Genomic DNA, 114008 nt, shown 5'->3' with positions numbered 1-114008 from the left:
GTAGATCTGACCCTCAAACCCTTCAGGCAAGCGTTTTGACAAGCGCGGCAATTCCGGCGGCTTGGCCCCCCCCATGCTATCGGCATGAAGATCACCGCGACGCACAAGCACAAGGCCTGTGGCAAACAGCACGCCATACGCTGCAACCGATTTAACCTCGGGCACCATCTTTCCGGTATATGTAAACAGACCCCAAGCCAGCAGCCACAACAGCGGTGTTAGAAACACCAGGATCACCGCCGCGAAAGCCAAATCGCGCAGCGGCAGTTTCAATAGTATCAGCTTGTCTCGCAAAAGCACCCGGGTTGCCCAGATCGCGCCCAACGCGATTGCCATAACTCCGACCCAAAACAACAGGCGCAATCCATAGGGAACATCAGCATCCATGAAGGGGGGGAAGGCATATGACAGTAACGGAAGAAAAATGAACGCGGCGCACATGCGCTGAGGGGTAAGGGCCGTTTTGAGTTCACTGACTTCGGTATTCATACTTATCTTCAGATGCACCGCGCCAAATCAACATCAGACATATTGGCAAAGATGCAGACTAACTTAGTAACCATCTGGAAAATAATATTTATCACGATTTACTTCACAAGGAAAGCTTTTCAAAAAAATACCGCGCCCGTGGTCATGCGGGCGCGGTAAATCGTATCTTAAGCTAGCTGATTCTGGTTCAGTTCCAGAACGCAGAATTATGCGGTAAGGCCTTCGGGTTCGGGCAGACTATTTGCACGGCAGCATGCCGTCAGCGTGTTGGCCAGCAGGCAGGAGATCGTCATGGGCCCTACGCCACCGGGAACTGGGGTGATTGCACCTGCACGCTCGGCCGCGCTCGCATAATCCACATCGCCAACCAGCTTATTCTTGCCATCGCGTTCGATCCTGTTGATGCCAACGTCGATCACGGTGGCACCTTCCTTGATCCAATCGCCCGGCACCATTTCAGGGCGGCCAACGGCGGCCACAACGATGTCGGCGCATCGCACGACATCGGGTAGATCCTTGGTGCGGCTGTGCGCGATGGTCACGGTACAGCTGTCGCCCAGCAGCAGCTGTGCCATCGGCTTGCCAACGATGTTCGACCGCCCGATCACAACCGCATCCATACCGGACAGCGAGCCATGGTGGTCGCGCAGCATCATCAGGCATCCCAGCGGGGTGCACGGCACCATCGACTTCTGGCCGGTGCCCAGCAGACCCACATTCGAGATATGGAACCCATCCACATCCTTGGCCGGATCAATCGAATTGATCACGAGGTCTTCGTTCAGATGCTTGGGCAGCGGCAACTGCACCAGAATGCCATGCACAGCCGGATCGGTGTTCAGCTTGTCGATCAGCGCCAGCAGGTCGTCTTCGGATGTGTCGGCGTCCAGCTTGTGCTCGTACGAGTTCATGCCGACCTCAACGGTCTGCTTTCCTTTCGAACGCACATAGACCTGACTCGCCGGGTCTTCGCCCACCAACACCACGGCCAGACCGGGTGTGATGCCGTTTTCTTCCTTCAGCTTTGCAACTTGATCAGCCACCTGCGCGCGTACTTTTGCTGCAAAGGCTTTACCGTCGATAACCTGGGCTACCATTCTTCAATCCCCTCTTCCAAAACGGATCAGGCGCACAAGGCGCCTGTTTGGTCAGTCAGCGCCGATCACGCGTTCTTCGCGGGCAATCGACCAATCAATCAAAATGCGCCAAAGCTTTTCAGCAAGATCGGGGTCCATGCCCAATTCATCCGAGCTCTTGCGCACACGCTGCACCACCTCTTCGACGCGATCCGGGATACGGGCGGGCAGCCCCTCGCCGGGTTTCAGCTGAGACGCACGGTCAATATAGCCTGCGCGCGTTACCAACAATTCGATCAATTGGCGGTCCAGCTTGTCGATCTGAGGCCGCAATTCCTGCATCGAGCGACAGTCTTGCGGCGGTATCAGAGTGGGCATGTTTCTCTCCTCATGGCCCGGGGGTATCCCCAGACCACGAGATGTATCATTCAGGCGCTTAGAACAAGCCCTCGATCTCACCTGCGTCGTTAAGGCAGATGGTCTCGGCCGCAGGTTTGCGCGGCAGGCCAGGCATGGTCATGATCTCGCCGCAGACTACCACAATGAAACCTGCACCAGCCGACAGACGAACCTCGCGCACCGGAACCGAATGGCCGGTGGGCGCGCCGCGCAGGGTTGGGTCGGTCGAGAAGGAATACTGAGTCTTGGCCATGCAGACCGGCAGGTTGCCATAACCTGCGGCTTCCCATTCCTTCAGCTGGTTGCGGATCTTGTTGTCAGCCAGCACCTCGTCTGCGCGATAGATGCGCTTGGCGATGGTTTCGACTTTCTCGAACAGAGGCATATCGTCGGGGTAGATCGGCGCGAAATTCGCGCTGCCACCTTCAACGATTTCGACAACTTTCTCAGCCAGAGGCGCCGAGCCTTCCGAGCCCAGTTCCCAGTGACGCGACAGAACCGCCTCAACGCCATGCTCGGCGCAGTAGCTCTTGACCGCTTCAACTTCGGCGTCGGTGTCGGTGACAAAATGGTTGATGGCGACAACAACCGGTACGCCAAAGGACTTCACGTTCTCGATGTGACGGCCGAGGTTGGCACAGCCAGACTGAACCGCATCCACGTTCTCGGCGCCCAGATCGGCTTTGGCAACGCCGCCGTTCATCTTCATCGCGCGCACGGTGGCAACCAGAACCACAGCCGACGGAGCGATGCCCGCCTTGCGGCACTTGATGTTCATGAACTTTTCGGCACCCAGATCGGCACCAAAGCCCGCTTCGGTCACGACATAGTCAGCAACTTTCAGAGCAGTTTTGGTCGCGATGACCGAGTTACAGCCGTGTGCAATGTTTGCAAACGGGCCGCCATGCACAAAGGCCGGGTTGTTTTCCAGCGTCTGTACTAGGTTCGGCTGCATTGCGTCTTTCAGCAGAACGGTCATTGCGCCTTCGGCCTTGATGTCGCGGCAGTAGACCGGGGTTTTATCGCGGCGGTAAGCCACGATGATGTCGCCCAGACGCTTTTCCAGGTCTTTCAGGTCGTTCGCCAGGCAAAGGATCGCCATAACTTCGGACGCAACGGTGATGTCAAAGCCTGCTTCACGCGGGAAGCCGTTCGACACGCCACCCAGCGAAGCAGTGATCTGACGCAGCGCACGGTCGTTCATGTCGACCACGCGACGCCATGCAACGCGACGGATGTCGATATCGCACTCGTTGCCCCAATAGATATGGTTGTCAATCATCGCCGACAGCAGCGAATGGGCCGAGGTGATGGCGTGGAAGTCACCCGTAAAGTGCAGGTTCATCTCTTCCATCGGAACGACCTGAGCGTAGCCGCCACCTGCAGCGCCGCCCTTCATCCCAAAGTTCGGGCCAAGCGAGGCTTCGCGGATACAGATCATCGCGTTCTTGCCAATGCGGTTCAGACCGTCACCCAGACCGACCGTGGTGGTGGTCTTGCCCTCACCCGCCGGGGTCGGGTTGATCGCAGTGACCAGGATCAGCTTGCCGTCTTCACGGCCCTGCACCGAGTTGATGAAGTCTTGGCTGACTTTGGCTTTGTCGTGGCCGTAAGGCAGAAGATCCGCAGAGTCGATGCCTATCTTGGCACCGATTTCCTGGATCGGCTTCTTGTTCGCTTCGCGCGCGATTTCGATGTCGGATTTGTAGCTCATTGGGCAGGGTCCCTGATTGAATGCCGTGCAAATACGGCGCGGCGCGCCGATGCTGAGCAACCCATACCGTTGTGTACAAATCCAGTGGCTATGGATTCCGACATATTCATGCCGCGAAACGGCGTTAGATCGACTTCACCGTTTCTAATCGGAAACCCTGGCCACCTATGGCGCCCAAATCGGTTGATCGGGAACAAACAGTTTCATCCTGTCGCCAATGCGTAACTCACCGGGCCGCTCGACCCAGGCAGTCACCCCGCGACGCCCTTTCGCAGCAGGCTTGAACCCTGCCCCGTGGCCGGCGTGCTCCGCTTCAATCTCACGCCCCGGCAAGATGCAGGGGGCGTTCTCCATATCGACTGTGAGCGTTACATCACCGTCGCCCTTTAGCCGGGACGAAGGTGGAATATGCGAAAAGTCAGGGATTCCCTTGAGGACAATCGAAGCGCCCAGATAAGACGGATCCAACTGATCAAGCCTCATCTCGGCGGCGATCTCGTCCAGTTCTTCAACAGACAAAATCGACAGCTGACGCACATTTCGGATTTTAGTCCCCTTTGGATAAAGGTTTCCAACCCGAACACAGGATGCGCGATTGAGCCCTTCATGGCGCTCACCCTGAACACCCTCAAATTCAAGCCTCAGCGCTTCGACGGCCTGTGCACGCAAAGATGCCCCTGCAGGGACATACCCTAACCAGAGCACCTCGGCTGAATACTCTGTTTCGCGCAAAAACGGCATGGGCTATCCTTCTCTATCGTGCCACGCGCGCATAATGCGCATGCGTGCAGCGATGGAAAGAAAAAACCCGGAGGCGGGCTCCGGGTTTTCTGTTTATGCGGTTGGTTCAGGCTCCATCCCACCTTCGGGTGGAGATTTCTTGGCTTTGGTCTTGGGGATCGCCGTAACGCTCGGCGCGCTGCCCTCATCCGGCTTATCGCCCTCGTCGTCGCTTTCGCTGGGCGGCTCGCCATTCATGACGCGCTTGATCTCGTCCCCGGTTAGGGTTTCGTATTCCAGCAGACCCTGGGCCAGACGCTCCCACGCCTCGTTCTTGTCGGTCAGGATTTTGTAAGCGTGCTCATATCCCTGCTGGATCAGACGCTTCACTTCTTCCTCGATCAGCTCTTTGGTATGCGCGGACACCGAGAATCCGGCTGTATTGCCCGAGTACCCCTCATGCGCTTCGGCATAGTCAATATTGCCGACCTTGTCGGACATACCCCAACGCATCACCATCGCGCGTGCTAGCTGACTGGCCTGCATGATGTCGCCCGCGGGGCCGTTCGAGACATGGTCTTCACCGTATTTGATGACCTCGGCAGCTTTACCGGCCATAGTCATCGCCAGCTTTTGTTCACATTCATCCCGGTGATAGTTCAGACGGTCCATTTCCGGCAGCGAAACAACCATACCCAGCGCACCACCGCGCGGTATAATCGTCGCCTTGTAGACCGGATCGCACAAAGGCAATTCCAGGCCGACGACGGCGTGACCGGCCTCGTGATACGCGGTCTTTTCCTTCTGGTCCTGGGTCAGCACCATCGAGCGGCGCTCGGCCCCCATCATCACCTTGTCTTTGGCGTTCTCGAAATCCTCCATGGTGACAAAGCGACGACCCACGCGAGCGGCCATCAAAGCGGCCTCGTTCACAAGGTTTGCCAGATCGGCACCTGAGAATCCCGGAGTACCACGTGCAATGATGCGCAGATCAACATCGGGACCCAGAGGTGTCTTACGCGCATGCACGCCCAAGATCTTTTCGCGGCCTTTGATGTCGGGGTTCCCAACAGTAACGTTCCGGTCGAAACGGCCCGGACGCAGCAGCGCGGGGTCCAGCACGTCCTTACGGTTAGTCGCGGCCAGAATGATCACACCTTCATTGGCCTCGAACCCGTCCATCTCGACCAGCAATTGGTTTAGCGTCTGTTCGCGTTCGTCGTTACCACCGCCATAACCGGCACCACGATGGCGGCCCACAGCGTCGATCTCGTCAATGAACACAATACAGGGCGCGTTCTTCTTCGCCTGTTCGAACATGTCACGGACACGAGATGCACCGACACCCACGAACATCTCAACGAAGTCAGAGCCCGAGATAGTGAAGAACGGCACGCCCGCCTCACCCGCAATCGCACGGGCCAGCAGCGTTTTACCAGTACCCGGAGGGCCAACCAGAAGAGCGCCCTTCGGGATCTTACCGCCGAGGCGCGAGAACTTCTGCGGGTTGCGCAGGAATTCAACGATCTCTTCCAGCTCTTCCTTGGCCTCGTCAATGCCTGCGACGTCGTCAAACGTCACGCGGCCATGCTTTTCGGTCAGCATCTTGGCCTTGGACTTGCCAAAGCCCATCGCGCCGCCTTTGCCACCGCCTTGCATTCGATTCATGAAATAGACCCAGACACCGATCAGCAGAAGGAAGGGCAGCAGCGTGATCAGGAACGATTGAAAGCCCGACTGCTGTTGTTTCTCAGCGCGCACCGGGATGTTCTCGTCAATCAGCAGCTTGGTGACCTCGGCATCGCCGGGTTTGATCGTCACGTAGGTTCCGCCGGTTTCGGTGGTGTAGCGGATCTGCTCACCATCCAGTGTTACGTTCTTGACTTCACCGTTCTGTACGGCGCTGACAAAGTCGGAGTAGGTGCGTTCATTGCTCTGAAGTGTTCCGCCCGGTCCGCTGAACAAATTGAACAGTGCAAGGATCAGCAAGAACAGAACGACCCAGAAGGCGATATTGCGAGCGTTGCCCAAGGAAATTCTCCCAAAAGATTTCGGCAAACGGGTATTTGCCGGGTTGCTTCTTAAAATAGAGAGGATTGGCGCAGGTTCAATGCGATAAAAACGACGCGTAAAACTCGGGCCATTCCGGTGCGAGTTCTGCGCTCCAGCCATTGGGAAAGCCTGCCAAAGGCGCCGCCTGCAATTCATCACCGTGCCAGATCGCTGGTGAGGATTGTAATGCAAGGCGCGGACGCCCCGTTGCACGCCAATCGGGAACCGAGGCAAGCCCGGCCTCACCCAGCGCACGGATTTCAAATCCGTTGGTCCCCGGCCCGGACAGAACCCAGCGCCCATCCCAGCGCGCGTCGGGGGGCGCTTTCAGGTTGGCAACGGCCTGAAACTCTCTGCAAATCCAAGTGTTCGCGGCTTGAGGCGCCAGCAAACACCCGCTTAGCGATCCCGCTTCCCCATTGTCCAGCGCTTCTACGGCTTGGTCCACAGCGGACTGACGCGGGGGATATCCTGGCCCTGAAATCCAGCCGAGGATACCGACAAGCAGTCGACGCTTGATCTCGGCTGGCAAGGTTTGGAACGCGGCCCGATCCACACGAACATCCCCATCGATAGCAACCGCGACCTTGCGGGCGGATTCCTGCGTAAACAGGTCCAGCGCCTCACGCGCTTGGGCAAGGTTGCTGGCGACGCGCGACAAGGTTTCGGGCGTGATCCCCAGCGGAGACAGGTCAGCAAGTGCTTTTCGGGCTTTGATCCGGTCAAATCTTTTGTCCTGATTCGATGGATCCTCGATCCAGTTCAGCCCCTTATCCGATAGATAGTCACGCAAGCTATGGCGGGTGATCCCAAGCATCGGGCGCAGAATGGTGATACCCGCCCAGGCATGCGAATTTGGCATCGCTGCAAGGCCTGTCACCCCTGCGGAACGGGCCAGCCGCATCAGCACCGTTTCTGCCTGATCATCCGCAGTATGACCCAACGCAATCGCAGGGATACTATTTGCATGCGCCCATTGGGCCAGCAATGCATACCGCGCCTGCCGCGCTTGATCCTGCAGATTGCCTGAGCCGTCCCAACCTTGCCACTTCAGGATGTCGTGTTTCAGCCCCAGTCCAGCCGCCTGCCGCGCTACAATTTGGGCCTCTTCGGCCGCTTCTGGTCGCAAGCCATGGTCAACCGTGGCTGCACATAGCTCAGTCCCTTCATCTGCGGCGATTTCAGCGAGGAGGTGCATCAATGCCACCGAGTCGCCACCGCCCGAAACAGCAATACCCAAACGTGGCGGCAGCCGTTCAGGCAGCCGGGCGCGAATATCGGATGTGAGGCTGTTCGGGGTCCGGTTCAAGAACACCCCAGTGAGGCCATTTCCTGTGTGGCATTTGACGCGGGACCAGAGGAAGGGAACCGAACGCCGACCTCACTGAGGGTGATACAGGCCTGATCGGTTTGACCCAGACGGCCCAGCGCCGCGCCGAGCTCATACAACGCCTCGGGCGCAACCGCCCCTTCGGAATCGCCGGTGAAGCTGGCAAGAAAGGCGCGTGCCGCTTCGCGCGTGTCACCCAAACCTTCTAGCGCTTGCCCGCGTTTCAAATGCGCCTCGGGCGCCAAAGGGCTGCCGGGATAGGATGTATCGAACTGCGCAAACTTGGTCGCGGCGGTCTGGAAATCACCATCGGCCAGCGCTTGCGACGCATCGTTGAAATCCGCCTGCTCGCCAACGGCGAGTTCTGCCTGCTCGGTCGCAGGAGGTGTGGCAGGTGTTATCACCGCCGTGCCCGAACCGGTGTCTTCGCCACCCAGTGTACTAGTTGGTTCGCCAGAGATTTCACAATTGGCCTCCAACTCACAAAGGCGGAATTCAAGATCCCCGATCCGGTTGGTGCCATCGGTCACAATGTTTTGCACCCGCTGGTTCAATTGCTCAGTCTGACGCGTCAGGCGTTGTAGCTCGGCCTCAATCGCGTCGACGCGTTCAAGGACAGAACTGCCGGAAAGGTTCGGCGCCGGAGAGCCGGTGGTGGAAAACTCGCGCTTCAAGCGCTGTATCTCCACATGCAGCACAGTCAGCTCCTGCCGGATATCCGCCAGCGTCTGCTGATCCTGCGCTTGCGCCACGCCCGCTGTTGCGACAACTGCGGCCAAAACCCATCCTGCAAGTCTCATCGTCTTACCCCAAGGTTGAACCGGTCAGCACTGTTACCGCACGGCGGTTCTTGGAATAGCATTCCTCGGTGCTACAAATTTCAATCGGGCGCTCTTTGCCATAGCTGACAGTGGTCAGTCGGTTGCCCGCCACCCCACGCGAAATCAGGAACTCACGCGCTGCATTGGCGCGGCGTGCACCCAGTGCGAGGTTATATTCGCGCGTGCCCTGCTCATCCGCATGGCCTTCGATCGTGGCCACATAGTCAGGGTTCGCCATCAACCACTCGGCCTGCCCTTGTAGAACCGTCTGAGCTTGCGGCGATAGGGTCGACTGATCCACTGCAAACAAGACGCGATCGCCAACCGTTTGCTGGAAATACGCAGGCGAGCGCGGATCACTGGGTGACCCCGCGACAATCGAACCGCTGCCACCGGGACCGCCACCGCCCAGAGCCGAAGGATCATTGTTTGCGCAAGCTGCAACCACGCTCAGCGCGCCCAGCGCCAGGATTTTGCCCAATATGTTCATCTCAAGTGCCTCGTTGTTTTGTTCGTTGCCGCCTGTCTACCACAGGGGCGGTTTCTTGTGAACGTTCCCGCACGTCTGCAGCGATCAATTCTGTAACGGACCCCATGACGGGTCGCTGCCACCGTCCGGTGTTCGCACTGGACGCAGGTTCCGCCCCGAAATATCCACTGAGTAGAGCGTCGCCCGACCGCTTGCACCCTGTGTCTCCCGGGTGAACATGATAACCCTCCCGTTCGGGGACCATGTTGGCCCTTCGTCCAGGAAGGACGATGTGAGCAGGCGTTCTTCGTCCCCGTTGGTGCGCATCACACCGATATGGAACCGGCCTTTGTTTTGCTTGGTGAACGCGATCAAATCTCCGCGCGGCGACCAGACGGGCGTGCCATAGCGGCCCTGACCAAAGCTGATCCGCGTTGCCTCGCCCCCATTTGCGGGCATGACATAGAGTTGTGGTGTTCCCGAACGGTCGCTTTCAAACACGATCTGGCTGCCGTCTGGTGAATAGCTGGGCGCGGTTTCAATCGCTGGCGTATTGGTAAGCCGCGTACTTTGCCCAGAGGCCAGATCCATCTTCCAAAGGTCGGTGTTACCGCCCTGGATCAGCGAATAGACAATTGACCTTCCATCCGGTGAGAAGCGGGGCGAGAAACTCATGGTGCCACCCTGGGTATTCAACTCCTGACGCCTCACGCTTCCCACATCCAGCACGTAGATACGCGGGCTGCCTGTTTCATAGCTGGTGTATAGCAACCGATCCCCGGTGGGCGAAAAGCGCGGGGCCAAAACGATCGCGGAACTGTCGGTCAGGTACTGAACATTTGCCCCATCATAATCCATGATCGCCAGACGTTTCAGACGCTGGTTTTTAGGGCCGCTTTCCGAGACAAACGCCACGCGACTGTCGAAATATCCACCTTCGCCCGTAATCCGGCTATAGACCTGATCCGCAACCTTATGCGCCATGCGCCGCCACCCATCGGTGGTTCCGGCCAGCTGCAGCCCGTTGCCCAGTTCTTGACCTGAGAACACATCCCAGACCCGGAACCGTACCGTCAGCCGCTTACCCGCGACATTGACCGCCCCGGTTATCAGTGCCTGCGCATTGATCGCTTTCCAATCGGCAAACTGCACCGGTGCATCAAAGCTGCTGACGCGGCTGATGAATGCGTCCGAGGAGATTTCGCGGAACAGCCCCGTTCCAGTCAGGTCCGCCGCGACGACGCGGGAAAGATCGGCGGCGTATTGCGTCGCGGATGGCCCATCAGGCACAAAATTCGGAACCGCAAAGGGCATCGGCTCGATGATCCCTTCGTCGATCTCCAGACGCAGGGGGCCGCTCTGTGCGTAAACCGGGGCCGACATCACGGTCAGACCAAGGACGAGGCTGGTCAGAAGTTTCATCATTTGATCCGCATCCTCTCGGGATTGAAGGTAATCTCAATATCCTGCCACTGATCGTATTTGTCAGCAGGCAGATCGTATCCACGCGCACCACAGCGCAAAATTGCCCGTCTTGCGGCCTGATAAGCCTGATTTTCAGCCCCCGCCGACCCGCCAGAGCTGTCCAGCAAGCGAACACTTCCGCCTACAACCGTTCCATCACGATTGAGTGAAAACCCAACCACAACAACGACGTTCAACGCATCCGTCGACAACGAGCCGACATTCCAGCATTGCGATACGGCCACACGCATCGCATCCTTTTCACCGCTGGTCAGCGGCGGGCCGGATGGTGCGGCGGGTTCGGACAAAGCCTCGGCCAGCGCGTCGTTGATGGCATCATCATTGTTCTGCGCTGGCGCCTCAGGGGTCGGTTCCGGAGTTTCCGCCACCTCTGGTTCGGGCGCAGTGGCTGGACGATTGGGTCGTACACGCGGACGTGGCGACGTCAGCGGTGCTTGCTCATCGGTCTCTTCGGCCTCGGTCACAATTTCAGGCGCAGCCTCTTCCGGAGCGGTTTGATCCTGCTGTTCCTGTTGGGTTTCTGCGCCATCATCCGAAGAAACGGGGGGCGTTTCCACCTCATCCGGCTTCGCCTCGGGCGGTGGTGGCGCGACGGGTTCGGGTGCGATCCGCTCAGACGGGCTGGGCTGTGCCTCGGGGCCCGGAGGCGCAACCAAAGCGGTCGTTTCCGGGTCCGTCAGTGTCGGAGGCTCTTCTGGCAGTTCCGGTTCTGGCGGAACTTCAACCGTTTCTGGTTGAGCCTCGGGCTCGGGCTCAGATGGCGTTACGGGCTCGGGGCGCGGTTGTTCTTCGGGTGTCACCTCGGGCGCGTTGGCCTCGGTCTCGGGCTCTGGCGGCTGTTCCAATGTACCCGGTGAGGTCGGCACTTCGGGCGCGTTGGTCTGCGCGGTCATCGCTACAAAGTCCTCAGCCGAAATCACGGACACATCCTGCACAGCCATCGGCAAAGGTTCGGACCGGAAGGTGCCACCGAACAGCGCCCAGCTGATTAGCCCGACATGCGCAATCGCCGAGATTTTGGTGCCGGTATCCACCGCGCGACCCCACCTTTACCCATCGTCCAGCGTCGGCCCGCCGGTATCCGTCACAAGACCCACATTCGAAAACCCGCCCGCATTCAACGCGCCCATCACCTGCATCACCTGCGCATAGGGGATTGCTCCGTCAGCGCGCAGAAAGACCCGATCGCTGCTGCGCTCGGCTGCGATGGCACGTAGCCTTCCGATCAATTCCTCGCGCTGAATATCGGTGGTCTGAATTTGTATACGGCCATCAGCAGTCAGCGTGACGGTCAGCGGTTCTTCACTGTCGTCGGGCAAAGCGCTTGCGGCAGTCTTGGGCAGATCGACAGGCACCCCGACGGTCAGCAGAGGCGCTGCCACCATGAAGATGATCAGCAGCACCAGCATGACATCTACAAAAGGCGTCACGTTGATCTCGGCCATCGGTTGTGCGCGACCACGCCGCCGTCCGCGTCTGCGCCCATTGCTGCCAGAGTTCTGCTGAACCGCCGCGCCCATCGCTCAGCCGTCCAACTGACGCGACAGGATAGTGGCGAATTCATCTGCAAAGGCCTCGTAACCGCCAACGATCCGATCGCTATCGGCACTGAGCTTGTTGTAAAAAATCACCGCCGGGATCGCGGCCAACAGGCCTAGACCGGTCGCCAACAACGCCTCGGCAATGCCGGGAGCGACAACGGCAAGGTTGGTGTTCTGCTGCTCGGCAATCTCGATAAAGGCGTTCATGATGCCCCAGACCGTACCGAACAGACCTATGAACGGCGCGGTCGAGCCGACGGTCGCCAGAATAGGCAGCCCTTTCTGCAAGGTCTCCGCCTCCTTTGCGATGGCGACATCCATCGATCGATCAATCCGGGCCGTTGCGCCTGCGATCAACCCGCCATCGGTGCGATGCGATCTGCGCCATTCGATCATTCCGGCGGCGAATATCTTCTCGGAACTGCCGTCAGGCTGCGAGCCGATCTGCTCGAACAGCTCATCCAACGGGTTGCCAGACCAGAAATGTTCATCAAACACCTGCGCTTCGCGCCGAGCCGCGCGATAGTTGATGAGTTTTTGGATGATAATGCCCCAGGACCAGATCGATGCCGCGATCAGCATCAACATCACCAGTTTGACGATAAAGGTCGCGCGGGCATACAGCCCCCACATGGAGAAATCGATCTCCTGCGCCAGCGCCAGCGTTTCAGCTTCCATGAACCTGCTCTTTGTTTTTGCCTGAATGGCCGTTGATTTGGCCTTGTTTTGCCAAACGCTATCGCAGTTGGGGCTGAAAAGCCAACAGAACCACCCCAGGTCCACAAATTGTTACATCAATGCGCGAATCTCTGCCGGAAGGCGCACGGGCTTGCCCTGCGCATTCATGCACACCGCGGTAACCTCAGCCCGGAAAATCTCGGTCTCACCCCGTTTCACCAGCTGCGACATGGTCAGCCGTGCGCCAGAGAGCGAAACCATCTCGGTTTCCACAACCAGCTCATCCTCGAACCGCGCTGCGGCCAGATAGTCCGCCTCGACGCGCCGTACGACCCAAACAATGCCCTGTTCCCGCATCGCATTCTGGTCATTGCCCAGTTTTCGCACCCAATCGGAGCGGGCGCGCTCGATATATCGCAGGTAATTTGCGTGATAGACGACGCCGCCCATATCGGTGTCTTCATAATACACGCGAACCGGGTAGGTGTGTTTCATTGCAATGTCTCCAACCGGGCAAACAGACGTAAAGCATGCGAGGCATCCTGCGCCGACCCCGGCAAAATCGGGTCATACGCGGCGCGGATCAGTGCAGCAATATCCGGCCGCAGGATCGTGGCCCCTGCCGTAATTGCCAGCGGCGATTGCGCCCGAAACGCGGTATCCGACCACAACAGGATCGTCTGCACCACCTGACTAAGCGCAAGGGTTTCCGCAGGCACCTTGGACAATTCCTTATCCATGCGAAGGAAAACAAACGCGGCGCGGATCGCGCCATCCTCTTCGAACCGGAATATCCGGTATTGATTGGCCTCAGCGGCCAACAACCGGTCGACCAATGGCCCGAGGTCAGGGATCAGACGATCCAGATCCGGCACCTCAAGCAGTTCCTGCCAGTCGCGGAAAAAGAACACCATGCAATTGGCACCCAGTTCCGGGTCGGTTTCAGCCATCTTGTGACCGGCCAACGTCACAACCGCCTCAAACGCGCCTTTGACAGTGGACAGGGTTTCATCCTCAACCCCAAATACGATGGGCACGACGGGTCGCCCCCAGCGCGCAAACAGAAACTCACCGCTCTCACGGGTAAACAGCGCTTCGATCTCGTCCGGAGTCACGCCCAGCCCTTTGTCTTTCTGAAAATACTCTCACTGAGAGGCATAAAATCTTAAGTGCGTCGCTTCAACCAAACAGATCGCTCTGGCCGCGAGGCGGGGCAATTCCAAGATGTGTCCACGCTTTTTGCGCCAACATCCGCCCACGCGGCGTGCGTTGGATCAAACCTTGCTGCAACAGATAGGGCTCGATCACCTCTTCCAGCGAATCCCGGCTCTCTGACAGCGCAGCCGAGAGCGTTTCGATACCAACCGGACCGCCCGCATAATTCTCAGCAATCAGCTTCAGATACCGCCGGTCGGCCCCATCCAGCCCCAGATTATCGACCCCCAAACGCGTCAATGCTCCATCGGCCAGTTCCCGCGTGATCCGGCCGTCCCCTTCGACGATTGCAAAATCGACCACCCGGCGCAGTAACCGCCCAGCGATCCGGGGTGTCCCGCGTGACCGGCGCGCAATCTCGCGCGCGCCATCATCATCCGCCGGAGCACCAAGTTTGCGGGCGTTGCGGGTGACGATCTCATGCAACTCATCCACAGTATAAAACTGCAACCTTGTTGGAATACCAAAACGGTCGCGTAGCGGCGTTGTCAGAAGCCCCATCCGCGTGGTCGCTCCGACAAGCGTGAACGGCTGCAACTCGATCCGCACTGTACGGGCCGCCGGGCCCTCGCCAATGACCAGATCCAGCTCAAAATCCTCCATCGCGGGATAGAGCACTTCTTCAACCGCCGGGTTCAGACGGTGTATCTCGTCGATGAACAGCACATCGCGCGATTCCAGATTGGTCAGGATCGCCGCCAAGTCACCTGCTTTGGCCAGAACCGGGCCGGATGTCATGCGAAAGTTTACGCCCAACTCACGCGCCATGATCTGAGCCAGCGTGGTTTTCCCTAAGCCCGGAGGGCCATGGAACAACGTATGATCCATCGCCTCACCCCGCTGCTTGGCCGATTGGATGAAGATGCGCAGGTTAGCGCGTGCCTCGGCTTGCCCGATGAACTCGTCCAAACCCTGCGGGCGCAATGCGCGGTCATTATCCTCGGGCAGAGGGTCGGGGCGCAGGGTGGGATCAGCGTCTACCATTCACTCAGCCCTTTGGTGCCAGCAATTTCAGTGCTGCGCGGATCAATTCAGCCTCACTCGCTTCCGGCAGGCTCGCCGCCGCTTCGGCCACGGCCGAGGCGGCCTCGGACGGGCCATAGCCCAGATTTGACAGCGCAGACAGCGCGCCCGCAGATGCCGCTGCTGACCCCGAGGCCGGTTTCGCCACGCGTTTCGGCGCAGGGGCGGGTTCAGTCAGTTCAACCACCTCAAGCGCGGGGCCATCCATCGCCTCGGTTACCGTGCCGCCCATGGCCATGACGCCCGGGGCCTTGTCTTTGAGATCTAATACAATTCGCTGCGCAGTCTTCGGTCCAACGCCCTTGGCTGCTTTCACTGCCGCCCAATCGCCCAGGGCAATCGCGCGGCTGACCCCATCGGGACCAAGCGCCGACAGAATAGCCAAGGATACCTTCGCCCCAACGCCCTGAACCGAGCAGAGCAACCGGTGCCACTCCTTTTCGACCAGAGATAGGAACCCATAGAGCTGCATCAGGTCCTCGCGCACGACCATATCGGTGTAGATCGAGACCGCCTCACCCACCCCCGGTAGGGCTGCCATGGTTCGGTCGGAGCAATAGACAATGTAACCGACCCCACGCACATCGATCAGGACATGATCCGCTGCGCGATAGTCCAAACGCCCTGTCAGCTTACCGATCATGCCCCGACCTCTTTCAACCGCGATTGCTGCGTCTTGCCGTAATACGCATGACAAATCGCAATCGCCAGCGCATCCGCCGCATCTGCGCCTTTTGGTGAACAGCCGGGCAGTTGCAGTTTGACCATGTGCAAAACCTGCTCCTTCTCGGCATGGCCAACACCAACCACGGTCTTCTTGACCCGGTTGGGCGCGTATTCCCCCACCGGCAAACCCGCCTGAGCCAACGTCAACAGCGCCACACCCCGCGCTTGGCCCAGCTTAAGGGTCCCTGCCCCGTCCTTGTTCACAAAAGTCTGTTCAATGGCAGCCTGATCCGGCTGATGCTCGGCAATCACTTCGACAATCTGGTTATGCAACGACAGCAGCCGCTCACCCAGATCGTCGCCATCTGATTTGCATAACCCGTTCGCAACATGGCTCAGGCGGCTGCCATGCGATTCGATGACGCCCCATCCCAAGGTTCTCAACCCCGGATCAATGCCCAAAATTCGCATGTTGTGCCTCGGCCTGCTCGGGTTATGTGATCTTTTTTCAACGCCTAGCACGAAGCGTGAACATTTTCCAAGCGAATTGGTCCATGGACAAAAACCGACAGCTTTGTCCTGCCAACGACACCACGCGTCGATTGCGACTTCGAATAATCTGTTTTCGACCAGTTTATGAACGCGAATTAACCAATAATTTAAGCGAATTACGGCTTAAACATGTTGAAGATGAGGCTTGCAATTATTGCATAGGAAATATGCAAAAAATGATCTTGTGCAGGCGATTTGGCAGCACTAAATGCCCGGCAGATCGCAAGATCGATATGAAACACAAACCAGAAGGAAACAGGATATGGCTGCACTGGACACCACCCGCATCGCCACCACTGGCTCGTTCGGCCTCGTTGGCCGTATCGGCGCGCTTTTTGCATCGGCATTCAATGTCGTTGCTGAATGGAACGACGCCCGCGCAACACGCAAAGCGCTGACTGGCCTGACGGACCGCGAGTTGGAAGATATCGGCCTGTGCCGTGGCGACATCGATATGATCGCCGAAGGCCGCCGTTAAGACGACGACAACATAACTGCCCCTTCTCCTCCCTATGGGGCAAACAGAAAACACCGCGTGCTGATCAGCGCGCGGTGTTTTTCTATTCTGGACGTCTAAAACCGAACTGTATCAGTAGAGAACTTTGTTCAACTGAATCGCCAGCGCTTCGGACAAGGGATCGATCTGCATGACCCAGGCACCAGCCTGTTCAACCGATGTACCCTGATTCAGGCTATCGATCCGAAACTGATAGCCTGTCGGCCCGAGACTAGAGAGCAGGAATGCTTTGAACCCGAAAAAGCCAAGCAAGCAAAAGACTAACACTTTAGCCGGAACAGCTGATCGAACACGCTGTGGTTTCATAACAACCAAGCCATCCTTGCGCATCGTCGCGCGATAGCCTCGGCTCATCTTGTGATGCTTCTTGTTCAGGCGATGTACGCGCTGACTAAATTCCAGTTGTTTTGTCGTCATGGCAGCCTCCACAAAACCGCCCCCCATCGAGTTGATCAAAAAACGGTAAGTAGAGAATGCGACAAAACCGTGGCAAAAATCCACAAAACTCCTGCAAATGGTCTAAATTGGGCCCTGTTTACTTAAGATTAGCGTCGTCCATTCACCAATCTCACTTCGATTAGTCAGATTAAATCCATTCTGGGAATAAACAGACACGACATCATCAGCCTGTTCATTGAGGATTCCCGACAGAATTGCGTATCCCCCCGTACAGAGATTCGCGGAAATTTCCGGTGACAAGGCCACCAGCGGGCCCTTGAGGATATTCGCAAATATCAGGTCATAAGGCGCGGCAGATTTAAGCTCAGGATGATCAAACCCCGCCGCCTCGACACAGCGAACGGCTCCGGCCATGCCATTGGCCTTCAGGTTGGCCTCGGCCACATCAACCGCCACCTGATCAATGTCGCTGGCCAGAATCTCGCCATCCCACACACGTGCTGCGGCCATGGCCAGAACGGCGGTGCCACATCCGATATCGGCAACCTTTGTAGCGCTGAAGCCGTCATCCAGCAAACGATCCAGCGCTTTCAAACACCCAAGCGTGGAGCCGTGATGGCCTGTGCCAAACGCCATTGCGGCCTCGATAAGCAAGGGAATCCGATCCTCGGGCAGTTTGTCGGCATCGTGGCTGCCGTAGACAAAGAAGCGGCCCGCTTCAACCGGGGCCAACTCACGGCGCACATGGGCGACCCAATCGGTTTCGGGAAGCTCCGAGACAACAAAGGGCTTGGCCTCAAAGGCAGCCGCCAGCACCGCCAAGGCGGTTTCATCGGGTGCTTCGGTAAAATAGCCCCCGACTTCCCATAGGCCCGAACCGTCTTCGACCTCAAACACACCAACACCGGTGGGTTCCGGGTCCAAACGCTCCATCGCCTCACCCAGACCTTCGGCGGCAGTTTTGCCTGTCAGCGTCGTTAACGCGGTGAATGTGGGCATGGGGACCTCCTGTCTTGGTTGAGACAGCGCCTATGGCTTGGGCCCGCCAAGGTCAAGCATAGGCGCTCATTCAGCAGGGGCCGCGGCGTATTTGGACAGGATGGTTTCGTTCCCTGGCTCAGGATGGCGCGGGATGAGCAGCGATAGCAGCAGCGAGATCATCGCCATCGCAGCCGCCAGACCAAAGACGGCACCGGGCGACACGACCCAAAGCAGGCCCAGCAGCGCAGGCAGGAACACCGCCGCAATATGGTTGATGGTGAAGGCCACTGCAGCTGTTGGAGCGATATCCGCCGGGTCCGCAATCTTTTGGAAATAGGTTTTCAAAGCCAGCGCCAAAGCAAACAGAACATGGTCGATCACGTACAGGATCGCCGCCAGCAAAACGCCCCAGCCAAACCAATAGATGCCGCCATAGGCTGCAAAGACAATCGCGAGACCGGCATACTCGAAGATCAACGTGCGGCGCTCGCCAAACGTGGCCACCGCCTTGCCCAGCATCGGTGCGGCGGCCATGTTGATGACGAGATTGATCAGGTAGAGGCTAGTCAGTTCGTGCACCTCAAACCCGAACTTCTCGACCATCATGAAGCCCGCAAAGACGACAAAGATCTGACGTCGAGCCCCAGCCATGAATTGCAGCGCATAATACAACCAGTACCGTTTGCGCAGAATAAGCTTTTTGGTCTGAGGAGTCGGCGCGTCGAACTGCGGATACGCAAGCAAGCAGAACAGGGCCAACAATGCGGTTACACCCCCGGCGGCCAAAAACACGGTATTGTAGGACAGATCGAACCGATCCCATGTCAACACAATCAGCCCATAGACCACCGCCGTTGCAGCCGATCCCATGGCCACCAGCCAGCCCAGAACCTGCGGGGCCCTATCCTTGGGCAACCATTGCAGCTGAAGCGACTGGTTAACCGTTTCGTAGTAATGAAAGCCGATTGAGCTAAACAAAGTCACGAATAGCAACCCGCCCAGGCTGGGGAACCATGCCGTCACCGCTGTTGCCACACCCAGCATCATCAGCGAGATCATGGCCAACACTTGCTCACGCACGAAAATGATCACCGCAATCACGCCAACCGCCAGAAAGCCTGGGATTTCGCGCACCGTGTGCAGTAGACCGATATCTGCGCCATCAAAATTCGCCACTTCGATGACGAAATTGTTCAGCAAGGCACTCCAGCCATTGAACGCAATCGGCATCGTCATCGCCATCACAAACAAAAGCGTGATGGGGCGACGCCAGAATGGCAGGCTTTGCGCCTCGGCAAGGGGCATGGGTTTCAGCATGAGAGTCCCTCTACGCCCATTTATCAGGTTTGGCGAGAGGAAAGCATTGAGCGCACAATGGGTCTGCGCAGGTGCAGAGATCAGTAGAAACTTTGCGGGTCGATATCGACCGTCAGGCGAATATCACCTTTCAGCCTCAGCGGCGCGATCCAGCGCGCGATACCGTCTTGTATCGGAGCGCCTTTCGGGGCCTTAACCAACAGACGCACTCGGTGACGTCCGCGAATACGCGCTATTGGAGCCGGAGCCGGGCCATAGACCTGCGCCCCGATCTCGCGTAGTGGCCCATCATTGCGGGCCATGGCATTGCCGATATCGAACACCGGACCAACCTCGGGTCCGGACAAGACGATACCCGCCATGCGCCCATAGGGCGGTACACCTGCGGCTTGGCGCGCGGCGGCTTCGGTTTTCCAGAACCCTTCCTCGTCCCCCGACAAGATCGCCCGGATCACCGGATGTTCGGGTTGAAAGGTTTGCAACAAGGCTTGCCCCGGTTTATCCGCACGCCCTGCTCGGCCCGCCACCTGTCGCATCAATTGAAAGGTGCGCTCGGCGGCGCGCAGGTCGGCCCCATGCAGGCTAAGGTCTGCATCAATGACACCGACCAATGTCAGCTTGGGGAAGTTATGCCCCTTGGCCACCAGTTGGGTGCCGATGATGATATCCGCCTCCCCTGCGGCAATCTCCTCGATCTTTGCCTTCAACGCCCGGGCCGATCCGAAAAGATCCGAACTCAGCATGGTGATGTTGGCGTCAGGAAAGGTGGCTTCGGCCTCCTCCGCCAGCCGTTCGATCCCCGGCCCCACCGGCGCCAGTTTGCCCTCGACCCCGCACGATGGACAAACGTAGGGCATCGGTTTGGTCTCACCACACTGATGGCACATGAGGCGTTTGAGAAAACGATGTTCCACCATCCGTGCATCGCAATGATCGCATGCAATTTGGCTGCCGCAAGCTCGGCACAAGGTGACCGGCGCATAGCCGCGGCGGTTTATGAACAGCAGGGACTGTTCACCATTCTCGATCCGTTGTTGCACGGCCTGCCGCAAGGACGGTGAGATCCAGCTGTTGGGTTGCAGCGGTTCGGCCCGCATATCAATTGACCTCATTTCGGGCAGCATCGCCGCGCCAAAGCGGGACGTCAGGTCCAACCTTTCATACTTGCCCGCCTCGGCATTTGCCCAGCTTTCTAGCGAGGGCGTCGCGCTGGCCAAAACCACGCGCGCGCCGCAAATGGCGGACCGCAAAACCGCCATATCGCGGGCGCTATAGTGCACCCCGTCTTCCTGTTTATAGGATGTGTCGTGCTCTTCATCGACCACAACAAGCCCCAGATCGCGGAAGGGCAGAAACAAAGCTGATCGCGCGCCCACGACCAGTTGCGCATCACCCTGACCAACCATGCGCCAGACCCGGCGTCGTTCAGTCATGGTTGCACCCGAATGCCATTCGGCAGGGTGGGCGCCGAACCGGGCCTCGACGCGGGTAAGGAATTCGGCGGTCAGCGCAATCTCAGGCAGCAGCACCAGAGCCTGCCGCCCCATGCGCAATGTTTCTGCGACGGCCTCCAGATACACCTCCGTCTTGCCCGAACCCGTCACGCCTTTCAGCAAAGTAGTGCCGTAATCACCTGTGCGCTGACCATCTTTCAACGAGGCGACCGCCGCGGCTTGGTCGTCCGTAAGCTGTTTGCTCGGCAAATCCGGGTTCAGATGCGGATAGGGCAGGTCACGCGGGCTGTCCTCTTCTCGAACAGCGCCCAGTTTGACCAACCCTTTGACGACAGAGGTCGTTACCCCGGCCTGCTCGGCCAGTTCTTTCAACGTGAAGGCCAGCCCGCCGTATTCTTTCAACACCTCAAGCACCCGGCCCCGAGCGTCGGTCATCCGATCCGGCTCGGCAACACCCAGGCGATAGACCTTCCGCATCGACGGCGTATCACCCAAGCCCGGCGCGCGGGTTGCAAGGCGCAGCATCGCAGGCATCGGTGTTAGCGTGTAATCCGCCACCTTTCCCAAAAACACCCGCATCTCTTCTCGCATGGGCGCAACTTCAAGCACCCGGATCACGGACCGCGCCTTGTTCAGATCAAACCCGCCCTGTCCCGGCCCCCAAACTACGCCCAGAACCTTGCGTGGCCCCAGCGGCACCTCGACAAACGCGCCTAAAAAGCACCCACCTTCGGGCGCTTTGTAATCCAACGTACGGTCCAGCGGCTGCGTGGTCAGCACCGCAACCAGCTCTCCTTCGTCGAAAAATTCGTTAGCGCTCACAGCATATCCTATGCAGGGGGTTCCAGCAGGGGTCTCTTTGAGGTAAAGCCATCCGCGACCAAGGCCAACCCATCAAAGGACTGCCCGCATGAAATTCTTCGTAGATACCGCCGAGATCGACGCCATTGCCGAACTGAACGACCTGGGCATGGTTGACGGCGTCACCACCAACCCTTCGCTGATCCTGAAATCAGGCCGCGACATTCTGGAAGTCACCAAGGAAATCTGCGATCTGGTCGACGGCCCTGTATCCGCCGAAGTTGTCGCCACCGAGGCTGACGACATGATCGCCGAAGGCCGCAAGCTGGCCAAGATCGCACCGAACATCGCGGTCAAAGTACCGCTGACATGGGCCGGCCTGAAAACCTGTAAAACCCTCAGCGACGAAGGCCAGATGGTCAACGTGACCCTGTGTTTCTCGACCAATCAAGCAATTCTGGCAGCCAAAGCAGGCGCAACCTTCATCTCGCCCTTCATCGGTCGTCTGGACGATATCAACCTCGACGGAATGGACCTGATCGCCGACATTCGTCAGGTCTATGACAACTATGGGTTCGAGACCGAAATCCTCGCGGCGTCGATCCGCACCGTGAACCACGTGACCGACAGCGCGCGTATCGGGGCCGATGTGATCACTGCACCGCCAACCGTGATCAAGAAACTGGCCGATCATCCTCTGACAGACAAAGGTCTTGAAACCTTCCTCGCCGATTGGGCCAAAACCGGTCAGCAAATCCTCTGATCCTTTTGCACAACCGCGCGGTGCCGACAGGCACCGCGCCCGGCCCAACTGTGCGGGGCTGATCTCTGATCAGCGCCAAACAGGCGGGAGCGCTCGCCACACGGGCCAATTATTCCACCAAAAGATGTATTTTTCCCAAGGCAAAACCGGTTCGTCATGCTATAAGCCGCCAAAACAAAAAATACCGACCGGACGGGACATGAGCAGCAACCCAAAACTTGAAGACAGCCTTCGCGCTGCGATTCTGGCCAAACCAGACGCCTTGCTGGATGACAAAGACCTGATGCAGGCATTGGTCAGCGCCAATGAACAAGCGCGCGGTGAAAACGTGATCGACTTGCGTGGCATTGCCATGCAGCGGCTCGAAGCGCGGTTGGACCGGCTGGAAGACACGCATCGTTCGGTAATTGCGGCAGCCTATGAAAACCTGGCCGGCACCAATCAGATCCATCGCGCCATTCTGCGGCTCCTAGAACCCGTCGAGTTCGAGGATTTTCTGCGCATCCTGGGTAACGAAGTTCCCGAAATTCTGCGTGTCGATCAGATCACTCTGGTTTTGGAAACCGCCATCCTGCAAGACGACCCCGCGATCGACACGCTGGGCGGTGTTCTGACGGTCGTTGAACCCGGTTACGTCAACAGATACCTCTCGCAGGATCGCGGAAGCACAGTGCGCGATGTCACCTTGCGCGAAATCCGTCAACCCAACCCACGCATCTTTGGTAGCGACGCCGACCATCTGCGGTCCGAGGCGTGCCTTAAGCTGGATCTGGGTGCAGGCCGCCTGCCAGGCATGATCGTGATAGGCGCCACCGATCCGCGCCATTTCACGCCACAGCTTGGCACTGATCTTTTGGCCTTCTTCGCAGGCGTATTCGAACGCTCGATGCGCCACTGGCTGTCGTGAGCCTGATTTCACCGGCGTGCAGGGATGCCTTGCAGCATTGGCTGGAAAGCCTTGGCGCGCTGGCTGGGCGATCAGACAACACCCAGTCCGCCTATCGCGGCGATGTCACTGATTTTCTGTCCTTCATGACACTCCATCAAGGGGATCGTCAGGGGCTTGCCGCACTTGAGCGCATCTCGATCTCGGATATGCGAGCCTGGATGGCACAACTGCGCGCGGATGGGGTTGGCGCGCGGTCGCTTGCGCGCAAACTCTCGGCTGTCAAAAGCTTTTACCGGTGGCTGGCCGAACGGGAAGGGTTCGAACCCACGGCCGTCCTGTCCACCCGTGCACCCAAGTTCACCAAGAAGCTGCCGCGCCCCCTGGCCGAGGATGCAGCCCGGGCCATGATCGATACTGTCGAATTGCAGGCAACATCGGATTGGGTAGCCGCGAGAGACGTAGCGGTTGTCACCCTACTCTATGGTTGCGGCTTGCGGATATCCGAGGCCCTTTCTCTGACTGGGGCCGATACCCCATTGCCGCAAACCCTGCGCATCATCGGCAAGGGTGGCAAAGAACGCATCGTCCCCGTAATCCCTGCGGCGCGTGAGGCTGTTGACCGGTATCTCCGCCTCTGCCCGCATCCTCAATCGTCCGAGGCACCGCTGTTCCGCGGTGTGCGCGGTGGCGCATTGAACCCGCGCGCCATTCAGGGGGTGATGGCCAAAGCCCGGATGCAATTGGGTCTGCCGTCAACGGCAACACCTCATGCCATGCGGCACAGCTTTGCCACGCATCTGCTGTCTGCCGGCGGCGATCTTCGGGCCATTCAGGAACTTTTGGGGCACGCATCGCTTTCGACGACCCAAGCCTATACAGCCGTTGATACCGCCCGCTTGATGGAGGTCTACAACCGCGCGCATCCCAAGGCCTGACACTGACGAAACAGGTTTCTTGGACAGGAGGACACGCAACCTGGCTTTTGGTTTGCATCTTGGACACGCATCGTACATGACACTCGCATGACACTCAGATTCAAAGCCTTAGCCGTCCATCTATTCACTGCAACGGGCGCCGTTTTCGCCATGTTGGCCATGCTGGCCGCCGTCGAAGGGGAATGGAGCCTGATGTATCTTTGGCTGGTGGTTTCGTTCATTATCGATGGGATCGACGGACCGCTTGCGCGGCACTACCATGTCAAAAAGAACGCACCCGAATTTGATGGCGTGCTTCTGGATCTGATCATCGACTATCTGACCTATGTGTTCATCCCGGCTTACGCCTTGTTTAAGTCGGGCCTGATGGACGGATGGACAGGCTGGTTTGCGATCATCGTGATCACCTTTGCAAGCGCGATGTATTTTGCCGATACCCGAATGAAGACAAAAGACAATTCGTTCTCGGGTTTTCCGGGATGCTGGAACATGGTTGTGATCGTGATCTTCGCGCTTGAACCCAACTTCTGGTTCAGCCTTGTCCTTGTCACACTGCTGTCGATCGCGATGTTCCTACCGCTCAAATTCGTACACCCTGTGCGGACTGAGCGGTGGCGCAGCCTGACACTTCCCATGGCTTTTGCCTGGACCTTCTTTGCTGGCTGGGCGGCCTGGGTTGATTTCCACCCCGAAAGCTGGGCGCATTGGGGCCTGGTGATCACCAGCCTCTATCTGGTCTTTGCCGGGATCGGACAGCAGATCATACCACAGCGCAGGGCTACATGACGTCCTGCACCTCGAACTCAGCTCCATTATGCGTGAAGACATCACCCGCTTGAAGCCCAACCATGGCGAGGTAAATGGGGCTTTGCGTTGAAATACCCATGTAAGTCTTTCCACCCACATCGAAACGGGTTGTTGAGACGCAAACAACAAAACGGCGATTGTTGAACTTGATGACAGCCCCGGGCTGAACCGTATCGGTCAAACCAAAGTCAGTGTTTTCGATCACATCGATCTTGGCGTGATGGGCGTGGACGGGCGCGTCAAAAGCAGCAGCCAGATCCGCATTCTCGCGTGAGGCCGCGATATCATCTTTGTCATGCGCTTCGCGGTCGTCCAGCTGAGCATCTTTCAGAAAGGCGTCATAGTGCGCCTGTGCCGTAGCAAGCTCCTGTTCTTCCAGCGACATCAGCTTATCAACAATTGATTTCTTGCGAGCGGCGCGATCTGCCTCGGTCATCATAAGATCCCTTCAACTGCGGTATCTTGTATAAGTTGTGCACCTGATCACAGGATTGCAACTGAAATCCGGTTGTCAGATCAGCAGGCCAGCCGCCTTTTCGTGGCGCAAGAGGGCGACCTTTGTTTCGACCCCACCATCGCCCGAGAACCCGCCCAGACCCGTTGCCGACAGAACCCGGTGGCACGGGATAATCACCGGGATCGGGTTGGCGCCACAGGCTTGTCCGACCGGTTGGGCCGGGTGTCCAAGCTGTTTTGCGATCTCGCCATAGGTCATGGTTTCACCCATTGGTATCGCGTACATCAGATCGCAGACCTGCCGCTGAAACTCTGACCCTTCGATGTGATAGGGCAGATCAAAGCGTGTCAGCGCTCCGGCATTATAGGCACGCAACTGAGCGGCCGCCTCGCGCAGCAAAGGCGTAGCTTCGCCCTCATCCTGCCCATTCCAGACCAGCCGCGTGATCGCCCCGTCCGCCTCAACAACGCCCAACCTTCCGAATTGTGTTTCAACTGCGATCATGGCCATGGATCAAGGCTTTCAGATCAAGGCAACCAGCGCAAGAGCGTCCGTTAGCGCCTGCTTTGGGGTTTTGGCGATTTCGTGCTAAGCTTGCCACATTGTTAAAGGAATTGGAGTCATTGGTATGGGACGACATTTGGTCCTGACGGTCCATGGTATCGGCGAACAGAAACCCGGTGAAACCGTGGATCAGGTGGTTGGTGCGGCGACCACATGGTTGGACGGGAAATCCCAACCCCCCATCGAAGTCGAGCGTGAGATGATCGAGTTGGCCGAAAGAAATTTCGATGACTCACACCGCAATGCCAAGCTGTTCAAGGTCAATCTGCGCAAAGTGTCCAAACCCAATGACACAAGGGATCAGGCTCTGTTTGCCGAGGTGTTCTGGGCAGATCGCTCGCCTGCCCCCAAGGGAGCCATCAAAACGGCAATCGACCTGATCTGGGTGGTTCTGGCACTGGGCTACCTGGCGATGGACAATGTGGAACAAACCCATAGGCGCAAAGGAGTAAACCCGGGTGAAGAGCATGGCCGGAACACCTATGCGGCCAAAATCGTTCACCTGTTCACTTGGGTTTTCTTCGGCGCGGTTGCGACATTGAATTCATATCTGCTGATCGGCGCTGGCGCGGTGATGATCCGATCGCTGAAAACAGAGCTGGCCCAAGGCTGGGGTGTGTTGTTCACGCTGTTGCTCCTGATCTATTTGGGCGGAACGCTGGCCGGGTATCTACGGTTCAAGACCGCCCCGACCTACCTGCGACGCGTGTTCTGGTGCGGCATCGGATGGGTCGGCCTTATACTGACGGCCACTCTGATATCGGGGCCTTATGGCCTCGAGCTTTGGGCGTTGCCGTGCGACGAATACGGCAAGGGGCCGGGATGCGGCTCTGCGCTGGAGCAACTTGTCGTCTTTCAACTAATGATCCTGGGCGGCATCTGGGCGCTGCTGATCCTGTTGACGGTCATCCTGTATCTGATGTCCCTGCTGAAGCTTGAGGTCCCGGATGGCCTGGACGGACATCGGCGGCTCTATCCCAGCATCTGCGCCGGAATGCTGGTTTTCTGGATGTTCTTCATATCCGGGCTTTGGCTTACGTTTGAAGAATTGCTCAAAACAGTACCCAGCCTGTCAAACCCGACGCTCAAGGGGTTATTCGCCGGGAACCTGAGAAACTCCCTCGACACGCTCAGCATCGCATTTGGCGCCATCGCCCTGTTGGTCGCACTGGGGATTGGCCTGTTTATCGGACGCAAGCTGGGCAAGACGAGACTCCACGAGAAGCATCATTTTCTGAGCCGGGCCATTCTGAACCAGTTGGCACAGTTGGTGTTCTTCATCGCGGCCATAAGCTTGGCCGTCGTGGCGGTCAGTGAGTTGTCCCTCGTGATCTTTGGACTCGACCTCCATTGCACCACCACGACCAACGCCGAGGGGGTGGCGCAATCAGGCGAAGGCAACAAAACCTGCAACGCCGTAGGCAACGGCCTGAGCAAACTCACCGTAGCGCAAGGCTGGATTGGTGTGATTGTGCTGGGCGCCACCGCCTTCCTATATCGGTTTTCGAACGTCGTCGCGGCGGGTCTGGGCGTGGCCCGCGATATCGTGACCTATGCGATCCGCGATAAATGCGCGTTGCGTTGGTCGTTAAAGGATCGAAGCAGCAACTACCCGGACCGCCACGCCATTGATGAGCGGTTCTACAGAACGCTCTACTATGCGCTGGATATCTTCCCGGCCGACCACATCACGGTGATCTCACATTCTCAGGGCACCGTGATCGCTACGCAGATGCTGGCGGATGAACGGGTGCAAAAGCGCATCAAAGGCCGCCCTGTCACTCTGATCACGATGGGTGCGCCGGTGACGCATATCTATCAGCGCTATTTCCCCGAAATGTTCACTGTCGACCCACAAAAGCTGGGGGCGACATGGTTCAATATCTTCCGCCAGGATGATTTCGTCGGCACCCGGATTGACGGAAACCTCATTCCCAATGACAGGAATATCGACGTTCCACCCGGCGGGCATACGGGATACTTCACCGACTATAAGGTCTGGACAAAACTGACCGGAGATAAGATCGGATTTCACCTGTTCAATCCCAAGAGACATTGAACAGGGGTGCCCCCTTCTGGTGGCAGAGGGGGCGAGATGTTTATCCAAGTGCCTCGTTGCAGCGACCACAAACGCCGGGATGCGCATGCAGCCCAACGTCTGGCAGGATTTTCCAGCAGCGTTGGCATTTGGCACCTTCGGCCTTTTCAAACACCACCGAGACGCCTTCGATCTCGGGCACGCGGAACGCTTCGGCCGGGGATGGATCGCCGGTGACGCTCAGGCCGGAGGTGATGCACATGTCGTCTACATCGAAGGTCGCCAGCAGATCGCGGGTTTCACTGTCTTCCACATGCACGACCGGCGCGGCCTCCAAGCTCGATCCGATCACCTTGTCCTGACGCTGAACCTCGAGCGCAGCGGTCACCGCACGGCGCACACGACGGACCTTGGCCATGCTGGCCTCAAGCTCGTCATTGCGCCAGTCGGCTGGCGTTTCCGGGAAATCCACCAGATGGACCGAGCTGTCGTCGCCGGGGAACCGCTCCAGCCAAACCTCTTCCATGGTGAACACCAGAACAGGGGCCAGCCATGTGGTCAGGCGGTGGAACAGGATGTCCAGAACCGTACGGGCCGAGCGGCGGCGCAGGGTATCACCGTCGCAGTAGAGCGCATCCTTCCGGACGTCGAAATAGAAAGACGACAGATCGACCGTGGCAAAGGTAAACACCGCACTGAACACGCCCTGGAAGTCGAAGGACGCATAGCCCTTGCGCACCTGTTCATCGAGTTCGGCCAGACGGCTGAGCACCCAGCGTTCCAGACGCGGCATGTCCTGCGGATCGACCCGGTCGGCTTCGGTGAAGTCGGCCAGCGAACCCAGCATGAACCGCATCGTGTTGCGCAAACGGCGGTAGCTGTCAGCGGTGCCCTTCAGGATTTCCGGCCCGATCCGCTGATCGGTTGTGTAGTCGGTCTGAGCCACCCACAGGCGCAGGATATCCGCGCCGTACTGTTTGATCACTTCCTCCGGCACGATGGTATTGCCGATGGACTTCGACATTTTCATGCCCTTTTCGTCCAGCGTCATGCCATGCGTGATCACATTGCGGTAAGGCGCGCGTCCCTTGGTGCCGCAGGCTTGCAGCATGGACGAATGGAACCAACCACGATGCTGGTCGGTGCCCTCCATATAGACGTCGGCGATGCCGTCCTCGGTCCCGTCCTCACGGTCACGCAGAACGAATGCGTGGGTCGAACCCGAGTCGAACCACACGTCCAGCACGTCAAACACCTGATCGTAGTCGTCCGGGTTGGCGATGCCGTCGAGGATCTTTTCTTTGAAGCCGTCCGTGTACCAGATATCCGCGCCGTCCTGCTCAAACGCCGCCTTGATGCGGGCGTTGAGTTCCTCGTTGCGCAGCAAGTAATCTGCGTCGGTGGGCAGAGCACCTTTCTTAGTGAAGCAAGTCAGCGGCACACCCCAGGCGCGCTGGCGCGACAGAACCCAATCCGGGCGCGCCTCGATCATCGAATAGAGGCGATTGCGGCCAGTTTGCGGTGTCCACTTCACCAGCTCGTCAATCGAGCGCAGGGCGCGTTCGCGGATGGTATCGCCCATCTCGCCCATGCCGTCGTCCAGCTTGCGGTCGACGGATGCAAACCACTGCGGCGTATTGCGATAGATGATCGGAGCCTTCGAGCGCCACGAATGTGGATAGCTGTGCTTTATCTTGCCACGCGCCAGCAACCCGCCGACCTCGGCCAGCTTGTCGATGACAGCTTTGTTCGCGTCACCTTCGCCGCCCTTGCGGGACAGGATGAATTTGCCACCAAAGAACGGCAGATCAGCGCGGAACGAGCCGTCGTCCATCACGTTGTAGGTGATGACCTGCTCGAGCATGCCCAGATCGCGATAGAGTTCGAATTCTTCCATCCCGTGCGACGGCGCACAATGGACAAAGCCGGTGCCTTCGGTATCGGTCACGAACTCAGCGGCGCGGAAGTCGCGGATGTCATCCCATTCGCCGTTGCCGCCCTCGGCCCCGGCCAGCGGGTGGGTCAGTTGCACGCCCGTCAGCTCATCGCTGGTCACGTCGCGGACACGGGTCCACTGGTCGTCGTTCAGACGCGCGCGGCCCAGCACGTCGGCGGCAAGATTGTCGGCTAGCAGGAATTTGTCACCGGCCGCGGCCCAGCACTCATCAGGCGCACCGGTGACTTCATAGAGGCCGTACGAGATGTCCGATCCATAAACCACGGCTTTGTTAGACGGCATGGTCCACGGGGTCGTCGTCCAGATTACAACGTAAGATCCGTCAAGATCGCTAAGTGGTTGCACCCGCCCCACTTCGCCGGTGACCGCAGGCGTGGTTTCATTGATCAAGACCTTGAATTTCACCCAGATGGTGAAGCTTTCCTTGTCGTGATACTCAACCTCGGCCTCGGCCAACGCAGTTTTCTCGATGGGCGACCACATCACAGGTTTCGAGCCCTGATAGAGCGTGCCATTCATCAGGAACTTCATGAACTCATCGGCGATCACGGCCTCGGCGTGATAGTCCATCGTGATATAGGGATCGGGCCAGTTTCCGGTGATGCCCAGACGCTTGAATTCTTCGCGCTGGATGTCGATCCAGCCTTCGGCGAACTTGCGGCATTCCTGACGGAAGTCGACGATGTTCACCTCGTCCTTGTTCTTGCCCTTCTTGCGGTACTGTTCCTCGATCTTCCATTCGATCGGCAGGCCGTGGCAGTCCCAGCCGGGCACATAGCGCGAGTCAAAGCCCATCATCTGATGGGACCGTACGATCATGTCCTTGATGGTCTTGTTCAGCGCGTGGCCGATATGCAAATGGCCGTTTGCATAGGGCGGGCCATCATGCAGGGTAAAGGGCTTGCGGCCCTGTTTCTCGCGCAGGCGGTCATAGACGCCGATCTTCTCCCAGCGCTCCAACCATGCAGGCTCGCGCTTGGGCAGGCCAGCGCGCATGGGAAAGTCAGTTTTGGGCAGGTTCAGCGTGTCTTTGTAGTCAGGTGTTTGGGTCGTGTCGGCGCACATTTGGGGCGTCCTCAGGATGGTCTGGTCGTGTCTAGATCGAAGCGGTCAGTGCGATAACTCAAGCACCTTTGCCCGGCGTCTCGCGATATCAGAGCGCCGGGGATATAATTCGAATAATGATGGCCAAACGGTCAAACATGGCCGCGCTTATAGGACGCCTACGCCTAATGGTCCAGAGGGTCCTGCCCTTGCATCCCGTGGCGCAGTTTTGCCCAGCGGTTGAGCCATGCCAGAGCGGCCAGTGCCAGGCCCAGTGCAAGCAGTGAGAACACCCGGATCAGCCCGCCAAGGCCCGCGATGTCGATCAGGAAAACCTTGGCCACAGCCAGCCCGATCACTGCCAACCCCGCCTTGCGCATCAAGTCGGACCGACGCGCCAGAGATTGGTAGAACAGCGCAGCGCCTATCAACAATAAGGCCATGGTATAGGTATATAGCTCTGGCTGGGTGACCCCGTTGCCCTCAAACATGCCATCAGCCCCTTGCCAAACATGGCGGATCATCAGGCCTAGCCAAACAGCGGCCAACGCGATGCTCAGGCCATAGCAGGAGCGTTGCAACCAGAGCGGCATCGCAGGAATTCGCCATGCCGAGAACCCAATGGCCAGCGCAGGCAACAGATAGGCAACGGCCAGCGTATTCAGCACGGGCGGGCCGAGAACCGGTTCGGCGAAAGGGTTCAGCAGCGGGTTGCTGATCTCCAACGCTTCGAACAAGCGCATCAGGCCATGCCCGGCAAAAAACACCGCCAGCGCATAGCGTAGATAGGTCAGTTTGCCGCCCAGCTCGAACCGTTGCACTTGCGCAAAAGCCAGCAACAACCAGATGACGGCCAGCAGGCCCAAGCCCCAGTGGCTGTTCTGCGCGCCGCCTTCGCCGAAGGTTTCCAGCCAGCGCAGCAAAAGCAGCGACAACAGAGTGCCTCCGGTCGCCCAGGCGGCGCTTTCCAGCAGCATCGTGGCAATGGGGCGGTCCAGCGGTTTGATCAGGATCCAGCCCGCGACGAAACCAATCGTTGCTGCGCCGTAAACCAATGTCATCTCCCACACGGGCGCAGTGTCTGCCCATTGCAAGCCTGGATCCAACACCAGACGCACAGTCACCGTGAACACTCCGGCCCAGATGAACCAGCTCATCTGTGGCAGGGTGAACCGGCGATCCAGTGCTGCTGCCACGACAATCGTTGCGACCAACGCGATGGTCAAGGCGGCCGAACTGAGGACGATGACACAGGCAAAGGCCAGGCAAGACAGCGCGGATAAGGTGGCCAGAGCAGGCCGCAATCGGTTATCCGCATCAACCCGCGCGAACCGTTCTGCCAGCCCCACCATCAACGCACCCAAAGCGATAGCGTGCAATGCCCAAGGGTATGGGCCGATCACGGTGGCGGGTTTCCAGCCTATTTCCAATGCTATGGCCATTGCCGGGGCAAACAGCACCGCCGCCACGGCCCAGACAGCAGCATAACGCTGCGCGCCAAAGGATCGCCAGGCGGCGAGGATGGAAATCAAAGCGGCCAGAGCGACAAGGCCAGTGATCACCATTGGGGTATCTGCTTCAACGGTTTCGGCATAGGTGGCTGCGAAGGTTTGCGCCACAATCCCTCCGTCCAGCCCGTGCATCAACACATAAGCGATCAAACCAATGGCCGGGAACACGGTCACGTCTTGCAGAGCGGGCGCATCTTTGCCGCACAGGATCAGGCCCAGCAGAAGCCCTGTCAGCAGGATGATGCCCAGCCAGAATTCGCCAGACGAATCCGCCCAATGCAACGACAGGATCGCTGAACTGACCGCGACTGCCGCAAAGGCCACACGCGTCGGAAACTCAGGCCAGGGATCCCCTTTCTTGCGTCGGATCAGTTCGGCCACCATTGGGCCGGTGTGATCGGGCCAAAGGCGCCGTGCGGGGACCGCAATCGCCAGCACCGCCAGTGCCGTGGCGCAGGTCAGATATCCGGGTTCCGTCAACGGCGCAGACAATACCAGCAGCAAGCTGGACGCATAGGCCGCGAACAGGGTCAAAACCGTGATCCATGCCCAGCGGCGCACAGTATCGATACCCAGCCCCAGAAGGGTCAGAATGAAGAAATACCCATACAGCCAAGTTGGATCATCCGAAGATCCGCCGACCGTAAAGGGCGCTGCAAAACCGCCCAGCAAGCCAACGGCGGCCAGCAACGGACCATGAAACCAACCTAGAACCAATCCCAGAAGTGCGATTAACACCATGCCGCCCAGTGCGGTTTCGGGTGAAATCAAGTCGTACAGCTGCCGGGCGGCCAGAACACCTCCGAACAAGGTTACCAGGCCCGCACCAGAAAAGACGGATGGCAGATAGGCTGTGCTCGCGTCTTCATCATCGCCAAACCTGCGACGGACATATTCACCAGCAGCGATCAGGACCGCGCCAAAGGCCAAAGCGGCGGCAACACGTGCCGATGGCGGCAGCAAACCGTTCTCAACCCCGTATTGAACCAGAAAAATTCCGGCCAGCGCCAAGGACAGGGCTGAGACGGCATAGAACCAGTTTTCACGCAGCCAGCCCCAAAGCGCGGCAAACCGATCCTGCCGAAAGACAACCGCGCCTTGCGTGTCCTCTACTTCGCTTTTCTCGGGTTCGATCTTGGCAGCGGGCCAGGGCGATTGAGCAGGCTCTGCGGCAGGCGCAGGTTCCTCCGACTTAATCTCAGGTTCTGGCGGCAGAGCCTCTTTCGGTGTTGGGGACAGGGCCATAAGCTGTTGTTCCAACTGCTCGACCCTGCGGCGCAATCGTGTTTGCCCAAACAACAGCACAATGATCGTGACAGGTATCGCTAAAACAATCAGGCCAAGAAGAACAAGCAGCGATTCCAATTGAAGCTCCGTAGCTGTTATCGGCGCAAGCTACACCGCTTGGGTCCCAGAGTAACAGTCAGGAATTCCGGCCAATGCGGTCAGGGATGAAACAGCGATCCAACCAGGTAGGCAATCGCTGCCGCTGCGCCGCCGATCAGCAGCGTCTCAAACCCGGATTTCCACCAACGCACCAACGACCATCGGCTTTTCAACGCGCCAATGGCAAAGAACACACCCATTGTCATCCATGCTGAGATTGCAAAGGCATTCTCCAGTGCGATCAAAAAGGGCAACAACGGGATCAACCCAGCTACCAGAAAAGCAAAAAACGTAGCCAGCGCTGCCTTGATAGGGTGCGGATCGACGCTGCCCAGTCCGTATTCACCCTCGATCATAAGATTGATCCAGCTTTCGTGGTTCGAGGTGATGGCAGCCGTTGCATCTTCCAGCACTGGCCCTGACAGACCTTTCTGTGCCAGAATTTCACGCACTTCGTCCTGTTCCCCTTGGGGATAGAGCGCAATGTGGCGTTCCTCGATCGCACGGATGCGTTCAATGTTGTCCAGTTCCGCCTTGGTGCCCGAGTAGTTCCCTGCCGCCATCGAAAAACCATCGGCCAGAACATTCGCCAGCCCCAGCGCCACGATGACAAACGATGACAGCCCCGCGCCGGCAACCCCTGCCACGATGGCAAATGTGGTGACCGAACCGTCGATACCCCCATAAACCACATCGCGCAGAACGCCGCGGCCCGGTGGTGCGTTGATCCGCTGTGCGATCTCCTGTTGGCTGTGACCGTGATCTGTCATGGCTGAACCTCCGTCCCGTTCAGTGTGACGAAGGGCTGTCAGATGCGCTTTGCGTCAGATCAACCCTTGGAAAACAGCCCCTTTAGGGCGCGTTTGACCACGGCGCGGGTCGATGGCTTGTGGCGATCCGAGAACGGCAAGGGCCTGCACACCTCCATCGCGGCAACGCCCACGCGGGCGCTGAGCGCGCCGTTCACTAGCCCCTCGCCAAACCGGCGAGACAGTTTGCTTAGGACCGAGCCACCGAGCACCGGTTCCAACAGGTCATCGCCCACCGCAACTGCGCCGGTTGCGACCAGATGCACAAACACAGCACGCGTCAGTCTCCAGCTGCCCAGAAATCCGGCGCGTCCGCCATAAATTTCCGCGATCCGCCGGATCATCCGCAACGAGGCTGCAAGGGCGGTCACCACATCCGCCAAAGCCAAGGGCACCAAGGCCGTCACCGTCGCTACCTGACGCGCTGCGGCCTCAACCTCGCGGCTGGCTGCGGCGTCCAAAGGGGCCAGCAATTCATCTTCAGCCAAAGCCAACAGGCCGGACGCATCGAAGTGCTCGGGCATCCGCTCAGACAATCGGTCGCGACCCCATTGGGTTTCATCACGACCCTTGTAAAAGGCAATCAGGCGAGTCGTGACAGCGCGGGCTTTGGCTAAATCGGCGTCGGCCAGCGCCTCATCGGCAGCGCGGCGCAAACCATCGACGCGGGCCAGGCGACCAATCGCTGCCAGTTCCCGGATCGCGATGATCAGTACGACGAAAACCAGCGCCGCGATCAACCCGGTGACAATCCACCCCAGAACAGGGGCACGGGCCATCAGTGAGGTGGCGAAATCCCAAGCGGCAACCGAGATTGCAGCACCAACAACCGCCAGCGCCAGCCCCCAGAACCATCGCGCTAAGGCCGAGGGTTTGCGGGCGGCAAATCGCGCAGCGCTTTGCATGGCCTGCCCTTGAGGTACCGCCAGATCGGGTACCGGAGGGGCTTTGGCCACGTCAGCGGTGGGTTCGTCTGTTTCGAGATCGATCAGAACAGGGCCTTTAGCCATTCTCTGCCCCTTCACTGCGCCAGACATATTTGATGTCAGGCAGGTTTTCATCGTTGTCCGCCCCGTCGCTTCGGGCGACCTCGGCAAAGCCGTTGCGTTCATAGAACCTGCACGCGCCAGTGTTTGCCTGAAAGGCAAACAAGGAAAGGTGCGGGTGCTGCGCCTTCGCATGATCGAGCAACCGCTTGCCGATCCCTTGCCCGCGCACTGCAGGCGCCAAATACAGTGAATGCACATCCGATCCGTTCAGGGCCAGAAATCCAACCACTGTGTCCGAGACCTCAGCGACTGTAACCCAGCGTTGATCAATCATACGGCCACAAAAGGCGATGGTTTCGGCGCTACTGTGCAATTCCGGCATCCAGTCATTCTCACATGAAAACCCGTGCAGGATTTCCCCGGTCGTACCGGCATCGGTGCTGCGGGCGGGGCGCAAAGTGACCATCACAGCCGGTCTCCAATCAGGAATTGTGCGGCCCGATCCAGCCGGATATGCGGCGGTCCGTCGCCCGGGCGCAGCGTCAACTGGGCCGGAGCGAAGGCCATGAAACCATAGTCGTCGCCAAGCCACGTCTCGGCTCCGTTCCGGGCCGGGCCAAGCAGATGGGATGGATCATCCGGAAGCTCTCCGGGGTAGAACGCGGCTTTTTTGCCGCTGTCCAGCAAGGTGCCCCGGACGCAGGGAAGCTCAGTTCCGTTATGGCTGCGCATCTCTTCAGTCGTGGCACGCAACGAGGCCAGCGACAGGGCCGCCGTTTCAGCACCAGCGAAGCTCGCTCGGTCCCGCGCCTCACGTGTCAGAGCCTCCATGATCGCGGTCAGGCGCGGGTGTTGCGTGTGGTGCAGATGGTCGGCCTTGGTGGCCGCAAACAGAATGCGTTCAACCCGTTTGCCCAGCAACAACTGGCTGAGCCACGCGTTGCGCCCCGGACGGAAGGCCGAGAGGATATCGCCCATGGCGCGGCGCATATCCTCGACCGCTTGCGGGCCTTTGTGGATTGCGCCCAACGCATCGACCAGCACAACCTGACGGTCGATGCGTGAGAAATGATCGCGGAAAAACGGCTTCACCACTTGGGACTTATAAGCCTCGTAGCGCCGCTCCATCTCGCGCTGCAGGGTGCGACGGCGCGAGGGATCGGTCACCGGCAAAGGGGCAAAGGTCAGAACCGGAGAGCCTGCCAGATCGCCAGGCAACAGAAAACGACCCGGCGTGCAATCGTAGAAACCAGCGTCCCGCGCCGTATTCAGATAGGTCGTGAACGCAGCGGCCAGAGCCTGCGCGGTAGGCTCGTCATGCGTTGCCGTCAGATCGGTGCCACGGGCCTGCGCCAGAAACTCGACCGCCTCGGGGCGGTTTTCGATGCGCGACAGCGTCTCCTTTGACCAGCCGGCGTAGGATTTGTCTAGCAGCGCGAGGTCCAAAAGCCACTCGCCGGGATAGTCAACGATGTCCAGATGTACGGTGCGCGGTCCCTGAAGCCCTGCCAGCAATCCGGCCGGTCGCGCCTTGAACGACAGGCGCAGCTCGGACACGGCGCGGGTGCTTTCGGGCCAGTGCGGCTGCGGGCCTGCGAGGTCGGAAAGATGGGATTCGTAGTCGAACCGCGGGACCGTGTCGTCTGGCTGCGGTTGCAGGTAGGCCGCGTTGATCCGCCCCTCTTGCTGCGCGACAAGGCCGCTCATGCGGCCCCGGTCCAGCAGGTTTGCCACCAGCGACGTGATGAAAACCGTCTTGCCGGAGCGCGCCAGACCGGTGACGCCCAGACGGATGACCGGCTCGAAAAACGTCTCGGACACGCTGTCGCCAATGGTTTCGACGCCGCGCACAAGACTGTCTGCCAGGGATGAGATGACCAAACTGTCGCCCCGCAATTATCGTTTTGCCCAAGATAGGTAGCCGCTGCCGGACATGCCAGCGCTTTCGCCCCCTTGCCCGTTTGCGCGCCGCGCGCTACCAGCGGCCCATGCCCAGATATGCGTTGAAAGTCGAATACCAAGGGGAGCCGTTTGCCGGATGGCAGCGGCAGAAGGAGTTGCCGTCGGTGCAGGGTGCCATCGAAAGTGCCCTATCCCGCATCCAGCCCGGTGATCACACCATTGCTGCCGCCGGGCGCACCGATGCAGGTGTGCACGCGCTGGGGCAAGTGGCGCATTGCGATCTGGTCAAAGACTGGGACCCCTTCCGCCTATCCGAGGCGTTGAACTACCACCTCAAGCCGCAACCAGTGGCCATTGTGCAGGCCGCGCGGGTCGCGGATGACTGGCACGCACGCTTTACAGCGGTTGAACGTCAATACCTGTTCCGCATTCTCATGCGCCGCGCACCCGCGACCCACGACAAAGGGCAGGTTTGGCAGATCAACCATCAGCTGGATGTCGAGGCCATGCAGGCGGGTGCGGATATGTTGATCGGGCGGCATGATTTCACTACCTTCCGATCCTCGATCTGTCAGGCGGCCAGCCCGGTGAAAACCCTGAATGAGTTGCGGGTTGAACAGGTGCAGGGTTTCTCGGGCCCCGAGGTTCATTTCCACGTGCGCGCGCGATCCTTCCTGCACAATCAGGTGCGCAGCTTTGTGGGCACTCTGGAACGTGTTGGCGCCGGGTCGTGGTCGCCCGAGGATGTGCGCGACGCTCTGGAAGCCGAAGACCGCGCCGCCTGCGGGCCGGTTTGCCCGCCGCAGGGCCTCTACCTGGCGCGGGTTGGGTATCCCGATCCGGTCTTCTAAATTGCCCGCAACAGCAGGCCGCTCGCGATCACGACAATCACCAGCCCAGCCACCAGTTCAATTGTCGGCGCGAGTACAGACGCAAAGCGCGTCGCCGATGCCGAAGCCAGTAACCCTCCACGCAATCCAAAAGACGTCCAGCCTACCAAGGTGGTGACCAGTGCAGTGCCCAGTGCCATAGCAAAGGCCCCGGCGATTCCGACCCAGGCGATACCCATCTGCCAAGTCAGAATCAGGACAAACAGCGCTCCGGTACAAGGTCTTGCAGCGATGCCTGCGATTAGGAACATCGCCTCGCGAACACTACCAACATTGGCAACCTCCTCCGCGCTGGGGCCATGTCGATGGCCACAATCCGAGCAGACCTCACCCTTGTGGTGATGATGGTCGTGGTGGTGGTTACGGTCGTGCGTATGACCATGCGTGTAATCATGAGCCTGCGCTGGCTCGACCGCAATACGTGATCGCCTTATAAAACTGCGAACGCCCCTGAAAACAAGCCAAAGCCCGATTGTGGCAATTGCTGCGTAGCTGATTGGGGCCATAACCTGTTCGGTCGTGCCTACAAGCGCCTCACGCGACATCTGAAAAACAAGGACCCCAGCGTAAACCAGAACCACCGCTGTCACCGCTTGCCCAAGGCTCGACAGCACACTGATGGCTGACAGGCGCCAGAACGCAACGCGCCGGCCCAAGCCGTATCCGCCGATCAGAACCTTGCCATGCCCCGGTCCAATCGCGTGGAAAAACCCATAGGCAAAGCACACTGTCAGAAGCGTTGCGACGGCCTCGGGCTCTCCGGCGCGGGTGGCGCGCAGGGCGCGGGCGATCTGGTTCTGGAATTCGCGCTGCTCTCCGGCGGCCCAGGCCGCGAGGCTGTCAAATCCACCGCTGCCCCAGAACCACAGCAATAGACCACATGCAAGCGCAACAGGTACAATCAGGTATTTGGACATGAAATCAGGATTTCGGTTGCAAAGCTTTCCCCGACCAACGGGATATCATTCTCTTCCAGATCGTATTCTGCATCCAAGGTCAGCAAGAACGCCTGCATCTGAGCCAACTGCCCATCAATATCCGGGTCGATCCGTTCCATCACACATGATGCAGGCCCGGTAACGGTCACCGGTCGGTTCACCTCGTAAGCGGTATAGTAGGTCTCATCAAACGGTTTGGCCGATAGGGCGGCCGCCGAAACAGCGCCCCCTTCGACCGCGCGCAAATGTGAGGTGATAATCCGCCCGTTTTCTGCGGTAGCATGAGGTTCCAGCGGGCCGGACAAAGCAACCGGAGCACCGCCGGCAGTCACCACAAGATCTCCGTTGTACCCTTCGATCCATTCCGCATCAAAACCTGTCAGGGTGGCTTCTTCGCGTTTCGTCAGCGCACCATCGCCATCCTGATCCAGCTTCATATCCTCAAGCTGCAGCAGCGAGAAAAATTCGTCATAGGCCCAGGTCACGCGGATATGAGTTAATTGGCCTGCCTCATCCACGATAAATTCCAATCCGGTGTCGATGAAGACATGCGGATGGGCCAAGGCCGGTAATGGCAGGCAACAGGTCAGGAACGGGATCAGCCAACGCATGCGCGCAAGATAGGGTGCCGACCTCATAGCGGCAACGCGTTTCGCACGCATCATGCAAAAACCAGCCGATGTGATTAGGTTGGTGGTAACAATATGAGTGTCTGCAAGGCCGTTCCAACTGGGCCTTCGGCATCAAACAGAACAGATTGCGACATGCCAACACCCGACGGCTGCCAATGTGACAGCGACTCGGACGCCAACCAATCCGACGCAGGCTCTCGATGGATGTTCACAGTCAGGTCCGTGTTCATGAATCCCATTTCAGATGTCGGCGCATTCCAAGAAATGCCATTACCACAATCCGCAAGCGCGCAGATCGATTGAATGGGCGATTGAGCTTCACCTTCAAGCAATTGAGGCGTACGCATCCAGACGGTTTTCGGGCCGGGCCCATGCTGCGTACACGCAGGGTATTTCACATCGCTGAAATGTGCGAAACCGGGTTTTTCATGACGAATTTCACCAATCGGAAACGGGCCGTCAACCGCCGTGTCATACCGCGGCCCGGTGATATCGACATTGGGCACAGCTCCGAGATCACGCCGCACCAGATGCATGGTCGAGGCAGTTGCACAGAGCGTGTCATCCAAATCGTGAACCGTGACCCGCGTTGTTGCCAACGTCTTGGTGTGGCGTGTTGTCTCTGCCGCCACACGCAACCCGGCCAAGGGTAGTGGACGCAGCAGATCGACCGTCAACCGGGTCAACATCTTCTCGGGGCCGACCTCGGTTTCGGCGGCGCGCACGATCAGTCCCGCGACCGGCCCGGCATGGCAGTGATCAGGGGACCAAGGCCCACGGGCCGGATCATTACCGACAAAGGCTCCATCTTCGACCTGACGAAAATATGCCAAACCTTCGAAATCCAGCGCTGCGGCCATCTGGGATCAGACCTTTTCCTGCGTATGTTTTTTCAGTTCCGCACGTGCGACCTGACGACGGTGTACCGCATCCGGCCCATCGGCCAGCCGCAAAGTCCGCACATGGGTCCAGGCGGTTGCCAGCGGCGTATCCTGACTGACCCCCTGACCGCCAAACATCTGTACAGCCTCATCGATTACCTTGAGTGCCACACGCGGAGCAACAACCTTGATCTGGCTGATCCAAGGGGCCGCCGCACGCGCATCGCCCTGATCCATATACCAAGCCGCTTTGAGACACAGCAGGCGGGCCATCTCGATCTCCATCCGGCATTCAGCGATGATGTCGTAGTTGGCCCCCAGCTGCGCCAGTTTCTTGCCAAATGCCTCGCGCTGCATGGAGCGTTTGCACATCTGTTCCAGTGCGCTTTCCGCCTGACCGATGGCGCGCATGCAGTGGTGAATGCGCCCCGGCCCCAAGCGGCCTTGCGCAATCTCAAATCCCCGGCCTTCGCCAAGCAGAATATTCTCTGCAGGCACTCGCACATTGGTAAATCGGATATGCATATGGCCATGGGGAGCGTCGTCGTGACCGTAGACCTGCATGGGCCGCAGAATTTCGATCCCTTCGGCATCTGCAGGCACCACAATCATCGACTGGCGCTGATGCTTTGGCTGATCCTCTCCCCCGGTATTGACCATCACGATATACACCTTGCAGCGCGGATCGCCTGCGCCTGATGACCACCATTTCTCGCCATTCAGGACATAGTCATCACCGTCCCGCACGCAGGACATCGACACATTGGTCGCATCGGATGAAGCGACATCCGGTTCGGTCATCAAATAGGCCGAACGGATCTGACCATCGAGCAGTGGCTTCAGCCATTGCGCTTTCATCTTCTCGGTCCCGTAGCGTTCGAAAACCTCCATATTGCCCGTATCCGGCGCGGAACAGTTGAACACCTCGGCCCCCAGCGGCGTTTTACCCATCTCTTCTGCGAGATAGGCATATTCCACAGTCGTCAGCCCGAATCCTTTATCGCTGTCTGTCAGCCAGAAATTCCACAGCCCGGCCGCCTTGGCCTTAGTCTTCAGCCCTTCAAGGATTTCAGCCTGACGTTCGGTGTACTGCCAGCGGTCGCCTTTGTTGATCTCGGCCTGGTATTCCTCTTCCAGTGGCATGATCTCATCGCGGACCATATCGGCGACTCGTTGCAAAAGGGCGCGGTTCTCTTCGCGCAGACCAAAAGACATATTCATGAGAATCCCTCCTGCCCCGTGAAATCCGGGCTGTACCTTATGCCCCGAGGATGGCTTAACTGTCGGGACTCTGTCCAGTTGGGTGACGGAACGTCATCCATCATTTTGAAACGAAGGAAACACCATGGCGCTGTTGATAGATACCGGGCTGACCAACTGGATCAGTGATGCCGAGATCGCCAATGAGGTTCGATCCGCGATACCCGGTGCCGATATTCGCACACCCGACGCGATCGGCAACGCTGATGAGATTACGATGGTCGCTGTTGTTGGCATGCAAGATGACCACCTGCGCCTATTGCCGAACCTGGAACTGGTGCAAAAGCTTGGGGCCGGTGTGGAAACAATCGTTGGCAATCCAAACCTACCCAACCATATGCGGATCGCACGTCTGAAACCCGATGCACCAGCACAGGGCATCGCGGAGTGGTTTCTTGCCTACATCCTGCGTGCCCAGCGCCATATGGCGTTTCACGAGGCAGCACAGGCCCGTGGTGAATGGCTGCCGAAAGAGCCGACCTTTACACCCCATACGACCGTAGGCGTTCTGGGTCTGGGCCATATCGGGGATCGTACGGCGCGAATGCTGCGCGCCGTCGGGTTTCAGGTCTTGGGTTGGAGCCGCTCACCCAAACAGATCGAAGGTGTCACCTGCCTGCATGGTGATGATGCCCTGCCCCAATTGCTGGGTCGGTGCGATTTCGTCTGCGCCATCTTACCCTCGACCCCGCAAACAGTGGGTCTGTTCGATACGCAAATGCTAGCCGCGATGAAGCCTGGTAGTCAGTTGCTGAACGCAGGTCGGGGCGATCTGATTGACGAAGACGCGCTGATCACCGCACTGGATCAGGGCACGCCAGGCCATGCGGTTCTCGACGTCACTTGCCAAGAACCCCTGCCTACCAGCAGCCCGTTGTGGCACCACCCACATGTCACGATCACACCGCATGTATCGGGCTGGCACCTGGGCGATGCGCTGTCGGATGTGGCCGAGAATTTCAAAAGACTTAGCTCAGGCGCGCCCTTGTTGAATGAGGTCGACCGCGCACGCGGCTATTAACGGGATCAGGGGGCCATCACCCAATTGCCTCCGGCATCTTTGCACTGGCGCGTTCTAACCCCGCGCGAGGCTTCCTCGCCTTGTGGCTGAATATCGTGTTCCAAACGAACACAATTGCCTTCGACCGCAATGATGCGGATTGTTCCCTGTGATCCGGTTTGGCCATTCGCCCAACCCATCTCTTTGCCGACACTCGGCGTGCCATCAGTCAGCAAGGCGCGCGAGGTTTTGCTCGCCACCTCGAAGTCCGACGGCGACAGCCCCATCTCGGCAATGATTCGGGACAGCGGTTTAGCCGATGCGGTCATGCCGAACCCCATCGTGCTGAGAATTGACAAAACGAATATGATCCGGGCTTTCATGAGTGCCTCGCTGAACTGAGATAAATACCGTTCAAGGATATACCTGCGCTGAAACGGGGCCAACCCCCGCCTGGCCGGACCTTCAAATTATCCCGAACAAACCTATCGTCAGCCCGGCGCTAGAGGCTGCTCCATCTTCCCCTCATAGTACCAAAAAGACAGCCCGAGGCATTCGATGACCCAACCGACCTATTTTGCACCCACTGGCGGACATCCCGGCCAGGATCAGTTGCTGACCGACCGCGCCATGTTCACCGATGCCTATGCGGTGATCCCCAAGGGAACGATGCGCGACATTGTCACCAGCTATCTGCCGTTCTGGGAAGGTACGCGCCTGTGGGTTCTGTCGCGTCCGCTCAGCGGATTTGCCGAGACATTCTCGCAATACATCATGGAGGTTCAGCCGGGTGGCGGCAGCGACCAGCCCGAGACCGATGCTCGGGCTCAGGCGGTTTTGTTTGTCGTCGAAGGTTCCGTACAAATTACCCTGCATGGTCAGGAATATGATTTGGAAACAGGGGGGTATGCCTATATCCCGCCGGGTGCGGATTGGACCTTGAACAATCGGTCTGACGACGAGGCGCGATTCCATTGGGTGCGCAAAGCATATGAGGCCGTACCTGGATTGCCCACGCCCGAACCAATCATCACAAATGAACGCGATGTAGCACCAGTTGAGATGCCCGGAACTCAGGGTCGCTGGTCCACAACCCGTTTTGCCGACCCGCAAGACCTGCGCCACGACATGCATGTCAACATCGTCAATTTCGAACCCGGCGGCGTGATCCCTTTTGCCGAAACCCATGTAATGGAGCACGGGCTTTACGTTCTGGAAGGCAAGGCCGTCTATCGCCTCAATCAGGACTGGGTCGAGGTCGAGGCAGGCGACTACATGTGGCTGCGCGCCTTCTGCCCTCAGGCTTGTTACGCGGGTGGGCCGGGGCGATTCCGGTATCTGCTGTACAAAGACGTAAACCGGCATATGCCGCTCTCCGTGGCGCGCTAAAGCGGGTTTAATCGCATTTTATCCCGGCAGGGGTTCACACTCGCCCCGGAATTTGCTGAAATCCCGGCATATTCCACTGTTTGAGTACTGGAGACTGGCCGATGAACCTGCGCACCCCCCTGATGGCACTGGCCGCAATCGCCATGGTGGCCGCTTCGGTTTCCACGCCGGTCGCAGCAAAAGACGAAACCAAATCGGTCTTTGTCATGAGTCGCACCTGGGCCGTGACCAAAGTATCGGACGAGCCGGTCATTTACCGTGCCACGCGCGACAATAACAACCTCAACCCCTTTGGTCCGCCACCGCGCCTGCGCACCCTGCAGGCCATTGCAGCAATCCAGCAGGCAACGGGCTGCAAACCGATCGTGACCAGCATGTATCAGAACATCTCGGGGCAGTTTTTCTCGCAGGTCAGTTGCGGCTGAAATTGGTACAATACTTTCATTGAGATCGCCTGATCTGCCTGCCATAGCTTGCGCATGAAACTCGCGATTAACGGATTCGGCCGCATCGGCCGCACGATCCTGCGGCAGGTTCTGGCCCAGCCGCAAGGATCAGATATCGAACTGGTGCTGATCAACGATATCGCGCCGCTCGATACCTGCGCCTATCTGTTCAAATACGACAGCACCTTTGGCCCCTATGCCGGTGACGTCGCCGCACACGACAATGCTCTTGTCATCGACGGACGCAAAGTGCCTATGACGCACAGCTCCGATCTGACGAACGTCGATCTGACCGGCGTTGATGTTTTGCTCGATTGCACCGGGATCGCGCGCACATCTGATGTGGCCCGCCGGGGTCTGGCTTCCGGGGCGCGCAAAGTTCTGATCTCGGGACCCTCGCCCGCTGCCGAGTTGACGGTGGTTCTGGGCGCGAATGACGATCAACTCGGTGATGCCAGCGTCGTCTCGAACGCGTCCTGCACCACAAATGGCCTTGCGCCGTTGATCCGGGTTTTGGATCAGATCGGTGGCATCGTGTCGGGGCACATGACCACCATTCATTGCTATACCAACAGCCAGCCGATGGTCGACGCACCCCGCGGCGACCTTGCCCGGTCGCGTGCGGGGGCACTGTCGATGGTACCGACGACCTCCAGCGCGACGCATCTGATCGATGTTGTTCTGCCGCATTTGGCCGGGCGCACTTCAGGCGCGGCGGTGCGGGTTCCGACAGCCAGCGTATCTGCCGTAGATCTTGTTGTGACGCTCGAACGCGGGATGAGCGCGCAAGCCTTCGATACAACATTCCGCGATGCGGTAGAGGCCTCGGACGTGCTCGGCTGGACCGATCTGCCGCTGGTCTCTTCCGACCTTAGAGCGCGCCCTGAATCGCTGGTCATTGCGGGCCCTGAAACCCGTATGGTGGGCGAAAATCAGGTCCGCGTTTTCGGCTGGTATGACAACGAATGGGGCTTCTCAGCTCGTATGCTCGACGTCGCCCGATTGATGGCGACGGGCTGATACAGACCAGCCGCAGTGGGCGGGCCTGCCCGCGCGCTGCCCGGCCCAACGGGTCATGGTGCATCTTTGATGCGCCCTGACCGGGCGGGAGCGTGCCGGGCTCAGCCAGCGATCACCTCATAAGGAGTGTCGAACCAATGCTCCTCAAGATTTGTACCCTCACCGATACGGTCAACCACAGCAAACAAACCGGGGTCATGTAGCGGGGTCAGCACGCCGTGCCAGGTGCCCCGATGGTAGTTCACCGCTTGCCCCGGCTCTGTCAGGAAAGCCCGAGGAATGCCGGGCAAACCATCGCGATCGGGTGCGACGATCACCAGAAAGGGCTGATGGGTCATCGGAATGAAGGTCTGGCTGCCATCGGGATGACGCTCGACCATATCCAGCGCGTAGGGCAGCGCGCGTGGATTGGCGTTGAACAAGCTGATCCCGGCGCGCCCGTCAGTGAACTCCAGCAACGCGCGGTCATGATACCGTCCGCATTGTCCCTGATTGATAATCTTGTCCGGATCGCCAGACAGCTCGATCAAGTCCCCAAACGGCGCAAAAGCCTCAGCTGTCAACGGCGATGCAACGATCTGGCGGCTCATGAGGGTAATATGTCCCGCAGTCGAAACTCGGCGATACGTTCCACCTGGCGGCAGGCTTCGGCAAACTCCGTGTCCCGGTCCTGTTCGATACGCCGTTGAAAAGCGGCCAGGATTGAGGCCTTGTCATGATCCCGCACCGCAATGATGAAGGGAAAACCGAATTTCTCGGTATACCGCGTATTCAGATCGGTGAAGGCCCTGCGCTCCTCATCTGTCAGCGCATCCAATCCGGCTGAGGCTTGCTCGGACGTGCTTTCAACAGTCAGCCGCCTGGCCTGCGCCAGTTTGCCCGCAAGATCGGGGTGCGCAGTCAAAACACCCAATCGTTCGGCATCAGAGGCCGACCTGAACATCCGCGCCAAGGCGTTGTGCAACCCGCCTGCGGTGTCATGCGCGGGCCCAAGCTCCAGATCATAGGCCCTATCCGCGATCCAGGCCGAGTGTTCGAAAATACCCCCGTAGGCTTCGACAAATGCGTCCCGCTCCATCTGCGATGGCTTTGGATTGGATTGCGGCAGGTGGTTCTGCGCCCAGTGTTCAGCAATCTGCAACCGCGTGGCGAACCACACATCCGCATGACTGCGCGCATAGTCCAAAAACCGTCTCAGCGCCATAACGCGCCCCGGTCGCCCGATCAGACGGCAATGCAGGCCAATCGACAGCATCTTGGGGGCGCCGGCCTCACCTTCGGCATAGAGCGCATCGAAACTGTCCTTGAGGTAGGCCAAGAACTGATCGCCTGAATTGAACCCCTGCGGCGTTGCAAATCGCATATCGTTGCAGTCCAGCGTGTAGGGCACGATCAGCTGATCCCGGCCGCCGATCTGCATCCAGTATGGCAGGTCGTCATCATAGGTGTCGGCGACATAGGCGAACCCACCTTCTTCGCTGACCAGACGCACGGTGTTGTCGGAACATCGCCCGGTGTACCAACCGCGCGGGCGTTCGCCGACAACCTCGGTATGCAGGCGAATTGCCTCAGCAATCTGGGCGCGTTCCTGCGCCTCGGGCATGTCCTTGTGTTCGACCCATTTGAAACCATGGCTGGCAATCTCCCAATCGGCATCCTTCATGGCGGCAACCTGATCCGGGGATCGTGCCAGGGCAGTAGCCACACCATACACCGTGATTGGCAGCTCCTTCATCAGCCGGTGCAACCGCCAGAACCCGGCGCGCGCGCCGTATTCGTAGATCGATTCCATGTTCCAATGGCGCTGAGCCGGCCATTGGGCAGCACCTACGATTTCGGACAAAAATGCCTCGGACGCTGCATCCCCATGCAATACACAGTTCTCGCCACCTTCTTCGTAGTTCAGGACAATCTGAACCGCGATTTTCGCCCCGCCCGGCCATTTGGCATTCGGCGGGTTGGCACCGTATCCGATCATATTCCGTGGGTAACGCGGTGGCTGCATGGGGACTTCCGAACTTTGAACTGTTTCGACAGGCTTATCCTAGAAATCCAGAGATGATTATCAAATCAAACCGAACGCTGTTTCGGCTTCTTTCGGCATTTCCCCTGTTTCGATGTTTGCGCCACACTGTCAGAAAGCGAAGTTACGCACCTGAAGGAGTTTCACGTGGCAGGCTATCTGACAACCCATGTACTGGACACCGCCCGGGGTTGCCCCGCCGCTGGCTTAAAAATCGCACTGTACCGGGTGTCCGGGAACTCGCACCGAAAGCTGGTCGAGATGGAAACCAACTCGGATGGACGTACTGACAGTCCAATCCTACCCACCGAAAAATTCAAGACCGGCACATACGAGTTGATCTTCTTTACTGGGGATTACCTACGTTCAACCGGCCAACATGGGGATGATCCCTTGTTCCTGGATCAGATCCCAATCCGGTTTGGTATGTCAGATGCCGAGGCGCACTATCACGTGCCGCTGCTTTTGTCGCCTTACGGCTATTCGACCTATCGCGGCAGTTGATCTGTCAGGTTTCGGCGCTTCGAACAACGCCACCGATACGCTCGATCATGAAATCCATGAACAATCGGGCTTTGGGGTCCTGATGACGCCGATGGGTGTAAAGGCACGCCATTTGAACCGGAACAGGGGGCGTGTCTTGCGCTACCGTGACGAGGCGCCCGGCAGCCAAGTGCTCTGCCACTTCAAAAACAGGCTTCATCGCAATGCCTTGGCCTGACAGCGCCCAATCGGTCAGCACGTCCCCATCATCACATTCGAATCGACCGGACACGGCAAACCGTTTTGGGCCGTCGGGGGTTTCCAACATCCACTGAAACTCGGTCGCACCGGGAAAGCGAAGATTCAAGCATTCGTGCTGGCCTTTGATCAGGTTCTCACCGGATTGCGGCATGCCCCGCCTCGCCACATAGTCGGGTGCGGCACACAACACCCTTTGACAATCCGCGATCTTACGAATGCGCAGGGTGCTGTCTTCCGGCTGCCCGATGAAGAAGGCCAGATCCAGCCCTTCGGTCGTCAGATCAACGGATCTATCCGTCAGACGCAATCGAACATCAATTTCGGGATAGTCGGCGAGAAAATCAGGCACATGCGGGGCTAGCAACCGCCGCCCAACCCCCAGCGGAGCCGCCACAAACAAGGACCCGCGCGGCGCTTCGGTCAGATGCGTTACCTGCGCCTCGGCCTCATCCACCGCATCCAGCACCGCCACCGCACCGGGGTAGAACGCCTTGCCCTGCTCAGTCGGCGACAGGTTACGCGTTGTACGCTGAAACAGCCGCACGCCCAGATGATCCTCAAGCTGCGAGATTCGCGCCGACGTCACCGCAGGGGAAATGCGCAAATCGCGCCCGGCGGCGGACATACTGCCCAAATCATAGACACGGACAAAGGTGCGAATATTGTCGAGATAGGACATCTTTTCGTTTTTTTTGATACAGTTTGACAATATACGGGAATACCGAAGAAAACCCCGTTTGCCTAGTGTGGCGGCACCTTATCGGAGACTTCAAAAAATGTACGACTTCGCCGTGTTCTGGGATTGGATGGCCTTTGCCGTGCGCTGGCTGCACGTGATCACGGCCATGGCCTGGATCGGATCGTCCTTTTACTTCATCGCGCTGGATCTGGGCCTGAACCGCAATATCCCCGGCCCAGCGGACGGCGAGGAATGGCAGGTCCATGGCGGCGGCTTCTATCACATCCAGAAATATCTGGTCGCGCCCGAACGGATGCCGGACCATCTGACCTGGTTCAAATGGGAAAGCTACTCGACCTGGCTGAGTGGTGCTGCGCTGTTGATGATCGTCTACTGGGTCGGTGGAGAGCTTTATCTGATCGACGCGGAAAAGGCCGATCTGGCGTTGTGGCAAGGCATTCTGATCTCGGCAGCCTCGCTAACTGTTGGGTGGCTGGTCTATGATTTCCTGTGTAAATCGGGGTTAGGAGAGCGCCCGACCCTGTTGATGGTTCTGCTGTTCGTGCTGCTGGTGGTCATGGGCTGGGGCTATAACCAGATTTTCACCGGTCGCGCCATGATGCTGCATCTGGGGGCCTTCACCGCTACGATCATGACGGCGAATGTGTTTTTCATCATCATGCCGAACCAGCGCATCGTTGTGGATGACTTGAAGAACGGGCGTACACCGGACCCGAAATACGGCAAGATTGCCAAGCTGCGGTCGACCCACAACAACTATCTGACTTTGCCGGTCCTGTTTCTGATGCTGTCGAACCACTATCCGCTGGCATTTGCCACCGAATACAACTGGATCATCGCGGCATTGGTGTTCCTGATGGGCGTGACCATCCGGCACTACTTCAACACACTCCATGCGCGCGCTGGAAACCCCACCTGGACCTGGTTGGCCACAGCCCTGCTGTTCATCGCCATCATGTGGCTGTCGACAGCGCCAATGTATAAGCCCCTGGAAGAGGCCGAAGCCAAACCGCTGACACCGTATGAACGGCGCTTTGCCGCCGCAGACGGGTTTGCCGAAGCGCATGATATCGTTCTGGGTCGCTGCTCCATGTGCCACGCCCGCGAACCGGTTTGGGAGGGTATCCTTTGGGCCCCCAAAGGTGTGCTGCTTGAAACCGAAGCTGATGTCGCGCGGAATGCGAAACAGATCTACCTTCAAGCCGGTATCACCCACGCGATGCCCCCGGCCAATATCACCTATATGGAGCCCGATGACCGCAGCGCGATCATCCGTTGGGTCCGCAACGCCGGGCTTTGACGCGCGCGGGAGTTCGCGCTGGCGAATGTTTCCCCCTTCCCCCGGGGCGCTCCAAATGATCTAACTTAACCTTAATCAGCCGCGTCATTTAGGCGGCATAAGTGATTTCGAGTTTGGGGGCAGTTGGAGCATCTTATGCAGGGATACAAGCCGCGGCGCGGTCTTACATGCTGGCTATTTGGTGCGCTGATGGTTTTTGCGCCCGCGATTGCCGAAGCATTGGAGACCACGCTGACCGTGCCCGGCGCCCCGAAAGAGGTGGTCGAGCGGCTAAAAGAAACCTCCTCAATCACTACGGCTGAAGAACGGGGTCTGGACACGCCGCTTGAAATTCTATCTGCCGCGCTTTCTGATTATCGAACACTGGTTCAAATTCTGTATGACGAGGGGTATTTCAGCCCTGTCGTCAGCATCAAGTTGGATGGGCAGGAAGCGGCCGAGATGAGCTCGCTCACCGTGCCAACCCAGATCAAGCGCGCGGCGATCACGATTGAGACTGGACCAACCTTTACCTTCGGCACCGCAATCGTGCAGCCGCAGGCGCCGGATACCGAACTGCCCGAAGGCTTTGCCACCGGCAAACTGGCGACAACGGGCGCTATTCAACAAGCGGCCTCAGCCGGCGTGCGCGCTTGGAAAGATGCAGGCCATGCAAAGGCCGATGTCGCAGATCAGCGCGTCATCGCGCGCCATGCTCAGGCGAGGCTGGACGCGGAAATCGACCTTGATCCGGGGCGGCGGCTGACCTTTGGCAAGATGTTTATCAAGGGCGATACAGACGTACGCCACCGGTCGATCGAAAAGATCGCCGGGTTTCCCACGGGTCAGGTCTATTCGCCTGCACAGGTGCAGAAGGTTGGAACTCGCCTGCGCCGCACAGGCACTTTCAGCACGGTCTCACTGCAAGAACGTGAAACCCCAAACCCGGACGGAACGCTTGATTTTGATGCCACCTTTGAAGACCTGCCCAAACGCCGCTTGACCCTGGGTTTCGAACTGGCTTCGCGAGACGGGATCGACCTGAGCGCGACCTGGACACATCGTAACGTCTTTCGCCGCGCTGAACGGCTGCGGTTCGAAGCCAGCCTACGAAACATCGGAGGGTCGGAAGATCTGGATGGCCGAATTGGCCTGAGACTGGATCAGCCCGACCGGCTTGGCCCCGATGACAATACGTTCTGGAGTGCGCTCTTGGAACGTCGCAATACCGATAATTACAACGTCTCGGTCGCGTCACTGGCGTATGGTGCCCGGCGCACGTTCTCGGATCAGCTCTACGCAGAAGCCTCGGCGGGCTTTCAATGGTCTGACGCGGATGACGCCTATGGCGACGGGCGCAAATTTCGCTATTTCATTCTGCCCCTCCGGTCAGAATGGGACCAGCGCGACAGTAAAGTCAGCGCAACGAAAGGCTTCTATCTCGACGCACAGGCTATGCCGTTCATCGGTCTGTCCGGCAGCGACACCGGGCTGCGGCTATTCTTTGACAGCCGAGCTTATACAAGCCTTGGAACCGGGGGCAGGCTGGTGCTGGCAGGCCGGATTCAACTGGGCTCGGTCATCGGGCCGCCCGCCGATGGGGTAACGCCAGACTTCCTTTTCTTCTCTGGCGGCGCTGGCACTGTACGCGGCCAACCTTATGAGAGCCTTGGGATTCCGGTTGGCACCGGTGTCGCAGGTGGCAAATCCTTCCTTGGTTTCTCCGGAGAGGTGCGGGGCAAGATCACTGACACCATCTCTCTGGTTGGGTTTTACGATTACGGTATCGTCGATACATCATCCTTCGTGGGCTCAGGCGCCGAAGACCATGCCGGCGCCGGGCTTGGTGTTCGGTACGATCTGGGCGGGTTCGGCCCGCTGCGCGTCGATTTGGCGGTGCCGGTGCAAGGCGACACCGGCGATGGCCTGCAATTCTATATCGGGATCGGACAGGCCTTTTGATGCGACGTCTCTCATATCCACTTCTAGTTGGTACCCTCATCGCCGTTCCGATGACCTCAGGTGCGCAGGAAGACGACGGAGGCAGTATGATCGAACGCTTTCTTCAGGACACTTTGTCCGGAGACAACCAGAACGTCACTGTCAAAGGCCTAGAGGGCGCGCTGAGCTCGCGCGCGACGATTCAGGAAATCTCGGTCGCCGATGACGAAGGGGTGTGGCTGACCATCAAAGGGGCAGAACTGGACTGGAATCGCCTCGCCCTGATCCGAGGACGGTTTTCAGTCAATGCCCTGACCGCGCAGGAGATCGATGTCGCACGCGCGCCTGGCACCACAACAACCGAAGACCCTCCGCCTTCGGCTGAAACGCAACCCTTTCAATTGCCGGAACTGCCCGTTTCGATTGAAATCGGTGAAATCCGTGTTGACGAATTGGCGTTGGGGCAACCGCTGATCGGGGTCGCAGCAGAGCTGAAAGTAACCGGGAACCTGTCTTTGGCAGATGGGACGCTGGATACCGATCTGGATATCACGCGGCTGGATCGCGCGGGGGATGAGATCACGCTTTCAGCCGGATTCCAGAATTCAAGCAGCCAGATCGATCTGGATTTGAACGTAATCGAAGCCTCGGGCGGTCTGATCTCCACCGCTTTACGCATTCCCGATAGCCCGCCTATCGGGTTGAGCGCCAAGGGCTCGGGCCCGGTTACGGATTTCACCGCCGATATCGGCCTGAGCAGCGACAACCAGCAACGTGTTGGCGGACAGGTCAAGCTGCGCGCCGCCCCTGATGTGGATGATACCGCCGCGGACGGTATCGCCTTTACTGCAGATATCAGTGGCGACATGACCCCGTTTGTTGCCAATGACATGGATGTTTTCTTTGGTCAGGACACACGCTTGTTGGTCGATGGCCAAACGCAGCCCGAAGGCGCGTTGATCATCAACGATCTGGCCTTTACCTCACAAGCGTTGAAACTGGAGGGTAAGCTGGAACTGGCAACCGGTGGGGCGCTGCAGCTGGCCGCGCTGCAAGGACGGATTACACCGCCAAATGGCGAAACCGTTGTCTTACCTGCTTCGGGTGGAGAAACCTCAATCGAAGCGGCCCAGATTTCGGCGCTGTTTGATCAGGCAAATGGCAACCTTTGGGATCTGAGCTTAACGGCAGACGCGTTTAAGTCCCCACAGATCGCCTTGGACCGAGCGCAGATTACCGCGCAAGGCTCGTTGGAACAGGGGAATGTAACCAAGGTTGAAGGTGATGTTCAGGCCGCGCTTGACGGTATTGATCTGGAAGACCCCGCGCTGAACAGCGCACTGGGGGATCGGGTCACGCTGGACGGGCTGTTCGACTACAGCACCGATGAAAATTTGAACCTTTCGGGGTTTGAGCTGGTCGGGACCGACTACACACTGGGTGTTGACGCATTGATCAGCGGCTTGACCAGCGGTTTGAAAATTGACGGCTCAGCCACGCTGGATGCAACCGATCTGTCCCGTTTCTCCGACCTCGCCAAACTGGACCTTGGGGGTCAGGTGTCGGCACGGCTGACAGGCAGTGGTTCCCCGTTAGAGGGGAGCTTTGACGGTAAACTTGAGGTTCAAGGCGATGATCTTTCCACCGGGCGTGATGATATCGACCCGGTTATTCAGGGCAAAACAACGATAACCGTGGACGCCAAGCGCGGAACAGATGGCATCACGTTGCGCGATTTCACTCTGATCGCGGACGCTGCACGGGCGCAGGCCGACGGGACCGTCACAACACCTGATGGCAATCTGTCCATCGATGGTCAGGTCAAACTATCCGCCCGTGATCTGTCCGTTTTCTCAGGGCTGGCGCAGCGGGACCTAGGCGGGTCGCTACAGGCCAGTTTGGATGGCAGGGGAACGGTACAGACCCTTGAATTCGATGGCACCGCAAGCGTCACAGGTCGAGATATCAAAACCGGAATGGACGAGATTGATCCGCTGCTGAGCGGTGAAACCTCGGTCGTGTTTGACGGGGCGCTGTCGCAAGATCAGATCACGATCCGGCAGGCTACGGTGAATGGCCAAGCTGTCTCTGGTCAAGTTGCCGCCACAATCGACGATCCGACCGGAGAGATAGCGGTCGACGGAGAGGCTAGCTTGAACATCCCGGACCTGTCTCTCTTTTCAGGACTGGCCAAGCGAGAATTGGGCGGCTCCGTTGATGCAAATGTGCAAGGGAATGGGGCTGTCGGCAGCAAGGCTTTCGACGTGAAGGGCACAGTTGCAGCGGACGATATCCGCACCGGAATCGACCAGTTGGATGGGCTGGCTCAGGGTCGAACAACCCTGAACGTAGACGCGCTGAACGGTGATGAAGGTTTGAACATTCGTACCTTCCGCCTGCAGGGCACGGCCCTATCTGCGAATGCATCGGGCCAACTGAGCCGCGATGCGGGTGGGCTCAGCTTTACTGCCGCGCTGGACAATCTCGGACGGCTTTCAAACACACTATCCGGCCCACTGAGCCTGGATGGTAATGTTGCCCCTACTGGTTCGGGGTTGGAGGGAAAGCTCAACCTAAAAGGACCCGACAGCTCGTATGCAAGCCTGACAGGCACGGTCGACACAGATGGCGCAGCCAATCTGGATTTTGATGCCAAGTTAAACCGGATCGAACGCTTTGCACCCGATTTCCCCGGGACAGTTGCCGCGACCGGCAATGCAAAACGAGCCAAGGGCGTTTGGACCATCGATGCCAAAGCCGAAGGGCCTGCGGGGATCAACAGCACCGTGGCCGGCACGTTTGACGAGACTGCAGGCACTGCTGATCTGAGGGCTCAGGGCGGGCTCAACCTGGGGATCGCCAACGTCTTCCTCACACCCAACAAAATCGATGGCTCGGCTCGGTTCGACCTTGCGTTGCAAGGAGAGCCAGCGCTGGAGTCGCTGCGGGGGTCGATCACCACATCCGGGACATCCTTCGCCATTCCCACCGCGGGTCAAACCGTGACTGGGATCAGCGGATCGGTCGATCTGGCGCAAAGCCGCGCCACGATCTCGCTAAACGGTGGCATGCGTGCCGGTGGTGGATTTTCCGTCACAGGGCCGGTCGATCTGAAACCACCCTTCAATGCACAGATCACTACGCGGCTGGACAACCTCGTTTTAACGGATCAATTGCTTTACGAGACCAAGCTAAACGGCCAGATCGCGATGACCGGGGCCCTGGCCGGGAACAGCAGCCTGGCAGGGCAGATCACCTTTGAAGAAACCAATATCAATCTTGCGGCAGCCTCTGGCGCAGTGGGCGCTGCCCCGATCCCCGAGATTACGCATATCGGAGAAAGCCGTGCGCAATACATCACACGAGAGCGCGCACAGCTGGTCACAAAAGACCAATCCGGCCAAAGCGCCTCCAGAATTGCGCTGGACATCATATTGTCTGCACCCAAAGCCGTGTTCGTTCGCGGGCGCGGCGTTAATGCTGAACTGGGCGGGCGCATCGCTATTGGCGGCACCACGCGATCTGTCGTGCCATCGGGTCAAATCGAACTGATCCGGGGGAATTTCGACATATTGGGACGCCGCCTTGCACTGACCAAAGGGATCGTAACGCTGCAAGGCGATCTGACCCCGTATATCGAATTCGCCTCATCAGCCAGTACACCCGATGGAACCGCAACGATCGAGATCGCGGGTCCGCTGGATGCGCCAGAAGTTGATGTCTTTTCCGACCCCGAGCGCCCAGCCGAAGAAGCCTTGGCCATGCTTCTGTTTGGAAATCGCTTCTCGGAACTGTCCCCCTTTGTCATCGCGCAGATGGCAGCATCACTGGCACAACTGAGCGGTGCCGGGGGTGATGCCACCAAAGGGTTGCGTGAATCTACCGGTGTGGATTCAGTCGATATCGGAGCGACCGAAGGCGGCGCAGGCCGTCTAGGCGCTGGTGCCTATCTGGGGGACAATCTGTACACGGATTTCACCGTCAACACCGAAGGCGATACCGAGGTGAACCTGAACTTGGACATCAACGACAACTTCACCGTCCGAGGGACTGTAGACGGACGCGGTGAAACCGGGATTGGTCTGTTCTTCGAGCGTGACTACTGAAGGTTCACTTGAAACAAAGCTGCCAATACAAAAAAAGGCCGATCCAAAGACCGGCCTTTTCCTGCAGTCTGGCGTTCGATCAGAAGTTGAACTGAACACCAAAGTCAGCGATGGTCTGAGCTTCGCCCGCACGACCGACCTTTTCACGACCAACTGCACCGCGCAGCGTTGCGCCGTTGCCCAGATCATAGATCGCGCCAACACCATATTGCTGCGTATCACCTTCGGCCGAACCATCACCGTAAGCCGCTGTAATGGTGGTGGCGGCACCAAGGTTATAGGCAAGCGACGCACCATAAACAGTGCCGTCGGTATCTTCTCCAAAATCATTGACCGGCGTGTCACCATCACGTCCAACGAACAGTGTTCCGCTAAAGTCTCCGAGCTCAGCGCCCAGAGCCAGAACAATCAGATCCTGTTTGTCGCCACCAGCAACGGCTTCGGTCTGACCGTAGATCACTGTGGCAGAATAATTGTCGAAGATGTATGTCGCACTGACGTCCCAGCGATCTGCGCCATTGATGGCATCGGTGTCATAGGACGCCCCAAAGGCCAAGTCTCCAACCGCATATTGGAAGAACACCGCATTCGAACCTGCACCGGTCGATGAATACTCCAGGAAATCGTAATCGACACCAGAATATTGACCCAGAAACTCCTCTAGACCCGGTTCGTTACCAAAGTACAGGTCCGAGTTGTCAAACGCGCCAGAGACGTTGCCCGCATCGACACGCAGACCGCCAAAGATGACCGAGAAGCGAGCACCGTTCAAACCGGCTGTGTTTGCCTCGCCGGTATCGCTGTCTTCATCGGCCTGCAATCGAACCCGCGCCGAGAATCTGACCCCGGTATCAGTTTCCACATCCCCGTCGATGTTCAGACGAAAGCGGGAAACCAGAATTGTGTCGCTCACATTCGAGTCGGTTGATCGATCTTCCTGATACCCGATACCAAAACGGCCATAACCGCTGAATTTCACCTCTGCTGCCGCGACACTTGCAGTCGCGATTAGCGCTGTTGTTGCGAAGAGAACATGTTTCATGTCGTTTTCCGTAAATGTGTGAATAGGCGAGCTATGAAAATTCGCTCGAGCCCTAATCGAACAGATCAGTTCAGTTCACAAGATGCTCAGAGCAGTTTTCACCCAGCGCTTTCTTTAACCCGCCTTCTTGCGGCGTGCTTTGACGGCAAAACACCTCATCAAAGGGGCGCTTTTGAGTTTACCAGGCGGTATGCGAACATGGTGTGCGAACTTGGTAACCTATTGTTAGAAATAAGCATATAATCCATGTGCCTGTTTCTAGACCTTCGAAGTGCCGTAGCGGAACAGCGTAGTGAGCCTTTTGCGCGGATCAGGGGCACACGTCCTAAAAGCCACAGTTTCAAAACTCAAATATTTGTGATCCAGCGCAGCCCTTGTAAAGTTTCTTTCTGATACCTAATGCGCCCAAGGCGAGTGGCATGTGATGCCTGCACCGAAGTTGGCACCACGTTATTCTGGGCGAATACACCGCCACCTTGGACGAGTATCGATCAGGCCTGAAATTCAAGCGGAACGGGGTGTCCAGTTGAACATTCCTAATCCCGAAAAGACCAACAACCATGATGGGGGCTTAGAGACTGATCTGGAGCAGTCTATTGACCTCAATTCATACGTGATTCAGGGCGACAAACGAATTGAGGCCGAACCGTTCACGCCCAAACCCTCAGGAAACGAGAACAGGGTATCTCGTTCATCGTGATGAATTCCTAGCGGCCAGAAACAAATTAAAGACTTGGAATCAATATAATACAGAACATGTCGCGAAATGCACTGCGCCTGCAACTCGTGCGTCATGAACTGCAGGCCCCATTCGTTTCGAATTTTCGACGTTTCGTACCAAGCTTGTTGCCTGTTTCAGGCATTTGTTCGAAAAGGTAGCGGGCTGCGGTTGTTGCAGCGCGTTTAACCAGTGTGTTTGGTAACGAGTAATGCCTGATGAAGGAGGGGGTTAAATCCGAAATCGGGGGAAAACGAAAGTGGTACTTACAAACCGTTTCAGCATTCAAGCATTTGATACGTTCACCTTCCTGCGTGCCGCTATCCAAGTCAGCGAGAAACGCGGGGAGGTGTTCTTTTTTCGCTAACGTCAGCGAAAACCTGTCCCTAATAAACAGCCCTGGCGTGATCAGGCTTCGACACTCTGCAGCCCTTCGGAGCAGGCGAGGCTTGCCAACCAATCGCGTACCGCACCGGTGCGGCTGCGGGCAACGGTCACTTTCTCACCGTTGCACAGAACGACATGTCCGATCTCATTCAAACTACGTGCGATGTCGACGCAGGAATTGGCAACCCAACACGAACGATGCACCTGCAACCCTGCCCCTGTGGGCAGCTGGGTCAGAATCCCCTTGAACGTAGAGCGCACCAACACTTCACGATCATCAAGCTGCACTGTCACATAGTGCTGGTTTGCCTGAACAAACTTGATGTCCTTGATCAGGAAGCTCTGACCATTTGCCGTCACCACCCCGGTCGCATTGTTTTCGGGCGTATCCTCGATTGGGCCCTCGCTTTCCCCTAGCCGGTCCAGATAAGGTGGCAAAACCCAAACGATAACAATGCTCTCAATCCCGACGATCAGCAGGTACTGCGGCAGGAGCATAGGCATATACATGAAATCTGATGTCTGAAACAGATTAAGCACCCAGTTCGTCGCAAGCTCGGCAAACGTCATAGCGCCAAGCGCCACGGGAATACATGTGACAGGCGAGAAGAATCTTTTGATGCCCAAAAAACTGCTGCCGCTGGCTTGAACCAGGATCATGAGAAAGGCGGATCCCATGTATCCGATCAACATCGACAACCAATAAACCGCACGACCAAACCCGCTTAACCGGTCAGCAAACAAAGACGATGTCGCGCCGATCAGCAACAGCATCAAAGGCACCAGAAATAAGATAAAATTCCTGGAAAGAAAGAAACTGAGCAGGGTGTTCAAAGTTGCACGAACCGTCACCCGCGGTAGCACGACATATGTAATGTCGGCCTGTTTCAGTCTGAGATACACATCGTTGAGTGTCATATCGCCCTGCTGCTCTGGTCGCGCCCAAGTCCTTCCCTTTGGGCAATCCCCTTAGATTTGATGCCTTTGCTTCTCCTTGCCCTGCGGCGAATGGAGGCGTTCTTGTGACGTTTTCGCATTCGGGGATGTGTAGAAACAGACAATTGTGGCGCAAATGGTGCAAAGAAAGTCCAAAATAATGCAGCAGGGAGTGACGTAGCGGCACTTAGGAAAAGGGCGGCCCCATCGGACCGCCCTTGCAGATTCATCGCTGCCTAAGATCACTCTGCCGCGATAGCGTCTTCGATCTTTTCGACGCGGATCGCTGAGAACTTGAATTCGGGGATTTTGCCATAGGGATCGATGGCCGAGTTGGTCAGGATGTTCGCGGCAGCCTCGACATAGGCAAACGGGATGAACACCATATCCTCGGCAATCGCCCTGTCCGCGCGCACCATGATCTCGATCGAGCCGCGACGCGTGGTCAGACGGATCGTCTCACCCGGTTCGATGCCCATCAGTTTCAGGGTACGCGGGTTCATCGAGCAATTCGCTTCAGGCTCCACCGCGTCCAGAACAGTGGCGCGGCGGGTCATGGAGCCGGTGTGCCAATGCTCCAACTGACGGCCAGTTGTGGCGATCATCGGATAATCCTCATCCGGGGCCTCATCCGGTGGGATGATGCTGGCCGGTGTGAACTTGGCCTTGCCATCGGTGCGTGGGAAGCCATCCCCGAACACAATGGACTGGCCCGGATCGGTTTCGCTGAGCGACGGATAGGTGATCGTCTCGGTTTCAAGCCGTTCCCAGGTGATGTTGTCGAGAGACTCCATCGTTAGCTTCATCTCGTTGAAGACCTGAGAGACATCCGTGTAGTCCCAGTTCAGCCCGATGCGCTGCGCCAGATCGACGGTGATCGCCCAATCCTCACGCGCTTCCCCCGGAGGGGCCACAGCCGGACGCACCCGCTGCACCTGACGGTTGGTGTTCGACACGGTGCCGTTCTTCTCATACAGCGCCGAGGCCGGCAGGATGATGTCGGCATAGTTCGCCGTTTCGGTCAGGAAGATATCCTGAACGATCATCAGATCCAACTTGGCCAAGGCCTCGCGCGCGTGGTTCACATCCGGGTCGGACATGGCCGGGTTTTCACCCAGAATGTACATACCCTTGATGTTGCGCGCATAGATCTGATCGATGATCTCGGTGACAGTCAGGCCCTTTTCATTCGAGAAGTCATCCGAGCCCCAGACATCCATAAACTGCGCCCGAATGCTGTCATCCGTAACCGTCTTATAGTCCGGTAGGAACATCGGGATCAGACCGGCATCGGATGCCCCCTGCACGTTGTTCTGACCGCGCAGCGGGTGCAGACCCGCACCGGGCTTGCCGACATTGCCCGTCATCAGCGCCAGGCTGATCAGGCAGCGCGAGTTGTCGGTGCCGTGGATATGCTGGCTGACGCCCATACCCCAGAAGATCAAGCCAGCTTTGGCCTGCGCAAAGGTGCGGGCCACACGGCGCAACTGATCGGGTTCGATGCCACAGATCGGTGCCATCGCCTCGGGCGTAAACTGGCGCAGGTGCTCTTTCTCGGCCTCCCAATTCTCGGTCCAGCGGTGGATGTACTGGCTGTCGTAGAGTTCCTCTTCGACGATCACATTCATGATCGCGTTGAGCATCGAGACATCAGCACCGGGGCGGAACTGCAGCATCTCATCGGCAAATTTGCGCATGCCAACACCGCGCGGGTCCATCACGATCAGCTTGCCGCCGCGCTTGGTGAACTGCTTGAAGTAGGTCGCGGCCACAGGGTGGTTTTCGATCGGGTTGGCCCCGATGATAATCGCCACATCCGCGTTTTCGATCTCGTTGAAGGTCGCAGTCACGGCGCCCGATCCCACGTTCTCGATCAGGGCTGCCACCGACGACGCGTGGCACAGACGGGTGCAGTGATCGACGTTGTTGTGCTTGAACCCCTGACGGATGAACTTCTGGAACAAATACGCCTCTTCGTTGGTGCATTTGGCCGAACCAAAGCCCGCAACGCTGCGCGGGTCTTCCTGACGCAGAGTTTTCAACTTGGAGGCCGCCAGATCCATCGCTTCTTCCCATGTCGCTTCGCGGAAATGGGTGTCCAGATTGCCGGGATCGACGTTCAGCCCCTTTTCAGGCGCATCCTCGCGCCGGATCAGCGGCTTGGTTAGGCGGTGGGGGTGGTGGATGTAGTCAAAGCCAAAGCGGCCCTTGACGCACAGACGACCTTCGTTAGCGGGGCCATTGATGCCCTCGACATATTTCACCTTGCCGTCTTTGACCTTCAGCGAGACCTTACAGCCCACGCCGCAGAACGGGCAGACGCTTTCGGTTTCGCTGTCATAGTCCTTGCTGTCACCCTTCTGCTGGTCGTCCAGCACGGTAGCAGGCATCAGCGCGCCGGTCGGGCAGGCTTGAACACATTCGCCACATGCCACGCAAGTTGATGCGCCCATTGGGTCGTTCTGGTCAAACACCACCTGCGCGGTGTGGCCGCGACCGGCCATGCCGATCACGTCATTCACCTGCACGTCACGGCAAGCGCGAACGCAGAGGTTGCAGTTGATACAGGCATCCAGATTGACCCGCATCGCAACGTGGCTGTCATCCAGCAGAGGGATTTTCTCGGCCTCTTTCGCCGGGAAACGGCTGTCGCTGACATCGTTCAGCTTGGCCATGTCCCAGAAGTGGCTGGAGGCGTCATGTGCCTCTTCCGGCTGATCGGCGACCAGCAGTTCCATGACCATGGCGCGCGATTTCTCGGCCCGGTCGCTGTCGGTCTTAACGACCATACCGTCTGCGGCGGGGCGGATGCACGAGGCGACCAGCGTGCGCTCGCCTTCCACCTCAACCATACAGGCGCGGCAGTTGCCGTCCGGGCGATAACCCGGCTGCGGCTTGTGGCACAGGTGCGGGATGGTGAACCCCTGGCCCTTGGCGGCTTCCCAGATGGTCCAGCCCTCAGGCACGGTGACATCTTCGCCGTTCAGGTTGAAGGTGACGGTCTTGGTTGGGCTTGCGTCTAGCATGGCTCTGTCTCCCCTCAGATTTCGTCAGCGAAATGTTTCATGACAAGGCGGATCGGGTTCGGGGCCGCCTGCCCCAGACCGCAGATCGAGGCATCGCCCATGACCTGACACAAGTCCTCAAGCAGGTCCTGATCCCACTTGTCTGCCTGCATCAGTTTGACCGCCTTTTCGCAGCCTGCCCGGCAAGGCGTACACTGGCCGCAGCTTTCGTCTTCGAAGAAGCGCAGCATGTTCAGCGCCGCATCGCGGGCGGTGTCCTGATCGGATAGAACCACCACAGCGGCCGAGCCGATGAAGGTGCCATGCGGTTGCAGCGTGTCGAAATCCAGAGGAATGTCATCCATCGACGCGGGCAACACGCCCGAAGACGGGCCGCCCGGCTGGTACGCCTTTAAGGTCTGGCCCTCGGCCATGCCACCGGCAGCTTCGATCACGTCCAGAATGGTCGAACCGGCGGGCAACAGGTAAACACCCGGCTTCGCCACACGGCCAGAGACCGAATAGCTACGCAGTCCTTTGCGACCATTCTTTTCGGTGCTGTTGAGGCATTCAGGTCCTTCACGGCACACTTTGGTGACCCAATACAGTGTCTCGACATTGTGCACGAGTGTCGGGCGATTAAAGACCCCAACCTGCGCCACAAACGGAGGACGGTGACGCGGCAGGCCCTTCTTGCCTTCGATCGACTCGATCATCGCGGATTCTTCGCCGCAGATATAGGCACCGGCACCCCGGCGCAGGTCGATGTAGCCTTCTTCGACGATCCCTGCCTGCTCCAACGCGGCGATTTCGCGACGCAGGATTTCCAGCACGGCCGGGTATTCGTCGCGCATGTAGATAAAGCAGGTCTCCGCTTCGACCGCCCATGCTGCGATCAACATGCCTTCAAGGAAGACATGCGGCGTGCGCTCCAGATAATAGCGATCTTTGAATGTGCCGGGCTCGCCCTCGTCGCCATTCACGGCCAGATAGCGCGGACCTTCGTTCATGCGAACAAAGCCCCATTTCTTGCCGGACGGGAAGCCAGCGCCGCCCAGACCGCGCAGGCCCGAGGACAGAACGTCTTCCTGCACCTTCTCCCAATCGCCGCCCTCGCGCAGCTCTTTCAGCTTGGCGTAACCGCCTTCGGCCTCATAGGTAGCGAAGGTTTCGTAGTCAGGCAGATGGGCATGGGTGTCATCGGCAGCAATTGCAGCCTGCACCTTTTCGGGGGTCGCATGGTCAATGTGGTTGTGGCCGATCTCAAGCACCGGAGCGGTGTCACAGCGGCCCATGCAAGGGGCGCGGACAACACGAACCTCGGACGGGTCCAGTCCGTCTTGCAGCGCTTTTTGCAGCTGTTGGGCACCGGCCATCTCGCAGGAAAGGGAATCACAAACGCGGATCGTCAGCGCGGGCGGAGGTGTCTCGTCTTCTTTCACTACGTCGAAATGAGCATAAAAGGTCGCGGTCTCATAGATTTCAGCCTGTCCAATCCGCATCTCGACCGCCAGCGCAGCGATGTGGTCGGCGCTGATATGGCCATGTTCGTCCTGAATCAAATGCAGAAATTCGATCAGCAGGTCGCGGCGACGCGGGCGGTCGCCCAACAGGCGCGCGATTTCGGCCTGCGCCTCGTCCGAGAATTGACGGCCTTTGGGCGTGTGCCGCCCTTTGCCTTTACCTGACTTCCAGACGCCCTTTGGTGCGCCTGATGGCTTGGTATCTAATGGTGCCATGATGCCCTCCGATTAAGGCCCCGTGTCTCATCAGACCAGCATATCGTCAAATCGCATTTGGCTATCGCACGATAACGACACCTTATCACCGCAAAGAGGTCACCACAGAGCGCAGCGCTTGTATGGTTGGCAATTCGGGATCTCGGCTCAGGGTCGCCAGACAAATCGGCTTACTGACCACCGGATCGACCAAGGGCAGCACTTTTGTACCCTTCAGTTCGCCCAGCGCACGCACCAGAACCCGTGGCACAACGGTCGCCGCTAGCCCTTCACGAGCCATCACCATCGAGGCCGTGAAGCCGCTGGTTTCAGCCACGACATCCGGATGCAAACCTTGGTCCGCGAAAATTCGATCCAGAATACGACGGTTCTGCATTTGTGGCTCCAACAGGCTGAGCGGGAACTCGGCCACGCGCGCCCATGGGATCGGGTCGGTTTCAGCGGTCATATGCGACGGCACCAACAGCACATAGGTTTCTTCGTATAATGACTGCACCTGCCGCAGATCGGTACCGATACTGTCGCCATAGGTGATGCCCGCGTCCAGGCTGCCCTCATCCAGCCGGTGTTGAATGGCGGTGGCTGACATGGTTTCGATCCGTGTGATGATGCGGGGATGCGCGTCGCGCAGCCGCTTGATCAGGCGGCCCGTAAAGGCAATGGCGGTCGGGATCACGCCCAGGATCAGCGTCCCGGTAATCTCACCCTTTGCGGCCAGAACCTGTTGCTCCAAAGCTTTGGTATCGTCGAGAATACGCCGGGCCCGCAGGACAATCATCTCACCCTCTTCGGTCAGACCCTGAAACCGGTTCGCGCGACGTACAATCGAGACGCCAAGCCGATCCTCAAGATTTCGGATTCGCATCGAGAACGCAGGCTGCGAGATCCCGCATTCCTCGGCCGCCTTGGCAAAGTGACGATGCCGCGCAAGGGCGCTGAGCAATTGCAGGTCGCGGATTTCAATCATGTAGTGCAGTCTCGGATCATGGCTTGCCCCTTACACTAGCGGGCTCTGCGCCCGAGCGGAATGCATGATGCGTTCAAGCCATAAGCAAGCTGTTCCATCAGACCGATGTTACGGGCATTCCATATCGGGACACACTAGACAAATACGTGCGTCCGTAAGAACCTGTGCGCAAACAATATCCAGGGAGATGCTTTAATGAAACTGATTGCGGGTACGGCATTAGCCGTCATTCTGTCCTCGACCCATGCCTTTGCCGCAGGGGAATGCGCGACAGGTAAGACCCTTACGGATGGCACGCTGACAATCGCCACCGGAAACCCGGCCTATTATCCTTGGGTGATGAATGACGCACCCGAAAGTGGTGAAGGGTTTGAAGCTGCCGTTGCCTACGCCATCGCCGAGAAGATGGGCTTTGAGGCCAACAGTGTCACTTGGGTGCGCACCAGCTTTGACGAGGCCATCCAGCCCGGGGCAAAGAACTTTGATTTTAACATGCAGCAATATTCGATCACGCCCGAGCGCGAAGAGATGGTCGATTTCAGCCTGCCCTATTACACGTCCGCAATGGCGGTTCTGACCACGCAAGGTGTGGTGGATGCAGGAGCCGAGGCAACGCTGGACAGCTTGAAGGGACTGAAATGGGGCGCAGTCGCTACGACCACCGCGATACCGATGTTGAATGACGTGATTCAGCCCGCAAGTGATCCCCTGCTTTACAATGACAATGCAGATGTGAATGCCGCGATCATGGCCGGCCAGATTGATGCTGCCCTCTACGATCTGCCCACGGCCTTGTATCTGTCAGCGGTCGTGGTTGAAAACGGGGCATTGCTGGGGCAGTTTTCACCCGATCAATCAGAAAGCCCTGATCAATTCGGCCTTTTGATGGAGGACGGCAATCCACTCAAGGAATGCGTCAACGCTGCCATCTCGGAATTGGTTGATAGCGGAGAGCTTGCCGCCATCGAAACCCAATGGCTGTCCGAAGCCACCGGAGTTCCGGTTATCCAGTAAATGAACGACGCGTCACTACAAAATCCACCCGAACCCCAAGGTTCGGGCCCAACACGCCGCGAGCTCTATGAGGCTGGGGTCAGGCGACGCTCCAACCGTATCGCCCTGATCTCAACGGTCAGTGTGGTCCTTGCGCTGATCATCCTGATCCCGCTTGCCCCCGGTTGGGAGGCTGTTCAGCGCGCCTTTTTCAACGGCAGGGTCTTTGCAGCGACCTTTCCCGGCTTGCTGGAAGCCTTTGTGCTGAACGTGATGATCTTTGCCTGGTCCGCACCGTTGATCGCAGTGACGGGTTTGATGATCGCACTTTGCCGGGATACGCGCGCACCCGCGCTGTTTCCTTTGCGCCTTTTCGGGATCGCCTATACCGACATTTTCCGCGGCTTGCCTGTGGTTCTGGTGATCTACATTATCGGCTTCGGCGTCCCTGGGCTGGGCCTACCGCGGCCATGGAATAGCCCTTATATCTGGGGCACCCTGGCGCTGGTTCTGGTGTATTCGGCTTATGTGGCCGAGGTGATCCGATCCGGCATCGATTCGATCCACCAGTCGCAACGCTCTGCTGCGGCCTCGCTGGGGCTAAGCGCGCAAGACACCATGCGCTTCGTGGTGCTGCCGCAGGCCATCCGCAACGTGGTGCCTGCCAATATGAACCTGTTCATCGCGCTGCAAAAAGACGTGGCGCTTTTGTCTTTCATCGGACCGGTCGAGGTGTTTCGTCAGGCTGGGGTCTACAAATCGCTCTATGCGAACTTCACACCCTATGTAGGGGCCGCGCTGATCTTCCTTGCGCTGACCATCCCCGCAACACGCTATGCCGATTACCTCATGAACAAACAGAACCGGGCGCGAACATGACGGCGAAGCTGAGTTTACGAGGTGTGCGCAAACGGTTCGGTGATCATGAGGTTTGCAAAGGCATCGATCTTGATGTGGCCGAAGGGGAAATGGTCTGCCTGATCGGGGCGTCCGGGTCTGGCAAATCCACGCTGCTGCGCTGCATGAACCTGCTTGAGCCTGTCGACGACGGCACGATCTGGCTGGACGGCAAGGATATATCGGAACCCGGGCTGGATCCTCAGCCCGTGCGCCAGCAGATTGGCATCGTGTTTCAAAGCTACAACCTGTTTCCCCATATGACGGCGGTTGAGAACGTGATGCTTGCGCCACGCCGCGTGCACGGCCTCAGCCGGGACAAGCTGCGCCCAGAGGTCACGCAGCTTTTTGCCCGCTTCGGGCTAGAAGACCGGATGCAGCACTATCCCGATCAGCTTTCAGGCGGACAGCAGCAGCGCGTAGCAATCATCCGGGCGTTGGCAATGCAGCCGCAGATCATGCTGTTTGACGAAATCACAAGCGCCTTAGACCCCGAACTTGTCGGCGAAGTGCTGGACGTACTGCGGGACCTGCATCAGCAGGGTATGACCATGGTGCTTGCCACCCATGAGATGGGATTTGCCCGAGAACTGGCAGACAAGGTCTGTTTTCTGGACGCAGGTCGCATTCTGGAACAAGGCACACCCGAACAGCTGTTTTCCCAACCACGCGAGCCGCGCACCAAGGCCTTTCTGTCGCGCGTCCTATGACCCTATGCATCATGATGCGCTGGGTGATCTCAGCACCAATCGCAATGCCCGTTGCGAGACTTTAGGTGTTGAACAGAAAGTGCATCACATCACCATCTTTGACGATGTAGCCTTTGCCCTCAGCCCGCATCTTGCCCGCCTCTTTCGCACCCTGTTCGCCATTCGCGGCAATGTAGTCGTCATAAGCAATGGTCTCGGCCCGGATAAAACCCTTCTCGAAATCGCCGTGGATCACACCCGCGGCCTGCGGTGCGGCAGTGCCGGTGCGGATGGTCCAGGCGCGGGCCTCTTTCGGGCCAACGGTGAAATAGGTTTCTAGTTTCAGCAGGTCGTACCCAGCGCGGATCAGGCGGTCGAGGCCGGGCTCTTCCAGACCCATCTCTTCAAGGAACATCTGGGCCTCATCCTCTTCCAGAAGGCTGATCTCTTCTTCGATCTTGGCGCTGATGATGACATGGGAATTGCCCTGCGCCGCCGCCATTTCGGCGACCTTGGCTGAATACTCATTCCCTACGGCCGCTTCTTCTTCGGAAACGTTGCAAACATAAAGCACCGGCTTGGTGGTCAGCAGTTGCAGCATCTTCCAGGCCTTGGCGTCCTCGGCAGATACCGCGACCAAACGCGCAGGTTTGCCGTTTTCCAACATCTCTTGCGCCTCTGCCAGCAAACGGTCCTGCTGCTGCGCCTCTTTGTCATTGCCCTTCAGCTTGCGCACCAGATTGACGCGGCGCTTTTCGATGCTTTCCAGATCGGCCAGCATTAGCTCGGTCTCAATCGTGTCCGCATCGGCCACCGGATCAACGCGTCCATCCACATGAGTCACATCGCCATCTTCGAAACAGCGCAACACATGGGCGATGGCGTCTGTCTCACGAATATTGGCCAGAAACTGGTTACCCAGCCCTTCCCCCTTCGACGCCCCCTTCACCAGACCGGCAATATCCACAAAGGTCATACGCGTCGGGATGATTTGTTTCGACGCGGCAATCGCCGCCAGCTTGTCCAACCGGTCATCCGGCACGGCCACATCGCCAACATTGGGCTCAATCGTGCAAAACGGGAAATTCGCAGCTTGCGCCGCAGCTGTTTTGGTCAGCGCATTGAACAGGGTCGACTTGCCCACATTCGGCAGACCCACGATTCCCATTTTAAAGCCCATGATGGCCTCCTGAAGCGATGTGACGGCGTCTTCTATGCACCTGAGTTGGAATGCGCAAGCAATAGCTCGGGCCCGCGAAACATGGGGCGGATAGGTCACATCACAAAACTGTTCCCCAATCGTGTTCTTGTACCAATTGAAAAATACGATTTAGGGTAGCCACTTAGCGCATGTAGACATAACGATTGAAGAACTCCGGCTATGAAGACTTTCCTTTTCGCGTCCTTGATTGCACTTTCCACCCCGGCAGTTGTGCAGGCCCAGACCGTGATCTTTGGGGCCGGCTATGCAGATTATTCTGACAGTGCGTCGGTGGATCAGGGCATTGTATCCCTTGAATATCAGCATCGCCCCTTCCATCAGGCAACCCGGTTCAGTGCGACCTGGGGTGCGGCCCTTTCGGTTGACGAAGACGGCGATACCCATATCGGCGCAGGCCTCGTCGGCATCTACAATCTGAATGACCGCTGGTTCGTCGAAGGCAGCGTGATGCCCGGCTATTACAACGAAGGCAACGATCTGAACGATCTGGGCGGCAATTTTCAGATCCGCAGCTTGCTGGGGCTGGGCTATACCTTAAATGGCGGGAACAAAGTGTCGGTGGCGATCACTCACAAGTCCAATGCCAGCACAGAGGAATTCAACCCCGGCGTAAACGCGGTGCTCGTGCGGTATCATCTGGGCTTCTGAGCCGATCAGACCCGGGCGGGATTGATTTTCGGGTAAAGTTTCTGCACATCAGGTTCAAACCTGACTGCTAGGACACCCGATGACCCGTATCGACACGAAGTTCGCCGCCCTGAAAGCCGAAGGCAAGAAAGCATTTGTTGCCTATATCATGGCGGGCGATCCCGACTATGACACCTCGCTAGAGGTGGTCAAAGGCCTGCCTGCGGCAGGCGTCGACGTGATCGAGCTGGGCCTGCCCTTTACCGACCCGATGGCGGATGGGCCCACCATTCAGGCCGCGGGTCAACGGGCGCTGGATCAGGGCATGACGCTGAAGCGCACCCTCGACCTGGCCCGCAGCTTCCGCGAAACAGATGACACCACACCGATTGTTTTGATGGGCTACTACAATCCGATCTACAGCCACGGTGTTGATGCCTTTCTGGGCGACGCTAAAGCTGCAGGCATTGATGGGTTGATCGTCGTGGACCTACCGCCGGAAGAAGATGACGAGCTCTGCCTGCCGGCGCAGGCTGCGGGCCTGAATTTCATCAGGCTCGCCACACCCACAACCGATGATAAACGCCTGCCTCGCGTTCTGCAAAACACCTCTGGCTTTGTCTATTATGTGTCGATTACCGGAATCACTGGCGCGGCTGAGGCTGAGGCTACTAATGTCGGCCCCGAGGTCGCGCGGATCAAATCCGCAAGTGACCTGCCCGTGATCGTGGGTTTTGGGATCAACACACCCGAAAAATCGCGCGCCATAGCATCGGTTGCAGATGGGGCTGTCGTGGGCTCAGCGATTGTAAGCCAGATCGGCGCGGGAAAACCCGTGCCTGAAGTGCTGGAATTTGTAAAAACGCTGGCGGATGGTGCGCATTCCGTCTGACTTTAATCACCAAGAACAAAACCGAAGCCGCAGTCAGCCCCTACTGACTGCGGTTTTTCGTTATACGGGCATGTCCATCAACCGCAATTATCCAGCGTTGCGATCTTTGATGCGAATTGGTAAAGAAAACAAACCAATCCTTCAGGGGCCGGACAAATGCCAGTCATCACCACCATCGACGACCTAAAACGTATCTACGAACGGCGCGTGCCGCGCATGTTCTATGACTACGCCGAAAGCGGCAGTTGGACTGAACAGACCTTTCGCGAAAACAGCTCGGACTTCGAACAAATTCGCCTGCGCCAGCGGGTCGCTGTGGACATGGCCGGGCGTTCAACCGCGTCTCAGATGATCGGGCAAGATGTCGAGATGCCCGTAGCGCTTGCGCCGGTAGGTCTGACCGGAATGCAGCATGCTGATGGCGAGATGAAAGCGGCCAAGGCAGCCGAGGAATTCGGTGTCCCGTTTACGCTATCGACGATGTCCATCAATTCGATCGAAGATGTCGCAGAGTATACCAGCACACCTTTCTGGTTTCAGCTCTACACGATGAAAGACACCGACTACGTCAACCGACTGATCCAGCGTGCAAAAGATGCCAAGTGTTCGGCGCTGGTGATCACGCTGGACCTGCAAATCCTGGGTCAGCGGCACAAGGATCTGAAGAACGGATTGTCCGCCCCGCCAAAACTAACCGCCAAAACCATAGCAAACCTGATGACCAAATGGTCCTGGGGCCTTGAGATACTGCGCGCCCAAAGGCGTGAGTTCGGAAACATCGTCGGCCATGTCGAAGGCATCTCGGACGCCTCCTCACTGGGCGCTTGGACCGCTGAACAATTTGACCCCAGCCTGGATTGGTCAAAGGTTGAAAAGCTGATGGAACAATGGGGCGGCAAGGTGATCCTCAAAGGCATTCTGGATGCCGAAGATGCAAAAATGGCCGCCAAGCTGGGGGCGGATGCTATCGTTGTCTCGAATCACGGCGGTCGCCAACTGGACGGCGCGCTCAGTTCAATCCGGATGCTGCCCGAGATCATGGACGCCGTCGGTAGCGATATCGAGGTGCATCTGGACAGCGGCATCCGATCTGGGCAGGACGTCCTGAAGGCGTTGGCCCTGGGCGCAAAAGGCACCTATATCGGGCGCGCCTTTGTCTACGGACTGGGCGCAATGGGTCAAAAGGGTGTGACAACAGCGCTCGATGTCATTCAGAAAGAACTTGATACAACCATGGCTTTGTGCGGGGAACGCAACGTTTCGGATTTGGGTCGGCACAATCTGCTGGTGCCTCAAGACTTTGGTGGCCGCTGGCAAAACTGACGAGTCATAGGGGCTCTGCCCCCGTCGCCCTTTCTGGGCGCCTCCCCCGGGATATTTATAGCCGGATGAAGTCTGGATTCTTCATTCACCTGGCTAAAAAATATCCCGGAGCTTGAGGCAGAGCCTCGCAAGAAAACAGACGCTGCAAAAACCCCTTTCCAAACCCAATGAATCAAGCTAAGGACGCGGCTTCACGCGGGCATACAGCCTTGGAGGATGCCCGCCCTAACATTGGAGAATTATCATGGCTGGAGAGATTCCTGATCTCGTAGCTCTGGAACGGACGGGGACAGGCAAGGGCGCCGCTCGTCAGGCGCGCCGCGATGGCATGGTTCCGGGCATTGTGTTTGGTGGCGATAAAGAGCCGCTGCCGATTCAGATCCCGTTCAACGAACTGTTTAAACGCCTGAAGGCTGGCCGGTTCAAGTCGACCCTTTGGAACCTGAAGGTTGACGGTCACGAAGACGTCCGCGTCATTTGCCGCGATGTTCAGCGTGACGTCGTCAAAGACCTGCCGACCCATCTGGACCTGATGCGCCTGCGCCGGACCACCAAAATCGCACTGTTCATCCCCGTTGAGTTTATCAACGAAGAAGCAGCCCCTGGAATCAAGAAGGGCGGCGTTCTGACCGTTGTGCGCCCGGAAGTCGAACTGATGTGTACCGCTGGCGAGATCCCCGAGAAGATCACCGTTGATCTTACTGGCATGGAGATCAACGACGTTGCCACCATCTCGTCGGTTGACCTGCCCGCAGGCACCAAGCCGACAATCGACCGGGACTTCGTGATCGCCAATGTATCAGCGCCGACCGGACTGTCGACCAGCGACGATGAGGAAGAAGGCGAAGAAGTGGCCGCTGACGAAGTGGAAGTCGTCGGCCAGGAAGAAGCTGAAGAGTAAACCCGGGCCCAAGAGTTCGGACTTGAAACGGGGCCCTTTGCGGGCCCCGTTTTCTTTTGGTCGGGCTGGAAACACGTGCAATTCCGTGCCATCAACCCACTGCGCTGTACAAGGACGAGAAAATGAAACTGTTTGTCGGACTGGGGAACCCGGGCTCGAAATACGCCCGCAACCGACACAATATAGGTTTCATGGCTTTGGATCGAATTGCCGAAGATCATGGCTTTGGTCCTTGGAAATCAAAGTTCCAGGGTGAGATCGCCGAAGGACGTTTGGGCACAGAGAAAGTACTGCTGCTAAAGCCGCAGACGTTCATGAACCGTTCAGGCCAATCGGTTGGCGAAGCAATGCGCTTCTACAAACTTGAATCCACGGATGTGACCGTCTTTCACGATGAGCTGGATCTGGCCCCGGGCAAAGTCCGGGTCAAGGCGGGCGGCGGTCACGCTGGTCACAACGGATTGCGGTCGATCCACGACCACATTGGGGCGGCCTATGACCGGGTGCGCCTGGGCATCGGGCATCCTGGCCGCAAGGAAATGGTATCGCCTTACGTCCTATCAGATTTTGCCAAAACCGAGGGCGACTGGCTGGACAATGTACTACGCGGTGTCTCAGACGGGGCTGAACATCTGACAAAGGACGAGGGTGGCAAATTCATGAACGCCGTTGCGCTGCGTACTACACCGGCACGATCCTCCAAGTCGCCTCCGGCCGACGACCCCACATCTAAGCCCGCTGAAAAACCCGGACCAGCTGCAGATGACCGGACGGCCATGCAAAAGCTGTTGGATAAATTCAAATAGTCCTGATCGCGCTTTCCGTTACGTCTTGATTGCGCAATGCGCCCTGCAACGCTCCTATGTAACCGAAACAGGGAGGGTTGCATGAGAACTGTGATCAAATGGCTGCTGCGCATCACTTTGGCCTTGGTGCTGGCTGCAATTGCGGTTGGGGTCTGGAAGCGTGAAGAGATTCAACGCTTGATGGCGGTGAACTCTTTGTTTTCCGAAGAGAAGATCGTTCACAACTTCTCGCACATGGATGAGGCGTTTCTGACCGCCCCCCTGCCCCGTGGAAACGGACCAACTTGGGAATTGCCCTATGGGGCTGGCTTTGACCTTCCCGATGGCACAGATGAATGGGTCGATGAACGCGCCGTGACCTCTTTGCTTGTTATGCAAAACGGTGAGGTTCGGTTTGAAGAGTACTATCTGGGCACCGGCTCAGATGACCGGCGGATATCTTGGTCGGTTGCAAAAAGCTATCTGTCGGCCTTGTTCGGCATCTTGCTGAGCGAAGGCGCAATCACCTCGCTGGACGATCCTGTCGTGCAATATGCCCCGCAGTTGAAAGGCAGCGCATATGACGGCGCAACGATCCGGAATGTGCTGAACATGGCCAGCGGTGTAACCTTTGACGAAGATTACCTGGACCCTAATTCAGACATCAACCGCATGGGCCGTATCGTTGCGCTTGGTGGGGAACTGGATGATTTTGCCGCGTCGCTCAATGAGAGTTTTGCCCCTCCGGGGGAAACCTATCAATATGTTTCGATCGATACGCATGTGTTGGGCATGGTAATCCGCGGGGCCACTGGGCGCAGTGTTACCGACCTGCTGACCGAAAAGATCATTCAGCCCTTGGGCCTAGAGCATGACGGCTACTACGTGACTGACGGCGCTGGCGTGGCCTTTGTCCTGGGTGGGTTGAACTTCACCACACGTGACTTCGCCCGTTTTGGACAGATGATCTTGCAAAACGGCGTACACAATGGACAACAGCTGGTTCCGGCGGACTGGATCGCCGTATCAACAGCGGCATCATCGCCAACCAAACCGGGCAAAATCGGCTATGGCTACCAATGGTGGATCCCTGTTGGTGCCGAAGACGGTGAATTCATGGCGCGCGGCGTTTACGGGCAATACATCTATTTTGACCAGGCCCGCGACGTTCTGATCGTCACGACCGGCGCAGATCGGCGATTCCGCGATCCCGGCGTCAGCGAAGAAAATATTGAAATGTTTCGCAGCATCGCCCGAAGCCTGTAAGGTGGCCCTATGCAGAAACAAGACAGCATCAATGTTCTGGGGGGCGTTCTGGCCCCCTGCTCACGCGATCCTCTGACCGGGTTTTTCCGGGACGGGGCTTGCAACACATGCCCCGAGGATCAGGGCAGCCACACGGTCTGCGCCGTCATGACGGCTGAATTCCTGGCCTATTCCAAGTATGTAGGCAACGATCTCAGCACGCCGCGCCCCGAGTTTGATTTCCCGGGCCTTAAACCCGGTGACGGCTGGTGCCTTTGTGCAAGTCGTTTCCTGCAGGCCTATGACGAAGGCTGTGCCCCGATGGTGCATCTTGAAGCAACACATCAGCGAGCTTTGGAGATCGTTCCGCTCAAGGTATTGGAAGCCAAGCGCGCTGACTAAGATAGTTATATCGCCACTGCGCGATATCCACGGGATGTGCGCGAAGGCGGGCCGGTTGGAAAACCGTGCTCTGCCTCCAAACCCCACCCTGATTGTGCCAGCAATTTTGCCACCACATCCGGACGATAGGTCCGGTGGCGCCACTGCAGCCATATGATCGCATTGCACCAATGCGGTTTGCTTACGACCAACCACAGCGTCGCTCCCGGTGCAGCCAACTCGCGCATTTGACGCAGTGCATCGACCGGATCAGTACAGTGTTCCAGAACATGCGCCGCTAGGATACAATCATAGGGCTGAACGGCCTTGAACTCTGACAGCCAGTTTCTCGCGACCGCTGCATCAATTCCGCGCCGAGCGAGGGCACCCTTTGCCCGAAACAACATGTTCTCTGATGGCTCAAGCAACGTGACGGAACCGTGCGGTTGTACAACGGCACGCGCCTCGGCAAAGGCACCGGTTCCGCACCCAACGTCCAACGCATTGTCGCCTAGATTCGCCGCCGGGTCCGCCGATAGAAACCCGAGATAGGCGTCGAAATAGCCAAGCAACCGCATCTTGTCCGCCCATCCGGGCGCTGCGGCATCATACTTCTGACCAAGCTGTTCGGACTTGATGGATTGAGACGGGTCGCGCATGGGCGCAACCTGACACAATTCAATCGAGTCTCATAGCTCCAAGGCTAGTCCGCCGTGCGGCCTTCGGTATCCGACATATCAAAGTTCAGATACTTGGCCACGGTCTGTACGTCCTTGTCTCCTCGCCCACACATGTTCATGCAGATCAGGTGATCTTTGGGCAGGTCGGGCGCGATCTTCATGACATGGGCCAGTGCATGGCTAGGCTCCAGCGCAGGAATGATGCCTTCGGTCGCGCAGCACAGCTGGAACGCCTCTAGCGCTTCTTTGTCTGTGATAGCGACATAGTTTGCACGACCGATATCGTTCAGCCATGAATGCTCAGGTCCGATGCCCGGATAGTCGAGACCAGCCGAGATCGAATAGCCTTCGAGAATCTGACCATCGTCATCCTGCAACAGATAGGTGCGGTTGCCGTGCAGCACGCCCGGACGTCCACCAGTGAGTGAGGCGCAATGTTCCATCTTTTCGTTCACGCCTTTGCCGCCAGCTTCGACGCCAATGATGTTGACGTCCTTGTCGTCGAGGAACGGGTAGAACAGGCCCATCGCGTTCGAGCCACCGCCAATGGCGGCGATGATCGTGTCGGGTAGGCGGCCCTCAGCCTTCATCATCTGCTCTTTCGCTTCCTTGCCAATGATCGACTGGAAATCGCGCACCATCGCCGGATACGGGTGCGGACCGGCCACCGTGCCAATGCAGTAGAACGTGTCGCGCACATTAGTCACCCAGTCGCGCAGTGCGTCGTTCATCGCGTCTTTCAACGTGCCACGACCTGAAGTCACTGGGATCACTTCGGCGCCCAACAGACGCATCCGAAACACGTTCGGGGCCTGACGCTGCACATCATGCGCACCCATGTAGACGATGCATTTCAGGCCGAACTTGGCGCAGACGGTGGCGGTAGCCACACCGTGCTGCCCGGCCCCTGTTTCCGCGATGATCCGGGTCTTGCCCATGCGCCGCGCCAGAATGATCTGGCCCAACACGTTGTTGATCTTGTGCGCGCCGGTGTGGTTCAGCTCATCACGTTTCAGGTAGATCTTCGCGCCGCCCAAATGCTCGGTCAGGCGTTCCGCGTAATACAGCGGCGAGGGGCGGCCTACATAATTGGCCCACAGATCATCCATCTCGGCCCAGAAGGTCGGATCATCCTTGGCCTTGTTGTATTCCTCTTCCAGCGACAGGATCAGGGGCATCAGCGTTTCACTGACGAACCGTCCGCCGAAGATACCGAAACGCCCCTGTTCATCGGGGCCGGACATGAAAGAGTTGAAAAGATCGTTGGCCATGGGTGTCTCCACTCGTCGTACCCGTTGTTCATAGGAGGTGGTGGCAGGATTTGCCATGGGCAAAACGCATCATTCGGCTGCTTGAACCTGTTGTCGCCAGTGTTGAAGCGCTTGTTCGGCTGTTGGAACCCCTACGCACGAGAAATGGCAGAATCGGTTCACGTTGGCGAGGCGATCAGCTGCCAGCATGACACGGCGATGCGGGCCAGTGCGCGCAAACGCCATCATCGCCTCGATATCCTGCCAGACGCTTAGCGAGAAATAGAGGTCGTCCAGTGGGAACACCTCGGCGTGCAGGCACAAAGGATCCCGGCGTGCTTGCCGCAACGCCTGACCTGCGCGCCAGAAAAACTCTGGCGTATGGTACCAATGCCGTAGGGAAACGCCGCCAATCGCTGCAAACATAATCGAACCCTCCTCTTTGGAGGTACGGCGCGCATGCCTTTTCAGATCACTGTGCCGAGTCGATAAATGCCTGAATCAACGCCGCATCCTTGACGCCGGGTGTGCTTTCAACCCCTGATGCAACATCAACCTGACGCGCACCCGTCATACGAATAGCTTCGGCCACGTTGGCGGGATTAAGCCCACCGGCTAGCATCCAAGGCCTACGCCAGTATTTGCGCCCAGCTAGCAGGCGCCAGTCAAACGCCAAACCATTGCCGCCCGGTAAGACAGCGTTTTTCGGGGCCTTCGCGTCGATCAGCAGTTGATCGGCTACATCACTGTAGGTGTCGATTGCCGAGAGATCTTTCGCATCAGCAACACCTATAACCTTCATCACGGGCAGGCCATACCGATCCTTGACCTCTTGCACCCGCTCGACCGTCTCGGCTCCGTGCAATTGCAGCATGTCGAACGGTGCAGTTTGCGTGATGCTGTCGAGCAATTCATTCCTGGCGTTCACAACCAGCGCGACCTTAGCGACACCAGCGGGGACATCGGTCACCAACCCGGCGGCCTGTTCGGGGGAAACATATCGTGGTGATTTTGGGAAAAAGTTGAACCCTAAGTACCGCGCACCCGCATCAACCGCGGCGCGCACGTGATCAGGGGCGGTGAGACCGCAGATTTTGACGGATACCTCGGCCATGGCGCCGGCTCAACTCGCCTCGTCCAGAATGGCCAGAACTTCGTCTTTGTCTTCGTTCTGCTTTTTCTTGAGCTTCTTGACCTCGCGCTCAAGCTTGCGCACTTCGCTTTTCTTGACCGACGCGTCTTTGCGATGCTTGTGCTCGCGCAGCCATTCCCACAGGAAGCCGATGACCAGCCCGGCCACAACACCGCCCAAAACGACGATGAACAGCGGCAATGAGATGGACAGGTTAAAGCCCAGCAGTTCTGCCAAAGCGTCGGGCATCAGCTTCAGCTCGACCGAGCTGACATTGGCCAGTGAAATCGAGATCAGGATGATCCCCAAGCTGGCCAGAAAAGCATATCGAAGGTAGCGCATCATGGGATCAGGCTTTACCGTTCAATCGGTCCCTTAGCAACTTGCCGGTTTTAAAAAACGGTACAGATTTTTCTTCAACCTGAACCGTCTCACCGGTTCTGGGATTCCGACCCACACGTGCATCGCGCTTTTTCACGGAAAACGCGCCAAACCCGCGCAATTCTACTCGATCACCACGCGCCATGGCATCGGTGACTTCTTCAAATACGGTATTCACGATCCGCTCGACATCACGCTGGTAGAGATGTGGGTTTTCATCGGCAATCTTCTGAATCAATTCTGAACGGATCATTCGCGTTACCCTCCCAGGCGGCCAATATGTCAGGTCTATTGTTCTGACAGTATAGGGAAAAATCCGGATCAGGGGAAAGCAAACTATGGGCGCGGGTGCCTGAATTTGGCACAGACTCACGCGATTTTTTGCCAGTTCACCCGCTTTGTACACCTAAAGCGCGAACGATCAGCCGGATAGGTCGAAGAATCGGAACATATTGATTCGCAACAAAAACGGCCCCGCACGGATGCACGGGGCCGATTATCATGTTCAAGCTTGCGCCCTGAGTTTAGTCGCCGGATTTCAGCGCTGCACCCAGGATATCGCCCAGCGACGCACCCGAGTCGGAAGAACCGTACTGTTCCACGGCCTCTTTCTCTTCGGCAATCTCCCGCGCCTTGATCGACAGGCCCAGACGGCGGGTCTTACTGTCAACGTTGGTGACCCGGACGTCGACCTTGTCGCCGGTGTTGAAACGCTCAGGGCGCTGTTCGGCACGATCACGCGACAGGTCCGAACGACGGATGAACGACTTCATGCCTTCGTACTCAACCTCGATGCCGCCATCTTCGATCGCGGTGACCTCAACGGTGATAATCGAGCCACGCTTCACGCCGCCCACGGCTTCGGCGAACTTGTCACCGCCCAGGGCCTTGATCGACAGCGAGATACGCTCTTTCTCGACATCCACTTCCGAGACAACAGCCTGTACCACATCGTTCTTGTGGTAGTTCTGGATGGCGTCTTCGCCACGCTCGTCCCAAGACAGATCCGACAGGTGAACCATGCCGTCGATGTCGCCTTCGAGGCCAATGAACAGACCGAATTCGGTGATGTTCTTGACTTCGCCTTCGACCTCGGTGCCCTCGGGGTGTGTTTCTGCAAACACTTCCCACGGGTTGCGCTGAGTCTGCTTCAGGCCCAGAGACACGCGACGCTTGGCGCCGTCGATTTCCAGAACCATGACGTCGACTTCCTGGCTGGTCGAAACGATCTTGCCGGGGTGGACGTTTTTCTTGGTCCAGGACATTTCGGACACGTGCACCAGACCTTCGACACCGGCTTCCAGCTCGACGAACGCGCCGTAGTCGGTGATGTTGGTGACGCGACCCTGATGGACCGAGCCCAGCGGGTACTTGGCAGCAACCAGATCCCACGGATCTTCCTGCAGCTGCTTCATGCCCAGGCTGATGCGGTGGGTCTCTTTGTTGATCTTGATGACCTGAACCTTGATGGTTTCGCCGATCGTCAGGATCTCGGACGGGTGGTTTACACGACGCCATGCCATGTCGGTGACGTGCAGCAGGCCGTCAACGCCGCCCAGGTCAACGAATGCACCGTATTCGGTGATGTTCTTGACAACACCCTCGACGGTCTGACCTTCGGACAGGTTGCCGATAACTTCGGCACGCTGTTCGGCACGCGATTCTTCCAGGATGGCGCGGCGCGAAACAACGATGTTGCCACGGCGGCGGTCCATTTTCAGAATCTGGAACGGCTGCTTCAGACCCATCAGCGGACCAGCGTCGCGCACGGGGCGAACGTCAACCTGCGAGCCGGGCAGGAACGCAACTGCGCCACCCAGATCGACGGTGAAGCCACCTTTGACGCGACCAAAGATTGCACCTTCGACGCGCTGGTCGTCGGCATATGCTTTTTCCAGACGGTCCCATGCCTCTTCACGGCGGGCCATCTCGCGCGAGATGACGGCTTCGCCACGGGCGTTTTCTGCGGCGCGCAGGTAAACTTCGACCTCGTCACCTACAGCGATTTCAGGGGCTTCGCCGGGATTTGCGAATTCTTTCAGATCAACGCGGCCTTCCATTTTGTAGCCTACGTCGATAATGGCTTGGCCGGCTTCGATCGCCAGAACCTTACCTTTGACAACAGACCCCTCTTCGGGTGTGTCCATTTCGAAGCTTTCGTTCAGGAGGGCTTCGAATTCCTCCATAGATGTATCAGCCATGTGGCGTCGTTTTCCTTTACAGTACGTTTTTGCTGGCCGAGCGGTTGTCTCCGCCGGTCTTGTTTCATGATGTCGTCGGGCGTGATCCGGTGCGCCCCTGAGCAAACAAACACAAAGGGCCGAGGTAACCCGGCCCTGCTCAGAAACGTCATCCGGGCGTTGACCGCCCATGTATCGACAGCGCGCGTATAGGCGGATTTCAGTGCGGGCGCAAGGGCAAAGCCCATATTTTCATGGCCCAGGGGAATCCGGGCGCCCTTGTGCAATCAGCCAGACTGGGTCCAGACTTTCGAATCCTTTTGCAGCATCGCTTGCTCGACCGCGTTCAACCGTACAATCGCAGCTACTGGGTCTCTGGCACCGTCAATTCGGTTCCAGATTTTCAGGGCCGAACTTGGGCTCCACGGCAGACAGGCCTGTGCCAGCCAGCGCCGTAACGGTTGCGGCAAGTTATCATAGGTCTGCATAGGCGACGCCTGTCGGCGACGCCGTTTCAAATCACTCCGCAGATTGCGGTCAGTGCCGGGTCGGTATTGGGGTCTCGGTTGCCTCATGACGTAATGATATTACATTTCTCATCACAGGCTGCAACACGGATTGATCACCTTACCAAGTCATAGAGTGGGGCACTTGGCGCTCAGAGCACCAGTGCTTGACAAATGCCCCCTGTCACCCGCCGCAAACACCCTAGAAAAGCTGCAAATCCTTGCTGCCACTTTGAATTTCGGCAAGATTCGGCATGTTCTGGATCGCCACAGGCGCAGGCACCTGCCCGGGCATTGCCACCGTCGCCGCAGCAACGGCCTTGTCAAAGGCGGGTTTATCCAGTTCTCCCCGAATATCGCGCAACAGAGTTTTGTGGTCTGGCATGGTGCGCAGAATCTGCGCAAGGTCCACCTTGGCCCCCTTCCACCATTGGAACCAGATCGGCTTTTTCAGCGGGCGTATCCGGTCGCGTATCCCCGCGCCATAGCCTGTATCGTAGACCTGCTTGCCTAGCAGAACCGTCTGATAGACGCGGAAATTGAACAGGGTTGCGAACTCGATATCATGTTCCATTGGCAGGCGGTGTTGCCACAGCTCAAGGTTCTCGGCCAAACGGTCCGGTATCTTCATCTCGGTGCGCGCATCAATCCAATATTGGTCATCTGTGCGATTGCCCAATCGGTAATGCAGGCAGATGAAGTCCAGAACCTCATCATACAGCTTGTTCATCTGGCGATTATATCGCGCCCGCAAAGACGGCTCGATATCGCGCGTGGGCAGATGCTCGGCGAACCAGCGGATGGCATGGTCGATCATATGGATCGCGGTGCTTTCAAGCGGTTCGATAAACCCACCGGACAGACCAATCGCCAAACAGTTCTTAACCCAGGCATTGCGCACCCGCCCGATGCGCATCGGGATAACACGTGGTGTCAGACCCTTGCCGCTGTCGCCCAGCCATTCCAGATACTCATCCGCCGCCTGATCATCAGTCCGATGCGCCGATGAGAACACATAGCCCGTCCCAACCCGATTGTAGAGCGGCACGCGCCATGTCCAGCCCGCGCCCAGTGCGGTCGACCGCGTGACGCTTTCGATCTTTTCCGGATCGGGATGTTCGATCTGTAACGCCATGGCGCGGTCATTCGGCAAATAGTCCGAATAGTCCATGAACGGCTCGCCCAGAGCCTGGTTGATGATCAATCCCCGGAATCCGGTACAGTCGATGACCATCTCAATGTCGTGCCGCCCTTTGCGCTCCAGCATCAGATGGCTGACATTGCCCTGCTCGTCCAGCTCGACCGACTGCACCTCATCCTGAATGTGCTCCACACCACGCTTGGTGCAGACCCGCGTGAGCATGCCCGCAAACTTTACCGCGTCCAGATGATAGGCATAGCCAAAGCGCTGTTCGAACTCAGGCGCACCCAAAGGCCGCGCACCTTTGCACAGGCGGGCCAGATCATCATGAGGCGCGATTGACTGCGTAAAATCACGATCCCCATTGCCGAACCGCAGAAAGTATTCCGCGGCCTCGAGCCCTTCCAGCAACTGCCCATGGGCAAAGGGGTTCACGTAGTCGATACGGTTTCCCTTGGCATCCTTATTCCAGTTGCAAAACTTCACGCCCAGCTTGAACGAAGCGTTGGTTTCACGAAAGAAATCCCGCTCGGAGATCCCCGCCTGGCGCAATGTGACCGGCATGCGGGGCACCGTCGCCTCGCCCACACCGACGGTCGAAATATTCGGGCTTTCGATCAGGCAGATACGCGGACGATCCTTGGTTGCGGAGGTGCGTGAAAACACCATGTCCAGGATCAGCGCAGTCATCCAACCCGCCGTACCACCACCGACGATGGTGATCTTACTCAAACGATTATTCATATTTTCTGTCCCTGTTGGCTTTTGGGATTCTGTAACCGCCTCCCCATTTATTGAGGTTGTTTGGCGGCTTTCCCATTTAGCTTGCAGGAGACTATAGCAGCTTTCCTGCATCCAGCTAGGGTCTTTGGGATGGGGCCATCAAAGAGGATGGGGGATCGCCAATTGCGTTCAGATTTCTTCGCCCTTCTTCAACAGCTCTTCGAGCAACTCGCGCTGCAAGTCATGACTGTCGCCGCCGCCAAACTCGGCCGCACCACCTGTGTACAGAGTGCCATAGGTGATTGCGATGTTCACAGTCTGGGCCAAACCCGAAATCAACTGATCCTTATCCAATCGGGACAACGGATGGATAAACGCCGCCCAGAGTGTGCCATTGGCAATAGCGTAGCGGGCATCCAGCGTACTGTCGAAATTTGCCTGCATCATGCGCTGCAGGTCTGCGTGCGACAAATCTTCGGCGCTGCCAATCGCAACCAAAGCCCGCATCCGATCCAGTGTCGTATCGGTGACAACCAGCACCGTCTGTTCTGATATCGTCAGCTGAAAGCCCGGTCCAAACGGCTGCGCCTCGGGGTCGAGCGCGAAGAGGATCTTGCCCAGACGCTCATATGTCATCGCAGGTTCGACATCTGGCTGCTCTGGCTGAGCCTCCTGCGCCATCAGGCTTCCGGCGGCGAGGAACAAAATCAGGGCTAGTCGGATCATGGCGTCTCTCCTGCTGACATAGGTTGAACATATGGCCAGATGTTTCGCATGACCAAACAAAGCTTGGTGAACAGCACAAGCCTGCAATCCGACAAGTTGTACGATCTGCAAGTAATCGCGACCTATCTGCGATTAAACGTCCGACCACCCTCGCCTAGCTATGTTTCATCGGTCGCCACAGTGATCGACTTGAACCCAAAGCAACAAGGAAACGCACAATGAAAACTCGATTTTTGACCGCCCTCGCAGCTGCCATTGCCCTCACCACACCGGCCTTTGCGGCGGATGAAATCAATGTCTCGAACGGCATCTCAGCCGCAGGTGCGCCGCTGGCTGCCCACGGCGTTGATCTGGTCGCACTGGTCAATAACGGCAACCCGGTCGAAGGCTTCGCGACCCATACAGCAACCTATGATGGCGCATCATACTATTTTACCACCGCCGCAAACCTCGAAGCATTCGAGGCGAACCCTACGGCGTATCTGCCTCAACACGGCGGTTTCTGTTCGTTTGGCGTATCGGTCGGCAAGAAGTTCGATGGCGATCCGGATCAATACCTGATTGCCGATGGCAAGCTGTACCTGTTCTTGAATGCAGATACCCGCGCCGCCTTTTTGAAGGATGTTGCTGGCACAGCAAAAACGGCGGACGATCAGTGGGCTAACATTCAAAGCATCGCAGTTGGCGATCTGTAAACTGTGCCTTGCTGCCCGCGGCTTTAGTCAGCTGCGGGCAGTTTCGCGTTGATCGCGGCCAGGGCTTGGTTCAAAGCGGCCTCGATGCTCAGGTCTGTGGTATCCAGCATCACCGCATCTTCGGCCGGTTTCATAGGCGCTGTACTGCGCTCGGCATCACGCGCATCGCGTTCTTTCACATCCACCAGAACCTGATCACGGGTCACGTCAGCACCTTTGGCTTGCAGCTCAAGAAACCGACGCTCGGCCCGAACCTCAGCACTTGCGGTGACGAACAGCTTCACTTCGGCATGCGGGCAAATCACAGTCCCAATGTCTCGCCCGTCCAGAACCGCCCCGCCTGCCCGCCGGGCAAAAGCGCGTTGAAAATCGACAAGTGCGGCGCGCACGTCAGGGATCACAGCGACTTTCGAGGCAGCCTGCGCTATCTCAGCCGTACGCAGGTCGCCTTGATCTAAATCCTCGGCCGTCAATGTCTGTGCGGCTTCCACCGGATCCACACCCAGCAAAGTCCGCCGCCCGACCGCGCGGTAGAGCAGACCCGTATCCAAATGCGCAAACCCAAAATGCGCCGCAACCGCCTTTGAGATTGTGCCCTTTCCTGCTGCTGCCGGGCCATCAATCGCGACAGTGAAGCTGTAGGTCATCGCCCGGCTCACTGGTTATTTCTGACAAGCCGCGCCCCAAGGCCGGCCATCAGAGGTTCGAATATCGGGAAAGAGGTTGCGATTGGACCAGCGTCATCAACTGTCACAGGGGTCTTAGCACCCATACCGAGGATCATAAACGACATGGCGATGCGGTGATCCAGAAAGCTCTCGCAGGTTTTGCCACCGGGCACGTTACCGATGCCCAGCCCTTCAACCGACCACCAATCATCGCCGTCTTCCACAGTGACGCCATTCGCGCGCAAGCCGCGGGCCATTGCGTCGATCCGGTCGCTTTCCTTCACGCGCAGCTCTTTCACGCCGCCCATCATCGTGGTTCCAGTGGCATTGGCCGCAACCACAGACAGAACCGGATATTCATCGATCATCGAGGCAGCGCGTTCCGGCGGCACCTCGATACCCTTCATGTTGGGCGAATACTTCGCACGCAGATCGGCAACGGGCTCGCCCCCTTCTTCACGTTCGTTCTCATAAGTCAGATCGGCGCCCATCTCGCGCAGCGTAGTGAACAGGCCTGCACGCGTTGGGTTCAAACCAATTCCAGGCACCAACACGTCTGAGCCGGGCGTGATAAGCGCCGCACAAACTGGGAAAGCCGCGCTGGACGGGTCGCGTGGCACGGCAATGACCTGAGGTTTCAGCTCGGGTCGACCGGTCAGAGTGATCACGCGCCCCTCATCGGTATGCTCAACTGTGATTTCGGCCCCGAAACCCGCCAGCATCCGTTCGGAATGATCGCGGGTGGCTTCTTTCTCGATCACCACGGTCTTGCCGGGCGCATTCAGCCCCGCCAGCAGCACCGCCGATTTGACCTGCGCAGACGGCATCGGCACTTTATAGCGCACCGGAACTGGCTCGGCCGCGCCCACGATTGTCATCGGCAAGCGCCCACCGGAACGGCCCACAGATTGCGTGCCAAACAAGGCAAGCGGATCAGTAACCCGTGCCATTGGGCGTTTGTTCAGGCTCGCGTCTCCTGTGAACGTGGCCGAGATCGGACAGGTGGCCATGGCCCCCATGATCAGCCGCACCCCGGTGCCCGAATTGCCGCAATCGATCACCTGATCGGGTTCAGCAAAGCCACCAACGCCGACGCCGTGAACCGACCATTCGCCACCGCCGTGATCTGTCACCTCGGCCCCAAAGGCGCGCATCGCCTTAGCGGTGTCCAGAACATCCTCACCTTCCAGCAGGCCGGTGATCCGCGTCTCGCCCACAGCCATCGCACCCAGGATCAAAGACCGATGCGAAATCGACTTGTCGCCGGGAACCTCGGCCGTGCCTTGCAGCGGGCCGCAGGGATGCGAGGTCATCGGGATGGGCGTGCCGTGTCCGGACATGGGAGCTCCTGTTTTCGCTATCAATCCTCAGGCCGATTAGCGAATTGGGCGTGCAGGGTCCAGCGCCAAAGCCCCGGGTTGCAAGCTTGTTTCTTCGATTCTGTGCTAAACACCTGATTTGTGGTATACTGAAGCCATTCATATTCAGTGATTTATTTTATCTATGAAAGCTCAGGATTTTACCATGAACAGAGCACCAAACATGTTGGAGCGCGGGCCAACTCAGCTTTTCCACCCCGCTGATCCCACGCGCACAGAAAGCAAACTGGAACAAAGGCTGGCGTTTCTGGTCGGACTGGTCGCCTTTGGCCTGCCGATCATTCTGGCAGTCGGGGCCAACTTCGGCGGAAGCTGTTTCCGCGACAGCATCAGCCATTTCTACTATGCCCAGTTTCTTGGCACAATCTTCGTTGGCCTGCTGTATTTCATTGGCGGCTTTCTGATCGCCTACACCGGAGATACGTTTTTCGAAGACACCCTCAGCAGCGTTGCAGGTGTCGGCGCATTCATCGTCGCCTCAATCCCAACACTGGGCACCGGGTGCGAGGATCGGAAAACTTTCCTGTCCCGCGTCTTTGTCGAAGTGACCAGCGGCCCGCCGATCACAGTTGCAGAGGCACCGCATCAAGGGTTTTTCAACCTGTTCAGCAGCGCCAGCAACTGGCACCTGATCGCGGCTGGTATCTTGTTTGTTTATCTTGGCCTATACTGCCTGATCGTGCTCAAGCGCGTGGTCCCCGAACGGCATGAAAAAGACGGCGTGCTGATCGAAAGCAAGCGCAAGCGGAACCGGCTGTATACCATATGCGGGATCACTATTCTGGCCTGCGTCGCAGCGCTTTATGTTAAAGACAAGTTCGGAACAGATTTCGTCGACTGGTGGAACAGCCTGAACTTGACCTTCTATGTCGAAGCCCTCGCCCTGTGGGCCTTTGGAATCGCATGGTTCGCCAAGGGACGTACCTTCCCGAAGCTGAACGACGCCTAGCCCAACCGCCGGAAGGTCAGATAATGCGGGGTCCTGCCTTCGCGCAGGGCCTTTTGCTCATACCGGGTTGAGATCCAATCAGACCATGGCTCGCGCCAATCCGCGGGCCTCTCCGCCAGCCATTCGAACCCCGCACGCGGAACCTCTTCCAGCGTTTGGCGCACATAGTCGGGGATGTCAGTCGCGACCCGAAAGATCGCACCCGGCTTGAGCGCCCGCGCTAGAGGTTCGAGATGCTCGGGCGTAACGAAGCGACGGCGATGATGCCGTGTCTTGGGCCATGGGTCGGGATAAAGCAGGAAAGCGCGCGAGATGCTGGCCTCGGGCAACACATCAAACAAGTCGCGCGCATCGCCAGGGTGAACGGCAAGGTTCTGAACCCCTGCCTGCCGGATTTTCCCCAGCAACATCGCAACGCCGTTGATGTAAGGTTCAGCTCCGATGATCCCGATATCCGGGTTGGATGCGGCCTGATGCACCAGATGTTCACCACCGCCAAAACCAACCTCAAGCCAGACATCCTTGCCACCGAACAGGGCATCCAAGTCTAACGGATGGCGTTCCGGGTTTACATCCCAATCCACTTCCCCCGGCGACAAAGCATCGAGGTCTTCGTCCAGATACGTCTTCTGGCTTTGCTTTAGGGTCTTACCCTTGAAGCGACCATAAAAGTTTCTGCGGGGGCGTTGGGGTGTCTGGGTGCTCATGGCTGTGCCCATACTGCGCTCATGATATTGTTGCAATAGATGGCAAGGGCGGAAGCGGGGGCCAGCCCCCCACCCCCGAGGTATTTTCAAACAGAAGAAGAGCGCGCCCGTCAGGGCGCACCTTCGGATCAGGGTCGTTAGACGGCCTTTTTTAGATCGTCAGTCAAATCGGTGCGTTCCCAGCTAAAGCCGCCATCCGCATCCGGTTCACGACCAAAATGGCCGTAAGCGGCGGTGCGCTGGTAAATCGGCTTGTTCAACTGCAGATGTTCGCGGATGCCACGCGGGGTCAAATCCATAACCTGCCCAACCGCCTTTTCGATCTGTGCATCCGCAATCTGGCCGGTTCCATGAGTGTCTGCATAGATCGACAGAGGTTTGGAAACACCAATCGCATAGCTCAGCTGGATTGTGCAGCGTTCGGCCATGCCGGCGGCGACCACGTTCTTGGCCAGATAGCGTGCAGCATAGGCGGCTGAACGGTCCACCTTGGTTGGGTCTTTGCCCGAGAATGCACCGCCACCATGAGGCGCGGCACCGCCATAGGTATCCACGATGATCTTACGACCAGTGAGACCAGCATCCCCATCCGGGCCACCAATGACGAATTTGCCGGTCGGGTTCACATGCCACTCGGTCTCGGTCGACAACCAGCCATCGGGCAAGGTTTCGGTGATATAGGGCTCGACAATCGCACGGATGTCATCCGAACTCAGCGCTTCGTCGAGATGCTGGGTCGATAAAACGATCGAGCTGACGCCAACTGGTTTACCATCGCGATAGACAACCGACAGCTGCGATTTTGCGTCCGGGCCCAATGCAGCCTCAGCTCCGCTCTTGCGCACCTCGGCCAGACGCCGCAGGATCGCGTGCGAATACTGGATCGGCGCAGGCATCAGCGCAGGGGTTTCGGTCGTGGCATAACCGAACATGATGCCCTGATCGCCCGCGCCCTCATCCTTGTCGCCCGAGGCATCCACGCCCTGAGCAATATGGGCGGATTGCTCGTGCAGCAGGTTCGTCACCTCGACTGTTTCATGATGAAACTTGTCCTGCTCGTAGCCGATATCCTTGATACAGTCGCGCGCAATCTGATCGATGCGCCCCATGTAATCGTGCAGCTTTTCCTGATCAGACAGACCTACTTCGCCACCGATGACGACACGATCGGTGGTCGCAAAGGTTTCGCACGCCACGCGTGCTTCGGGTTCTTCATTCAGAAATGCGTCAAGGACGGCATCCGAGATTCGATCGCAAACCTTATCCGGGTGCCCTTCGGAAACTGATTCCGAAGTGAAAGTATAGTTCTGTCTGGACATAAAATTGCTCCATTAAGATTTCTCTGCCACGCCAGGAAGCCGTTGTGACAGGCTTTCGCGGGGATACGCGCGTTGTTACACGGGGTCAATCGGTATTTCTGAACGGCCCCGGTAGGCCGTGAAGCAAGACCCGACAAACAGGAACAATAAAAAGATCAGAGCCGGGTTGTCCCCAAATCGCGAATAGACCGTGGGTGCGTGCGGCGCAGGCAGTATGGCATCCACGAATCCCGCTTCTCCCAAAGGCAATGAATCTGTGATCTGACCCAGCGGGTCGATCATTGCAGAAACACCGGTATTGGCGGATCGCATCAGCGGTAAACCCTGCTCAATGGCCCGCATGCGGGCCTGCGCCAGATGCTGATAGGGGCCCGAGCGGGTGCCAAACCACGCATCATTTGTGATCTGCAGAATGAAATCTGCCCGATCCGGTGCGCCGTTGACATCTTGTGGAAACACGGCCTCGTAACAAATCAACGGTAAAGCGCGGCCGAGCTTTCCAGCCTCCAACAACGATGGACCGGGCCCCGCACTGAACCCGTGGCCGGTCGTGGCAGCCAGGCCATGAATGCCAAAACGCCCGAGCAAATCGCCAAACGGGACGTATTCCCCAAACGGGGCAAGGTGGTGTTTGTCGTACAATCCCCGTTGGGCACCGGTTTCATCCAGAAAGATCAGCGAGTTGAAAATCTTCAACCCATCCGCGCGCTGGATGCCGAACACAACAGGCGTGCCCTGCGCTGCACTGGCAATCGTTTCCAACCAAGGGCCAGCACGGCTCAACCAGGCTGGTACTGCGGTTTCCGGCCAGACAATGAGATCAGGCCGTGGCGCAGCGGCGGTAAATTCGATCTGCCGCGCGAAGAACAGCGATGCGTAGTCCGGGTCCCATTTCTGGTGCTGCGGCGCATTGGGTTGCACCAGCCTTACGACACTTTCGGTCTGCTCCACGGCGGGCCTGAGGCCTGAATAGACAAACGCGAAAACCACGCTGGCGATGGCAAAAATACCCGTAGCAACCAAGCCCTCCCCGCGCATCAGCGCCGCTCCTAAGGGGACGGCTACCAACAGGGTCAGCGCACCCAAACCATACGGCCCGATCAGAGACAAAAGCTGCGCCACAGGTGTATCGACCCAGACCTGTGCAACGCCTGCCCATGGAAACCCGGTCAGCACATAGCCGCGCACAAACTCAGCAAGCGACAAAGTCAAAGCCAGCAGAACGGCCTGCTGCATGGCCGTGCCACGAACTCGATGAGCGACCCAAAACGCAGCGGCCCAGAACAGCGCGAGCCCACCTGCCATGAACACAAGGGCAAATGGCGCCATCCAGGCGTGGCGTTCGGGGTCCACCTGAAACGGTTCAATAATCCAGCCCAGCGCATGGGCGAAATAGCCGGTTGCAAAGGCCCAGCCCAGAAATCCGGCACGCCAAGCAGTCTCGGAAGCCAGAAAAAGCGGCGCAATCAGAACCAAAGCGGCAAGCGTCACACCCCAATACCCAAATGGAGCTAGACCAAATGCGCCGAGTGCGCCCAATGCTGCCGCGAATAGGATCCTCAGGCTGAATGGCCAGCCCCGGACAAGGGTCATGCAGTCAGTTCCGGCAACATGACACGCAAGCGCTTGATGCGGCGCGGATCGGCATCGATCACTTCAAACTCGGGACCTTCTGGATGCAGCACCACCTCACCCCGCGCAGGAACACGGCCCGACAGCATGAAGACCAGACCTCCCAAGGTGTCGATCTCTTCTTCATCCACATCCTCGTGACTGGTCAGAGAACATCCTATTTCAGCCTCAAAGTCTTCCAACGGCACACGGGCCTGCACCACGTAACAGCCGGGTTTTTCCTGGAACCAGAGCTGATCTTCGTCAGCGTCATGTTCATCGGCGATTTCACCAACGACCTGTTCGATCAGGTCCTCGATGGTCAGCAAGCCGTCAACGCCACCATACTCATCGATCACCAATGCCATATGCCGACGTTCGGTCTGCATCTTTGTCATGAGAACACCGATCGGCATCGAAGGCGGCACAAACAGTAGCGTGCGCAGCATCGAAACCAGATCGAATTCGGCCGCACCGCCATTGAACCCGTGGGTAAGTGCGAAATCCTTGAGGTGAACGAAACCGAGAGGTGTGTCCAGAGTGCCCTCATAGACCGGGATACGCGACAATCCACTGTCACGGAACACCTGCGCCAGTTCATCCTTTGAGATGGTTGAAGGAACCGAAATGATCTCGGCCGTTGGGATCGCTACATCTTCGACCCGCATCCGGCGCAGATTGATCATTCCACGGGGTTGAACGGCCATAGTCTCTTGTCCGTTCACCACCTCTTTCTGATCATCGTTCTGACCAGAAAATGCGTCAAATATCCTTGAAAAGAAGCTGCCCTTCTCTTCGATTTCAATGCTGCTGTCCTGTGGTTGCGCGCCCTGCGCCGCCCTAGAACTGCCGTCTGTGTCGCCCATTATCCTGTTCCAATAATCCGGGTGAATTTACCCGCTTCATCCACTATATGGGTTATTGATACCCATTTTGCCAAGTATCTCGACCTCAACAGCCTCCATAAGGGTGGCATCAGGGTCACGAATGTGATCATAGCCCAACAAATGCAACGTGCCGTGAACGATCAAATGCGTCACATGATCCGCCATAAGTTTGCCCGCATCGGCTGCTTCGCGGGCGCAGGTATCGTACGAAATCGCAATGTCACCCAGGGCAATTTCACCCGTGAAATCCGGTTGTGGAAGATCGGGCGTAGCGCCTGCCGTTTCCGGGGACAGGTCCTCGGCAGGCCAACTCAGTACATTGGTCGGGGCAGGTTTGCCGCGAAACTCAGCGTTCAGTTCTGTGATGCGGGTATCATCGCAGCCTAATAGGCTAACTTCGCATATGTCGGGATCGAGGCTCCGAAAGCGCAGCACCTCAGCAATGGCTTTGGTGGCAAGAGGTTCCAGATCTTGCCAGCGCGAGTCTTCAATCGTTAGTTCCAGGTTCATTTCACCAGTCCAAAGCCCGTTTCGGGGCCCTGGTTCTAACCGGTCTCACGGCCCGCATCAGCCTCATATGCTTCGATGATCGCGGCGACAAGCGGATGGCGTACAACATCCTTGGACGTAAAGTAGTTGAAGCTGATATTCGGGATCGTCTTCAGCAAACGTTCGGCATCTGCAAGCCCCGACTGGACACCGCGCGGCAGGTCAACCTGCGACCGGTCGCCAGTGATGACCATGCGGCTGCCTTCGCCCAGACGGGTCAGGAACATCTTCATCTGCATGGTCGTGGCATTCTGCGCCTCATCCAACACAACAAAGGCATTTGCCAGTGTCCGCCCCCGCATAAAGGCCAGCGGCGCGATTTCGATTCGCTTTTCCTCGATCAGTTTCGCCAGTTGTTTGCCCGGCAGAAAATCATTCAGCGCATCATACAGCGGCTGCATATAAGGATCGACCTTGTCCTTCATATCACCCGGCAGGTAACCCAGTTTTTCGCCCGCCTCGACGGCTGGTCGGCTGAGGATGATCCGGTCCACATGGCCGCCAATAAACATCGACACGCCAACGGCTACGGCCAGATAGGTCTTACCTGTGCCCGCTGGGCCGATTCCAAAGGCCAGTTCATTGTTGAACAGTGACTGCACGTAAGCCTTCTGCGCATCGGTGCGTGGTTCAACCAGCTTTTTGCGAGTTTTGATCTCGACAGAACCGCCCTTGAACATCTCAAGCTGATCACCGTCGCGACTGCCGCTATCCTGCTCAGCATTGCCCATGCGCAGCTCTCGATCCACATCCGCAGCTTCGACGTCGCGCCCCCCTTCCAGACGCGTATAGAGTGCCTGAAGCACCTCAATCGCGTTTTTTTGGGAATCTTCGTCGCCCATGACAACCAGTTGATTACCGCGGCGCACAATCTGCACGGACAGCTTTTGTTCAATCTCTGTTAGGTTACGGTCATATTCGCCGCAAAGATCGATCAGCAATCGGTTGTCTGGAAATTCTACAAACGCCTCGCGCGCGGGCATTTCATTTGGCGGTGGGGTTAGGGCACCGGTGGCCAATCCGTTCTCCTGTCTTGGCATTGCACCCCGAGCGTAGACAAGATTTCTTGGTAGGTGCAAGCCACAGTTTTAAAATTTCCACTGAGGTCGACAAAACCGCCAGCAAACCTGCTTTCAATCGCCAGAAACTGTGCTCAGAACGTGTAGTTCAAACCAAATCTGAGGCCGCGATATCCTGGCGTCGACTTGGTCGAAAAGCCTGAACCAAATTCGACGGTCTTGGATTCGAACTGAACATATTGATACTCGCCCGTGATCGACCAGTTTTCGTTCAATTTATGCTCAGCCCCAATGCTGGCCGTGTACCCACCACGCCGATCCGATTCTTCGAACAGCTGGCTGGAGAAGGTCGAGGAGATGCTGCTGGTCGTATCAACCTGACCCCAGATATATCCAACGCTGACAAAGTACAGCACCCGACCGCTGCGGTTTGTCAGGCCGTTGCGCAGTTGCACATAGAACATGTCGGAAATTTCGGTTCTGCCCGTCACCGTGTCGCCACCGATCTGGGTCGAGACCGTATCGCTTAGGTTTCCGACGTCATATCCCAGTTCGATCCCATAGACATAGTCGCGGCCAAGGCTGGTGGGAACGACACCACGCCAGCCCCCCCGCATGCTGAAATAGCCACCGCGGACATCCTGATCCCCGATATCGAACACACCGGTGGGAGTTCTAAGACCAAAGCGATCGCTGCCGTTTGCGCCATAACCGGCACCGAACCCAAGATAAAAGGCGCTGACATCGCGGCTGAAACGCTCAGCGCTGATCACATCGGGCTCTGTCACCTCACCTTTCAACTCAGCTGCCAGCGTAGTGCCGGCAAAAAGTGCTGAGACACAGACAACCCACGCTGCGCGCCAAAGATCCGACCGTTTCAATCCCCGAATAACTTCCACTCGTACCCTCCATCACACGCTGACCACGTCTTCAGCGCAGCGCAATATACGGCTTTTCAGATGCTCAGATAAACGCCGAACACATGGTTAGCATTGGTCCGAACATAGTTCGAAGCCATAAATCAAGGGTAAATTTTGGAAACAAAGCCCAGAACCGGTACCGTATCTGCGATCAATCACCAAACGAGCGCAGTTCTCCGGCCAGAGAATTTGCACCCGAATCAGTGATGCGAACCTCTCGCAGATCGCCAACTTCAATCCCGGGGGCCTTAACGTGGACCGAATGCAGATATTCGGATTTACCAACCATTTGCCCTTCGAGACGGCCGGTTTTTTCGAACAGAACGCGTACAGTGCGGCCCACCATCGAATCCTGTATCTCGCGCTGATGCCGGGTGATCAGAGTTTGCAGCCGCTGCAGGCGATTATCAGCAGCGTCCGGATCAACCTGCGCTCGTTCAGCTGCCGGTGTGCCCGGACGGGTCGAATATTTGAACGAATACGCATATCCGTATTTGACCTGCTCGACCAAATCCATCGTCGCCTGAAAATCCTCTTCGGTTTCTTCCGGGAAACCGACGATGAAATCCCCGGACATCACGATGTCCGGGCGCGCCGCGCGAATACGCTCGATCAGTCGAAGGTAGCTTTCAGCCGTGTGGCTGCGGTTCATCCGCTTGAGAATCCGGTCCGATCCGGATTGTACGGGCAAATGCAGATACGGCATCAGCTTGTCACATGTGCCATGCGCCTCGATCAGGTCATCAGCCATGTCATTGGGATGAGATGTGGTGAAACGGATGCGTTCCAGCCCGTCAACCTTGTTTAATTCCCAGATCAGAGAGGCCAGCGTCATATCCCCGTTCGGACCCGCGCCGTGATAGGCGTTGACGTTCTGACCCAACAGGGTGATTTCACGCACACCACGTTCGACCAAATCTTGCGCTTCGCGAATGATCCGATCCGCCGGGCGGCTGACCTCGGCCCCGCGGGTATAGGGCACGACGCAGAAGGCGCAGAACTTGTCGCAGCCTTCCTGCACGGTCAGAAACGCCGTCGGGCCACGCTTGGCCTTAGGCCGGTTCTTCAACTTCTCGAACTTGTCTTCCTCGGGAAAATCCGTGTCCAGCGCCTTGGCCCCGGTACGAGTCTTCGCCTCCATCTCAGGCAAGCGGTGATAGCTTTGCGGGCCAACCACCAGATCGACCAACGGCTGGCGGCGCATGATTTCTTCGCCTTCAGCCTGCGCCACACATCCTGCAACGCCGATCTTTAGATCGGGTTTTTCGGCCTTCAGCCCCTTGAACCGACCCAGTTCGGAATAGACCTTCTCGGCCGCCTTCTCCCGGATGTGGCAGGTGTTCAGCAGGATCATATCCGCGTCATCGGCTGACTTGGTTTCGACATACCCCTGCCCGCCCAGCGCTTCGGCCATACGTTCACTGTCATAGACATTCATCTGACAGCCATAGGTCTTGATAAACAGCTTCTTGGATTCGGACATGGGGCGGGCCTTTGCATTCGCTGGATCGGCGTCGTCTATACGCTTCGAACGCCGCTTGCAATGTGGGCGCATTTACCTGAATTTGGCAGGACTTTCCAGCAGGGCACAAATGAACGCGCGATGACCTATGATTCCTTGGACAGCTTCCTGAAATCCGGCCAAACCGCCTTGTCCAAGGGACCGGTTGCTCTGATCTTTGCCGAAGATGATGCCGAGGTCGAAAGCACGCTGCACCATCACCTCTCACTTGGATTTCAATCCGTCGTTGCGTTCATGCCAGCCGAGTTCGACCTGGGTGAGGAGCTCAGCGCGCGGGTTCATCGGGTTACGTTCAATTGCGCGCCCAGATCGGTCGTATTCGATGCGTTGAATCTCATCATCAAAGCCGCTCCGAGCGTCTGGATGTACTACTGCTACAACGCCGAGTACCTGTTCTATCCGTTCTGCGAAACGCGCAGCATCGGTGAGATGCTGGCCTTTCACACCGAGGAACGCCGCAGCGCGATGCTATGCCATGTGGTCGACATCTACGCCGATGATCTGGCCAAGTTCCCAACCGGTGTCGCACCGGACCATGCCATGCTGGACAGCACAGGATATTATGCGCATGCGCGCCACGATGCCTCGGGGCGGCCGCTGGAACGCCAGCTGGATATGTCAGGTGGCCTGCGGTGGCGGTTCGAGGATCATATTCCGTACGAACGCCGCCGGATCGACAGGATCGCCCTGTTCAAAACGCAGGCCGAATTGATCATTCAACCGGATCACACGTTCAACCAGCCGGAATACAACACCTATTCCTGTCCGTGGCATCACAACCTGACGGCTGCCATCTGTTCGTTCCGCGCTGCCAAGGCACTGAAAAGCAACGCCGGGTCGACCTTTGACATCCCCAGTTTCCGCTGGAGCCATTCTGTGTCTTTCGAATGGAACTCGCGTCAATTGCTGGATCTGGGCCTGATCGAGCCTGGCCAGTGGTTCTGAAACTACCGTTGCAGCAGAATTGGAAACCAATCCTCGCGCAGGCGCTGGCCCGGCACCATCTCATGCCCCGGAAACGGGGGTGAGGTCGGGCCGGGGCGTTCCACATAACGCGCATCATCACCGACCAACCGTAGCGAGAATGCCCGACGTCGGCTGTCCGACTGATTGCCCCGCGCTCCGTGCAAAGTGCGATAGTTAAACGCCACCGCGTCCCCCGGTTCCATCTCGAACTCAACCACTTTCATACCCTCGGCATCGGGGTCTGGCACGGGGATGTATTGACCTTCATCCGCAAAGAACCCCTCTTCAGAGACCCAGCGGGTCGGCAGTACCTCTTTTTCCCAGCGATGCGATCCGGCAACGCAACGCAGCGTGGCCTGTTTCACCGCATCCAGCGGCGACCAGAAGCTAATCGTTTGCTGCCCTTCGACGAAGTAATACGGCCCGTCCTGATGCCAGGGGGTTGGCATCGAAGTTCCGGGTTCTTTGACCAGAACATGATCATGAAACATCTGCACACTTTGCGACTGCATCAAATCAGCAGCCACGGCGGCAGCCGGAGAGGTCTTGATCACCTCCTGAAACTGGGGGATTCGGGTCCAGTTGCAATAATCATCGAAGAATAGGCCGGTTTGGCCCTCTTTCTTGTTTTCTGACGCATAAGGCCCCGGCGCGCCCATATTGGCCGCAACACCTTCGCGCAGTTGTTCGACGTGATCGGCAAACAGTCCTTTGACCAAGACAACACCCTCACTCTGATACGTGTCGATCATCTGCTGCGAAACAAGAGGGTGCGGCATGTCAATCTCCGTTCGGTTACCCTTGAATACATCCGTTAGAGACCACCCAGGTATTCTGTTCAAATCATATCTTTCGAAGTTATAATTAGCTTCATGTTATATATTTCACTGCGTCAGTACGAATACATATGTGCGATCGCGCGGCAGGGCAGCCTATCTGCGGCGGCCCAGGCGCTAAATGTCTCGCAACCCGCGCTGTCCAACGCGCTGACCCGGGTCGAATCACATCTTGGATACCCACTGTTCGTCCGCAGGCGCGGGGCTGCTATGGTTTCAACCCCACAGGGGCGCCGCTTTGTCGAACAGGCCGAAGGGTTGTTGAGTGCTGCTGCTCAGATTGAAAACCCTGGGTCCGTTCCGCAAGGTCTGGATCATTTAACTGTCGGCTGCTTCGTCGATTTGGCCCCGTTCCACCTTGCACCCGCCCTGCGCTGTTTGCACGCGACGCTGCCAGATGTTTCGGTGTCTTATACGGTCGAAGATTTTCAGGGATTGCTGGACAGCTTGGTCGACGGTCGGATCGACCTCGCCATTACTTATGATCTTGGTATGGATGCCGGTTTTGTACGGCAAAAACTGTTCGATAGCGTCCCGCAGGCATTGCTGTCGCCAGAACACCCACTGGCTGGGGCACGTCAGGTTACGCTAACCCAACTGGCGAACGAACCCTTGATCCTGTCAACCGAAGGGCTGTCTGCACAACACATACTAGGCCTCTTTAGACGCCATGGGTTAAACCCAACAGTCAGACACCGGGCCGCCACGCTTGAGATTCAGCGCAGCCTCGCCGCGCATGGTGAAGGGGTTGCGATCAGCTATGTCAGCCCAAAGAACGAACTGAGCTACGACAACAAAAGCCTTGCAAGCCTGCCCATTGCCGACAAGGGCGTAGCCGAGGCCGTCGTGCTGGCGCGTCACGGCACCGGGCCTGTCGACGCAACAACGAAGGCCGCAGAGCGCGCTCTGCTTGATCAAATGAAGGATCTGTAAATCAGGTGGTTTTCTTGCGCAGACGGATCACCACATCAACCGATGCGATTTCGACACCTTTGGGGGCCTCTGGCAGGCGCTGGATCACCAATTCCTCGGACGGAGCATCGCTGAGCCGCCCTTCATCTTCCCAAAAGAAATGAGGGTGATCATGCGTATTGGTATCGAAATAGCTTTTTGATCCGTCCACCGTGATCTCTTGCAGCACTCCGGCGTCGCAAAAAGCACGCAAAGTATTGTAAACAGTCGCAAGCGACACGGCGTCGCCTTTTGTCTTGGCGGACTCAAACAGGCTTTCTGCTGTGACGTGGCGATGGCGACCATCACCGATCAAAAGCTCAGCCAGCGCCACGCGCTGACGCGTCGGGCGCAGCCCTGCGCCTTCCAGCCAATTTGTCGCTATCTTTCGGCTCTGAGGTGTCATGAATCCGATACCTGTTCTTGCTGCCTTATATATAGGGGCGCTCTTACCCAGATTTCAAATGAAATTCATTCGCAAACAGCCATATGCAGGAACATCTTACGGCCCGCGCTCTTGCAGGACCTTGCATACGGGTGCTAGGTGAGGCCAGATATAACGAACGGACCCAAGGCAGGAGAGGCGGCAGAATGGCCCAGTTCCCGAGCAGTTTTGACAAAGACGATCTGCTAAAATGTGCTCGTGGCGAATTATTTGGCCCTGGCAATGCACAACTGCCTGCGCCGCCCATGCTAATGATGGATCGCATCACCGAAGTGTCGGCGGATGGCGGGGCCCATGGCAAAGGCCACATTCTAGCTGAATTCGATATCACGCCAGACCTTTGGTTTTTTGACTGCCACTTTCCCGGGAACCCGATTATGCCCGGATGCCTCGGGCTAGATGGCTTGTGGCAATTGACAGGCTTCAATCTGGGCTGGCGTGGTTGGCAGGGTCGCGGCATGGCCGTGGGTGTCGGCGAAGTCAGGCTGACAGGGATGGTGCGACCGGACCGCAAGATGTTGACCTATAAAATCGATTTCAAAAAGGCGATCCAGACCCGCCGCCTGACCATGGGCGTCGCAGATGGTATCGTCGAAGCGGACGGCGAAATGATTTACGACGTCAAAGACATGAGAGTTGTTCTGTCGGACGCCTAAGGCGGACCAGCCTGAAATAAGGAGCACGCACATGCGTCGAGTAGTTGTCACCGGTCTGGGGATCGTATCCTCCATCGGGAACAATGCCCAAGAGGTTCTGGCCTCACTCAAGACCGGTAAATCCGGTATCGAAGCCAATGAGCAAATGGTTGAACATGGCTTTCGCAGTCAGATCGCCGGAACGCTGAAAATCGACGTGGCCGAGCATGTGGACAAACGCACTTTGCGGTTCATGGGCCCCGGCGCGGCCTATGCCCATATCGCCATGAGTCAGGCGATCGAAGACTCTGGGCTTAGCGAAGATCAGGTCGTCAATCCGCGCACGGGTCTTGTCGCGGGTTCGGGCGGTCCGTCGACCAGTGCCATGCTGACAGCGCACCAGACCGTGCTGAAAACCGGTGCGACCAAGCGGATCGGCCCATTTGCTGTGCCGAAATGCATGTGCTCGACCATTTCCGCGAACCTTGCGACGGCATTCAAGATCAAGGGGATCAACTACTCGATCACCTCGGCTTGCTCGACCTCGCTGCACTGCATCGGCAACGCGGCAGAACAGATCATGCTGGGCAAACAGGATGTCATGTTCGCAGGTGGCGGAGAAGAACTGGACTGGACGTTGTCCTGCCTGTTCGACGCGATGGGTGCGATGTCATCTAAGTATAACGACACACCCGAAAAAGCCTCGCGCGCGTTCGACGAAAACCGCGATGGGTTCGTGATTTCCGGCGGTGGCGGAATTGTCGTGCTGGAAGAACTGGATCACGCCTTGGCCCGTGGTGCAAAAATCTATGCCGAAGTGACCGGCTATGCCGCCACATCGGATGGCCATGATATGGTCGCCCCGTCCGGCGAGGGCGGTGAACGCGCGATGCGGCTGGCTCTGGCGACAGTTCCTGAGCGCCGCAAGGTTGGCTACATCAACGCCCATGGCACCTCGACCCCGGTCGGGGATGTGGGTGAGGTCGAAGCCGTGCGCCGCATCTTTGGCGAAGGCAACGTGCCGCCAATCTCATCGACCAAATCGATGACCGGCCACGCACAGGGGGCTGCGGGCGCGCTAGAGGCGATCTTCTGCCTGCTGATGCTGGATAATGATTTCATTACGCCGTCGATCAATGTCGACACTTTAGCCGAAGGCATTCTGCCCGGTGAAATTGCAACGGAAACGGTTGAAAACGCAGGCTTGGACAGTGTCATGACCAACAGCTTCGGCTTTGGCGGCACCAACGGGTCCATGGTTCTGTCGAAGTATAACGGGTGAATGTGATGTCGGATATTCTAACGGGAAAACGCGGGCTGATCATGGGCGTGGCCAATGATCGCTCGATTGCATGGGGCATTGCCAAAGCCATGCACGAAGCAGGCGCGGAACTGGCATTCACCTATCAAGGCGAGGCATTCGGCAAGCGGTTGGAACCGCTGGCCCAAAGCCTTGGCAGCGATTTCATGGTGGATGCGGATGTCACCGATGACGCATCGTTGGATCGCGCATTTGGAGAACTAGCCGAGCGCTGGCCAACCATTGATTTCGTGGTCCACGCGATTGCCTATTCGGACAAATCCGAACTGACGGGCCGGTTCCTGAACACCTCACGGGCCAACTTCAAGCATTCGATGGATGTTTCGGCATATTCCTTCATCGAAGTCGCGCGACGCGCCTATCCGATGATGAAGGAAAATGGCGGCTCGCTGCTGACACTGACCTATCAGGGTTCGAACCGCGTTGTTCCAAATTACAACGTAATGGGTGTTGCCAAGGCAGCACTGGAGTCTGCGACCCGCTATTTGGCCAACGATCTGGGCCCTGAAGGCATCCGTGTAAACGCCATTTCGCCCGGACCGATGAAGACACTAGCAGGCGCAGCCATCGGCGGTGCGCGTAAAACCTACAAGTTCTGCGACCTGAATGCCCCTATGCGCTCGAACGCGACGCTTGAGGCGGTCGGCGGAACCGCCGTCTATCTGACATCGGATGCGGGCGCCTGCACGTCGGGCGAAATCATCCGTGTGGATGGCGGTTTCCACGTGCTCGGAATGCCACAGCCCGATTTCATGTGACCATATCTTTCCCTGACGCCGCCCAGATTTAACCAAATTTCAGCGTCAGGGTTTGCGATATGAGCAAACTTGACCAGATCATCGCAAGCAATGCCCGCACGGCCCGGCGCAAATCCGGCTTTCTGAGCCAGCGCGCCCGTATCCTGCTTTTGACCCTGACCACGTTGCTGGTGCTATTTGTGTTCTTCACACAACCTCCAGTGCGCAGCGCCATCGAAGCGTTGATCGGATAAGGGCAAAGCCGGGTTCATTGCGTTCAAGAACAGCGCAGGCCCGTGCAGGTCCTGCGATGGTACTGCGTAGATTTCAACCGTTCTGACTGAAACACTCGGATCGATCTTCAATTACACTAGTTGATTGAGGCAACCTCAATCTCGAAAATCAAATCCTGACCAGCCAGCGGGTGATTGGCGTCCAGCGTTACGGTCGCGTCATTTGCGTCAACAATCGTGACCGGCAAAGCCTGACCATCCGGTGTCTGCATTTGCAATTGTGTCCCGGGGTCCAGCGGGATGTCATCCGGAATACCCTCGCGCGGTATTTCCTGGCGCATGGCAGGGTTGATCGGCCCATAGGCATCAACGCAGGCAATCTCGACCCGTTTCTTATCGCCCACGGCAAGGCCGGGCATCGCGCTATCAAGCCCCGGGATGATCTGCCCGGACCCCACAACAAACTCCAGCGGATCGCGCCCGTCCGAGCTGTCGAAGACAGTACCGTCCAGCAGCGTACCGGTATAGTGGATGCGAACCCTGTCGCCTTGTTTGATGTCTGTCATTTGGGGCCTCCGGGCCGATAAGTGTGTGAACCGCCAACCCTAGGGGCCTACACAATGATGTAAACCCTTCGCCCTTTCATGCCCTGCCCTCTTATGCCAACTTGCGCAGAAATGTCGGAGGCGTAGATGACAATCACAACCTGTATTTTTGATGCCTATGGCACATTGTTCGACGTCGCCGCCGCCGCCCGTCAGGCCGCGTCCGAGCCAGGCTTTGAGGCGCTGCGCGACACCTGGCCCAAGGTCGCGGGACATTGGCGTTTGAAGCAGCTCCAATACACCTGGCTTCGGGCCGTCGCCGATGCGCATGCCGATTTCTGGGATGTCACGCAGGATGGTCTGGATTGGGCGCTAGAGGCCGCCGGGCTGCAAGGGGACGCCAAGCTGCGCCAACGCCTGCTGGATCTGTATTGGGAGCTACAGGCCTACCCCGAGGTTCCGGACATGTTGAAGGCCTTAAAAGACGGCGGACTGCAAACCGCGATCCTTTCCAACGGATCTCCGCCAATGCTGGACGGGGCTGTTGAATCTGCCGGGATTGGCGACCTGCTGGATGATGTTCTGTCCGTCGAAAGCGTTGGTGTCTTCAAGCCACATGTTCGGGTCTATGATTTGGTGCAGCAACGGTTCGGCTGCGCCCGAGAAGAAGTGTTATTCGTCAGCTCGAATGGTTGGGATGCCGCTGGCGCCAGTGGTTATGGCTTTGTCACCGCATGGGTAAACCGCGCAAACGAGCCGACGGATCGTCTGCCTTGGACACCGGCGCATGTGCTGGCGGACCTGACCACGATCCCTGATCTGGCGGGGGTTTGATGCCTGATTTTCGAACATCAGACGGCAGACGCCTGTATTTCCAACAATCCGGCTCTGGTGATCCTTTACTGTGTCTGTCGGGTTTGACACGCAACAGTGGTGATTTCTCGTTTGTTCAGCCCCACCTGAATGGCATGCACCTCATCATGATGGATTACCGCGGACGCGGGCGATCAGACCATGATCCAGACTACATGAACTACAACATCTTCCGTGAATCACTGGACGCGATTGACCTGTTGGATCATTTGAACTTGCCCAGAACAGCAATCCTGGGCACATCGCGTGGCGGATTAATCGCCATGGCCCTTGCCGCCAGCCACCCCGAACGACTGACACAAGTGATCCTAAATGATGTTGGGCCCGTGATCGAACCGGCAGGCATCGCCAAGATCATGGATTATGTTGGCAAAGAACCCGCCTCAAAAACCTATGAACAGGCGGCACATGCGCTGAAGTCAGGGATGGCAACGCTGTTCCCTGATGTTCCATATGACAGATGGCTGGCACAGGCTAAGGTTCAGTATAATGCCGCAGATGACGGTTTGACCCTGCGCTATGACCCTGCCCTGCGCACCGCGTTGCTGGAACAGGCCGCAACCGGAGCGATCCCGGATATGTGGATGTTCTTCGAAGCGCTAAACGGCATCCCAACCGGCGTGTTGCGCGGTGCAAACTCGGATGTTCTAAGTGCGGAAACCCTGGCTGAGATGCACCGACGCCATCCCGGTTTGATCTCAGCCGAAGTTCCGAACCGGGGGCATGTTCCGTTTCTGGACGAACCTGAATCTTTGGCCCTCATACACAAGGTATTGAGCAAAACATGAGCAGTATTGAACTGATCGAAGCCGCCGCAGACCGGTTGCTCGGGCATGTAAGGGAAACGCCCGTTCTAACCTCACCCTTTCTGGATGACATCGCGGGCCGTCGCGTTTTGGTTAAACCCGAATGTCTACAACACACCGGCAGCTTCAAGTTTCGCGGCGCATGGTCGGCGATATCTGCACTGAACCCCGAGCAGCGACAGCGCGGTGTCATCGCCTATTCCTCGGGCAATCATGCGCAGGGCATCGCAATGGCGGCGGCGAAGCATGGCGTTGCGTCGGTGATCGTGATGCCGTCGGATGCGCCACAATTGAAGATCGACAACACACGCGCTTTGGGTGGCGAAGTGGTCCTCTATGATCGGTCCAGCGAAAGCCGTGAGGAGATTGGCGAGGCTTTGGCCGCTGAACGAGGCCTGACCCTTATCCGGCCCTATGATGAACCTCAGGTTATTGCCGGTCAGGGTACAGTTGGCCTTGAACTCGCGCAACAGGTCACAGCGTTCGGTGTTGAAAAGGCAGATGTTCTGGTATGCTGCGGCGGTGGTGGGTTGACCTCGGGTATCGCTCTGGCTTTGGAAAAACACGCACCCGGCCTGCGCGCCCGACCGTGTGAGCCGGACGGGTTTGACGATGTCAAACGTTCGTTGGCCAGCGGTCAGATCCAGAACAACAACGCCTCGTCCGGCAATATCTGTGATGCGATCCTCACCCCGCAGCCGGGCGAGATTACCTTTCCCATTCTCCAACGGCTCTGCGGACCGGGCCTGTCGGTGTCTGAGGATGAGGCGTTGAAGGCCATGGCTTTGGCATTTCTGCGCCTGAAAATCGTATTGGAACCCGGTGGGGCCGTTGCGCTGGCCTCGGCCCTGTTCCGCAAGGATGAGATTGAAGGCGACGATGTTGTGGTGGTTGCATCCGGCGGCAATGCCGATCCGGAAGTGTTTGCCAAAGCACTAGAGCGGTTAGACGCATAGCGGTCAGATTGAATGAAGCACGTGTTACGACCCAAAGGACCTTAACATGCCTCACGTGACTATCGGGAACGTGGACCTGAACTACAGGATTGATGGCTCGCCAACCGGCGCACCCATCGTGTTTGCCAATTCACTGGGCACAGACCTGCATCTATGGGATGGGGTGATCCCTCACCTGCCCGACGGTCTGCGGATCATTCGATTTGACAAGCGCGGCCATGGTCAATCCTCGGTTCCACCTGCTCCTTATTCGATGGGATCTCTGATCCGAGATACCGAGGCTTTGTTAGATCATCTCGACGTGCGCGATTGTGTGTTCGTGGGCCTGTCAATCGGTGGCATGATCGCCCAAGGCCTAGCCATCAAACGTCTGGATCAGGTGCGCGCCTTGGTCCTGTCCAACACGGCCGCCAAGATCGGCATGCCCTCGATTTGGCAGGATCGGATGCAGGCTGTTCGCGATGGCGGGATCGAAGCCCTGGCCGATGCCACGATGGAGCGCTGGTTCTCGCGTGAGTTTCGAGCCGCACAAAACCACCTGCTCTGGTGCGAGATGATGGTGCGGCAGCCAGTTGAAGGGTATCTGGGATGCTGTGCCGCTATAGCCGGCACAGATTTTTTTACGCCAACGTCGGGTTTGCGGCTGCCCACTTTAGGCATCGCCGGCAGCGAAGACGGCTCGACCCCACCAGACCTTGTGCGCGAAACGGTCGAACTGATCCCCGGCGCGCAATTCAAATTGATGCGACGGACAGGACATTTGCCTTGTGTTGAAAAACCAGAAGAGTTTGCCGCTATACTTGAAGCGTTTTTGAAAGATATTGGACATATTTAAGGGAGCCTTTCGATGGCTGATTTCCTTCTGATTCATGGTTCTTGCCACGGCGCCTGGTGTTGGCGCGACTTGATTCCTGCGCTGGAGAACTTTGGGCACACAGCCCGTGCCATCGACATGCCCAGCCACGGTGCTGACCCTACGCCGATTGCTGAGGTCACCCTTGATGGCTGCCGAGACGCCATCCTTGCCGCATCGACGCCAGATACGATCATCGTAGGGCATTCCTGGGGAGGGTATCCGATTAGCGCCGCCGCCGAAGCGCAACCGCAAGCCATGCGCGCCCTGGTCTATCTGAGCGCCTATGTCCCGCAAGACGGGGTGTCTATGGTCGAGATGCGCCGCCGTGGACCAAGCCAAACAATCGCGAATGCAGTAGAAAAATCGGCTGATGGATTGTCTTACACCGTCCGTCCAGAGCACGTAAAAGAACTGTTCTACCATGATTGCGCGCCCGAAATCACACCGTTCGCCTTTGCGCGCCTTTGTCCGCAGGCCATACGCCCGCAAGATACGCCCTTGGCACTTAGTGAGCGCTACAAAAGTGTCGCGCGCGCATATATTGCAACCAGCGATGATCACACTGTTCCATTCGCGTATCAAAAGAAAATGGGCAGCGAAATCCGCACGGATTTGCAACGCACTATTGACAGCGGCCACTCCTCGTTCTTTTCCCATCCGGACCAATTGGCGCGTGCGCTGACAGATCTTGAGAAACAGCTTTGATCAGGCGCCTTTGCGACCCTACGTCAAAGAACAGCCCTCTATCCTAACGAATTGGCCCCGCCTAGGGTGCTGGGGACGAAACTTTGTGACGGTTCTGATGCGCCTGCCCTTTGCCTTTGTTCTATGTACGGTGATGATCGATGCGATGGGGATTGGCCTCGTGATGCCAATCATGCCGCAACTGATTGTCGAGGTTCAGGGCGGAACGCTTGCCAGTGCGGCGATTTGGGGCGGTATCCTCAGCACCGCGTTTGCGGCAATGCAGTTTGTCTTTGGGCCTATCCTCGGGAATCTGTCTGACGCCTACGGACGACGGTTGGTTCTGCTGGTGTCGCTGTTTGTGATGGCCTTGGATTACGTGGTGATGGCGCTCGCAGGGAGCATCTGGCTACTGCTGATTGGGCGTATTGTCGGGGGTATCACGGCGGCTACACATTCGACGGCGGCGGCATTTATGGCCGATGTCTCAAAACCGGAAGACAAGGCTGCAAACTTTGGCCTTGTCGGCGCGGCGTTTGGCGTGGGCTTTGTTCTTGGCCCAGTGATGGGCGGGCTGCTCAGTGAATATGGAACACGCGCGCCGTTTTGGGCGGCTGCCGGTCTTTCAGCGCTGACTTTCGCCATTGGCTTTTTTGTGATGCCGGAAACCGTGACCGACAAGACCAGACGGGCATTCAGTTTGAAGCGCGCGAACCCGGTCAGCTCGCTTACCGCGATCGCCGCCCTGCCTGGCATCCGGCCTCTACTGTGGGTCTATTTCCTGTATTCGGTGTCAATCTACGTCTACCCCGCGATATGGTCCTATTTTACCACCGAGCGCTTTGGCTGGTCGCCGCAGATGATCGGCCTGTCGCTGGGCGTTTATGGAATTGGCATGGCCGCAGTTCAGGGCGGACTGATCCGCCCCGCCACGCGTTATCTGGGTGAACGCGTCACCATCCTCTACGGTATGGCCTTCGAGATCGTTAGCTTCCTGTTTCTGGCCTTTTTAACCAATGGCCTGATCGCCCTGATGCTGATCCCGATGACTGCGCTGGGCGCGGTCATCACGCCAGCCTTGCAAGCGATGATGTCACGCGCAACGCCAGATTCGCAGCAAGGTGAACTGCAAGGCGTATTTGCGTCTCTACACGCGTTGTCGATGGTCATATCACCCCTATTGATGACCAGTGTTTTTGCCCGCTTTATCCAACCAGAGACGGCGATCTATCTGCCTGGTGCTCCCTTCCTTCTTGCTCTGGTCCTCATGCTGGTTGGGGTGCTTCTATTTCTTCGCGCACGCCCCATCGCGGTATAACAACGACATCAATCTGACGATTTCCGGCTTGCGACCCGATTGTTCCCAAGCCACCGTGGGCGAAACAGCCGAATAGCCGGAGCGCTCGGAATGAAGTTGCAAGATCTTGATATTATTGTCACCGCACCCCCCGCCCCCGGTTGGGGTGGGCGGTATTGGATATTGGTGAAGCTCACCACCGATACGGGCATCACAGGCTGGGGGGAATGCTATGCCTCGACCGTGGGCCCCGAGGCCATGAGCCATGTGATCCGCGATGTATTCGACCGACACATGCAGGACGAAAATCCCGAAAACATCGAACTGATGTTCCGCCGCGCCTATTCCAGCGGATTCACCCAGCGCCCCGACCTGACCGTCATGGGTGCCTTTTCGGGGCTTGAAATCGCGTGTTGGGATATTCTGGGGAAAGATCGAGATCGGCCCGTTTACGCCCTGCTGGGCGGCAAGATGAATGAGCGCATTAGGTCCTATACCTACCTCTACCCTCTGCCCCAGCACAATTTGAATGACTTCTGGACTGCGCCTGATCAGGCCGGAGAAAGCGCCGCAGAAATGGTGCGGCAAGGCTATACGGCGGTCAAATTCGACCCGGCGGGTCCCTATACCATCCGGGGCGGGCATATGCCGGCGATGTCTGATATCTCGATGTCTGTGGCCTTCTGCAAAGCCATCCGCGAAGCTGTGGGGGACAAGGCCGATCTGCTGTTCGGCACCCACGGTCAATTCAACACGGCTGGCGCTATTCGGCTGGGCCAAGCGTTAGAGCCGTATTTGCCGCTTTGGTTCGAAGAACCTACCCCGCCCGATAATATCGAAGACATGGCGCGCGTCGCGCGCAATGTCCGTATCCCGGTCGCCACCGGCGAGCGCATGACCACCAAGGCCGAGTTCGGTGCAGTCTTGCGCGCAGGCGCGGCGGAGATCCTGCAACCCGCTCTTGGGCGCGCCGGTGGCATTTGGGAAATGAAGAAAGTCGCGGCCATGGCCGAAGTCTTTAATGCGCAGATGGCACCTCATCTTTACGCCGGTCCGGTAGAATGGGCCGCCAATATCCACCTGGCGGCCTCGATCCCCAACCTGTTGTTGCTGGAATCCATCGAAACTCCGTTTCACGATCAACTGATCAAGGGCTCGATCCGGGTTGAGGATGGCTTTGTCACGCCACCCACTGCGCCGGGCCTTGGAATTGAGGTCGACGAAGATCTGGCGCGTGCTCATCCCTACACCGGAGACGGCCTGCACCTGCAAATGCAGGAAGATCCTTGCGACTACGCAAATGGAAATTCCTTTCAGGGTGGCGCACCAGCAACCGAGGGGTGACAAGCCCGCGGTGGTTGGGGCATATTGCTCCGACCCCTATCTGACAGATGGCCAACCCGTGACCCCGAAAGACGCTGCCGTTCTACCCGCTGAAGCATCAGACAGTATGCAAGCAAACGCAGCCCGTGCTGCGGCTTACCTGAAGACATTGGCGCATGAAGGCCGCCTGATGATCCTGTGCCATCTGAGCGATGGGGAAAAATCGGTCGGAGAACTCGAGAGCTTGTTGCAAATCCGTCAGGCCGCCGTCAGCCAGATGTTGGCCCGGTTGCGAGATGAACAACTGGTTTCAACCCGCCGGGACGGTAAGACCGTTTATTATTCACTGGCCGACCACAGCACCCAGCGCGTGATCGGATTGATGTACGAACTGTTCTGCCAGCCCGATAGCTGAGGATCAGTTCGACACATACCCGGCGATCACCTGCATCAGCTTATAGGCAGTGGCGGCATCGTTTTCGACAACGGCCAGAAACTCCTCTTCACCAATCCGCAGGCAGGACAGGTTGGTTTCGGCAATCATGCTCAGGGCGCGTGGCTCTTTTCGGATCAACCCTAACTCACCTACTAATGCACCTGCGCTTACGGTTGTGATCAGTTGATCCGGGCCATCCGATTGCGGCAGATACAGGCCCGCCTCTCCGTCCAGTACCACATAGGCGCCATCGGTCGGTTGGTCATCTTTCAGGAACACGACCTGTCCGGGTGCTGCATCAAACCAGCGCGCACCAAAGGCCAGCAGGCGCAGCTGTCTGCGATCCAGGCCCGAGAACAGAGGGGTCTGTTCAAGCGCTCGTAACTTGCGCGCAAGATCAGCCGATGCAGCGCTGTCTTCTTCCACGTCCATAGGTCCTTCGTCCGAGACCACACGACCTTGACGGATTTCAACGAACATGTCGAACACGTCCGGATTTTCGAACTGATCGTTCAGATAGATGATCGTGACATCCGGCATCAACTCCCGCAGATTTTTGTAAACAGCAATCTGTGTCTTGACGCTGTAGCTGGCCAGCGCGTTCTCTAGGATCAGGATATCTGGCTTCTTGATCGTTGCCCGCGTGAACGCCAGTGGCTCGGCAAAAACGGCGGGCAGGTTCTGCCCCCCCAGCGAAACCGGCACATCATAGATCAGCTCAACAACCAGCGGGCGCGCGCCATTCTCGGCCAGAACATCCACAATCAGCTTGCGTACCTCGTCAGATCGCGCGCCGCCAATCTGGCTGACTTTGCCAAAAAGCGCGTTTTCCATCACAGACAAACCCGGTGCGATCTGCTTGGAATCCAACGGAACAAACACGTCCTGCAGCGGTTCCAGCAGCTTACTGGAATGGCTATTGCGTAGCTCCAGAATGCGGCTCTTGAGTTCATCAGTGAAGGCTGGGCCAATCTGTTCCGCTGAGATCACAAATGGCACGGCCAGCAGGTTCGCCAATTGAGCGTCATCTAGCCCCTCAGCCCCTTCTTTCCGGGTGCGTTCGACCAGTTCAACGGCCGCTTCATAGGTCCCGGCCTCCAGCCCCAGTTTGCGGAACAAGGGATGGTCAGTGCCATCCAGCCCAAAGATCTGCCGCAACATATCGATCACGTCGCGCGTCAAGGCGATCAGGGTCTCATCCAATCCAAGCTCACGCAACTGGCCCAGGAACACGGTTTGCTTGGCCAAAAGCTCTTGGTTGACCGGAACGCAAGGCGTTGCGAACAGCAGGTTCTCGGCCACGGGCAAGGCCGGGTTATAGCTTTCGCGATCGAAGATCAGCGCCTGCTCGGTCAGCTTCGCTTTTGTTACCGTCTCTTGTATCAACGGGCGCAGTTCGATCAGCTTCTGCGCAAGCTGAGGATGGGCCACCGAATCAAAATCCTGCTCGGCTCCGCGTTGAAACAAGGCTGCGCCCGATCCCATACCGTCGATTAGTTTCAACCACCAATCCCGCAGATCAGCCGCGCTCTGAAAGCCTGCGCGAGACGGGTCGAGCCATTCTGCCTGGAACGGGTCGGTGCTGTTGCCGGCACGCAGGGTCTCAGCAAAACCGGGGTGATCGGTGTGTTCAGACAACGGCTTGAACCGCATAGGCATCATAACGTTGTCGCCCAGCGTGCCTTGAAACATCACTGGTCGGGATGATGCATAACCGATCCGCGCCGCCACGACGCCCTGATGCAACTCGGCCAGATTCTGATCACCGATTTCAACCCTACCCGCACTGGGCAGGATTTCGCGTGTCAGCAGTTCGCTGACGGCGCGCCGGTCTTCCTCGCTCGGTGCTAGAATGCCGATTGTTTTGCCGGCCGGGAATGTCAGGTTCAGGTCGTCCAGCACCTGATTGCCATCCATGTCGCGCACCGAAACGTGATCAAGAACAATATCGCCGCTCAGATGCGGACGCTCGGGCGGTTCGCCTTCGAACAGACCTTCATCCTGCATACCCGAAGGCGCAAACCGTTCAACCACCACGTCCCAACGCAGCGACATATCCTGCGTTTGATTGTAGTAGGTCAGCAATTCTTTCCAGGGAGAACTGAGGTCTTTATACGCCGCCAAAGCCGCCACCAGCGCGCCCAGCGAGACCGATCCCTGCAGCACCAACAATCCGCCAACCAGATAGAACATGAATGGCGTCAACTGCGAGATGAAGTTGTTTATGAATTTCATAAAGAACTTCTTCTGGTAGATCTCGAATCGGATCCCAAATAGGCGCCCCAATTGATCCGAAACCATGGCGCGGCGATAGCGCCAGCCCCCGTTTGCGCGCAGGGTCGAGGCACCAGCTGCGTTTTCTCCGATCTGCGCAGCCAGGGTGCGAACCTCCTGGATGCGTTTCTTGTTCAGAAGGTTGATCTGGCGCTGCAGTTTCGGGATCAGCCACGCCTGCACCGGGATCAAAGCGACGGCAGCAAGACCGAACCAGACGCTTTGTAGAAACAGGAACGATAGGATGGTGATCATCTGACCGGCTTGAAGCACCGGTTGGCTGATCGCATCGCCCATCAACCCGCCCATCGGTTCGCTTTCGGCGGTGATCATCGACACCATTTCGCCTTGGCTGACCCTTTCGAAATAAGGCTGAGGGAAGCGCAAAGCCCGGCTGATCAATTGATAACGAAAGCGCCGCAGCATCCGCTCGCTCAGCACACCTTTCATCGTATTGATGCGCATCTTCATCAAGCCATGGGCAAGAACCGCACCCAGAAACGCAAAGCACAAGATGATCAGGAAATTGGTCTGCTGCAGACTGTATCCCCAAACCTCTACGATTTCACTGCTGGCCCCGATCGCATCGTTGATGATGCGCTTGGGCAGTTCCAGCGTCAGATAAAGCAACGGAAACAAGGTTGACGTCACGGCCAGAAGGATCAGCTGGTCGCGTTTGGAGTACTTCCAGATAAAACGAAAGATCGTGCGTTCTATGGAACCGGTTCCTGCTTGCTATCTACAACTCAGCTTTTTGGCATGGCCTTAGACTCAACAGCATAAAGCCACAAAATCCCAGCGAAAACTGATATTCGAGGTCAATAGCGGAACATTTCTTTGCCGAATGTGAACTAGTTTATTTACGTAGCAACTTAATCGTGCCTAGTATCCGCCTCAGGACGTTTTCGGGAGAGGCCTTTTGACTGCCAGTTTTGGCGCAGTTTTTCTTATGCTCTGCTTGATGCAGATTAAGCATATGTTTGCCGATTATTACCTCCAGACGCCCAAAATGCTATCCGGGCGAGGCGAGTACTTTCATGTCGGTCGCGCGCAACATGCCGGGGTGCACGTTGTCGGCTCTGCTGTTGTCTTTATCCTATTTGGCACGCCTTTGCTTTTCATCCTGATTGTCGGTCTGATCG

The 114008-nt window shown here is 57.8% G+C and carries 110 protein-coding genes and 1 riboswitch (2 of these 111 running past the window's edge); of the genes, 42 read left to right on the top strand and 68 right to left on the bottom strand.

Annotated features, from left to right (window positions below):
• From ACR0KG_RS05130 to ruvC, 18 genes are all read right to left on the bottom strand, one after another.
• On the bottom strand, positions 1–489 hold the 5' portion of the coding sequence (locus tag ACR0KG_RS05130; protein WP_480546439.1) for a LytTR family DNA-binding domain-containing protein. It extends 261 nt beyond the left edge of the window; the window shows 489 of its 750 coding nt (coding positions 1–489); its start codon is at positions 487–489; its stop codon lies beyond the left edge, outside the window.
• Between the two features lie 206 nt (positions 490–695).
• Positions 696–1586, bottom strand: coding sequence for a bifunctional methylenetetrahydrofolate dehydrogenase/methenyltetrahydrofolate cyclohydrolase FolD (folD, locus tag ACR0KG_RS05125; RefSeq protein ID WP_480546437.1), 891 nt, complete (start codon positions 1584–1586; stop codon positions 696–698).
• 51 nt (positions 1587–1637) lie between these two features.
• Positions 1638–1943, bottom strand: coding sequence for a chorismate mutase (locus ACR0KG_RS05120; protein ID WP_480542022.1), 306 nt, complete (start codon positions 1941–1943; stop codon positions 1638–1640).
• A 58-nt stretch (positions 1944–2001) separates the two neighbouring features.
• Positions 2002–3678 (bottom strand): formate--tetrahydrofolate ligase, encoded by a 1677-nt coding sequence (locus tag ACR0KG_RS05115; protein ID WP_170531029.1) that lies wholly within the window; start codon positions 3676–3678, stop codon positions 2002–2004.
• Between the two features lie 165 nt (positions 3679–3843).
• Positions 3844–4419 carry an MOSC domain-containing protein gene (locus ACR0KG_RS05110; protein WP_480826675.1) on the bottom strand — a complete coding sequence of 192 codons (576 nt, stop codon included), beginning with the start codon at positions 4417–4419 and terminating at the stop codon, positions 3844–3846.
• Positions 4420–4512: 93 nt separating this feature from the next.
• The gene (gene ftsH / locus ACR0KG_RS05105) at positions 4513–6429 is read right to left on the bottom strand and encodes an ATP-dependent zinc metalloprotease FtsH (protein ID WP_353012480.1); all 1917 of its coding nucleotides are present in this window, start codon (positions 6427–6429) and stop codon (positions 4513–4515) included.
• 76 nt (positions 6430–6505) lie between these two features.
• The gene (gene tilS / locus ACR0KG_RS05100; protein ID WP_480546430.1) at positions 6506–7759 is read right to left on the bottom strand and encodes a tRNA lysidine(34) synthetase TilS; all 1254 of its coding nucleotides are present in this window, start codon (positions 7757–7759) and stop codon (positions 6506–6508) included.
• Positions 7756–8580, bottom strand: coding sequence for a tol-pal system protein YbgF (gene ybgF / locus ACR0KG_RS05095; protein ID WP_480826674.1), 825 nt, complete (start codon positions 8578–8580; stop codon positions 7756–7758). Before ybgF ends, tilS begins: the two co-directional genes overlap by 4 nt.
• A gap of 4 nt (positions 8581–8584) precedes the next feature.
• Entirely contained in the window at positions 8585–9091 is a 507-nt protein-coding gene (pal, locus tag ACR0KG_RS05090; RefSeq protein WP_170531039.1) for a peptidoglycan-associated lipoprotein Pal, read from the bottom strand.
• An 84-nt stretch (positions 9092–9175) separates the two neighbouring features.
• Positions 9176–10495 (bottom strand): Tol-Pal system beta propeller repeat protein TolB, encoded by a 1320-nt coding sequence (tolB, locus tag ACR0KG_RS05085; protein ID WP_480826673.1) that lies wholly within the window; start codon positions 10493–10495, stop codon positions 9176–9178.
• The gene (locus ACR0KG_RS05080; protein WP_480826672.1) at positions 10492–11589 is read right to left on the bottom strand and encodes an energy transducer TonB; all 1098 of its coding nucleotides are present in this window, start codon (positions 11587–11589) and stop codon (positions 10492–10494) included. The genes tolB and ACR0KG_RS05080 overlap by 4 nt, the downstream gene beginning before the upstream one ends.
• A 15-nt stretch (positions 11590–11604) precedes the next feature.
• Positions 11605–12075 carry a protein TolR gene (gene tolR, locus ACR0KG_RS05075; protein ID WP_480826671.1) on the bottom strand — a complete coding sequence of 157 codons (471 nt, stop codon included), beginning with the start codon at positions 12073–12075 and terminating at the stop codon, positions 11605–11607.
• Positions 12076–12078: 3 nt separating this feature from the next.
• Positions 12079–12774, bottom strand: coding sequence for a protein TolQ (gene tolQ, locus ACR0KG_RS05070; RefSeq protein WP_353012465.1), 696 nt, complete (start codon positions 12772–12774; stop codon positions 12079–12081).
• A gap of 111 nt (positions 12775–12885) precedes the next feature.
• On the bottom strand, positions 12886–13269 hold the full coding sequence (gene ybgC / locus ACR0KG_RS05065) for a tol-pal system-associated acyl-CoA thioesterase (RefSeq protein ID WP_170531048.1): 384 nt from the start codon (positions 13267–13269) through the stop codon (positions 12886–12888).
• On the bottom strand, positions 13266–13889 hold the full coding sequence (locus ACR0KG_RS05060) for a hypothetical protein (RefSeq protein WP_480546422.1): 624 nt from the start codon (positions 13887–13889) through the stop codon (positions 13266–13268). Before ACR0KG_RS05060 ends, ybgC begins: the two co-directional genes overlap by 4 nt.
• A gap of 64 nt (positions 13890–13953) precedes the next feature.
• The gene (gene ruvB, locus ACR0KG_RS05055; protein WP_170531051.1) at positions 13954–14973 is read right to left on the bottom strand and encodes a Holliday junction branch migration DNA helicase RuvB; all 1020 of its coding nucleotides are present in this window, start codon (positions 14971–14973) and stop codon (positions 13954–13956) included.
• 4 nt (positions 14974–14977) lie between these two features.
• Positions 14978–15655 carry a Holliday junction branch migration protein RuvA gene (gene ruvA / locus ACR0KG_RS05050; protein WP_480546420.1) on the bottom strand — a complete coding sequence of 226 codons (678 nt, stop codon included), beginning with the start codon at positions 15653–15655 and terminating at the stop codon, positions 14978–14980.
• Positions 15652–16149 carry a crossover junction endodeoxyribonuclease RuvC gene (gene ruvC, locus ACR0KG_RS05045; RefSeq protein ID WP_353012451.1) on the bottom strand — a complete coding sequence of 166 codons (498 nt, stop codon included), beginning with the start codon at positions 16147–16149 and terminating at the stop codon, positions 15652–15654. The genes ruvA and ruvC overlap by 4 nt, the downstream gene beginning before the upstream one ends.
• Before the next feature lie 343 nt (positions 16150–16492).
• Here ruvC and ACR0KG_RS05040 point away from each other — a divergent pair, with 343 nt between their 5' ends.
• On the top strand, positions 16493–16708 hold the full coding sequence (locus ACR0KG_RS05040) for a DUF1127 domain-containing protein (protein WP_480542002.1): 216 nt from the start codon (positions 16493–16495) through the stop codon (positions 16706–16708).
• A gap of 111 nt (positions 16709–16819) precedes the next feature.
• Here the strand turns inward: ACR0KG_RS05040 and ACR0KG_RS05035 are convergent, their stop codons facing one another.
• The 4 genes from ACR0KG_RS05035 to ACR0KG_RS05020 all read right to left on the bottom strand — a co-directional run bounded on the left by ACR0KG_RS05035 (position 16820) and on the right by ACR0KG_RS05020 (position 21720).
• Positions 16820–17164 carry a hypothetical protein gene (locus ACR0KG_RS05035; RefSeq protein WP_480826670.1) on the bottom strand — a complete coding sequence of 115 codons (345 nt, stop codon included), beginning with the start codon at positions 17162–17164 and terminating at the stop codon, positions 16820–16822.
• Between the two features lie 102 nt (positions 17165–17266).
• On the bottom strand, positions 17267–18145 hold the full coding sequence (locus tag ACR0KG_RS05030) for a 50S ribosomal protein L11 methyltransferase (RefSeq protein WP_480826669.1): 879 nt from the start codon (positions 18143–18145) through the stop codon (positions 17267–17269).
• Positions 18146–18211: 66 nt separating this feature from the next.
• Positions 18212–19444, bottom strand: a complete 1233-nt coding sequence (locus ACR0KG_RS05025) for an MFS transporter (protein WP_480826668.1) — start codon at positions 19442–19444, stop codon at positions 18212–18214.
• 80 nt (positions 19445–19524) lie between these two features.
• Positions 19525–21720: a primosomal protein N' gene (locus ACR0KG_RS05020; protein ID WP_480826667.1), complete on the bottom strand. Its 2196-nt coding sequence runs from the start codon at positions 21718–21720 to the stop codon at positions 19525–19527.
• 88 nt (positions 21721–21808) lie between these two features.
• Between ACR0KG_RS05020 and fsa the strand changes: the two genes are divergently transcribed.
• The 4 genes from fsa to ACR0KG_RS05000 all read left to right on the top strand — a co-directional run bounded on the left by fsa (position 21809) and on the right by ACR0KG_RS05000 (position 25072).
• A complete protein-coding gene (fsa, locus tag ACR0KG_RS05015) occupies positions 21809–22462 on the top strand; it encodes a fructose-6-phosphate aldolase (protein WP_480546410.1) in 654 nt (217 codons plus the stop codon).
• Between the two features lie 199 nt (positions 22463–22661).
• Complete coding sequence (locus ACR0KG_RS05010) at positions 22662–23369, top strand: DUF484 family protein (RefSeq protein ID WP_480546408.1); 708 nt, start codon at positions 22662–22664, stop codon at positions 23367–23369.
• The gene (locus ACR0KG_RS05005; RefSeq protein ID WP_480826666.1) at positions 23366–24286 is read left to right on the top strand and encodes a tyrosine recombinase XerC; all 921 of its coding nucleotides are present in this window, start codon (positions 23366–23368) and stop codon (positions 24284–24286) included. Before ACR0KG_RS05010 ends, ACR0KG_RS05005 begins: the two co-directional genes overlap by 4 nt.
• Positions 24287–24373: 87 nt before the next feature.
• The gene (locus ACR0KG_RS05000; protein ID WP_480546404.1) at positions 24374–25072 is read left to right on the top strand and encodes a CDP-alcohol phosphatidyltransferase family protein; all 699 of its coding nucleotides are present in this window, start codon (positions 24374–24376) and stop codon (positions 25070–25072) included.
• Here the strand turns inward: ACR0KG_RS05000 and ACR0KG_RS04995 are convergent.
• Both ACR0KG_RS04995 and ACR0KG_RS04990 read right to left on the bottom strand, forming a co-directional pair.
• Positions 25065–25529, bottom strand: coding sequence for a hypothetical protein (locus ACR0KG_RS04995; RefSeq protein WP_480546402.1), 465 nt, complete (start codon positions 25527–25529; stop codon positions 25065–25067). The two genes, ACR0KG_RS05000 and ACR0KG_RS04995, sit on opposite strands and share 8 nt — an antisense overlap.
• Positions 25530–25604: 75 nt before the next feature.
• A complete protein-coding gene (locus tag ACR0KG_RS04990) occupies positions 25605–26060 on the bottom strand; it encodes a methylated-DNA--[protein]-cysteine S-methyltransferase (protein WP_480826665.1) in 456 nt (151 codons plus the stop codon).
• 118 nt (positions 26061–26178) lie between these two features.
• On the opposite strand from ACR0KG_RS04990, the gene ACR0KG_RS04985 reads away from it, so the two are divergent.
• Complete coding sequence (locus ACR0KG_RS04985; RefSeq protein WP_480826664.1) at positions 26179–28173, top strand: alpha/beta hydrolase family protein; 1995 nt, start codon at positions 26179–26181, stop codon at positions 28171–28173.
• A 40-nt stretch (positions 28174–28213) separates the two neighbouring features.
• Here the strand turns inward: ACR0KG_RS04985 and ileS are convergent, their stop codons facing one another.
• From ileS to ACR0KG_RS04955, 6 genes are all read right to left on the bottom strand, one after another.
• Positions 28214–31174 (bottom strand): isoleucine--tRNA ligase, encoded by a 2961-nt coding sequence (gene ileS, locus ACR0KG_RS04980; RefSeq protein WP_480826663.1) that lies wholly within the window; start codon positions 31172–31174, stop codon positions 28214–28216.
• Between the two features lie 164 nt (positions 31175–31338).
• On the bottom strand, positions 31339–34029 hold the full coding sequence (locus tag ACR0KG_RS04975) for a DUF2339 domain-containing protein (protein WP_480826662.1): 2691 nt from the start codon (positions 34027–34029) through the stop codon (positions 31339–31341).
• An 80-nt stretch (positions 34030–34109) separates the two neighbouring features.
• Complete coding sequence (locus ACR0KG_RS04970; protein WP_480826661.1) at positions 34110–34820, bottom strand: VIT1/CCC1 transporter family protein; 711 nt, start codon at positions 34818–34820, stop codon at positions 34110–34112.
• 59 nt (positions 34821–34879) lie between these two features.
• Positions 34880–35869 (bottom strand): YcjF family protein, encoded by a 990-nt coding sequence (locus ACR0KG_RS04965; protein ID WP_480826660.1) that lies wholly within the window; start codon positions 35867–35869, stop codon positions 34880–34882.
• Positions 35862–36314 (bottom strand): N-acetyltransferase family protein, encoded by a 453-nt coding sequence (locus ACR0KG_RS04960; protein WP_480827330.1) that lies wholly within the window; start codon positions 36312–36314, stop codon positions 35862–35864. The genes ACR0KG_RS04965 and ACR0KG_RS04960 overlap by 8 nt, the downstream gene beginning before the upstream one ends.
• On the bottom strand, positions 36314–37729 hold the full coding sequence (locus ACR0KG_RS04955) for a YcjX family GTP-binding protein (protein WP_480546390.1): 1416 nt from the start codon (positions 37727–37729) through the stop codon (positions 36314–36316). Before ACR0KG_RS04955 ends, ACR0KG_RS04960 begins: the two co-directional genes overlap by 1 nt.
• A gap of 107 nt (positions 37730–37836) precedes the next feature.
• Here ACR0KG_RS04955 and truA point away from each other — a divergent pair, with 107 nt between their 5' ends.
• Positions 37837–38601, top strand: coding sequence for a tRNA pseudouridine(38-40) synthase TruA (truA, locus tag ACR0KG_RS04950; RefSeq protein ID WP_480826659.1), 765 nt, complete (start codon positions 37837–37839; stop codon positions 38599–38601).
• On the opposite strand, the gene ACR0KG_RS04945 is transcribed toward truA, so the two are convergent.
• The 4 genes from ACR0KG_RS04945 to ACR0KG_RS04930 form a co-directional block, all read right to left on the bottom strand.
• Positions 38598–39557: a nickel/cobalt transporter gene (locus tag ACR0KG_RS04945; RefSeq protein WP_480826658.1), complete on the bottom strand. Its 960-nt coding sequence runs from the start codon at positions 39555–39557 to the stop codon at positions 38598–38600. The two genes, truA and ACR0KG_RS04945, sit on opposite strands and share 4 nt — an antisense overlap.
• A complete protein-coding gene (locus tag ACR0KG_RS04940; RefSeq protein WP_480826657.1) occupies positions 39542–40189 on the bottom strand; it encodes a DUF1007 family protein in 648 nt (215 codons plus the stop codon). Before ACR0KG_RS04940 ends, ACR0KG_RS04945 begins: the two co-directional genes overlap by 16 nt.
• A gap of 74 nt (positions 40190–40263) precedes the next feature.
• On the bottom strand, positions 40264–41070 hold the full coding sequence (locus ACR0KG_RS04935; protein WP_480826656.1) for a thioesterase family protein: 807 nt from the start codon (positions 41068–41070) through the stop codon (positions 40264–40266).
• 6 nt (positions 41071–41076) lie between these two features.
• Entirely contained in the window at positions 41077–42312 is a 1236-nt protein-coding gene (locus tag ACR0KG_RS04930) for an acyl-CoA dehydrogenase family protein (RefSeq protein WP_480546380.1), read from the bottom strand.
• A gap of 124 nt (positions 42313–42436) precedes the next feature.
• Here ACR0KG_RS04930 and ACR0KG_RS04925 point away from each other — a divergent pair, with 124 nt between their 5' ends.
• A complete protein-coding gene (locus tag ACR0KG_RS04925) occupies positions 42437–43372 on the top strand; it encodes a 2-hydroxyacid dehydrogenase (protein WP_480546378.1) in 936 nt (311 codons plus the stop codon).
• 5 nt (positions 43373–43377) lie between these two features.
• Here ACR0KG_RS04925 and ACR0KG_RS04920 read toward each other — a convergent pair whose 3' ends face one another.
• On the bottom strand, positions 43378–43734 hold the full coding sequence (locus ACR0KG_RS04920) for a hypothetical protein (protein ID WP_480541958.1): 357 nt from the start codon (positions 43732–43734) through the stop codon (positions 43378–43380).
• 175 nt (positions 43735–43909) lie between these two features.
• Between ACR0KG_RS04920 and ACR0KG_RS04915 the strand changes: the two genes are divergently transcribed.
• From ACR0KG_RS04915 to ACR0KG_RS04905, 3 genes are all read left to right on the top strand, one after another.
• Positions 43910–44740 carry a bifunctional allantoicase/(S)-ureidoglycine aminohydrolase gene (locus ACR0KG_RS04915; RefSeq protein WP_480826655.1) on the top strand — a complete coding sequence of 277 codons (831 nt, stop codon included), beginning with the start codon at positions 43910–43912 and terminating at the stop codon, positions 44738–44740.
• Positions 44741–44841: 101 nt separating this feature from the next.
• Entirely contained in the window at positions 44842–45165 is a 324-nt protein-coding gene (locus tag ACR0KG_RS04910; RefSeq protein WP_480826654.1) for a hypothetical protein, read from the top strand.
• 54 nt (positions 45166–45219) lie between these two features.
• On the top strand, positions 45220–46206 hold the full coding sequence (locus tag ACR0KG_RS04905; protein WP_480826653.1) for a type I glyceraldehyde-3-phosphate dehydrogenase: 987 nt from the start codon (positions 45220–45222) through the stop codon (positions 46204–46206).
• Between the two features lie 101 nt (positions 46207–46307).
• Here the strand turns inward: ACR0KG_RS04905 and ACR0KG_RS04900 are convergent, their stop codons facing one another.
• Together ACR0KG_RS04900 and puuE are read right to left on the bottom strand one after the other, a co-directional pair.
• Complete coding sequence (locus ACR0KG_RS04900) at positions 46308–46796, bottom strand: ureidoglycolate lyase (protein WP_480546370.1); 489 nt, start codon at positions 46794–46796, stop codon at positions 46308–46310.
• Complete coding sequence (gene puuE, locus ACR0KG_RS04895; protein ID WP_480826652.1) at positions 46793–48211, bottom strand: allantoinase PuuE; 1419 nt, start codon at positions 48209–48211, stop codon at positions 46793–46795. Before puuE ends, ACR0KG_RS04900 begins: the two co-directional genes overlap by 4 nt.
• A gap of 165 nt (positions 48212–48376) precedes the next feature.
• Between puuE and uraH the strand changes: the two genes are divergently transcribed.
• Complete coding sequence (gene uraH / locus ACR0KG_RS04890) at positions 48377–48733, top strand: hydroxyisourate hydrolase (RefSeq protein ID WP_480826650.1); 357 nt, start codon at positions 48377–48379, stop codon at positions 48731–48733.
• 4 nt (positions 48734–48737) lie between these two features.
• On the opposite strand, the gene ACR0KG_RS04885 is transcribed toward uraH, so the two are convergent.
• Positions 48738–49652: a LysR family transcriptional regulator gene (locus ACR0KG_RS04885; RefSeq protein ID WP_480546364.1), complete on the bottom strand. Its 915-nt coding sequence runs from the start codon at positions 49650–49652 to the stop codon at positions 48738–48740.
• A 97-nt stretch (positions 49653–49749) separates the two neighbouring features.
• On the opposite strand from ACR0KG_RS04885, the gene ACR0KG_RS04880 reads away from it, so the two are divergent.
• The 3 genes from ACR0KG_RS04880 to ACR0KG_RS04870 all read left to right on the top strand — a co-directional run bounded on the left by ACR0KG_RS04880 (position 49750) and on the right by ACR0KG_RS04870 (position 56999).
• A complete protein-coding gene (locus ACR0KG_RS04880) occupies positions 49750–50973 on the top strand; it encodes a urate hydroxylase PuuD (RefSeq protein WP_480826648.1) in 1224 nt (407 codons plus the stop codon).
• 135 nt (positions 50974–51108) lie between these two features.
• The gene (locus tag ACR0KG_RS04875; protein WP_480826647.1) at positions 51109–52914 is read left to right on the top strand and encodes an autotransporter assembly complex protein TamA; all 1806 of its coding nucleotides are present in this window, start codon (positions 51109–51111) and stop codon (positions 52912–52914) included.
• 86 nt (positions 52915–53000) lie between these two features.
• Positions 53001–56999 carry a translocation/assembly module TamB domain-containing protein gene (locus ACR0KG_RS04870; RefSeq protein WP_480826646.1) on the top strand — a complete coding sequence of 1333 codons (3999 nt, stop codon included), beginning with the start codon at positions 53001–53003 and terminating at the stop codon, positions 56997–56999.
• Between the two features lie 79 nt (positions 57000–57078).
• Here the strand turns inward: ACR0KG_RS04870 and ACR0KG_RS04865 are convergent, their stop codons facing one another.
• The 5 genes from ACR0KG_RS04865 to ACR0KG_RS04845 form a co-directional block, all read right to left on the bottom strand.
• On the bottom strand, positions 57079–58041 hold the full coding sequence (locus tag ACR0KG_RS04865) for a porin (protein WP_480826645.1): 963 nt from the start codon (positions 58039–58041) through the stop codon (positions 57079–57081).
• 1126 nt (positions 58042–59167) lie between these two features.
• Positions 59168–60064: a LytTR family DNA-binding domain-containing protein gene (locus ACR0KG_RS04860; protein WP_480826643.1), complete on the bottom strand. Its 897-nt coding sequence runs from the start codon at positions 60062–60064 to the stop codon at positions 59168–59170.
• Positions 60065–60324: 260 nt separating this feature from the next.
• Entirely contained in the window at positions 60325–63108 is a 2784-nt protein-coding gene (fdhF, locus tag ACR0KG_RS04855; protein ID WP_480546352.1) for a formate dehydrogenase subunit alpha, read from the bottom strand.
• Between the two features lie 14 nt (positions 63109–63122).
• A complete protein-coding gene (locus tag ACR0KG_RS04850) occupies positions 63123–64826 on the bottom strand; it encodes an NAD(P)H-dependent oxidoreductase subunit E (RefSeq protein WP_480826641.1) in 1704 nt (567 codons plus the stop codon).
• Positions 64827–64911: 85 nt separating this feature from the next.
• Positions 64912–65793, bottom strand: coding sequence for a LysR family transcriptional regulator (locus ACR0KG_RS04845; RefSeq protein ID WP_480546348.1), 882 nt, complete (start codon positions 65791–65793; stop codon positions 64912–64914).
• Positions 65794–65988: 195 nt separating this feature from the next.
• On the opposite strand from ACR0KG_RS04845, the gene ACR0KG_RS04840 reads away from it, so the two are divergent.
• From ACR0KG_RS04840 to ACR0KG_RS04830, 3 genes are read left to right on the top strand one after another with little or no spacing between them, the layout of a single operon-like run.
• Positions 65989–66807 carry an ABC transporter substrate-binding protein gene (locus ACR0KG_RS04840; protein ID WP_480546346.1) on the top strand — a complete coding sequence of 273 codons (819 nt, stop codon included), beginning with the start codon at positions 65989–65991 and terminating at the stop codon, positions 66805–66807.
• Positions 66808–67665: an amino acid ABC transporter permease gene (locus ACR0KG_RS04835; RefSeq protein ID WP_480826640.1), complete on the top strand. Its 858-nt coding sequence runs from the start codon at positions 66808–66810 to the stop codon at positions 67663–67665.
• Positions 67662–68393, top strand: a complete 732-nt coding sequence (locus ACR0KG_RS04830; RefSeq protein WP_480541923.1) for an amino acid ABC transporter ATP-binding protein — start codon at positions 67662–67664, stop codon at positions 68391–68393. Before ACR0KG_RS04835 ends, ACR0KG_RS04830 begins: the two co-directional genes overlap by 4 nt.
• A gap of 61 nt (positions 68394–68454) precedes the next feature.
• Here the strand turns inward: ACR0KG_RS04830 and ychF are convergent, their stop codons facing one another.
• Positions 68455–69552 carry a redox-regulated ATPase YchF gene (gene ychF, locus ACR0KG_RS04825; RefSeq protein ID WP_480826639.1) on the bottom strand — a complete coding sequence of 366 codons (1098 nt, stop codon included), beginning with the start codon at positions 69550–69552 and terminating at the stop codon, positions 68455–68457.
• A 201-nt stretch (positions 69553–69753) separates the two neighbouring features.
• Here ychF and ACR0KG_RS04820 point away from each other — a divergent pair, with 201 nt between their 5' ends.
• The 7 genes from ACR0KG_RS04820 to ACR0KG_RS04790 all read left to right on the top strand — a co-directional run bounded on the left by ACR0KG_RS04820 (position 69754) and on the right by ACR0KG_RS04790 (position 75769).
• A complete protein-coding gene (locus ACR0KG_RS04820; protein ID WP_480546340.1) occupies positions 69754–70242 on the top strand; it encodes an acyloxyacyl hydrolase in 489 nt (162 codons plus the stop codon).
• Positions 70243–70321: 79 nt separating this feature from the next.
• Entirely contained in the window at positions 70322–71113 is a 792-nt protein-coding gene (trpA, locus tag ACR0KG_RS04815) for a tryptophan synthase subunit alpha (protein WP_480541917.1), read from the top strand.
• Positions 71114–71269: 156 nt separating this feature from the next.
• On the top strand, positions 71270–72436 hold the full coding sequence (locus tag ACR0KG_RS04810) for an alpha-hydroxy acid oxidase (RefSeq protein ID WP_480546338.1): 1167 nt from the start codon (positions 71270–71272) through the stop codon (positions 72434–72436).
• Positions 72437–72680: 244 nt separating this feature from the next.
• Positions 72681–73337, top strand: a complete 657-nt coding sequence (locus ACR0KG_RS04805) for a 50S ribosomal protein L25/general stress protein Ctc (protein WP_170531146.1) — start codon at positions 72681–72683, stop codon at positions 73335–73337.
• A gap of 122 nt (positions 73338–73459) precedes the next feature.
• Complete coding sequence (pth, locus tag ACR0KG_RS04800) at positions 73460–74143, top strand: aminoacyl-tRNA hydrolase (protein ID WP_480826638.1); 684 nt, start codon at positions 73460–73462, stop codon at positions 74141–74143.
• Between the two features lie 81 nt (positions 74144–74224).
• Positions 74225–75388 carry a serine hydrolase domain-containing protein gene (locus tag ACR0KG_RS04795; RefSeq protein WP_480826637.1) on the top strand — a complete coding sequence of 388 codons (1164 nt, stop codon included), beginning with the start codon at positions 74225–74227 and terminating at the stop codon, positions 75386–75388.
• A gap of 9 nt (positions 75389–75397) precedes the next feature.
• Positions 75398–75769 carry a DUF2237 family protein gene (locus ACR0KG_RS04790; RefSeq protein WP_480541909.1) on the top strand — a complete coding sequence of 124 codons (372 nt, stop codon included), beginning with the start codon at positions 75398–75400 and terminating at the stop codon, positions 75767–75769.
• A 5-nt stretch (positions 75770–75774) separates the two neighbouring features.
• Here the strand turns inward: ACR0KG_RS04790 and ACR0KG_RS04785 are convergent, their stop codons facing one another.
• The 10 genes from ACR0KG_RS04785 to ACR0KG_RS04740 form a co-directional block, all read right to left on the bottom strand.
• The gene (locus ACR0KG_RS04785) at positions 75775–76407 is read right to left on the bottom strand and encodes a class I SAM-dependent methyltransferase (RefSeq protein ID WP_480546330.1); all 633 of its coding nucleotides are present in this window, start codon (positions 76405–76407) and stop codon (positions 75775–75777) included.
• Positions 76408–76451: 44 nt separating this feature from the next.
• Positions 76452–77699 carry a tryptophan synthase subunit beta gene (gene trpB, locus ACR0KG_RS04780; RefSeq protein ID WP_480541905.1) on the bottom strand — a complete coding sequence of 416 codons (1248 nt, stop codon included), beginning with the start codon at positions 77697–77699 and terminating at the stop codon, positions 76452–76454.
• Positions 77700–77768: 69 nt separating this feature from the next.
• On the bottom strand, positions 77769–78104 hold the full coding sequence (locus ACR0KG_RS04775; RefSeq protein ID WP_480826636.1) for a hypothetical protein: 336 nt from the start codon (positions 78102–78104) through the stop codon (positions 77769–77771).
• A 46-nt stretch (positions 78105–78150) separates the two neighbouring features.
• Positions 78151–78792, bottom strand: coding sequence for a phosphoribosylanthranilate isomerase (locus ACR0KG_RS04770; protein ID WP_480826635.1), 642 nt, complete (start codon positions 78790–78792; stop codon positions 78151–78153).
• A 9-nt stretch (positions 78793–78801) separates the two neighbouring features.
• On the bottom strand, positions 78802–79152 hold the full coding sequence (locus ACR0KG_RS04765; protein ID WP_480547282.1) for a lipopolysaccharide assembly protein LapA domain-containing protein: 351 nt from the start codon (positions 79150–79152) through the stop codon (positions 78802–78804).
• A gap of 7 nt (positions 79153–79159) precedes the next feature.
• Positions 79160–79444, bottom strand: a complete 285-nt coding sequence (ihfB, locus tag ACR0KG_RS04760; RefSeq protein ID WP_480546322.1) for an integration host factor subunit beta — start codon at positions 79442–79444, stop codon at positions 79160–79162.
• Between the two features lie 271 nt (positions 79445–79715).
• Positions 79716–81392 (bottom strand): 30S ribosomal protein S1, encoded by a 1677-nt coding sequence (rpsA, locus tag ACR0KG_RS04755; RefSeq protein ID WP_480546320.1) that lies wholly within the window; start codon positions 81390–81392, stop codon positions 79716–79718.
• 266 nt (positions 81393–81658) lie between these two features.
• Positions 81659–81946 carry a DUF6525 family protein gene (locus ACR0KG_RS04750; protein WP_480826634.1) on the bottom strand — a complete coding sequence of 96 codons (288 nt, stop codon included), beginning with the start codon at positions 81944–81946 and terminating at the stop codon, positions 81659–81661.
• 133 nt (positions 81947–82079) lie between these two features.
• The gene (locus ACR0KG_RS04745) at positions 82080–83762 is read right to left on the bottom strand and encodes a tryptophan halogenase family protein (protein WP_480826632.1); all 1683 of its coding nucleotides are present in this window, start codon (positions 83760–83762) and stop codon (positions 82080–82082) included.
• Between the two features lie 168 nt (positions 83763–83930).
• A complete protein-coding gene (locus ACR0KG_RS04740; RefSeq protein WP_170531161.1) occupies positions 83931–84467 on the bottom strand; it encodes a hypothetical protein in 537 nt (178 codons plus the stop codon).
• Positions 84468–84685: 218 nt separating this feature from the next.
• On the opposite strand from ACR0KG_RS04740, the gene ACR0KG_RS04735 reads away from it, so the two are divergent.
• Positions 84686–85162 (top strand): YHS domain-containing (seleno)protein, encoded by a 477-nt coding sequence (locus tag ACR0KG_RS04735; protein WP_170531165.1) that lies wholly within the window; start codon positions 84686–84688, stop codon positions 85160–85162.
• Between the two features lie 23 nt (positions 85163–85185).
• Here ACR0KG_RS04735 and cmk read toward each other — a convergent pair whose 3' ends face one another.
• On the bottom strand, positions 85186–85809 hold the full coding sequence (cmk, locus tag ACR0KG_RS04730) for a (d)CMP kinase (protein ID WP_480826631.1): 624 nt from the start codon (positions 85807–85809) through the stop codon (positions 85186–85188).
• A gap of 8 nt (positions 85810–85817) precedes the next feature.
• Complete coding sequence (gene aroA, locus ACR0KG_RS04725) at positions 85818–87170, bottom strand: 3-phosphoshikimate 1-carboxyvinyltransferase (RefSeq protein WP_480826630.1); 1353 nt, start codon at positions 87168–87170, stop codon at positions 85818–85820.
• Between the two features lie 184 nt (positions 87171–87354).
• Between aroA and ACR0KG_RS04720 the strand changes: the two genes are divergently transcribed.
• The gene (locus ACR0KG_RS04720; protein WP_480546306.1) at positions 87355–88158 is read left to right on the top strand and encodes a hypothetical protein; all 804 of its coding nucleotides are present in this window, start codon (positions 87355–87357) and stop codon (positions 88156–88158) included.
• On the opposite strand, the gene trmB is transcribed toward ACR0KG_RS04720, so the two are convergent.
• The 8 genes from trmB to miaB form a co-directional block, all read right to left on the bottom strand.
• Entirely contained in the window at positions 88155–88865 is a 711-nt protein-coding gene (gene trmB / locus ACR0KG_RS04715) for a tRNA (guanine(46)-N(7))-methyltransferase TrmB (protein ID WP_480826629.1), read from the bottom strand. The two genes, ACR0KG_RS04720 and trmB, sit on opposite strands and share 4 nt — an antisense overlap.
• A gap of 137 nt (positions 88866–89002) precedes the next feature.
• Entirely contained in the window at positions 89003–90184 is a 1182-nt protein-coding gene (gene metK, locus ACR0KG_RS04710) for a methionine adenosyltransferase (RefSeq protein ID WP_480826628.1), read from the bottom strand.
• Between the two features lie 5 nt (positions 90185–90189).
• Positions 90190–90238, bottom strand: a riboswitch (SAM-SAH riboswitch).
• A 21-nt stretch (positions 90239–90259) separates the two neighbouring features.
• Positions 90260–91777: an apolipoprotein N-acyltransferase gene (gene lnt / locus ACR0KG_RS04705; RefSeq protein WP_480826627.1), complete on the bottom strand. Its 1518-nt coding sequence runs from the start codon at positions 91775–91777 to the stop codon at positions 90260–90262.
• Positions 91774–92661: a hemolysin family protein gene (locus ACR0KG_RS04700; RefSeq protein ID WP_480546298.1), complete on the bottom strand. Its 888-nt coding sequence runs from the start codon at positions 92659–92661 to the stop codon at positions 91774–91776. Before ACR0KG_RS04700 ends, lnt begins: the two co-directional genes overlap by 4 nt.
• 36 nt (positions 92662–92697) lie before the next feature.
• Positions 92698–93192 (bottom strand): rRNA maturation RNase YbeY, encoded by a 495-nt coding sequence (ybeY, locus tag ACR0KG_RS04695; protein ID WP_480546296.1) that lies wholly within the window; start codon positions 93190–93192, stop codon positions 92698–92700.
• Positions 93193–93227: 35 nt separating this feature from the next.
• Positions 93228–94250 carry a PhoH family protein gene (locus ACR0KG_RS04690; protein ID WP_480826626.1) on the bottom strand — a complete coding sequence of 341 codons (1023 nt, stop codon included), beginning with the start codon at positions 94248–94250 and terminating at the stop codon, positions 93228–93230.
• A gap of 134 nt (positions 94251–94384) precedes the next feature.
• Positions 94385–95149, bottom strand: a complete 765-nt coding sequence (locus ACR0KG_RS04685; protein WP_480546294.1) for an outer membrane protein — start codon at positions 95147–95149, stop codon at positions 94385–94387.
• Positions 95150–95321: 172 nt separating this feature from the next.
• Positions 95322–96653 (bottom strand): tRNA (N6-isopentenyl adenosine(37)-C2)-methylthiotransferase MiaB, encoded by a 1332-nt coding sequence (miaB, locus tag ACR0KG_RS04680; RefSeq protein WP_480826625.1) that lies wholly within the window; start codon positions 96651–96653, stop codon positions 95322–95324.
• Between the two features lie 120 nt (positions 96654–96773).
• Here miaB and ACR0KG_RS04675 point away from each other — a divergent pair, with 120 nt between their 5' ends.
• A complete protein-coding gene (locus ACR0KG_RS04675) occupies positions 96774–97637 on the top strand; it encodes a hypothetical protein (RefSeq protein WP_480826624.1) in 864 nt (287 codons plus the stop codon).
• A 2-nt stretch (positions 97638–97639) separates the two neighbouring features.
• On the opposite strand, the gene ACR0KG_RS04670 is transcribed toward ACR0KG_RS04675, so the two are convergent.
• Positions 97640–98437: a phytanoyl-CoA dioxygenase family protein gene (locus ACR0KG_RS04670; protein WP_480826623.1), complete on the bottom strand. Its 798-nt coding sequence runs from the start codon at positions 98435–98437 to the stop codon at positions 97640–97642.
• A 93-nt stretch (positions 98438–98530) separates the two neighbouring features.
• On the opposite strand from ACR0KG_RS04670, the gene ACR0KG_RS04665 reads away from it, so the two are divergent.
• The gene (locus tag ACR0KG_RS04665) at positions 98531–99427 is read left to right on the top strand and encodes a LysR family transcriptional regulator (RefSeq protein WP_480826621.1); all 897 of its coding nucleotides are present in this window, start codon (positions 98531–98533) and stop codon (positions 99425–99427) included.
• 1 nt (position 99428) lies between these two features.
• On the opposite strand, the gene irrA is transcribed toward ACR0KG_RS04665, so the two are convergent.
• Positions 99429–99851 (bottom strand): iron response transcriptional regulator IrrA, encoded by a 423-nt coding sequence (irrA, locus tag ACR0KG_RS04660; RefSeq protein WP_170531195.1) that lies wholly within the window; start codon positions 99849–99851, stop codon positions 99429–99431.
• Between the two features lie 185 nt (positions 99852–100036).
• Here irrA and fabA point away from each other — a divergent pair, with 185 nt between their 5' ends.
• The 4 genes from fabA to ACR0KG_RS04640 are packed head-to-tail and all read left to right on the top strand — an operon-like array spanning position 100037 to position 102837.
• Positions 100037–100546, top strand: coding sequence for a bifunctional 3-hydroxydecanoyl-ACP dehydratase/trans-2-decenoyl-ACP isomerase (fabA, locus tag ACR0KG_RS04655; protein ID WP_170531196.1), 510 nt, complete (start codon positions 100037–100039; stop codon positions 100544–100546).
• A gap of 31 nt (positions 100547–100577) precedes the next feature.
• Positions 100578–101807, top strand: coding sequence for a beta-ketoacyl-ACP synthase I (gene fabB, locus ACR0KG_RS04650; protein WP_480826620.1), 1230 nt, complete (start codon positions 100578–100580; stop codon positions 101805–101807).
• A 5-nt stretch (positions 101808–101812) separates the two neighbouring features.
• Complete coding sequence (locus ACR0KG_RS04645; protein WP_480546284.1) at positions 101813–102604, top strand: enoyl-ACP reductase FabI; 792 nt, start codon at positions 101813–101815, stop codon at positions 102602–102604.
• 59 nt (positions 102605–102663) lie between these two features.
• Entirely contained in the window at positions 102664–102837 is a 174-nt protein-coding gene (locus ACR0KG_RS04640; protein ID WP_170531201.1) for a hypothetical protein, read from the top strand.
• Between the two features lie 116 nt (positions 102838–102953).
• On the opposite strand, the gene ACR0KG_RS04635 is transcribed toward ACR0KG_RS04640, so the two are convergent.
• Positions 102954–103382, bottom strand: a complete 429-nt coding sequence (locus ACR0KG_RS04635; RefSeq protein WP_480541863.1) for an FKBP-type peptidyl-prolyl cis-trans isomerase — start codon at positions 103380–103382, stop codon at positions 102954–102956.
• A 126-nt stretch (positions 103383–103508) separates the two neighbouring features.
• On the opposite strand from ACR0KG_RS04635, the gene ACR0KG_RS04630 reads away from it, so the two are divergent.
• The 8 genes from ACR0KG_RS04630 to ACR0KG_RS04595 all read left to right on the top strand — a co-directional run bounded on the left by ACR0KG_RS04630 (position 103509) and on the right by ACR0KG_RS04595 (position 110571).
• The gene (locus ACR0KG_RS04630) at positions 103509–104195 is read left to right on the top strand and encodes a haloacid dehalogenase type II (protein WP_480826619.1); all 687 of its coding nucleotides are present in this window, start codon (positions 103509–103511) and stop codon (positions 104193–104195) included.
• Positions 104195–105022 carry an alpha/beta fold hydrolase gene (locus ACR0KG_RS04625; RefSeq protein WP_480826618.1) on the top strand — a complete coding sequence of 276 codons (828 nt, stop codon included), beginning with the start codon at positions 104195–104197 and terminating at the stop codon, positions 105020–105022. The genes ACR0KG_RS04630 and ACR0KG_RS04625 overlap by 1 nt, the downstream gene beginning before the upstream one ends.
• On the top strand, positions 105019–105996 hold the full coding sequence (locus ACR0KG_RS04620; protein ID WP_480826617.1) for a threonine ammonia-lyase: 978 nt from the start codon (positions 105019–105021) through the stop codon (positions 105994–105996). Before ACR0KG_RS04625 ends, ACR0KG_RS04620 begins: the two co-directional genes overlap by 4 nt.
• 46 nt (positions 105997–106042) lie before the next feature.
• Positions 106043–106831 (top strand): 3-oxoadipate enol-lactonase, encoded by a 789-nt coding sequence (gene pcaD / locus ACR0KG_RS04615; RefSeq protein ID WP_480826616.1) that lies wholly within the window; start codon positions 106043–106045, stop codon positions 106829–106831.
• Positions 106832–106843: 12 nt separating this feature from the next.
• Positions 106844–107557: an alpha/beta fold hydrolase gene (locus ACR0KG_RS04610; RefSeq protein WP_480541853.1), complete on the top strand. Its 714-nt coding sequence runs from the start codon at positions 106844–106846 to the stop codon at positions 107555–107557.
• Between the two features lie 97 nt (positions 107558–107654).
• Positions 107655–108854, top strand: a complete 1200-nt coding sequence (locus tag ACR0KG_RS04605) for a TCR/Tet family MFS transporter (RefSeq protein ID WP_480827329.1) — start codon at positions 107655–107657, stop codon at positions 108852–108854.
• Positions 108855–108944: 90 nt separating this feature from the next.
• Positions 108945–110177, top strand: a complete 1233-nt coding sequence (locus ACR0KG_RS04600; protein WP_480826615.1) for a mandelate racemase/muconate lactonizing enzyme family protein — start codon at positions 108945–108947, stop codon at positions 110175–110177.
• Positions 110178–110283: 106 nt separating this feature from the next.
• Positions 110284–110571 carry an ArsR/SmtB family transcription factor gene (locus ACR0KG_RS04595; protein ID WP_480827328.1) on the top strand — a complete coding sequence of 96 codons (288 nt, stop codon included), beginning with the start codon at positions 110284–110286 and terminating at the stop codon, positions 110569–110571.
• 3 nt (positions 110572–110574) lie between these two features.
• Here ACR0KG_RS04595 and ACR0KG_RS04590 read toward each other — a convergent pair whose 3' ends face one another.
• Positions 110575–113571, bottom strand: coding sequence for an ABC transporter transmembrane domain-containing protein (locus ACR0KG_RS04590; protein ID WP_480827327.1), 2997 nt, complete (start codon positions 113569–113571; stop codon positions 110575–110577).
• Positions 113572–113827: 256 nt separating this feature from the next.
• Here ACR0KG_RS04590 and ACR0KG_RS04585 point away from each other — a divergent pair, with 256 nt between their 5' ends.
• On the top strand, positions 113828–114008 hold the 5' portion of the coding sequence (locus tag ACR0KG_RS04585) for a DUF3307 domain-containing protein (protein ID WP_480541849.1). 167 nt of this gene lie beyond the right edge of the window; the window shows 181 of its 348 coding nt (coding positions 1–181); the start codon lies at positions 113828–113830; the stop codon falls past the right edge of the window.

Source organism: Ruegeria sp. H4 (assembly GCF_056533065.1).
This window is presented reverse-complemented; position numbering and strand designations above follow the sequence as displayed.

Bases quoted from the DNA above. Each gene is read 5' to 3' on its own strand.
- ruvC (WP_353012451.1), bottom strand. From the start codon at position 16,149: ATGCGAATTTTGGGCATTGATCCGGGGTTGAGAACCTTGGGATGGGGC.
- ACR0KG_RS04605 (WP_480827329.1), top strand. From the start codon at position 107,655: ATGCGCCTGCCCTTTGCCTTTGTTCTATGTACGGTGATGATCGATGCG.
- ACR0KG_RS04740 (WP_170531161.1), bottom strand. From the start codon at position 84,467: ATGATCCGACTAGCCCTGATTTTGTTCCTCGCCGCCGGAAGCCTGATG.
- ACR0KG_RS04635 (WP_480541863.1), bottom strand. From the start codon at position 103,382: ATGACAGACATCAAACAAGGCGACAGGGTTCGCATCCACTATACCGGT.
- fdhF (WP_480546352.1), bottom strand. From the start codon at position 63,108: ATGCTAGACGCAAGCCCAACCAAGACCGTCACCTTCAACCTGAACGGC.
- ACR0KG_RS04775 (WP_480826636.1), bottom strand. From the start codon at position 78,104: ATGTTTGCAGCGATTGGCGGCGTTTCCCTACGGCATTGGTACCATACG.
- pcaD (WP_480826616.1), top strand. From the start codon at position 106,043: ATGCCTCACGTGACTATCGGGAACGTGGACCTGAACTACAGGATTGAT.
- ACR0KG_RS04645 (WP_480546284.1), top strand. From the start codon at position 101,813: ATGTCGGATATTCTAACGGGAAAACGCGGGCTGATCATGGGCGTGGCC.
- ACR0KG_RS04600 (WP_480826615.1), top strand. From the start codon at position 108,945: ATGAAGTTGCAAGATCTTGATATTATTGTCACCGCACCCCCCGCCCCC.
- ybgC (WP_170531048.1), bottom strand. From the start codon at position 13,269: ATGAAACACACCTACCCGGTTCGCGTGTATTATGAAGACACCGATATG.
- ACR0KG_RS05110 (WP_480826675.1), bottom strand. From the start codon at position 4,419: ATGCCGTTTTTGCGCGAAACAGAGTATTCAGCCGAGGTGCTCTGGTTA.
- ACR0KG_RS04720 (WP_480546306.1), top strand. From the start codon at position 87,355: ATGAACAGAGCACCAAACATGTTGGAGCGCGGGCCAACTCAGCTTTTC.
- ACR0KG_RS04700 (WP_480546298.1), bottom strand. From the start codon at position 92,661: ATGGGCGACACAGACGGCAGTTCTAGGGCGGCGCAGGGCGCGCAACCA.
- fabB (WP_480826620.1), top strand. From the start codon at position 100,578: ATGCGTCGAGTAGTTGTCACCGGTCTGGGGATCGTATCCTCCATCGGG.
- ACR0KG_RS04665 (WP_480826621.1), top strand. From the start codon at position 98,531: ATGTTATATATTTCACTGCGTCAGTACGAATACATATGTGCGATCGCG.
- ACR0KG_RS04595 (WP_480827328.1), top strand. From the start codon at position 110,284: ATGCAAGCAAACGCAGCCCGTGCTGCGGCTTACCTGAAGACATTGGCG.
- ACR0KG_RS04860 (WP_480826643.1), bottom strand. From the start codon at position 60,064: ATGACACTCAACGATGTGTATCTCAGACTGAAACAGGCCGACATTACA.
- ACR0KG_RS04820 (WP_480546340.1), top strand. From the start codon at position 69,754: ATGAAGACTTTCCTTTTCGCGTCCTTGATTGCACTTTCCACCCCGGCA.
- metK (WP_480826628.1), bottom strand. From the start codon at position 90,184: ATGTCCAGACAGAACTATACTTTCACTTCGGAATCAGTTTCCGAAGGG.
- miaB (WP_480826625.1), bottom strand. From the start codon at position 96,653: ATGTCCGAATCCAAGAAGCTGTTTATCAAGACCTATGGCTGTCAGATG.
- ACR0KG_RS04640 (WP_170531201.1), top strand. From the start codon at position 102,664: ATGAGCAAACTTGACCAGATCATCGCAAGCAATGCCCGCACGGCCCGG.
- ACR0KG_RS05000 (WP_480546404.1), top strand. From the start codon at position 24,374: ATGACACTCAGATTCAAAGCCTTAGCCGTCCATCTATTCACTGCAACG.
- trpA (WP_480541917.1), top strand. From the start codon at position 70,322: ATGACCCGTATCGACACGAAGTTCGCCGCCCTGAAAGCCGAAGGCAAG.
- cmk (WP_480826631.1), bottom strand. From the start codon at position 85,809: ATGACCTACAGCTTCACTGTCGCGATTGATGGCCCGGCAGCAGCAGGA.
- ACR0KG_RS04940 (WP_480826657.1), bottom strand. From the start codon at position 40,189: ATGCGTTGGCTGATCCCGTTCCTGACCTGTTGCCTGCCATTACCGGCC.
- ACR0KG_RS04620 (WP_480826617.1), top strand. From the start codon at position 105,019: ATGAGCAGTATTGAACTGATCGAAGCCGCCGCAGACCGGTTGCTCGGG.
- ACR0KG_RS04675 (WP_480826624.1), top strand. From the start codon at position 96,774: ATGACCTATGATTCCTTGGACAGCTTCCTGAAATCCGGCCAAACCGCC.
- pal (WP_170531039.1), bottom strand. From the start codon at position 9,091: ATGAACATATTGGGCAAAATCCTGGCGCTGGGCGCGCTGAGCGTGGTT.
- ACR0KG_RS04920 (WP_480541958.1), bottom strand. From the start codon at position 43,734: ATGAAAGCCCGGATCATATTCGTTTTGTCAATTCTCAGCACGATGGGG.
- ACR0KG_RS05120 (WP_480542022.1), bottom strand. From the start codon at position 1,943: ATGCCCACTCTGATACCGCCGCAAGACTGTCGCTCGATGCAGGAATTG.
- tolB (WP_480826673.1), bottom strand. From the start codon at position 10,495: ATGATGAAACTTCTGACCAGCCTCGTCCTTGGTCTGACCGTGATGTCG.
- ACR0KG_RS04830 (WP_480541923.1), top strand. From the start codon at position 67,662: ATGACGGCGAAGCTGAGTTTACGAGGTGTGCGCAAACGGTTCGGTGAT.
- folD (WP_480546437.1), bottom strand. From the start codon at position 1,586: ATGGTAGCCCAGGTTATCGACGGTAAAGCCTTTGCAGCAAAAGTACGC.
- ybgF (WP_480826674.1), bottom strand. From the start codon at position 8,580: ATGAGACTTGCAGGATGGGTTTTGGCCGCAGTTGTCGCAACAGCGGGC.
- fabA (WP_170531196.1), top strand. From the start codon at position 100,037: ATGGCCCAGTTCCCGAGCAGTTTTGACAAAGACGATCTGCTAAAATGT.
- ACR0KG_RS04900 (WP_480546370.1), bottom strand. From the start codon at position 46,796: ATGAGCCGCCAGATCGTTGCATCGCCGTTGACAGCTGAGGCTTTTGCG.
- ACR0KG_RS04910 (WP_480826654.1), top strand. From the start codon at position 44,842: ATGAACCTGCGCACCCCCCTGATGGCACTGGCCGCAATCGCCATGGTG.
- ACR0KG_RS04875 (WP_480826647.1), top strand. From the start codon at position 51,109: ATGCAGGGATACAAGCCGCGGCGCGGTCTTACATGCTGGCTATTTGGT.
- ACR0KG_RS04865 (WP_480826645.1), bottom strand. From the start codon at position 58,041: ATGAAACATGTTCTCTTCGCAACAACAGCGCTAATCGCGACTGCAAGT.
- ACR0KG_RS04915 (WP_480826655.1), top strand. From the start codon at position 43,910: ATGACCCAACCGACCTATTTTGCACCCACTGGCGGACATCCCGGCCAG.
- ACR0KG_RS04750 (WP_480826634.1), bottom strand. From the start codon at position 81,946: ATGAGGCAACCGAGACCCCAATACCGACCCGGCACTGACCGCAATCTG.
- ileS (WP_480826663.1), bottom strand. From the start codon at position 31,174: ATGTGCGCCGACACGACCCAAACACCTGACTACAAAGACACGCTGAAC.
- ACR0KG_RS04670 (WP_480826623.1), bottom strand. From the start codon at position 98,437: ATGCCGCACCCTCTTGTTTCGCAGCAGATGATCGACACGTATCAGAGT.
- ybeY (WP_480546296.1), bottom strand. From the start codon at position 93,192: ATGAACCTGGAACTAACGATTGAAGACTCGCGCTGGCAAGATCTGGAA.
- ACR0KG_RS05030 (WP_480826669.1), bottom strand. From the start codon at position 18,145: ATGCCCACATTCACCGCGTTAACGACGCTGACAGGCAAAACTGCCGCC.
- ACR0KG_RS04795 (WP_480826637.1), top strand. From the start codon at position 74,225: ATGAGAACTGTGATCAAATGGCTGCTGCGCATCACTTTGGCCTTGGTG.
- ACR0KG_RS04765 (WP_480547282.1), bottom strand. From the start codon at position 79,152: ATGCGCTACCTTCGATATGCTTTTCTGGCCAGCTTGGGGATCATCCTG.
- ACR0KG_RS04930 (WP_480546380.1), bottom strand. From the start codon at position 42,312: ATGAATATGTCTTTTGGTCTGCGCGAAGAGAACCGCGCCCTTTTGCAA.
- trmB (WP_480826629.1), bottom strand. From the start codon at position 88,865: ATGAGCACCCAGACACCCCAACGCCCCCGCAGAAACTTTTATGGTCGC.
- ACR0KG_RS04870 (WP_480826646.1), top strand. From the start codon at position 53,001: ATGATCGAACGCTTTCTTCAGGACACTTTGTCCGGAGACAACCAGAAC.
- ACR0KG_RS04835 (WP_480826640.1), top strand. From the start codon at position 66,808: ATGAACGACGCGTCACTACAAAATCCACCCGAACCCCAAGGTTCGGGC.
- truA (WP_480826659.1), top strand. From the start codon at position 37,837: ATGCCCAGATATGCGTTGAAAGTCGAATACCAAGGGGAGCCGTTTGCC.
- ACR0KG_RS05040 (WP_480542002.1), top strand. From the start codon at position 16,493: ATGGCTGCACTGGACACCACCCGCATCGCCACCACTGGCTCGTTCGGC.
- ACR0KG_RS04935 (WP_480826656.1), bottom strand. From the start codon at position 41,070: ATGGCCGCAGCGCTGGATTTCGAAGGTTTGGCATATTTTCGTCAGGTC.
- ACR0KG_RS04850 (WP_480826641.1), bottom strand. From the start codon at position 64,826: ATGGCACCATTAGATACCAAGCCATCAGGCGCACCAAAGGGCGTCTGG.
- aroA (WP_480826630.1), bottom strand. From the start codon at position 87,170: ATGTCCGGACACGGCACGCCCATCCCGATGACCTCGCATCCCTGCGGC.
- lnt (WP_480826627.1), bottom strand. From the start codon at position 91,777: ATGACCCTTGTCCGGGGCTGGCCATTCAGCCTGAGGATCCTATTCGCG.
- ACR0KG_RS04810 (WP_480546338.1), top strand. From the start codon at position 71,270: ATGCCAGTCATCACCACCATCGACGACCTAAAACGTATCTACGAACGG.
- ACR0KG_RS04985 (WP_480826664.1), top strand. From the start codon at position 26,179: ATGGGACGACATTTGGTCCTGACGGTCCATGGTATCGGCGAACAGAAA.
- ACR0KG_RS04610 (WP_480541853.1), top strand. From the start codon at position 106,844: ATGGCTGATTTCCTTCTGATTCATGGTTCTTGCCACGGCGCCTGGTGT.
- ACR0KG_RS05035 (WP_480826670.1), bottom strand. From the start codon at position 17,164: ATGACGACAAAACAACTGGAATTTAGTCAGCGCGTACATCGCCTGAAC.
- ACR0KG_RS04630 (WP_480826619.1), top strand. From the start codon at position 103,509: ATGACAATCACAACCTGTATTTTTGATGCCTATGGCACATTGTTCGAC.
- ACR0KG_RS04735 (WP_170531165.1), top strand. From the start codon at position 84,686: ATGAAAACTCGATTTTTGACCGCCCTCGCAGCTGCCATTGCCCTCACC.
- ACR0KG_RS04965 (WP_480826660.1), bottom strand. From the start codon at position 35,869: ATGGCTAAAGGCCCTGTTCTGATCGATCTCGAAACAGACGAACCCACC.
- ACR0KG_RS05025 (WP_480826668.1), bottom strand. From the start codon at position 19,444: ATGCTGAAACCCATGCCCCTTGCCGAGGCGCAAAGCCTGCCATTCTGG.
- ACR0KG_RS04770 (WP_480826635.1), bottom strand. From the start codon at position 78,792: ATGGCCGAGGTATCCGTCAAAATCTGCGGTCTCACCGCCCCTGATCAC.
- irrA (WP_170531195.1), bottom strand. From the start codon at position 99,851: ATGACACCTCAGAGCCGAAAGATAGCGACAAATTGGCTGGAAGGCGCA.
- ACR0KG_RS04790 (WP_480541909.1), top strand. From the start codon at position 75,398: ATGCAGAAACAAGACAGCATCAATGTTCTGGGGGGCGTTCTGGCCCCC.
- ACR0KG_RS04845 (WP_480546348.1), bottom strand. From the start codon at position 65,793: ATGATTGAAATCCGCGACCTGCAATTGCTCAGCGCCCTTGCGCGGCAT.
- fsa (WP_480546410.1), top strand. From the start codon at position 21,809: ATGAAATTCTTCGTAGATACCGCCGAGATCGACGCCATTGCCGAACTG.
- ihfB (WP_480546322.1), bottom strand. From the start codon at position 79,444: ATGATCCGTTCAGAATTGATTCAGAAGATTGCCGATGAAAACCCACAT.
- ACR0KG_RS04885 (WP_480546364.1), bottom strand. From the start codon at position 49,652: ATGTCCTATCTCGACAATATTCGCACCTTTGTCCGTGTCTATGATTTG.
- pth (WP_480826638.1), top strand. From the start codon at position 73,460: ATGAAACTGTTTGTCGGACTGGGGAACCCGGGCTCGAAATACGCCCGC.
- ACR0KG_RS04905 (WP_480826653.1), top strand. From the start codon at position 45,220: ATGAAACTCGCGATTAACGGATTCGGCCGCATCGGCCGCACGATCCTG.
- ACR0KG_RS04990 (WP_480826665.1), bottom strand. From the start codon at position 26,060: ATGGCCATGATCGCAGTTGAAACACAATTCGGAAGGTTGGGCGTTGTT.
- ACR0KG_RS04745 (WP_480826632.1), bottom strand. From the start codon at position 83,762: ATGAATAATCGTTTGAGTAAGATCACCATCGTCGGTGGTGGTACGGCG.
- rpsA (WP_480546320.1), bottom strand. From the start codon at position 81,392: ATGGCTGATACATCTATGGAGGAATTCGAAGCCCTCCTGAACGAAAGC.
- ruvA (WP_480546420.1), bottom strand. From the start codon at position 15,655: ATGATCGGTAAGCTGACAGGGCGTTTGGACTATCGCGCAGCGGATCAT.
- ACR0KG_RS04805 (WP_170531146.1), top strand. From the start codon at position 72,681: ATGGCTGGAGAGATTCCTGATCTCGTAGCTCTGGAACGGACGGGGACA.
- ACR0KG_RS04970 (WP_480826661.1), bottom strand. From the start codon at position 34,820: ATGACAGATCACGGTCACAGCCAACAGGAGATCGCACAGCGGATCAAC.
- puuE (WP_480826652.1), bottom strand. From the start codon at position 48,211: ATGCAGCCACCGCGTTACCCACGGAATATGATCGGATACGGTGCCAAC.
- trpB (WP_480541905.1), bottom strand. From the start codon at position 77,699: ATGGCCAACGATCTTTTCAACTCTTTCATGTCCGGCCCCGATGAACAG.
- ACR0KG_RS04960 (WP_480827330.1), bottom strand. From the start codon at position 36,314: ATGGTCACTTTGCGCCCCGCCCGCAGCACCGATGCCGGTACGACCGGG.
- tolR (WP_480826671.1), bottom strand. From the start codon at position 12,075: ATGGGCGCGGCGGTTCAGCAGAACTCTGGCAGCAATGGGCGCAGACGC.
- tolQ (WP_353012465.1), bottom strand. From the start codon at position 12,774: ATGGAAGCTGAAACGCTGGCGCTGGCGCAGGAGATCGATTTCTCCATG.
- ACR0KG_RS05010 (WP_480546408.1), top strand. From the start codon at position 22,662: ATGAGCAGCAACCCAAAACTTGAAGACAGCCTTCGCGCTGCGATTCTG.
- ACR0KG_RS04925 (WP_480546378.1), top strand. From the start codon at position 42,437: ATGGCGCTGTTGATAGATACCGGGCTGACCAACTGGATCAGTGATGCC.
- ACR0KG_RS04995 (WP_480546402.1), bottom strand. From the start codon at position 25,529: ATGACCGAGGCAGATCGCGCCGCTCGCAAGAAATCAATTGTTGATAAG.
- ACR0KG_RS04880 (WP_480826648.1), top strand. From the start codon at position 49,750: ATGTACGACTTCGCCGTGTTCTGGGATTGGATGGCCTTTGCCGTGCGC.
- ACR0KG_RS04840 (WP_480546346.1), top strand. From the start codon at position 65,989: ATGAAACTGATTGCGGGTACGGCATTAGCCGTCATTCTGTCCTCGACC.
- ACR0KG_RS04945 (WP_480826658.1), bottom strand. From the start codon at position 39,557: ATGTCCAAATACCTGATTGTACCTGTTGCGCTTGCATGTGGTCTATTG.
- ruvB (WP_170531051.1), bottom strand. From the start codon at position 14,973: ATGGTAGACGCTGATCCCACCCTGCGCCCCGACCCTCTGCCCGAGGAT.
- ACR0KG_RS04625 (WP_480826618.1), top strand. From the start codon at position 104,195: ATGCCTGATTTTCGAACATCAGACGGCAGACGCCTGTATTTCCAACAA.
- ACR0KG_RS04785 (WP_480546330.1), bottom strand. From the start codon at position 76,407: ATGCGCGACCCGTCTCAATCCATCAAGTCCGAACAGCTTGGTCAGAAG.
- ACR0KG_RS05115 (WP_170531029.1), bottom strand. From the start codon at position 3,678: ATGAGCTACAAATCCGACATCGAAATCGCGCGCGAAGCGAACAAGAAG.
- ychF (WP_480826639.1), bottom strand. From the start codon at position 69,552: ATGGGCTTTAAAATGGGAATCGTGGGTCTGCCGAATGTGGGCAAGTCG.